The 113,237-nt window shown below is 64.8% G+C and carries 97 protein-coding genes, 1 tRNA gene and 2 pseudogenes (1 of these 100 running past the window's edge); 52 read left to right on the forward strand and 48 right to left on the reverse strand.

What is annotated here, in order from left to right:
- Positions 1-142 precede the first annotated feature (142 nt).
- The 8 genes from gyrB to rpsT all read right to left on the reverse strand — a co-directional run bounded on the left by gyrB (position 143) and on the right by rpsT (position 12,150).
- Positions 143-2,578: a DNA topoisomerase (ATP-hydrolyzing) subunit B gene (gene gyrB / locus OC450_RS30460; protein WP_211383936.1), complete on the reverse strand. Its 2,436-nt coding sequence runs from the start codon at positions 2,576-2,578 to the stop codon at positions 143-145.
- A 353-nt stretch (positions 2,579-2,931) separates the two neighbouring features.
- Entirely contained in the window at positions 2,932-5,115 is a 2,184-nt protein-coding gene (locus OC450_RS30465; RefSeq protein ID WP_262049244.1) for a hypothetical protein, read from the reverse strand.
- Between the two features lie 107 nt (positions 5,116-5,222).
- The gene (locus OC450_RS30470; protein WP_262049245.1) at positions 5,223-5,966 is read right to left on the reverse strand and encodes a hypothetical protein; all 744 of its coding nucleotides are present in this window, start codon (positions 5,964-5,966) and stop codon (positions 5,223-5,225) included.
- A 121-nt stretch (positions 5,967-6,087) separates the two neighbouring features.
- Positions 6,088-7,224, reverse strand: coding sequence for a DNA replication/repair protein RecF (recF, locus tag OC450_RS30475; RefSeq protein ID WP_262049246.1), 1,137 nt, complete (start codon positions 7,222-7,224; stop codon positions 6,088-6,090).
- Positions 7,225-7,311: 87 nt separating this feature from the next.
- A complete protein-coding gene (locus OC450_RS30480; protein WP_211383940.1) occupies positions 7,312-7,677 on the reverse strand; it encodes an endonuclease domain-containing protein in 366 nt (121 codons plus the stop codon).
- A gap of 130 nt (positions 7,678-7,807) precedes the next feature.
- On the reverse strand, positions 7,808-8,926 hold the full coding sequence (gene dnaN, locus OC450_RS30485; protein ID WP_211383941.1) for a DNA polymerase III subunit beta: 1,119 nt from the start codon (positions 8,924-8,926) through the stop codon (positions 7,808-7,810).
- Positions 8,927-9,211: 285 nt separating this feature from the next.
- The gene (dnaA, locus tag OC450_RS30490) at positions 9,212-10,624 is read right to left on the reverse strand and encodes a chromosomal replication initiator protein DnaA (protein ID WP_249129102.1); all 1,413 of its coding nucleotides are present in this window, start codon (positions 10,622-10,624) and stop codon (positions 9,212-9,214) included.
- Positions 10,625-11,883: 1,259 nt separating this feature from the next.
- Entirely contained in the window at positions 11,884-12,150 is a 267-nt protein-coding gene (rpsT, locus tag OC450_RS30495) for a 30S ribosomal protein S20 (protein ID WP_211383943.1), read from the reverse strand.
- Between the two features lie 402 nt (positions 12,151-12,552).
- Here rpsT and OC450_RS30500 point away from each other — a divergent pair, with 402 nt between their 5' ends.
- The 3 genes from OC450_RS30500 to OC450_RS30510 all read left to right on the forward strand — a co-directional run bounded on the left by OC450_RS30500 (position 12,553) and on the right by OC450_RS30510 (position 14,724).
- Positions 12,553-12,870, forward strand: a complete 318-nt coding sequence (locus OC450_RS30500) for a hypothetical protein (RefSeq protein WP_211383944.1) — start codon at positions 12,553-12,555, stop codon at positions 12,868-12,870.
- Positions 12,871-13,058: 188 nt separating this feature from the next.
- On the forward strand, positions 13,059-13,715 hold the full coding sequence (msrA, locus tag OC450_RS30505) for a peptide-methionine (S)-S-oxide reductase MsrA (protein WP_211383945.1): 657 nt from the start codon (positions 13,059-13,061) through the stop codon (positions 13,713-13,715).
- Between the two features lie 262 nt (positions 13,716-13,977).
- A complete protein-coding gene (locus OC450_RS30510; protein WP_211383946.1) occupies positions 13,978-14,724 on the forward strand; it encodes a polysaccharide biosynthesis/export family protein in 747 nt (248 codons plus the stop codon).
- A 1-nt stretch (position 14,725) separates the two neighbouring features.
- On the opposite strand, the gene OC450_RS30515 is transcribed toward OC450_RS30510, so the two are convergent.
- From OC450_RS30515 to OC450_RS30530, 4 genes are all read right to left on the reverse strand, one after another.
- Entirely contained in the window at positions 14,726-15,208 is a 483-nt protein-coding gene (locus OC450_RS30515; protein WP_211383947.1) for a hypothetical protein, read from the reverse strand.
- A 177-nt stretch (positions 15,209-15,385) separates the two neighbouring features.
- Complete coding sequence (locus OC450_RS30520; protein ID WP_211383948.1) at positions 15,386-16,057, reverse strand: dienelactone hydrolase family protein; 672 nt, start codon at positions 16,055-16,057, stop codon at positions 15,386-15,388.
- Positions 16,058-16,234: 177 nt separating this feature from the next.
- Complete coding sequence (locus OC450_RS30525; RefSeq protein WP_256808539.1) at positions 16,235-16,570, reverse strand: hypothetical protein; 336 nt, start codon at positions 16,568-16,570, stop codon at positions 16,235-16,237.
- Complete coding sequence (locus OC450_RS30530; RefSeq protein ID WP_262049247.1) at positions 16,567-17,373, reverse strand: alpha/beta fold hydrolase; 807 nt, start codon at positions 17,371-17,373, stop codon at positions 16,567-16,569. Before OC450_RS30530 ends, OC450_RS30525 begins: the two co-directional genes overlap by 4 nt.
- A gap of 381 nt (positions 17,374-17,754) precedes the next feature.
- Here OC450_RS30530 and OC450_RS30535 point away from each other — a divergent pair, with 381 nt between their 5' ends.
- The 3 genes from OC450_RS30535 to OC450_RS30545 all read left to right on the forward strand — a co-directional run bounded on the left by OC450_RS30535 (position 17,755) and on the right by OC450_RS30545 (position 21,889).
- Positions 17,755-18,246, forward strand: coding sequence for a (2Fe-2S)-binding protein (locus OC450_RS30535; protein WP_027514647.1), 492 nt, complete (start codon positions 17,755-17,757; stop codon positions 18,244-18,246).
- The gene (locus tag OC450_RS30540; RefSeq protein ID WP_211383951.1) at positions 18,243-20,525 is read left to right on the forward strand and encodes a xanthine dehydrogenase family protein molybdopterin-binding subunit; all 2,283 of its coding nucleotides are present in this window, start codon (positions 18,243-18,245) and stop codon (positions 20,523-20,525) included. The genes OC450_RS30535 and OC450_RS30540 overlap by 4 nt, the downstream gene beginning before the upstream one ends.
- 269 nt (positions 20,526-20,794) lie before the next feature.
- Entirely contained in the window at positions 20,795-21,889 is a 1,095-nt protein-coding gene (locus tag OC450_RS30545; protein ID WP_211383952.1) for an HD-GYP domain-containing protein, read from the forward strand.
- 54 nt (positions 21,890-21,943) lie between these two features.
- Here the strand turns inward: OC450_RS30545 and OC450_RS30550 are convergent.
- A pseudogene (locus tag OC450_RS30550) lies at positions 21,944-23,524 on the reverse strand (AMP-binding protein).
- Between the two features lie 224 nt (positions 23,525-23,748).
- Positions 23,749-24,159 carry a VOC family protein gene (locus tag OC450_RS30555; protein ID WP_262049248.1) on the reverse strand — a complete coding sequence of 137 codons (411 nt, stop codon included), beginning with the start codon at positions 24,157-24,159 and terminating at the stop codon, positions 23,749-23,751.
- Between the two features lie 125 nt (positions 24,160-24,284).
- On the opposite strand from OC450_RS30555, the gene OC450_RS30560 reads away from it, so the two are divergent.
- Complete coding sequence (locus OC450_RS30560; RefSeq protein ID WP_211383955.1) at positions 24,285-25,259, forward strand: Bug family tripartite tricarboxylate transporter substrate binding protein; 975 nt, start codon at positions 24,285-24,287, stop codon at positions 25,257-25,259.
- A 130-nt stretch (positions 25,260-25,389) separates the two neighbouring features.
- Here the strand turns inward: OC450_RS30560 and OC450_RS30565 are convergent, their stop codons facing one another.
- Positions 25,390-26,637 (reverse strand): S1C family serine protease, encoded by a 1,248-nt coding sequence (locus OC450_RS30565; protein ID WP_211384215.1) that lies wholly within the window; start codon positions 26,635-26,637, stop codon positions 25,390-25,392.
- Between the two features lie 202 nt (positions 26,638-26,839).
- Here OC450_RS30565 and OC450_RS30570 point away from each other — a divergent pair, with 202 nt between their 5' ends.
- The 5 genes from OC450_RS30570 to OC450_RS30590 all read left to right on the forward strand — a co-directional run bounded on the left by OC450_RS30570 (position 26,840) and on the right by OC450_RS30590 (position 29,864).
- Positions 26,840-27,457 (forward strand): hypothetical protein, encoded by a 618-nt coding sequence (locus tag OC450_RS30570; protein WP_211383956.1) that lies wholly within the window; start codon positions 26,840-26,842, stop codon positions 27,455-27,457.
- Positions 27,444-27,818, forward strand: coding sequence for a winged helix-turn-helix domain-containing protein (locus tag OC450_RS30575; protein ID WP_211383957.1), 375 nt, complete (start codon positions 27,444-27,446; stop codon positions 27,816-27,818). The genes OC450_RS30570 and OC450_RS30575 overlap by 14 nt, the downstream gene beginning before the upstream one ends.
- A 29-nt stretch (positions 27,819-27,847) precedes the next feature.
- Positions 27,848-28,588 carry a di-trans,poly-cis-decaprenylcistransferase gene (locus OC450_RS30580; protein ID WP_211383958.1) on the forward strand — a complete coding sequence of 247 codons (741 nt, stop codon included), beginning with the start codon at positions 27,848-27,850 and terminating at the stop codon, positions 28,586-28,588.
- 165 nt (positions 28,589-28,753) lie between these two features.
- Positions 28,754-29,287: a GNAT family N-acetyltransferase gene (locus OC450_RS30585; RefSeq protein ID WP_211383959.1), complete on the forward strand. Its 534-nt coding sequence runs from the start codon at positions 28,754-28,756 to the stop codon at positions 29,285-29,287.
- Between the two features lie 88 nt (positions 29,288-29,375).
- A complete protein-coding gene (locus OC450_RS30590) occupies positions 29,376-29,864 on the forward strand; it encodes a Crp/Fnr family transcriptional regulator (RefSeq protein WP_211383960.1) in 489 nt (162 codons plus the stop codon).
- On the opposite strand, the gene OC450_RS30595 is transcribed toward OC450_RS30590, so the two are convergent.
- A complete protein-coding gene (locus OC450_RS30595) occupies positions 29,803-30,630 on the reverse strand; it encodes a metallophosphoesterase (RefSeq protein ID WP_211383961.1) in 828 nt (275 codons plus the stop codon). The genes OC450_RS30590 and OC450_RS30595 overlap by 62 nt on opposite strands.
- Positions 30,631-30,798: 168 nt before the next feature.
- Between OC450_RS30595 and OC450_RS30600 the strand changes: the two genes are divergently transcribed.
- The 4 genes from OC450_RS30600 to OC450_RS30615 all read left to right on the forward strand — a co-directional run bounded on the left by OC450_RS30600 (position 30,799) and on the right by OC450_RS30615 (position 32,770).
- Positions 30,799-31,485, forward strand: a complete 687-nt coding sequence (locus OC450_RS30600; RefSeq protein ID WP_211383962.1) for a DNA-3-methyladenine glycosylase I — start codon at positions 30,799-30,801, stop codon at positions 31,483-31,485.
- Positions 31,486-31,513: 28 nt separating this feature from the next.
- Complete coding sequence (locus OC450_RS30605) at positions 31,514-31,807, forward strand: DUF1330 domain-containing protein (RefSeq protein ID WP_211383963.1); 294 nt, start codon at positions 31,514-31,516, stop codon at positions 31,805-31,807.
- Positions 31,808-32,013: 206 nt separating this feature from the next.
- Positions 32,014-32,307, forward strand: coding sequence for a hypothetical protein (locus tag OC450_RS30610; RefSeq protein ID WP_211383964.1), 294 nt, complete (start codon positions 32,014-32,016; stop codon positions 32,305-32,307).
- A gap of 253 nt (positions 32,308-32,560) precedes the next feature.
- Positions 32,561-32,770 carry a hypothetical protein gene (locus OC450_RS30615; RefSeq protein ID WP_211383965.1) on the forward strand — a complete coding sequence of 70 codons (210 nt, stop codon included), beginning with the start codon at positions 32,561-32,563 and terminating at the stop codon, positions 32,768-32,770.
- 92 nt (positions 32,771-32,862) lie between these two features.
- Here the strand turns inward: OC450_RS30615 and OC450_RS30620 are convergent.
- From OC450_RS30620 to OC450_RS30640, 5 genes are all read right to left on the reverse strand, one after another.
- Positions 32,863-32,939, reverse strand: a tRNA-Arg gene (locus tag OC450_RS30620).
- A gap of 59 nt (positions 32,940-32,998) precedes the next feature.
- Complete coding sequence (locus OC450_RS30625; RefSeq protein ID WP_211383966.1) at positions 32,999-34,054, reverse strand: diguanylate cyclase; 1,056 nt, start codon at positions 34,052-34,054, stop codon at positions 32,999-33,001.
- 1 nt (position 34,055) lies between these two features.
- Complete coding sequence (locus OC450_RS30630) at positions 34,056-37,169, reverse strand: EAL domain-containing protein (RefSeq protein WP_262049249.1); 3,114 nt, start codon at positions 37,167-37,169, stop codon at positions 34,056-34,058.
- 191 nt (positions 37,170-37,360) lie between these two features.
- A complete protein-coding gene (locus tag OC450_RS30635) occupies positions 37,361-39,097 on the reverse strand; it encodes a putative bifunctional diguanylate cyclase/phosphodiesterase (protein WP_262049250.1) in 1,737 nt (578 codons plus the stop codon).
- 208 nt (positions 39,098-39,305) lie between these two features.
- Positions 39,306-40,271 carry a sensor histidine kinase gene (locus OC450_RS30640; protein ID WP_211383969.1) on the reverse strand — a complete coding sequence of 322 codons (966 nt, stop codon included), beginning with the start codon at positions 40,269-40,271 and terminating at the stop codon, positions 39,306-39,308.
- 194 nt (positions 40,272-40,465) lie between these two features.
- Between OC450_RS30640 and OC450_RS30645 the strand changes: the two genes are divergently transcribed.
- A complete protein-coding gene (locus OC450_RS30645; RefSeq protein ID WP_256808554.1) occupies positions 40,466-41,308 on the forward strand; it encodes an SDR family NAD(P)-dependent oxidoreductase in 843 nt (280 codons plus the stop codon).
- Between the two features lie 150 nt (positions 41,309-41,458).
- Here OC450_RS30645 and OC450_RS30650 read toward each other — a convergent pair whose 3' ends face one another.
- The 3 genes from OC450_RS30650 to sthA all read right to left on the reverse strand — a co-directional run bounded on the left by OC450_RS30650 (position 41,459) and on the right by sthA (position 45,880).
- Positions 41,459-42,835, reverse strand: a complete 1,377-nt coding sequence (locus tag OC450_RS30650; protein WP_211383971.1) for a cytochrome P450 — start codon at positions 42,833-42,835, stop codon at positions 41,459-41,461.
- Between the two features lie 138 nt (positions 42,836-42,973).
- Entirely contained in the window at positions 42,974-44,209 is a 1,236-nt protein-coding gene (locus OC450_RS30655) for an LLM class flavin-dependent oxidoreductase (protein WP_256808555.1), read from the reverse strand.
- A gap of 279 nt (positions 44,210-44,488) precedes the next feature.
- Positions 44,489-45,880 carry a Si-specific NAD(P)(+) transhydrogenase gene (gene sthA / locus OC450_RS30660; protein ID WP_262049251.1) on the reverse strand — a complete coding sequence of 464 codons (1,392 nt, stop codon included), beginning with the start codon at positions 45,878-45,880 and terminating at the stop codon, positions 44,489-44,491.
- Positions 45,881-46,050: 170 nt separating this feature from the next.
- On the opposite strand from sthA, the gene OC450_RS30665 reads away from it, so the two are divergent.
- Both OC450_RS30665 and OC450_RS30670 read left to right on the forward strand, forming a co-directional pair.
- Positions 46,051-47,463 (forward strand): MFS transporter, encoded by a 1,413-nt coding sequence (locus tag OC450_RS30665; protein ID WP_262049252.1) that lies wholly within the window; start codon positions 46,051-46,053, stop codon positions 47,461-47,463.
- A gap of 149 nt (positions 47,464-47,612) precedes the next feature.
- Positions 47,613-48,782 carry a PHB depolymerase family esterase gene (locus tag OC450_RS30670; protein ID WP_211383975.1) on the forward strand — a complete coding sequence of 390 codons (1,170 nt, stop codon included), beginning with the start codon at positions 47,613-47,615 and terminating at the stop codon, positions 48,780-48,782.
- A 1-nt stretch (position 48,783) separates the two neighbouring features.
- Here OC450_RS30670 and OC450_RS30675 read toward each other — a convergent pair whose 3' ends face one another.
- The gene (locus OC450_RS30675; protein WP_262049253.1) at positions 48,784-49,086 is read right to left on the reverse strand and encodes a hypothetical protein; all 303 of its coding nucleotides are present in this window, start codon (positions 49,084-49,086) and stop codon (positions 48,784-48,786) included.
- Positions 49,087-49,266: 180 nt separating this feature from the next.
- On the opposite strand from OC450_RS30675, the gene OC450_RS30680 reads away from it, so the two are divergent.
- A complete protein-coding gene (locus OC450_RS30680) occupies positions 49,267-49,641 on the forward strand; it encodes a winged helix-turn-helix transcriptional regulator (protein WP_211383977.1) in 375 nt (124 codons plus the stop codon).
- Positions 49,642-49,644: 3 nt separating this feature from the next.
- Here the strand turns inward: OC450_RS30680 and OC450_RS30685 are convergent, their stop codons facing one another.
- A complete protein-coding gene (locus OC450_RS30685) occupies positions 49,645-50,337 on the reverse strand; it encodes an MBL fold metallo-hydrolase (protein WP_211383978.1) in 693 nt (230 codons plus the stop codon).
- A 185-nt stretch (positions 50,338-50,522) separates the two neighbouring features.
- On the opposite strand from OC450_RS30685, the gene OC450_RS30690 reads away from it, so the two are divergent.
- On the forward strand, positions 50,523-52,121 hold the full coding sequence (locus OC450_RS30690; RefSeq protein ID WP_262049254.1) for an alpha-amylase family glycosyl hydrolase: 1,599 nt from the start codon (positions 50,523-50,525) through the stop codon (positions 52,119-52,121).
- A gap of 115 nt (positions 52,122-52,236) precedes the next feature.
- Here the strand turns inward: OC450_RS30690 and OC450_RS30695 are convergent, their stop codons facing one another.
- Complete coding sequence (locus OC450_RS30695) at positions 52,237-53,934, reverse strand: alpha-amylase family protein (protein ID WP_262049255.1); 1,698 nt, start codon at positions 53,932-53,934, stop codon at positions 52,237-52,239.
- Positions 53,935-54,061: 127 nt separating this feature from the next.
- On the opposite strand from OC450_RS30695, the gene OC450_RS30700 reads away from it, so the two are divergent.
- Positions 54,062-54,553 (forward strand): MmcB family DNA repair protein, encoded by a 492-nt coding sequence (locus OC450_RS30700; protein WP_256808559.1) that lies wholly within the window; start codon positions 54,062-54,064, stop codon positions 54,551-54,553.
- A 108-nt stretch (positions 54,554-54,661) separates the two neighbouring features.
- Here OC450_RS30700 and OC450_RS30705 read toward each other — a convergent pair whose 3' ends face one another.
- Together OC450_RS30705 and OC450_RS30710 are read right to left on the reverse strand one after the other, a co-directional pair.
- Positions 54,662-55,216, reverse strand: coding sequence for an ActR/PrrA/RegA family redox response regulator transcription factor (locus OC450_RS30705; RefSeq protein ID WP_008141807.1), 555 nt, complete (start codon positions 55,214-55,216; stop codon positions 54,662-54,664).
- A gap of 103 nt (positions 55,217-55,319) precedes the next feature.
- On the reverse strand, positions 55,320-56,642 hold the full coding sequence (locus tag OC450_RS30710) for an ActS/PrrB/RegB family redox-sensitive histidine kinase (protein ID WP_211383983.1): 1,323 nt from the start codon (positions 56,640-56,642) through the stop codon (positions 55,320-55,322).
- 106 nt (positions 56,643-56,748) lie between these two features.
- Here OC450_RS30710 and OC450_RS30715 point away from each other — a divergent pair, with 106 nt between their 5' ends.
- The 4 genes from OC450_RS30715 to OC450_RS30730 all read left to right on the forward strand — a co-directional run bounded on the left by OC450_RS30715 (position 56,749) and on the right by OC450_RS30730 (position 60,967).
- A complete protein-coding gene (locus OC450_RS30715; RefSeq protein ID WP_256808562.1) occupies positions 56,749-57,552 on the forward strand; it encodes an ABC transporter ATP-binding protein in 804 nt (267 codons plus the stop codon).
- Entirely contained in the window at positions 57,549-58,367 is an 819-nt protein-coding gene (locus tag OC450_RS30720; protein ID WP_262049256.1) for an ABC transporter permease, read from the forward strand. The genes OC450_RS30715 and OC450_RS30720 overlap by 4 nt, the downstream gene beginning before the upstream one ends.
- 121 nt (positions 58,368-58,488) lie before the next feature.
- Positions 58,489-59,817 (forward strand): polyhydroxyalkanoate depolymerase, encoded by a 1,329-nt coding sequence (locus tag OC450_RS30725; protein ID WP_211383986.1) that lies wholly within the window; start codon positions 58,489-58,491, stop codon positions 59,815-59,817.
- Positions 59,818-60,127: 310 nt separating this feature from the next.
- The gene (locus tag OC450_RS30730; RefSeq protein WP_211383987.1) at positions 60,128-60,967 is read left to right on the forward strand and encodes a M48 family metallopeptidase; all 840 of its coding nucleotides are present in this window, start codon (positions 60,128-60,130) and stop codon (positions 60,965-60,967) included.
- Positions 60,968-61,164: 197 nt separating this feature from the next.
- Here OC450_RS30730 and OC450_RS30735 read toward each other — a convergent pair whose 3' ends face one another.
- Positions 61,165-63,363 carry a transglycosylase domain-containing protein gene (locus OC450_RS30735; RefSeq protein WP_262049257.1) on the reverse strand — a complete coding sequence of 733 codons (2,199 nt, stop codon included), beginning with the start codon at positions 63,361-63,363 and terminating at the stop codon, positions 61,165-61,167.
- Between the two features lie 169 nt (positions 63,364-63,532).
- Here OC450_RS30735 and OC450_RS30740 point away from each other — a divergent pair, with 169 nt between their 5' ends.
- Positions 63,533-63,958, forward strand: a complete 426-nt coding sequence (locus tag OC450_RS30740) for a DUF1330 domain-containing protein (RefSeq protein WP_211383989.1) — start codon at positions 63,533-63,535, stop codon at positions 63,956-63,958.
- Positions 63,959-64,169: 211 nt separating this feature from the next.
- Here the strand turns inward: OC450_RS30740 and OC450_RS30745 are convergent, their stop codons facing one another.
- The 3 genes from OC450_RS30745 to OC450_RS30755 form a co-directional block, all read right to left on the reverse strand.
- Positions 64,170-65,396, reverse strand: coding sequence for an ABC transporter substrate-binding protein (locus OC450_RS30745; RefSeq protein ID WP_211383990.1), 1,227 nt, complete (start codon positions 65,394-65,396; stop codon positions 64,170-64,172).
- 196 nt (positions 65,397-65,592) lie between these two features.
- A complete protein-coding gene (locus OC450_RS30750) occupies positions 65,593-66,834 on the reverse strand; it encodes an ABC transporter substrate-binding protein (RefSeq protein WP_211383991.1) in 1,242 nt (413 codons plus the stop codon).
- Between the two features lie 135 nt (positions 66,835-66,969).
- Positions 66,970-67,386 carry a DUF1304 domain-containing protein gene (locus OC450_RS30755; RefSeq protein ID WP_249129073.1) on the reverse strand — a complete coding sequence of 139 codons (417 nt, stop codon included), beginning with the start codon at positions 67,384-67,386 and terminating at the stop codon, positions 66,970-66,972.
- A gap of 39 nt (positions 67,387-67,425) precedes the next feature.
- On the opposite strand from OC450_RS30755, the gene OC450_RS30760 reads away from it, so the two are divergent.
- A complete protein-coding gene (locus tag OC450_RS30760; protein WP_211383993.1) occupies positions 67,426-67,956 on the forward strand; it encodes a methylated-DNA--[protein]-cysteine S-methyltransferase in 531 nt (176 codons plus the stop codon).
- Between the two features lie 12 nt (positions 67,957-67,968).
- On the opposite strand, the gene OC450_RS30765 is transcribed toward OC450_RS30760, so the two are convergent.
- Positions 67,969-70,758, reverse strand: a complete 2,790-nt coding sequence (locus OC450_RS30765; RefSeq protein ID WP_211383994.1) for a [protein-PII] uridylyltransferase — start codon at positions 70,756-70,758, stop codon at positions 67,969-67,971.
- Positions 70,759-71,201: 443 nt separating this feature from the next.
- Between OC450_RS30765 and OC450_RS34460 the strand changes: the two are divergent.
- From OC450_RS34460 to OC450_RS30780, 3 genes and pseudogenes are all read left to right on the forward strand, one after another.
- A pseudogene (locus tag OC450_RS34460) lies at positions 71,202-71,429 on the forward strand (ABC transporter ATP-binding protein); the annotation flags it as partial.
- Positions 71,430-71,499: 70 nt separating this feature from the next.
- Positions 71,500-72,009 (forward strand): OsmC family protein, encoded by a 510-nt coding sequence (locus OC450_RS30775; protein WP_211383995.1) that lies wholly within the window; start codon positions 71,500-71,502, stop codon positions 72,007-72,009.
- Between the two features lie 43 nt (positions 72,010-72,052).
- The gene (locus tag OC450_RS30780) at positions 72,053-72,847 is read left to right on the forward strand and encodes a hypothetical protein (RefSeq protein ID WP_256808570.1); all 795 of its coding nucleotides are present in this window, start codon (positions 72,053-72,055) and stop codon (positions 72,845-72,847) included.
- A 44-nt stretch (positions 72,848-72,891) separates the two neighbouring features.
- Here the strand turns inward: OC450_RS30780 and mutS are convergent, their stop codons facing one another.
- On the reverse strand, positions 72,892-75,630 hold the full coding sequence (gene mutS / locus OC450_RS30785; protein ID WP_256808573.1) for a DNA mismatch repair protein MutS: 2,739 nt from the start codon (positions 75,628-75,630) through the stop codon (positions 72,892-72,894).
- Between the two features lie 216 nt (positions 75,631-75,846).
- Here mutS and pcaF point away from each other — a divergent pair, with 216 nt between their 5' ends.
- The 7 genes from pcaF to OC450_RS30820 all read left to right on the forward strand — a co-directional run bounded on the left by pcaF (position 75,847) and on the right by OC450_RS30820 (position 84,822).
- Positions 75,847-77,055 (forward strand): 3-oxoadipyl-CoA thiolase, encoded by a 1,209-nt coding sequence (pcaF, locus tag OC450_RS30790; protein ID WP_211383998.1) that lies wholly within the window; start codon positions 75,847-75,849, stop codon positions 77,053-77,055.
- 52 nt (positions 77,056-77,107) lie between these two features.
- Positions 77,108-78,001, forward strand: coding sequence for a dioxygenase (locus tag OC450_RS30795; protein ID WP_211383999.1), 894 nt, complete (start codon positions 77,108-77,110; stop codon positions 77,999-78,001).
- 126 nt (positions 78,002-78,127) lie between these two features.
- On the forward strand, positions 78,128-78,829 hold the full coding sequence (pcaH, locus tag OC450_RS30800; protein ID WP_256808576.1) for a protocatechuate 3,4-dioxygenase subunit beta: 702 nt from the start codon (positions 78,128-78,130) through the stop codon (positions 78,827-78,829).
- Positions 78,830-79,432 carry a protocatechuate 3,4-dioxygenase subunit alpha gene (gene pcaG, locus OC450_RS30805; RefSeq protein WP_211384001.1) on the forward strand — a complete coding sequence of 201 codons (603 nt, stop codon included), beginning with the start codon at positions 78,830-78,832 and terminating at the stop codon, positions 79,430-79,432.
- A 222-nt stretch (positions 79,433-79,654) separates the two neighbouring features.
- Positions 79,655-81,649 (forward strand): methyl-accepting chemotaxis protein, encoded by a 1,995-nt coding sequence (locus OC450_RS30810; protein WP_262049258.1) that lies wholly within the window; start codon positions 79,655-79,657, stop codon positions 81,647-81,649.
- Positions 81,650-81,990: 341 nt separating this feature from the next.
- Positions 81,991-83,682 carry a methyl-accepting chemotaxis protein gene (locus OC450_RS30815; RefSeq protein WP_262049259.1) on the forward strand — a complete coding sequence of 564 codons (1,692 nt, stop codon included), beginning with the start codon at positions 81,991-81,993 and terminating at the stop codon, positions 83,680-83,682.
- Positions 83,683-83,757: 75 nt separating this feature from the next.
- Positions 83,758-84,822 (forward strand): phosphotransferase, encoded by a 1,065-nt coding sequence (locus OC450_RS30820; RefSeq protein ID WP_211384004.1) that lies wholly within the window; start codon positions 83,758-83,760, stop codon positions 84,820-84,822.
- Between the two features lie 56 nt (positions 84,823-84,878).
- Here OC450_RS30820 and OC450_RS30825 read toward each other — a convergent pair whose 3' ends face one another.
- From OC450_RS30825 to OC450_RS30835, 3 genes are read right to left on the reverse strand one after another with little or no spacing between them, the layout of a single operon-like run.
- On the reverse strand, positions 84,879-86,435 hold the full coding sequence (locus OC450_RS30825; protein ID WP_211384005.1) for an MDR family MFS transporter: 1,557 nt from the start codon (positions 86,433-86,435) through the stop codon (positions 84,879-84,881).
- A 4-nt stretch (positions 86,436-86,439) separates the two neighbouring features.
- Positions 86,440-87,603, reverse strand: coding sequence for an HlyD family secretion protein (locus tag OC450_RS30830; RefSeq protein WP_211384006.1), 1,164 nt, complete (start codon positions 87,601-87,603; stop codon positions 86,440-86,442).
- On the reverse strand, positions 87,596-88,078 hold the full coding sequence (locus OC450_RS30835) for a MarR family winged helix-turn-helix transcriptional regulator (RefSeq protein ID WP_211384007.1): 483 nt from the start codon (positions 88,076-88,078) through the stop codon (positions 87,596-87,598). Before OC450_RS30835 ends, OC450_RS30830 begins: the two co-directional genes overlap by 8 nt.
- 157 nt (positions 88,079-88,235) lie before the next feature.
- Between OC450_RS30835 and OC450_RS30840 the strand changes: the two genes are divergently transcribed.
- From OC450_RS30840 to OC450_RS30865, 6 genes are all read left to right on the forward strand, one after another.
- On the forward strand, positions 88,236-88,730 hold the full coding sequence (locus tag OC450_RS30840; RefSeq protein WP_262049260.1) for a Fur family transcriptional regulator: 495 nt from the start codon (positions 88,236-88,238) through the stop codon (positions 88,728-88,730).
- Positions 88,731-88,765: 35 nt separating this feature from the next.
- Positions 88,766-89,719, forward strand: coding sequence for a DMT family transporter (locus OC450_RS30845; RefSeq protein ID WP_211384009.1), 954 nt, complete (start codon positions 88,766-88,768; stop codon positions 89,717-89,719).
- Positions 89,720-89,731: 12 nt separating this feature from the next.
- The gene (gene ispG, locus OC450_RS30850) at positions 89,732-91,015 is read left to right on the forward strand and encodes a flavodoxin-dependent (E)-4-hydroxy-3-methylbut-2-enyl-diphosphate synthase (RefSeq protein ID WP_211384010.1); all 1,284 of its coding nucleotides are present in this window, start codon (positions 89,732-89,734) and stop codon (positions 91,013-91,015) included.
- 245 nt (positions 91,016-91,260) lie between these two features.
- On the forward strand, positions 91,261-92,157 hold the full coding sequence (locus OC450_RS30855; protein WP_211384011.1) for a TauD/TfdA dioxygenase family protein: 897 nt from the start codon (positions 91,261-91,263) through the stop codon (positions 92,155-92,157).
- A 72-nt stretch (positions 92,158-92,229) separates the two neighbouring features.
- Complete coding sequence (locus tag OC450_RS30860; protein WP_256808589.1) at positions 92,230-93,567, forward strand: Rieske 2Fe-2S domain-containing protein; 1,338 nt, start codon at positions 92,230-92,232, stop codon at positions 93,565-93,567.
- 3 nt (positions 93,568-93,570) lie between these two features.
- Positions 93,571-94,383: an N-acetylmuramoyl-L-alanine amidase gene (locus OC450_RS30865; RefSeq protein WP_211384013.1), complete on the forward strand. Its 813-nt coding sequence runs from the start codon at positions 93,571-93,573 to the stop codon at positions 94,381-94,383.
- Positions 94,384-94,408: 25 nt separating this feature from the next.
- Here OC450_RS30865 and OC450_RS30870 read toward each other — a convergent pair whose 3' ends face one another.
- The 3 genes from OC450_RS30870 to OC450_RS30880 all read right to left on the reverse strand — a co-directional run bounded on the left by OC450_RS30870 (position 94,409) and on the right by OC450_RS30880 (position 97,395).
- Complete coding sequence (locus OC450_RS30870) at positions 94,409-96,019, reverse strand: Na+/H+ antiporter (RefSeq protein WP_262049261.1); 1,611 nt, start codon at positions 96,017-96,019, stop codon at positions 94,409-94,411.
- A 45-nt stretch (positions 96,020-96,064) separates the two neighbouring features.
- On the reverse strand, positions 96,065-96,922 hold the full coding sequence (bla, locus tag OC450_RS30875) for a class A beta-lactamase (RefSeq protein ID WP_262049262.1): 858 nt from the start codon (positions 96,920-96,922) through the stop codon (positions 96,065-96,067).
- A 98-nt stretch (positions 96,923-97,020) separates the two neighbouring features.
- Positions 97,021-97,395 carry a nuclear transport factor 2 family protein gene (locus tag OC450_RS30880; RefSeq protein WP_007598116.1) on the reverse strand — a complete coding sequence of 125 codons (375 nt, stop codon included), beginning with the start codon at positions 97,393-97,395 and terminating at the stop codon, positions 97,021-97,023.
- 93 nt (positions 97,396-97,488) lie between these two features.
- On the opposite strand from OC450_RS30880, the gene OC450_RS30885 reads away from it, so the two are divergent.
- Positions 97,489-97,917 carry a GFA family protein gene (locus OC450_RS30885; protein WP_256808598.1) on the forward strand — a complete coding sequence of 143 codons (429 nt, stop codon included), beginning with the start codon at positions 97,489-97,491 and terminating at the stop codon, positions 97,915-97,917.
- Between the two features lie 184 nt (positions 97,918-98,101).
- Complete coding sequence (locus OC450_RS30890; RefSeq protein WP_262049263.1) at positions 98,102-99,913, forward strand: caspase domain-containing protein; 1,812 nt, start codon at positions 98,102-98,104, stop codon at positions 99,911-99,913.
- Between the two features lie 53 nt (positions 99,914-99,966).
- Here the strand turns inward: OC450_RS30890 and OC450_RS30895 are convergent, their stop codons facing one another.
- Complete coding sequence (locus OC450_RS30895; protein WP_211384018.1) at positions 99,967-100,656, reverse strand: DUF1345 domain-containing protein; 690 nt, start codon at positions 100,654-100,656, stop codon at positions 99,967-99,969.
- Positions 100,657-100,663: 7 nt separating this feature from the next.
- Positions 100,664-101,587 carry a polyprenyl synthetase family protein gene (locus OC450_RS30900; RefSeq protein WP_262049264.1) on the reverse strand — a complete coding sequence of 308 codons (924 nt, stop codon included), beginning with the start codon at positions 101,585-101,587 and terminating at the stop codon, positions 100,664-100,666.
- Positions 101,588-101,748: 161 nt separating this feature from the next.
- On the opposite strand from OC450_RS30900, the gene mtgA reads away from it, so the two are divergent.
- The 3 genes from mtgA to OC450_RS30915 all read left to right on the forward strand — a co-directional run bounded on the left by mtgA (position 101,749) and on the right by OC450_RS30915 (position 103,551).
- A complete protein-coding gene (mtgA, locus tag OC450_RS30905; RefSeq protein ID WP_211384020.1) occupies positions 101,749-102,423 on the forward strand; it encodes a monofunctional biosynthetic peptidoglycan transglycosylase in 675 nt (224 codons plus the stop codon).
- A 163-nt stretch (positions 102,424-102,586) separates the two neighbouring features.
- On the forward strand, positions 102,587-102,769 hold the full coding sequence (gene rpmF, locus OC450_RS30910; RefSeq protein WP_007598106.1) for a 50S ribosomal protein L32: 183 nt from the start codon (positions 102,587-102,589) through the stop codon (positions 102,767-102,769).
- A 143-nt stretch (positions 102,770-102,912) separates the two neighbouring features.
- Positions 102,913-103,551, forward strand: coding sequence for a hypothetical protein (locus OC450_RS30915; protein WP_211384021.1), 639 nt, complete (start codon positions 102,913-102,915; stop codon positions 103,549-103,551).
- 6 nt (positions 103,552-103,557) lie between these two features.
- Here OC450_RS30915 and OC450_RS30920 read toward each other — a convergent pair whose 3' ends face one another.
- The gene (locus OC450_RS30920) at positions 103,558-103,818 is read right to left on the reverse strand and encodes a hypothetical protein (protein WP_211384022.1); all 261 of its coding nucleotides are present in this window, start codon (positions 103,816-103,818) and stop codon (positions 103,558-103,560) included.
- Positions 103,819-104,038: 220 nt separating this feature from the next.
- Here OC450_RS30920 and OC450_RS30925 point away from each other — a divergent pair, with 220 nt between their 5' ends.
- Positions 104,039-105,859, forward strand: a complete 1,821-nt coding sequence (locus tag OC450_RS30925) for a GGDEF domain-containing phosphodiesterase (protein WP_262049265.1) — start codon at positions 104,039-104,041, stop codon at positions 105,857-105,859.
- Here OC450_RS30925 and OC450_RS30930 read toward each other — a convergent pair.
- The 4 genes from OC450_RS30930 to OC450_RS30945 form a co-directional block, all read right to left on the reverse strand.
- On the reverse strand, positions 105,781-108,648 hold the full coding sequence (locus OC450_RS30930) for a PAS-domain containing protein (protein WP_211384024.1): 2,868 nt from the start codon (positions 108,646-108,648) through the stop codon (positions 105,781-105,783). The two genes, OC450_RS30925 and OC450_RS30930, sit on opposite strands and share 79 nt — an antisense overlap.
- Positions 108,649-108,822: 174 nt before the next feature.
- Positions 108,823-109,698 carry an acyl-CoA acyltransferase gene (locus tag OC450_RS30935; protein WP_211384025.1) on the reverse strand — a complete coding sequence of 292 codons (876 nt, stop codon included), beginning with the start codon at positions 109,696-109,698 and terminating at the stop codon, positions 108,823-108,825.
- Between the two features lie 37 nt (positions 109,699-109,735).
- On the reverse strand, positions 109,736-110,716 hold the full coding sequence (locus OC450_RS30940; protein WP_262049266.1) for an amino acid--[acyl-carrier-protein] ligase: 981 nt from the start codon (positions 110,714-110,716) through the stop codon (positions 109,736-109,738).
- A gap of 83 nt (positions 110,717-110,799) precedes the next feature.
- Positions 110,800-112,017, reverse strand: coding sequence for an acyl-CoA dehydrogenase family protein (locus tag OC450_RS30945; protein ID WP_256808614.1), 1,218 nt, complete (start codon positions 112,015-112,017; stop codon positions 110,800-110,802).
- 360 nt (positions 112,018-112,377) lie between these two features.
- Here OC450_RS30945 and OC450_RS30950 point away from each other — a divergent pair, with 360 nt between their 5' ends.
- Both OC450_RS30950 and OC450_RS30955 read left to right on the forward strand, forming a co-directional pair.
- Positions 112,378-112,650, forward strand: coding sequence for a phosphopantetheine-binding protein (locus OC450_RS30950; RefSeq protein ID WP_256808616.1), 273 nt, complete (start codon positions 112,378-112,380; stop codon positions 112,648-112,650).
- A gap of 111 nt (positions 112,651-112,761) precedes the next feature.
- A protein-coding gene (locus OC450_RS30955; RefSeq protein ID WP_256808617.1) for an S-methyl-5'-thioadenosine phosphorylase crosses the window boundary here: on the forward strand, positions 112,762-113,237 show its 5' portion. It continues 400 nt past the right edge of the window; only the first 476 of its 876 coding nucleotides appear in the window; the start codon lies at positions 112,762-112,764; its stop codon lies beyond the right edge, outside the window.

Here is a 113,237-nt window from a genome sequence, read left to right on the forward strand (position 1 = left end):
GCCCGCCAAAGCGGGCGTCTCGAACCATGCAGGCCGAGGTCTTTCGGAAACCTCCCGCTGTCATATCCGATAGCCCTGCCCGCAAGCGGGAGAGGTTGCGGCGAGCGCTTGGCTAGCAGATCAAACGCAAAGCCAACCGGCCTCAGATATCGATCGTTGCGCTCAGCGAGTGTTCCTGGATGAAGTCGCGGCGCGGTTCGACCACGTCGCCCATCAGCTTGGTGAAGATGTCGTCGGCCTCGTCGACCTCCTTGACCTTCACCTGGAGCAGCGAACGCGCATTGATATCCAGCGTCGTCTCCCAGAGCTGTTCCGGGTTCATCTCGCCCAGCCCTTTGTAGCGCTGCAGCGTGACGCCCTTGCGGCCGGCGTCGGTGACGGCTTCGAACAGGTCGACCGGCCCGTAGACCATGTGCTCGACGTCCTTGCGCCGCAGCTTGCCGGGCCGGGCATAAACGTCCTGGAGCTTCACCGTGTACTCGTCGAGCTTGCGGGCTTCGACCGAGCCCAGGAAGGCATCGTCGATCACAGCGGCTTCCTTGACGCCGCGCACCGTGCGCTCGAACTGGAAACCCTGGCCTTCGACGTACTGGCCGACCCAGCCGCGTTCGACCTCGTCAGCGAGCGTGTCGAGGCGGGCGGCGATGTATTGCGCGGCTGCGGCGGCTTTCTCCGGGTCGCCATAGATCGCCTTGTTCAGCACGCCCGTGATGGCGGCCTGCTCGATCACCTTGCGATTGTAGCGGGTGTGCAGGCTGCGCAGGATGCCGCGGACGGCGCGGGCGTCGTCGATCAGCGAACGCAGATCGCGGCCGGTGCGATCGCCGCCGGTGCCCGGAATGTAGACGCAGTCGTCGAGCCCGGTGTCGATCAGATAATCTTCCAGCGCCCGCTCGTCCTTCAGATACTGCTCCGACTTGCCGCGGTTGACCTTATACAGCGGCGGCTGGGCGATATAGAGATAGCCGCCGTCGATGATGTCGCGCATCTGCCGGTAGAAGAAGGTGAGCAGCAGCGTGCGGATGTGGGCGCCGTCGACGTCGGCGTCCGTCATCACGATGATCTTGTGATAGCGCAGCTTCTCGATCGAGAACTCGTCGCTGATGCCGGTGCCGAGCGCGGTGATCAGCGTGCCGATCTGCTCGCTGCCCAGCATCTTGTCGGGGCGGACGCGCTCCACGTTGAGGATCTTGCCGCGCAGCGGCAGCACCGCCTGGAATTCGCGGTTGCGGCCCTGCTTGGCGCTGCCACCTGCCGAGTCACCCTCGACGATGAAGAGCTCGGATTTCGCCGGGTCCTTTTCCTGGCAGTCGGCGAGCTTGCCGGGCAGCGAGGACACCGAGAGGGGGCTCTTGCGGGTCAGTTCGCGCGCCTTTCGCGCGGCTTCGCGGGCGGCAGCGGCCTGGATCACCTTGCCGACGATCATCTTGGCTTCGCTCGGATGCTCCTCGAACCAGGCCTGGAGCGCTTCGTTGAGCACGTTCTCGACCACGGGCCGCACTTCCGAGGACACCAGCTTGTCCTTGGTCTGCGACGAGAATTTCGGATCGGGCACCTTCACCGAAAGCACGGCGGTGAGGCCTTCGCGGCAATCGTCGCCGGTCAGCGCGATCTTTTCCTTCTTCGCATTGCCCTCGGCATAGCCGTTGACCTGGCGCGTCAGCGCGCCGCGGAAGCCGGCCAGATGCGTGCCGCCGTCGCGCTGCGGGATGTTGTTGGTGAAGCACAGCACGTTCTCGTGGTAGCTGTCGTTCCACCACAGCGCGGCCTCGACGCCGATGCCGTTGGCTTCCGCGCGCACCATGATCGGTGCCGGCACGATCGCCTTCTTGTTGCGGTCGAGATATTTGACGAATTCCTCGACGCCGCCGGAATAGTGCATCTCCTCGCGCTTCTCGACCGCGTGACGCATGTCCGAGAGCGCGATGTTGACGCCGGAATTGAGGAAGGCGAGCTCGCGCAGCCGGTGCTCGAGCGTCGCGAAATCATATTCGATGTTCTTGAAGGTTTCGGTCGAGGCCTGAAACGTCACCTCGGTGCCGCGCCTGCCGGGCGCATCGCCGACGACCACGAGCGGTGCGACCGCATCGCCATGGGCGAACTCGATGTAGTGCTCCTTGTTGTCGCGCCAGATGCGCAGGCCGAGCTTGCTCGACAGCGCGTTGACGACGGAGACGCCGACGCCGTGCAGACCGCCGGAGACCTTGTAGGAATTCTGGTCGAACTTACCGCCGGCATGGAGCTGGGTCATGATGACCTCGGCCGCCGAGATGCCTTCGCCCTTGTGGATGTCGACGGGAATGCCGCGGCCGTCGTCGCGCACGGTGACGGAATTGTCGGCATTGAGGATCACGTCGACGCGCGTGGCGTGGCCCGCAAGCGCCTCGTCGATCGCGTTGTCGACGACCTCGTAGACCATGTGGTGCAGGCCCGAGCCGTCGTCGGTGTCGCCGATATACATGCCCGGGCGCTTGCGGACGGCGTCGAGACCCTTGAGCACGCGGATCGATTCCGCCCCGTAATCGCTTGGATTTGAGGGCTCGTTTTCGGCAGGCGTCTGCCGAGCAGGTTCTGTCATGAGAGGCCTTCGAAATGTCGCCCGAATCAGCCGCGCAAAAGGCGCTGATTTGCAGGCTATTTGTGCCATGAAAGACAGCTTGCGCCTAGCGCAAAGTATCTCCCGGCAACCCTTTGATGAAATAGGGATTTTTAGCCGGTTTTCAAGGCTCGCGAAGGCTGATTCTGGGGCTCGCAAAAAGCGCGATTCGGAGGGGTTTTTGAGGCCTCGCAAAGGCGGGGCTTTTGCGGGCCTGGGAGGTGTGTTCCGAGGTGCCGTTAGAGCATTGGTCCTGGGTAAAGTTGGTCGGCCTGCGGGCTCGCCGCAACCTCTCCCGCAAGCGGGAGAGGGAGCGCACCTGCTACATAGCAGCCTCAATACATCTGCAGCGGCAGCACGTCGCCGTTCGGCCCCACCAGAAGGCCCCAGGCGTCGCCGGCGGCCACGGTCAGGGTTTCGCTGCGGGCAGGGCGTCCAGGCACGCGCAGGGCGTACTGGTACTTGCCAGGCGGCAGATCGAGCATCGGGCCTTTCGGCGATTGCGGGCCGCCGGCGCCGGCTGCGATCTTCACGGTCTGCTTGTTGATCGTCAGCGACGCTTCCTTCGGCCCCATGTTGCCGAGCATCACCCGGGCCTGTCCCGCCTTGGGCATGATGTCGGCCTTGGCTGCGGCCTGCGGATTCCGTTGCACCAGGCTGACCGTGGTCTCGTCCCTGGCGCGGCCAAGCTTCAGCATGGCCGGTCCGTCCGGCGAGGTGAACGCCAACTCCGCCCGGTCGGCCGTAACGGTCGCGCCGTCGGTCTTTTCCTGCCAGCCGCGCTTGGTCAGCTCCGTGCGATAGAAGGCGAGGACATCCGAGAGTTCGGCAGGAATGCTGGCCTCGAGCTCCTTGCGGAACGACTGGTCGCTGCCGGGGAATTTCGTCGAGCTGATCCCGCTCGAACTGCGCTGCGTCGGCACGGGCAGCGCGCCATCGGGATCTGCCTTCAGCGGCTCGGTCGATTTGGCCTGCACCGTCTTGGATTCCGTCGGTTTGGATTGTGCCGATTTGGTCTCGGCCGGCTTCGCCGCAGCCACGACCAGGCCGGAGCCGGTGGCGCTGACATTCACCTTCGGACCCATCTGCATCACGGTCATCGAGATCGACTTGCCGGACTTGGAGAATTCCAACACCGCCATGTTGGGTTGGTTGATGACGGAGGGCTGCTCCTTCCAGCCCGCGTTCTTCAGCGATGCGCGGTAGAAGGCGCCGAGCGCCTTCACGCTCGAATTGGAGGAGAATTCGAGCCGGCCGTCGCCGCCCTCGAACTTCACGCCCTCGGCGGTTTCGGGCAGCGGCACCGGCGTCTTGCTGTCGGCGAGCGCATTGAGCGGCGTGTCGGACAGCGCGGCGGCCTGCACCTTGCGCCTCGCTTCGTCGGCGGCGATGAGTTGCTTGGCCGCACCTAGCGCATCACCAAGAAACTTCTGATCGGCTTCCTTCTTCGCCCTGGCGCGGGCGGCCAGCGCCGACTCCTTCACCTGCACGTTCAGGCTGATCATGGTGAAATCATACTTGCGGCCGAGCCGGAGCACGCCGGTTTCCTCGGCATTGGAGACCTTGATCGCGACCTCGTCGCCGGGCGCGAGCGGCGCGCTGCCGTCTTCCTGCCAGCCGCGCGCGGCGAGCTCGCGATGATAGAAGGCGAGCACGGCCGGCAGCTCGGCCATAGCGGCCGCTGACATCTCACGCTTGTTGGAATCGGCACTGCCGAGGCTCCTCGCCGTCTTGGTCGGGTTCGGCCGCGGCAAGCCGGCAAGATCGTCGTCGGCCTTGAGCTCGCTCGGCAAGGCGAAGGGCGCGACCCGGATATCGACATTGGTGCGGCCATCGTCGCGGCGCGTCAGCGTCAGCATGACCGGCTTCTGCTGGTAGAAGCCGGTGTCCTTGCTGTCCGGGTGCACGTAGAACGCACGCAGGCCGTTGGGAACGGTCTCGTCCAGGCTGGTCGCCCAGCGTGCGGCCGTTTCCGGCGTGAGCTTCTGCCAGCCGATCGCAGCCATCTCGTTGCTGTAGAAATTCGACGTCGCATCGAGCGCGCTGGACGCAATGCAGCCGAGATAGGGCCTTGTGCCATCGAACATGATGTCGCTCGCGCCGTCGGGAAACGGCACGTTCGAATAGATGCGGTCGGTCGAGTAGTGGACCATTGACTGGTCGGGCCGGCCGAGGGCTTGGGTGAGATAGACCGAAAGGCCCTGCCGCCCCTTTTTGAAGTTCAGCGTGGTGCTCTTCTCCTCCAGCGGCCGTACATAAGGCACCCAGCCTTCGCCGCTGAGGAGTTTTTTCACCGCCGGCGATGTCACGGCTTCCGGCGTCGGCATCCGATATTCGACGCGGTAGGGATCGGGGCGCGAGGTGTCTTCCACCGCGCCCTCGAGCTGCGGCAGCGCGTGGACGTCGACGATACCTGCATCGGCGGCGGCCGCGATCGAGCAACTCGCCATCAGGAAGAGGCCGCACGCAAGCAGCCGCCAGCGTACCGGGACTTGCGTCCCGCGCGGGATCGTCGACATTGTCAAGACTCCTGGATTTCGCGCGGTCTTCATCCCTCGCGCAATTGCAGGCTGCGACACCGTCGGCGCGGCCTCAGACGACTAGTCGCGGCAGGAACCCGTGAGGTTCAATACAGCAGGAGCGGCGACCATGCCTCTCCGTCGCGCCCGACCGTGAGCTCCCAGGTATCGCCGGCCGTGAAGCTGAGGATCTGCGTGGTGGCTGGATGGCCCGGCACGTTCACCTCGTAGGAATATTTGCCGGGCCGCAGATCCAGCGACATCGCGCGGGCGCCGGCGGCGTGCTTGATGGTGCGGTCGTTGATCGTGAGCGTGGCGTCCGTATCGCTGATATTGGAGAACACCAGCATCGCATGGCCGGGCTCGGGCATGACGTTCGCATCGGTCGCAACGGATGCGTTCTTCTGCACGAGGTTGACCCTGGTGCTGCTGTCCTTGCGGTCGAGCGCGAGCATGCCGGGTCCGAGCGGCGAGGCGAAGGCGAGCTGGACGTGATCGGCGGAGACCACCGCGCCATCGTGCTGCTCCTGCCAGCCGAGCTTGCCGAGCTCGGTGCGGTAGAAGGCGAGGACGTCGCCGAGTTCGGCGGGCACGGTCGCCTCCAGCCTGGTACGGAGCGGCGTTTCAACGCCCCTGACGACGGTGGTGTGAATTCCCCGGTAGCTGTAACGGGTCGGCGCGGGCAGCTTGGTATCGGGATCCGGCGTCAGCTCGGCCGAGAACAGCGGCGACAGACGCGGCACCCAGGCGCCGGCGCTTGCTGCGATCATGCAGATCGCGAGCAGGACAAGGCCGCACGCAAACGCCTGCCATCGTCCCGAGGCCCGAGCCCCGGTCCTTGCCGTCCGCATCTCACGCTCCAGGGGTATCGCGCGTGATGTCATCGCGCGATGGCAAAATGGGCTGCGACACCGTCGGCGCGGCCTCAGACAGCTAGTCGCCGACGCAACCGCGTGGGTTCAATGCGGCGGCTCACGGGCGTGCGCTGACCTGTCCGCTCTCGACGTCAAACACCTCGCCGCCGGCGCCAATCTCGGCGAAGGCGGCCGGGTCCGCGCCGGTCAGCCAGACCTGCGCGCCGAGCTTGCGCAGCTCGTCGAACAGCGCCGCGCGCCGGTTCGGATCGAGATGGGCGACGATCTCGTCGAGCAGCAGCAGCGGCACGATGCCGGTCATCTCGGCGACCAGCGTCGCATGCGCCAGCACCAGCCCGATCAGCAGCGCCTTCTGCTCGCCGGTCGAGGCGTCGCGTGCCGGCATGCCTTTCGGCGCATAGATCACCTGCAGATCGGTGAGATGCGGACCATCCGTGGTGCGGCCGGCGATGGCGTCGCGCGGGCGGTTGTCGCGCAGGATCTGCCGGTAGCGGTCCTCGACCGACGTTGCGGTCTCGCTCAGCAGCGCATTCTCCATCCAGCCGTCGAGCGCGATCTGCGCCGAGGGAAAGGCCGAGGCCTGCGCGCGCGCATTCAGCATGCCGGTGAGCCGCGCCGCGGTCTGGCCGCGGGTTGCGGCGACGGCGACCGCAAGCTCCGCGGTCTCGCGCTCGATCGCGTCGCACCAATGGTCGTCGTAATTGCGCGTCTCGAGCAGGCGGTTGCGCGAGCGCAGCGAGCGTTCGAGCGCGGAGATGCGGCTGGAATGCTCGCTGTCGATTGCCAGCACCAGGCGGTCGAAGAAGCGCCGCCGCTCGGAGGCCGCGCCCATGAACAGCCCGTCCATCGCCGGCGTCAGCCACACCATGCGGATATGGTCGCCGAAGGCCGTGGCGGAATTGACCGGCTCGCGGTCGATGCGGCAGCGCCGGCTCACGGAGCTGTCGGCGCGCGGCGCATCGATGCCGGTGCCGAGTGTGGCGAGCCCCAGCGCGCCCTCGACCTGGGCCGAGACCGCCCAGGAGCCGTCGCCCTGGTTGTCGGCGACGTCTTCCAGCGTGGCGCGCCGCAAGCCGCGTCCCGGCGACAGGAACGAGATCGCCTCGATGCAATTGGTCTTGCCTGCCCCGTTCGGCCCGACCAGCGCCACCATGTCAGCCGCCGTCGCGAGCCCCGCCGCCCGATAATTGCGAAAATGCGTCAGCGTCAGGCGATGAATGCGGGAAGGGGTCATGTTGGAACAGTGGCACGCTCTGCTCACCCTCTCCCCTTGTGGGAGAGGGTGGCGCCTCACGAAGTGAGGCGACGGGTGAGGGGTATCTTACCGCCCGGCAAGCTTTGCAAGGAGATCCTCCAATACAGAAGCTGGCTGCTGCAGCACGTCATTGTTCCAGTAACGCGCTATCGAGAAACCTTCCGCCGAGAGAGCCGCATCACGCGCTGCATCGGTTCGTGATACTGCGTGCTGACCGCCGTCGATCTCGATCACAAGGCGTTTCTCGAAGCAGACGAAGTCGAGAATGTAGCTTTTGAACGGAACCTGTCGGCGAAGCTTGAAGGCGGACAATCGACGATCCCTGAGCAGGCGCCACATCGCGGCCTCTGCATCCGTCGGCTCGTGCCGCATGTTCTTCGCGAATTGGCGGAGACGCTTGGGGACCGGCCGATGGGATGGTTCCTGCGGCACTAACCCCTCACCCGACTGAGTGTGTATCCGCCAGCGGAGTAGCCCTCTCCCACAAGGGGAGAGGGCGCAGCAACGTGCATCGCGCTAGGCTCTGAAAGAAGGGCCTGTCGGCGAGGGAGGAGCACCTCCCTCACACCCGCATCGGCATCAGCACGTACAACGCGCTCTTGTCGTCGCGGTCCTGCACCAGCGTCGGCGAGCCGGGATCGGCGAGCCTCAGGGTTGCAACGTCGCCTTCGATCTGGGCGGCGATGTCGAGCAGGTAGCGCGAGTTGAAGCCGATATCGAGGGCGTCGGAGGCGTATTCGACCTCGAGCTCTTCTGTCGCGCTGCCGGAATCCGGATTGGTCACCGACAGCACCAGCTTGCCCGGCGACAGCGACAGTTTCACCGCGCGCCCGCGCTCGCTCGAGATCGTCGAGACGCGATCGACCGCGTTCTCGAAATCCTTCTTGTCGACGACGAGCTCCTTGTCGTTGCCCTGCGGGATGACGCGGCCATAATCGGGGAAGGTGCCGTCGATCAGCTTCGAGGTCAGCACCACGTTGCCGATGGTGAAGCGGATCTTGGCCTGCGACAGCTCGATTGTCATCTCGGCGTCGGCGTCCTCGATCAGGCGCTGCACCTCGCCGACGGTCTTGCGCGGCACGATCACGCCGGGCATGCCGTCGGCGCCCTTGGGCTGCACCAGGTCGAGCTGGGCGAGGCGGTGGCCGTCGGTGGCGACGCCGCGCAGGGTTGCGGCCTTCGCGGAGCCTGCGGCATGCAGATAGATGCCGTTGAGATAATAGCGCGTCTCCTCGGTGGAGATCGCGAACTGGGTGCGGTCGATCAGCCGCTTGACGTCCTTGGCGGCGAGCGAGAACGAGTGCGACATGTCGCCGGCGGCCAGATCCGGGAAATCGTTCTCCGGCAGGGTCTGCAGCGTGAAGCGCGAGCGGCCGGCGCGGATCGCCAGCACGGCGCGGTCGCCGTCGGCCTCCAGCACGATCTGCGACCCGTCCGGCAGCTTGCGCACGATGTCGTAGAACATGTGCGCCGGCACGGTGGTGGAGCCCGCGGTCGCGGTTTCCGCGGGCAGCGTTTCCGTCACCTCGAGGTCGAGGTCGGTCGCCTTCAGCGACAATTTCGCATTCTCGGCCCGGACCAGCACGTTGCCGAGGATCGGAATCGTGTTGCGGCGCTCGACCACGCGGTGGACATGGCCCAGCGACTTCAGGAGTTGCGCGCGTTCGACCGTAACCTTCATTGCACTACTCGCCCGATCCCCAAGGAAACCAAATCTGGAAAAGCCGGGCGGCGGGACGCGCGCCACGGCACCGAAGACCCCGGAAAGCCGGATCATCCAGCCGATATGACCAAAGCCGTCAGGGTCGCGCAAGGTGGCGCGGATGGCCCCCGGATTCAAGGGATTGCGAGGTAGTTCCCCACGATTTACAGGCAAAAACGAGGGCCCGCCGCCCAGGCAAGACGAAGACCGCCGCCCCGGCATGGCCGAGGCGGCGGCAGGTTGGAAGGGGCAGGGCCTAGGCGTTTATTCCTGAAGCTGGCGCTTGAGCGATTCGACCTCGTCCGATAGCGCCGTGTCCTTGGACACCAGGGCCTCGATCTTGCGCACCGCGTGCAATACCGTGGTGTGGTCGCGCCCGCCGAAGCGGCGGCCGATTTCCGGCAGCGAGCGCAAGGTCAGCGTCTTGGCGAGGTACATCGCCACCTGGCGCGGACGGACCACGTTGGCGGTCCGGCGCGAGGACAGGAGGTCGGAGCGGCTGACATTATACTGCCGCGCCACCACGCGCTGAATGTCCTCGATCTTGATCCGCTTGGGTTCCTGCGGCCGGATCAGGTCGCGCACTTCGTGCTCCGCCATCTCCAGCGTCACCGGCCGGTTGTTGAGTTTCGAGTGCGCGAGCAGACGGTTGATCGCGCCTTCGAGATCCCTGCCGTTATGGGTTATGGCGCGGGCCAGATAGGTCAGCACCTCCTCGGGCACCTCGAAAGTCGCATGATGGGCGCGGGCGGCGGCGACGCGCGACTTGAGAATGCCGTGCCGCAACTCCTCGCCGAGCGAGCCCATCTCGACCACGAGGCCGCCGGCCAGCCGCGAGCGCACGCGGTCATCGAGGCTTTCGAGATCGGACGGCGGCCGGTCGGCTGCGATCACGACCTGGCGGCCGGCGTCGATCAGCGCGTTCAGCGTGTGACAGAATTCGGCCTGGGTCGACTTGCCCTGCAGGAACTGGAGATCGTCGATCACGAGCACGTCGATGCCGCGCAGCGCTTCCTTGAAGGCGAGCGCCGTCTGCGTCTTCAGCGCGGCGACGAAGCCGTACATGAACTTTTCAGCCGTGAGATACAGCACCTTGCGCTCGTTGCCGGAATTACCGGCCCAGGTCACAGCCTGCAGCAGATGCGTCTTGCCGAGGCCGACACCGGCATGGATGTAGAGCGGGTTGAACATCACGGGGTCGCCTCTGCGACCTTCCGCGACCTGGCGCGCCGCCGCATGCGCCAGCGTGTTGGAGCGGCCGACGACGAAGCTTGCGAAGGTCAGGCGCGGATCGAGCGGCGAGCCGCCGAGCGCATCGTGATTGGCCGAGACCGGCGCGGTCGCGGTCGAGCGCAGCTCCGGCGCAGGCGTGCGGCGTGTTTCGACCGGCGCGGGCGCTTCCTTCTGCTGAACGACCGGACGCACGGCCGAGCGAACGGTGAGATCGATGCGATGCACTTCCGGCATCTCGGCCTGCCAGCACGACAACACGCGCTCGGCATAATGGGCCTGGATCCAGCTCTTCAGGAAGCGGGTCGGCACCGACAGACGCACGCTCTCGTCCTGCACGCCTTCCAGATCCATCCGCGCAAACCAGCTGGTGTAGACGTCCTCGCCGACGTTCGAGCGCAGCCGACTCTTCACGCGCGACCAGCGATCCTGTTCCGGTGTTGTCATCATGTGAGAACTTTTCTTGAGAGATAAGGTTGCGTGGTGAGCGCCATGCAGAGTTCCTGCCATCAGGGTTTCTGCCATGGCGCGACCTCAAGCGATTTCACCTGCAGACATGGCTCGACCGTTCGGCGGAAACGCCGCGTCCGATCAGCAATGTCAGAGATGGAGGGGTCGCGAGGTCAGCGCGTACTCGGCGCTCCGTTGCACGCGGGAGGCTTGATGTCCGACGAATCTAAAACGGCATAGTTGAAAGTCGAGGTGTGTTTCAATACCGCGTTGAGTCCGTAAGACATGATACCTCCCCGTCCTGCCGTGATTGCTCACGACAAGGTCCTGCGTGTCTAAACGGCAACCGCGTCGTACTCCTGCCGCGGATGCCTGCCCGTGTCCTAGTCGTCCGCTCGGCTTCGCCATCATGCCTGTCGAGGCAGCTTTCACGACGTCTCTCATATGCGAGCGAAAAAATCCCGCTTGGAGACATTCAGACAAAGAGCTACCGTTCCCACATTGCTGTGGGTTTTGAACCGACAATCGCTTGTTGAAGCGTCGCCTACGTGCACACCGCCGCCGATTTGCACGCTCGCCCCGTTTTCCGATACCGCGCTGGTCTCAAGATCGTGGGCGCCGCTGACGTCTTAAGGAATACACTATGCGGAAAGACTCGCAACGGAATTGATTCACACTTTAGGCATCAAAAAACTTGACCTCGGTTAACGCCGCGCGCGACTTGTGCACAGGCTCCAGAGCAAGTTTTTGGATTCGTGCACAGAATCGAAGATGCCGCGCCTCATGTGACAATTCTCGGTCACCGCCAAAAAATTTTTACAAAAGCGTCACGCGCGCGACGCGCGGGCGAATTTTCCAAACGCTTGAGGTCACTATGTCGATAAGTGATTAGCGAGACATCGTTTTTTGAGTCTCGTTTCACAGGGTAACTCCAGCGGTAGATTCGATCCGGTGAATCTACGGTGTGCAGAACTCGCAGGCACGCGAATTCAACTTGAGCCCGCCTCGCAGGGACTTTTTGCACCGCGGTGGAAGTTTCCACTGTTGCAAAATCACCCGCAGGTAAAACTACGGACCGCATCATGGTGCGACGATGGAGGTCTTCCAGTCGAAGATCGGTCGTCGCGTGACGGCTTGCTTGTTCATGGCAGGCAACAAAAAAGCCCGGCGCGATGCCGGGCTGTTTGACGCGTGCGATGTGCGATCTGATCGCCCGATCGAACTCGACCGGACGGTCTGTCGGATCGCCTGCCGGATTACTTGGCGAGCTTGGCGATCTGCGCGGTGAGCCGCGAGACTTTGCGGCTGGCATTGTTCTTGTGAATGATGTTGCGCTGGGCGGCGCGCATCAGAGCCGGTTCGGCATTCGCCAGCGCCTGCACGGCAGCGGCGCGATCGCCGGTCGCGATGGCTTCTTCGACGTTTCGCACGGCGCCGCGCATCTGGGTGCGGCGCGACTTGTTGACGGCGGTGCGGCGGGCGATCTTGCGCGTCGCTTTCTTGGCGGAAGTGGTATTGGCCATGGTCTCAATATCCTTTGCGGGTACCGGTCGCGTCTTGGTCGGGTAGCGCCGGCTTGCTTGACCGCGTAATCGACGCTCGGATTTAGGGTGTTCGGTTGCTGGCTGTTCCCGGAACATGAGCGACGGCCTTGCGGCTGTCTCTGAGGCCCAAAGAGCCTGTAAGCTCAAGGAGCCTTCAACTGCTCAAAGAACAGCGGCGGCAGGATTGCGCCCGCCGCCAGTTGGCGCCCTTATAGAGAGGGTCTTTGGCACCGTCAACGCTTTCCCGGACCGGAAAACCGGCCCCATGCGGCCCGAATGGGTGCCGTAACGCCCTGAAGTGGTTGAATTTCTGCCGTCTCCCTTGTATTGGCTGGCGGCGTTCAGGGGGTCGTCCGATCGGACGACCATATAAGGTGAGGCATGATCCGCGGCTTTTTCCGACTGATTGGGCTGTTGCTGCTCGCCGGCGGGTTCATCTTCATGGTCTATGACGGCGCCCGCTGGGTCGCCGACCAGACCCTCAAGTTCACCCGCTTCGGCCAGTTCTGGAACGACATCAATCAGGCCAGCCAGACGGCGTTCCGGACCTGGGTCGAGGCCAAGGCGCCGTGGCTCTGGACCTCGGTGATCCGCCTGGTGCTGGATCAACCGGTGTTCGCCGTCCTCGGCATTTCGGGCATCCTCCTGATGATCCTGTTCCGCCCGCGCAAGCCGCTGATCGGCTATTCCCGGGATTGAACTTTCAATTCCCGGGATTGAGGGCTTTCAATTCCCGCGATTGAGCCTCGCGCTGGCGGCCGCGTAACAAGGCTGCCCCTTGCTGCGTAGATGCCTATATTCCCAACTGATCGCGAGCACGCCGCCTGAGCACTCGACCTCTCGAGCTGGCCCAGGCGACGGACAGCTCGTTTCCAGGAGATCCGTCCATGCTGTTCACGCGCAAGACCACCGCATTGCCGAGCGCCAAGGAAGCGCTGCCGGGCCGTGCGCAAGCCATTCCGACCGCGACCACCCATTTCGTCAACGGTGCCAAGCTCGCGCCGCCTTATCCCGCGGGCCTCGAACAGGCGGTGTTCGGGCTCGGCTGCTTCTGGGGCGCAGAGCGCAAGTTCTGGGAGCTCGGCGAGGGCGTCTACGCCACCGCCGTCGGCTATGCCGGCGGCCACACGCCGAACCCGACCTATGAGGAGACCTGCTCGGGCCGCACCGGCCACACCGAAGTGGTGCTGGTCGTGTTCGATCCGAAGAAGATCTCCTACGAGAAATTGTTGAAGACGTTCTGGGAGAGCCACAACCCGACGCAGGGCATGCGTCAGGGCAACGACGTCGGCACGCAATACCGAAGCGCGATCTACACCTATTCAGGCGCGCAGAAGACAGCGGCCGACCAATCGAAGGCGCTCTATCAGAAGGCGCTCGCCGCAAAGGGTCTCGGGGCCATCACCACCGAGATCGCACCGGCCGGCGAGTTCTATTTCGCCGAGGATTATCATCAGCAATATCTGGCGAAGAATCCCGCCGGCTATTGCGGCCTCGGCGGCACCGGCGTGTCCTGCCCGATCGGCGTGGGTGTGAGCGCGTAAGCGTAAACGTTGAAGCGGTGATGTGCTTACCCTCCCCTGGAGGGAGAGGGTCGGCTCACATTGAGCGCAGCGAAGATGTGAGACGGGGTTGGGTGAAGATCTCTCCACGTCCACACTGCCCGAACGGAGAGATCACCCCACCCCGCTCGCGCTTCGCGCGATCGACCCTCCCCCTCCAGGGGAGGGTTGAAGCCCCGCTCAACGCTTTATTAACCATAACCGGTGCATCAGTGGAGCTGTCTCGTTTCGAGGGATAGGTCCGGTGCCAGTTGCACGCGCGTTTCGATGGTCGATCTCGGCAGCGTCCTTGGTAGCGTTCGCCGCGCTTGCGCTTGGCGGCTGCATGCAGACCGCCGGTCCCGTCGCGGTGATGCAGCCGCGCGCCGATCTCGACTCCATGGCCTATGGCCAGCCCTACGGCACGCCGCAGCCGGTCGTCGTCGCCGATGGCGGCGGCGCCATCGGCGCGCTGCGCACGTCCTTTGCCTCTTCGCCCGCGGCCATGCCGGTCGGCTATGCCGCACCGATGGCGGCGCCGGTCCGCTACGACGCCTCCTACCATCTCGACGCCGGCGACAAGCTGCGCGTCGTGGTGTACGGCCAGGAAGGCCTCACCAACAGCTACGCCATCGACGCCGGCGGCTCCATCACCATGCCGCTGATCGGCGGAGTGCCCGCACGCGGTCGCACTCCGGCAGGACTCGCCGGTGAAATCGCCGCGCGGCTGCGCAACGGCTATATCCGCGAGCCCTCGGTCGCCGTCGAGGTCGAATCCTATCGGCCGTTCTTCATCCTCGGCGAAGTCTCCGCGCCCGGACAATATCCCTACGTGCCGAACATGACGGTCGAAAGCGCGGTCGCGATTGCCGGCGGCTTCTCGCCGCGCGCCAAGCGCGACGTGGTCACCGTCACCCACACCGAAGCCGGCGGCTCGATGCGCGCCGTGGTTCCGCTCGGCACGCCATTGGCACCGGGCGACACCGTGTTCGTCGGCGAGCGCTGGTTCTAGCTCACCGCCTGAAATCCAGTCGCCCGTTCGGGAAACATCCATCGATCCTGACGGCATCGACCACGAGCCCGACCCATGGCCGCATGATGGCCGGGTTGGTCAGGTTGATATATTTCCCGACGAGACGATCCGCGCCCTGGCGGGCCGCATCGATCAGCCCGTGCCGGCGGCCATGGTCCCAGTCGAAGCGAAGATAGATGCGCTCGCCTGCGACCCGCACCTCCGCGCGCCCCACTTTCCACTGCTCCGGCGTATCGCCGGCAATGGTCGGATCGGCGCCGCCATTCCAGCGGCTCGCCCAGACCCCCTCGAGCTGATCGGAGGACGTCGGCATCGATGCCCAATGCGCCGCGTTGCCGTCGGCGGCATCGCCGGCGAGCATGGCGATGGAGGCATAGTCCATGACCTCACGATCGTTCGGCTCGGGCACGTCCATAGTGCCGAACGGATTGCGGATGACGACGTTCGTATTGGCCTGTTGCATGGTGATCTCCCGGCGATAGAGCTGGCTTGATCAGCCAGCTCTATCGCCGCGCGCCATGATGCAGCCACCCGTTTCCTGCTTGAGGTGTCATTGCCGGGCTCGACCCGGCAATCCATCGACCTGACGAAAAAGCTTCGCTTGATGGATGCGCGGGTCAAGCCCGCGCATGACGGGCGGCTATTTCAAATGCTTGGCGAAAAACGCCATGCTGCGCGGCCAGGCGATGTCGGCGCTGGCCTTGTCGTAGCTCGCCCGCTCGTCGCAATGGAAGCCGTGCTGCGCGCCAGGATAGATGAAGACCTCCACGTCGGGCCGCTTCGCCTTGACGGTCTCGACGTCGGTCAGGGGAATGCCGGCATCCTTCTCGCCGAAATGCAGCTGCGTCGGCACTTTCGGCGTCTCGTCGGCAAAGCGCACGACGGCGCCGCCATAGTAACCGATCGCGGCCTTCAGGCCCGACAGCCGCGTCGCCGCGACGAAGGCGATGCTACCGCCCAGGCAGAAGCCGATGATGCCGACCGGCCCGACGCTCCTCACAGCATCGATTGCTGCCTGCGTATCGCGCAGCATCGCGGCCCAGTCCGGATTGGCGACGAACTTGCGCGCTTCCGCGATCTCGTCGGGCGAATAGCCCGACTGGAAGTTCGGGGACGTCCGGTCGAAGATCGACGGCGCGATCGCGGCATAGCCTTCACCGGCGAGGCGGTCGCAGACCGAGCGGATGTGATGATTGACGCCGAAAATCTCCTGAATCACCACCACCGCGCCCTTAGGCGTGCCTGAGGGATCAGCGCGATAGGCGCCGAGCTGAAAATTGTCGGAGGCCGTCAGCTTGATGTCTTGTCCCACGCGGGTTGTCCTTCTTGGTTATTACGAACTCTAGTCTCTCCCCTCATCCTGAGGAACGCGCCCTTCGCGCGCGTCTCGAAGGATGAAAGGCCCGTGACGCTTCAGCGGGGCCTTCATCCTGCGAGACGCCTGCTTCGCAAGCTCCTCGGGATGAGGGGAGGCAGTCGCGCGCGCACCTCACTCCCACATCCAGTTCTCGCCGTAATCTTCCTTCCATCCCGCCAGCCGTCCATGACGGAACTGCAGGAACAGGCGGTGACGGTAGGGGATCAGTCCGCTGCCACCGATGTTGCGAAGGGCGAGATAGATCTCGTTGCCGGGGCGTCCCCGCACGTATTGCAGGGGTTGCCCGAGCGCGCGTGCGGTCTCTCCGGCATCCATGCCGAAGGCGAGCGGCGTGTTGTTCGACAGGGTCGCGACGAAAGGCAGGCGGGGCGGTGGCCCGCCGAATGGCTCGGCCTGCGCGGATAACGATAGCAACACCGCGCCCGCAGCCAACATCGCTCGCTTCATGGCCTCGCGTCCTCGTCCAGCCGTCCTGGGCCTGCAAGTTCTTCAGGCAAGTTCTTCAGGAAAGCCAGCACGGCGTCAACAAAAGCCTGTGGCTGATCGATGTTGACGGCGTGTCCGGCCGCGGGGATCACGACTTTTTGTGCGCCGGGAATTTTTGCCGCCATGTAATCGGACGCGGCGAGGAACGGCGTGTCGTCGGCGCCGACCACGATCAGCGACGGCACGTTGATGTCGGGCAACGATTCGATCACGCGCGCATCGCGCTGGGTCAGCATGCCGCGCGCGGCGAGCGCCAATCCCCTGGCGTTGCGGTGGCTCGCGGTGGCGCGCTCGCGCGTCGCCGATTTGAGCACGTCGAGACCTTCGCGATCGAGCCTGTCGGCGGTGCCGAACGCCCGGGCGTTCCAGGCCTCGCGCGCGTCGTCCTTCTTGAAGCCGGGACCGGTGTCGATGATCAGCAATGCGCAGGCGGCTTGCGGATGTGCGCGATGGAAAGCGAGCGACATGTAGCCGCCGAGCGAGAGCCCGCCGATGATGGCGCGTTCAGTCCCCGTCGCATCGAGGATCGCAGCCATGTCGCCGACGGTGAACGCTTCGCTGTAAGCGCCGGGATCGTCCGGATAATCCGACTGGCCGTGGCCGCGCATGTCCCACAGGATCAGCCTGTGGTCCTTCGCAAGCGCATCGACCTGTCCATGCCACATCGCCGAGGTCGAGGAGTAGCCGTGGGTGAGCAGCAGCGGCGCCCCTTCGCCATGAACCTCGTAGTAGATTCCGACGCCGTCCCGTTCGATCCTTGGCATTGCTTCCGCCCTTTCTCGCTTCTTGTTCATTGCAGCCGCGACCACGCTGCGCCCTCTCCCACGAGGGACATCCAATTCGGCGATTAGCTCAAACTCGCTTCGTCATACCCTAGCCTGCCAAGTTACCTGGAAGAAACCGCCAATGCCGCGATAGCTTGCATGCCTGACGCGCACTCTGTTGCGTTCAGGCGCTGCATCGGCGCCGTTGTCGCGACGCACAACGCGCAAACGCCGGCTTTGCTTCGATCGATTCCAAATTGCATTTGCCTCGGCACGCGAACCCGATCATTCTTGCGTCAAGGCTGGCGCCGGCCCGGTGGGCGTCCGCCATTTCAAGTTGCCGCCGTAAGCGGCTTCATGCACCGGCAGGGGAAGACGCCTATGCCAACTCTCACCATCAACGGGCGGAGTATGTCCGTGGATGCGGCGAACGACACGCCGCTCCTCTGGGCGATCCGCGAGCAATTGCAGATGACCGGCACCAAGTTCGGCTGCGGTGCCGGCCTGTGCGGTGCCTGCACCGTGCACGTCAACGGCGAAGCGGTGCGCTCGTGCCAGACCATGGTCGGCGATGTCGCCGGCAAGAAGATCACCACGATCGAAGGCCTTGCCGCCAAGGGCGATCATCCCTTGCAGAAGGCGTGGATCGCCGAACAGGTTCCGCAGTGCGGCTACTGCCAGTCCGGGCAGATCATGCAGGCGGCCTCGCTGCTCGCGAAGAATCCCAATCCGACCAAGGAAGAGGTCGTGGCGCACATGGACGGCAATCTCTGCCGTTGCATGACCTATTCGCGGATCCAGAAGGCGATCATGCGGGCTGCCACCGAGATGCGCACCGCGTCCGCCTCCGGCAACGAACGGAGGCCCACATGAATAAGCACATCAAGGCCGTCACACCCGAGACGACCGATCTCAGCCGCCGCTCGTTCCTCGTCGGCACCGCCGCGACCGGCCTCGTGCTCGGCTATGCCGGCGTGCCCGGCATCGGTGAGGCGCTCGCTGCGCCGTCGACCTTCGAGCCGAGCGTCTGGTACGCGATCGCGCCCGATGGTCTGGTCACCGTGACTTGCGGCAAGGCCGATATGGGCCAGCACATCGCCTCCACCATGGCGCAGATCGTGGCCGAAGAGCTGGGCGCGAAGTGGAGCGACATGCGGGTCAACCTCGCCTCCAACGATCCAAAATTCAACGACCCCGTGCTGGGGGCGCAGATCACCGGCGGAAGCTGGTCGACCATGATGAACTTCGAAGCCATGAGCCGCGCCGGTGCGGCCGGTCGCATGGCGCTGACGGAAGGGGCGGCAGCTTCCATGGGCGTGCCTGCTTCGGAGCTCGTGGTACGCGATTCCGTGATCTCGCATCCGAAGTCGAAGAAGCAGATGTCGTTCGCCGATGTCGTCAAGAGCGGCAAGGCGACAAAAACCTTCACGCCGGACGAGCTCAAGGCGATCAAGCTGAAGACACCGGATCAGTACACCATGATAGGCGTGTCGGTGCCGCAGCTCGACATTCCCTCCAAGACCAACGGCACGGCCAAGTACGGCATCGACGTGATGCTGCCGGGCATGGCCTATGGCGCGGTGGTGACACCGCCGGTGCGCTTCGGCGCCACGGTCAAATCGGTCGACGACTCGGCTGCGAAGAAGGTGCCGGGCTTCATCAAGGCCGTCACCCTCGACGACAAGACCGGAACGACCTCGGGCTGGGTCGTCGCGGTCGCCGCCACCTATGCCAACGCCAAGAAGGCGGCGCAGGCGCTCAAGATCGCCTATGACGGCGGTCCGAATGCGAAGGTCTCGAGCCAGTCGCTGCTCGACGAGGCGATGCGGCTTCAGAAGCAGGAGGATTCCGGGCAATTCTTCGTCAAGGACGGCGATCCCGCAGCTGCCTTCGGCTCGGCGGCCAAGGTGCTGGAGGCGGAGTACACCACCAGCATCAACATCCACGCGCCGATGGAGCCGATGAACGCCACCGCGGAGTTCAAGGGCGACATCCTGCACATCTATTCCGGCAACCAGTTCGCGACGCGCTCCGGTGCGATCGCGGCGGGGGCCGCCGGAATCGATCCGAAGTTCGTCGTCATGCACCAGATGTGGCTCGGCGGCGGCTTTGGCCGCAGGCTCGATGCCGACATGATGGTGCCGGCGGTGCAGGCGGCGAAGGCCATCGGCAAGCCGGTGAAGGTGATCTATACGCGCGAGAACGACATGACGATGGATTTCTCGCGTCCGCTCACCTACCAGAAAGTGAAGGCCGGCGTGGACGGCGACGGCAAGCTCGTCGCGCTCAGCCACGACGTGGTCTCGGCCTGGCCGACCGAGCGCTGGGGAATCCCCGATTTCCTGACGCCCTCGGTCGACAAGAAGGGCCCGCTTGACAGCTTCACGGTGAACGGCGCCGATTTCTTCTACACGGTGCCGAACCATCATGTGCGCGCGATCAAGAACGAGCTCGCGCACAACGCCACGCCGTCCGGCCAGCTCCGCTCGGTGGCGCCGGGCTGGACCTTCTGGGCGGTCGAAAGCATGATCGACGAGATCGCGGCCGCCACCGGCAAGGATCCGGCGCAGTTCCGCATCGCGCTGCTCGACGGCAAGGGCAAGAACGACGGCGGCGCGCAGCGGCTGCGCAACACGCTGCTCGCCGCGATGGGGCTGTCCGGCTACGGCACGAGGCAACTGCCGAAAGGCGAGGGGATGGGCGTCGCCTGCGTGTCGTCGCAGGAACGCGCAACCGCGAGCTGGACGGCCTGTGTCGCCCACGTCGCGGTGGCGCCGTCGGGCGAGGTGACCGTGAAGAAGCTCACGGTCGCAACCGACGTCGGCACCCAGGTGCATCCCGACAACATCCGCGCCCAGGTCGAGGGCGCGGCGCTGTGGGGCCTGTCGCTGGCGATGTACGAGAAGGCGACGCTCAAGGACGGTGGCATCGAGCAGACCAATTTCGATAGCTACACGCCCTTGCGCATGAGCCAGATGCCCGAGGTCGCGGTCGCCGTGATCGCCAATGGCGAGAAGGCCACCGGCGTCGGCGAGCCCGCGGTGACGGTGGTGGCTCCCGCCATCGGCAACGCCATCTTCAACGCCTCCGGAGCCCGGGTCCGGGCCCTGCCGATCACGGCCGAGGCCGTGAAGGGTGCGATGAAGGCGTAAGGCGGGCCTGCAATTTTGTAACGCGAGATGATCCGCCGGGGGGCACCTCCCGGCGGATTTTTCGTGAAAGGAAACCCCAGTCATTCCAAGGAGAAGGCTACTGTGCATGGGGTTGTTTTCCGTCATTTTCGATGGGCCCCCTTGCGGAACCGGATCCGTAAAATTGCGTGCAATTCCGGAAGGCTCCATTGAGCACGCCTCTTAAGGGCCGGAGAACCTGATCTGGCTTAGGCTGACGCCAAATCCAGTCCCGTGCTTTTGGGGAAGCCATGAACGCGCCAGCCAAATCCGCCGCCAAACGCCGGCTTCTGCTCGCCTCCGACCGGAGCGACGAGAGCACCGAGCTCGCCAGCATCCTGAAGGCGGTCGGCGAGGTCTCGACGGTGACGACGCAGGAGATTCCCGAGCAGCCCTCGCGCGATCTCTCCGGCCTCGTGGTCGACATCAACCTGCGCTCTCCCGAAAGCGTGCAGCGGGTGCGCAACAAGCTGCGCGGCGATGCCTATCGTTCGATGCCGCGGCTGTTCGTGCTCGCCGATGCCCTGCATCACGGCACCATGCAGGCCTGGGCGCTGGGCGCCACCGACACGATCTCGCGGCCGCTTCAGCCCGACGCGATCCTGCAGCGCATCCGCGCCGCCTTCCCCGACACCGCCGTCTACGACGCGACCGATCGCGGCAAGACGCTCAACCGCGGCGTCGAGGCGGCGCATGCGGTGCTGAAGAAGATGTTCGATAAGCTACCGCTCGGCGTGCCCCTGACCTTCGACGACGTCATCGCCGCCGAGACCAAGATCCTGAAGGCGATCAAGCACTCCTCGCTGCGCGAGTGGCTCACCACGGTGGGCTGCCACCACGTCGGCAGCTACCGGCACTGCCTGTTCGTGACCGGCTTTGCGGTCTCCTTCGCGCAGCACCTCGGCATGCGCGAGGATGACCAGCGCCGGCTGACCCGCGCCGCGCTGCTGCACGACGTCGGCAAGGCCTTCGTTCCCTCCGCGCTGCTCGACAAGCCCGGCAAGCTCACCGATGAGGAGATGACCGAAGTCCGCCAGCATCCGCGCCGCGGCTATGACGCGCTCGCCGCCCAGGGCGGCTTTCCGCCGGAGATGCTCGACGTCGTGCTGCATCACCACGAATTCCTCGACGGTTCCGGCTATCCCAACGGCCTGTCGTCGAACCAGATCAGCGATATCGTGCGGGTCACCACCATCGTCGACATCTACGCCGCGCTGGTGGAAAAGCGCGCCTACCGCATGCCATTCACCCATTCGCGTGCGTTCGCGATGATGGAAGGCATGGGCGGCAAGCTGGATCAGCAGCTGTTGCAGGCGTTTCGTCCGGTGGCGCTGGGGTCGTTCTGAGTTTTGTCGTCCCGGCCCTCGTGCGCAATTGCGCACCAGGCCGGGATGACATCCTCACCCCACCATCTTCCTCAGTTCCGCCTTCGCGACCTTCTCCAGCGTCGAGCGCGGCATGTCGTCGACCAGCCTGATCTCGCGCGGCACCTTGAAGTCGGCAAGGCCGGTGCGGCAGGCCGCCATCACGCGATCATGCAGATCGGGGGCTGCGCCCGCGACGCCGCCCTGCGGGATGATGAAGACGACCGGCACCTCGTCCAGCATCGGATGCGTCTTCGCCACCACGGCGGCCTCGCGCACGCCGGGGACGAGTGCGATCACCTGCTCGATCTCAGATGCCGCCACGTTCTCGCCGCCGACTTTGAGCATGTCCTTGCTGCGGTCCCCGAAGCGGATGTAGCCGTTCTCAAGCCGCACCACGCGATCGCCGGTGAGAAAGAAGCCGTGCTCGTCGAAGCTTTCGCGCGTCGCCTTCTCGTTGTGCAGATATTCGGCGAACAGCTACAGGCCAGCGATGCCCTTGATCGAAAGATTGCCGGTGTCGCCGACCTCGGTCGGCCGCCCGTCATCGTCGGTGATGCGGATCTGGTATTCGCTCGCGGCGCGGCCGATCGACATCGGGATGTTGGGCTGATCGACCTCGCCGACGATGCCGTGGGTGATGGTCTCGGTCATGCCCCACCAGCCGATGATCTTGACGCCGAAGGCGGCGAAGGCCGGCGGCTCGTTGATCGCCGAGCCCCACAGCCGGAATTTGTGGTCCGTCGGGATCTCCTGCTCGAGCAGCGCCTTCATGCAGAACGGAATCGTCGAGGTCCAGGTCGAGCCGTGCTCGCGCGCGGCGCGCCAGAACCGGCTGGCGGAGAAGCGGGGCTGGATCACGCAAGTCGCGCCGACCCACAGCGTCGCCAGCATCGAATAGGCCAGCGCATTGGTGTGGAACAGCGGCAGGTAGGCCTGGTGCACGTCGCCGGCGTGCAAATCCTCGTGCGCGGCGTTGACCTTGGCGCCCCACAATGCGTTGGCGTGGGTCCACAGCACTGCCTTGGGGCGCGATGTCGTGCCCGAAGTATATTGCACGCTGCACGGCGCGAAAGGATCGGTCGCGCGCCTGGGACGGTCGGCGCTGTCGGCGAACAGCGATTCGAAACTGTCGCCGCGCGAGATCGCCTGCGCCGGTGCCGTGCCCGCATCGTGCGAGGTCACCGCCATCCAGCGGATGTTGCGGCAGTTCTGCGCGACGATCTCCGCATAGGCCGGCTGCGTGATCGCGGCGACCGCGCCGCAATGATCGGCGAAATAGTCGATCTCGGCCGGTGCCGAGCGGGTATTGGTGGTGACCGCGATGGCGCCAAGTTCGACGCAGGCGAACCAGGCCAGCAACGCCTCGATGCAATTGTCCAGGTGAATGAGCACGTATTCGCCTGGCCTGATGCCGCGCCCGGCAAGCCCCGCCGCGAGCGCGCCGACCCGCTCGTGAAACTCGCCATAGCTCCAGTGCCGCGCGGGCGCGTCGAACGGCGCCCAGATCAGGAACGGATGTGAGCTGCGCACCTCGGCCCGCAGCTTCAGCAGCCAGGGCACGTCGAGCCCGTCGAACGGACCGACGATTCCGGCCGTGGCTTGTTGAATTGGCATGGTTCCTCCCGTGCAGCCTGCATCTTGATGGCGGCTGCCCTTTGATGATTGCGTCTTCCTGCCATCGGATGGCGCGGGGAGCAAATCGGGGCAGTCTCTCCGCCGACATTGCGAGGAGCCCTTGCGACGAAGCAATCCAGTCTGCCGCTGCGGGGGCATTTCTGGATTGCTTTGCTTCGCTCGCAATGAAGGTACTTGGGACGCCAGCGAACGCCCCGAACGCGCTAATCCGCGTACGACGAAATCTCGATCAGGCTCCCATCGGGGTCCCGGCAATAGACCGAGCGCAGCGTGCCGCGGGCGCCCTGCTTGGGAGCCGGGCCCTCCTCGATCGCGACGCCATGTGCCTGCAAATGCGCCACCACCTCGTCGGGCGTGGCGGAGGTGAGAAAGCACAGATCCTCGCTGCCGGCGGTCGGGTGGTCGGCGGTGAACCACTCCACCTTGTCGGCTTCACGCGGCCGGACGTTGATCTTCTGGTTACCGAATTGTAGCGAAGTCCGCGGCGCTTTGCCGCCGCCGGGGTCGAACAGCTTGACTTCCATGCCGAGAATCTTTCCGTACCACGCAGCGGTCGCTGCGACGTCGGCGACGTTGATCACGAGATGATCGAGGGCTTCGACCTTGACCGGCATGGCTTATCCTTTCGTCGTGATATGCCCCGTGCACTTTCCGCCTGCGGCAAGCTTTGTTACAACTGCCTCGACGCCTCTTTCAAGCTATCCGGCTTTCAAGAACAACACGTGGGAGAACCCTTGAGATGATCACTCGCCGTACCGCGCTGAGCCTGCTCGCCGCCAGTCCGCTTGCAGCCAGCCCGCTGTCGAAGGCTCTTGCCGCCGATTATCCGGCCCGGCCGGTGAAATGGGTGGTCGGCTATCCGCCGGGCGGGGCCACCGACATCCTGGCGCGGCTGATCGGCCAGCGGCTGTCGGAGAAGCTCGGCCAGCAATTCGTGATCGAGAACAAGCCGGGCGCCGGCAACAATATCGGCACCGAATCGGTGATCAATGCCGAGCCCGACGGCTACACGCTGCAGCTGGTCAATCCGGCCAACTACATCAACGCCTCGCTCTATACCAATCTGAAATTCAATTTCGTGCGCGACATCGCGCCGGTCGCCTCGTTCCAGCGCGTGCCGAACGTGATGACCGTCAACAAGGACGTGCCGGCCAAGACCGTCGCCGAGTTCATCGAATACGTGAAGGCCAATCCCGGCAAGGTCAACATGGCCTCGTCCGGCAACGGCACTTCGGTGCATCTGTCCGGCGAGATGTTCATGGCGATGACCGGCTGCAAGATGCAGCACGTGCCCTATCGCGGTGCGGCACCTGCGATCACCGACATGCTCGGCGGCCAGGTCCAGGTGATCTTCGACAACATGCCCTCGATCATCCAGCACATCCGCTCCGGCAGCTTGCGCGCCATCGCCGTCACCACCGCGGAGCGCTCGCCACAACTGCCCGACGTGCCGACGATCGGCGAGACCGTGAAGGGCTATGAGGCGAGCGCGCTGTTCGGCATGGGTGCGCCGAAGAACACGCCCAAGGAGATCATCGCCAAGCTCAACAGCGAGGTCAACGCGCTGATGAAGGAGCCGGACATGACCAAGCGCCTGGTCGAGCTCGGCGGTGAGCCGCGGGTGCAGACGCCCGAGGCGTTCGGCGAGGAGATCAAGGCCGAGACCGAGAAGTGGAAAAAGGTGGTCGAGTTCGCCGGCTTGAAAGTCGATTAGCGATGTTGCGATGACCGGGAATGGAGCCCTGCCGCAAGGCAGGGCTTTTTTCTTGCGTGCCTTGCCGCCTTGATCCGGAATGAAACGGTGCGGCGAAACGCGCAGCTGTATGGCGCGCATGAACCCGGCCTTACCGCTTCGCCTCGGCCTGCTCGGTCCCGTTGCACGAGATCAGCACCGTATATGACCGCGCATTGCCGGCGATGTCGGTGGTCTTGAATTCGCCCTTCGGCTCCGCGGTCTGGTAGGGCACCACGGAGTTGTCGAGGAAGTCGCGCAGCGCACCGGTCTTGATTGCGAAGTTGATGTTTTCAGGGATGTTGCCGGTCGCAGCGGCGATCCGTAATCCGTCGAGCTTGCCCGTGACCACGCCCACGATCTGTCCGCTGGTATCGAACAGCGGGCCGCCGCTATTGCCGGGCTGCACGGGCGCGCTGATTTGCAGGAAACGCGAATCGTTGCGCAGGCCGCTGAGCGAGCTGACGATCCCGGTCGTCACGGTGAAATCCGACGTCAGCAGCCCGTGGAAGGGAAAGCCGATCGCGACGATGGAATCGCCGGAGCGGATCGAACGGTCGCGAATCCGGGCGAAGTCCTTGAACGCCGTCGCCGACGGCGCCTGCAGCAGAGCGAGATCGTTGTTGGCATCGCTCGACACCACGCGCAGCACCATCGCCGCTTCGCCGGTGAGATTGCCCTTGATGTCGCCCACGCAGCCGTCAATCACATGATTGTTGGTGACGACGTGCCCGTTGGAGCTGACGACAAAGCCTGTGCCGCTCTTGGTTCGAGCAGACTTGCTGCCGGTTGCCGGTGATGCCTGCTTGTCCGGCGCGGCCTGCGGCTTGGCGGCAATCCTTGTAAAGTCGCCGGCCTTGTCCAGTCCGTCGACTTTAACTCTGGTGACACAATTGGTCACCGCGGCCACCAAAGGCGCCGTTGATGTCAGGCTGAATTGAAAGGGTGTGCCCCTCGCCACGGCTACCATCAGGCTCGCCTTCTGGAGGGCGCGAGCGACGTTGGCGGGCAGAACTGCGGAGACCATGACCTCGGAAAACGCCGTCCCGAAGAGCCTCGCCTCGGTCTGGCCATCGAAGGTTACGTCGATCGTCAGGTTCTCGCCCTTCTTGAAGCGAAATGCTGGATTGGCAAAGCCGAGCAGCCAGGAGTTGTTTGCATCCTGGCCAACAAGCAAAGTGACGCCGTTGGCGTAAGGTGTGCTTGCAGCGCAGTGTGAGAATGCGCCGGTCGAATCATTGGAAAAGGCGCCGCCGTTCCAGTTGCCGACGTGGATGGAGCCGAACGGCCCCGCCGCATGCGCCAAGCTGACGACGGCCAATTGCAACGAAGACGCGACGACGAATGACTTGAGCCACATACCAGCCCCCCGGAAATGCTTTTGCCTCCATCTTATCCGTGGGAGGTGGTGCCGCGCAACCGTGAGTTGTCTTTTCGGGCGCAGTCTCCTTGCCGCGAGTTTCGGGCTTGCATTTACTTTGCCTTGCCGTATGCTTTGCAGTACAAAGTGAAGGGATCAGCGGTCCCGAAAAGCGTGGGCGGAGTGGGGCTTGGCGTTGCCAATGCGCGATCTCGACAAGGCACTGGCCGACATCGTGGCGATCCGCAGCCAGATCGCGGCGGGCACGGCGTTCCGCGGCTACGGCCCGGCGACGATGGCCGCGACCGGCGCGGTCGCGCTTCTCACCGCGATCCTGCAATTCTGGCTGCTCGGCGATCCCACCGGCGAGCCGCTCGGCTTCTTTCTCGGCTGGTTCATTGCCGCCGTGCTCTCCGTCCTTGTGATCGGCATCGAGATGCGCGCGCGCTCCCGCCGGCATCATTCCGGCCTTGCCGATGCCATGATCCACCAGGCGGTCGAGCAGTTCCTGCCCGCAGGCGTTGCCGGCGTGCTGCTTGCGGTGGTGGTGTGGAAGTTCGCAGGCGAGACGCTGTGGCTGCTGCCGGGCCTGTGGCAGATCCTGGTGTCGCTCGGCATCTTCGCTTCCGTCCGCTCGCTGCCGCGCACCGTCGCGCTGGCCGGCGCCTGGTATTTCGTATCAGGCTTTGTGGTGGTGGTGCTGGCGAGCCGAACCCATACGCTGTCACCATGGACCATGGGACTGCCCTTCGTGATCGGGCAGTCGATGATGGCGGGCATTCTGTATTTCGCGTCCGGAGACCATGATGTCGAAGATTGACAGCGCACCCTTCTCTTACGAGGGACTGGATCGCGTGATCCACGAGAAGGCGAGGCTCGGCCTTCTGACCTCGCTGATGGCGCATCCTAAGGGTCTGGCGTTCGCCGACCTCAAGCAGCTCTGCGGCCTCACCGACGGCAATCTCAGCCGGCATCTCGGCGTGCTCCAGGAAGCCGGCCTCGTCGAGGTGACCAAGGGTTATGAGGGCAATCGTCCGCACACGACCTGCCGCCTCACCAAGGCCGGCCGCCGCCGCTTCCTCGACTATCTCGCCGTGCTCGAGCGCCTGGTGCGCGACGCGGCGAAAGCCGCCGGCCGCGAGGCGCCGCCGCTCGGCCGTCTCGGCATCATTTCGACCTGATCCCCCTTTTTTTGACCGGAGACTTTGCGATGCAAAGTGGCGCTATGTCCTGCGACGAAAAGCTTCACGTCGGTATCATCATGGACGGCAACGGACGATGGGCGACACGCCGCAACCTGTCGCGCGTACGCGGCCACGAGGCCGGCGTCGAGACGATCCGCCGCATCGTCGAGGCCGCGCCCAAGCAGGGCATCGGCACGCTGACGCTCTATGCGTTCTCCACCGACAATTGGCGCCGGCCGAAGGCCGAAGTCGCCGCGCTGATGACGCTCTTGCGCTTCTATCTCGCCAACGAGGTGCAGAGTCTGGTGAAGAACGGCGTGCGTCTCACGGTGATCGGCCGCCGCGACCGCCTGCCCGACGGCATCGCCAATGCGATCGCACGCGCGGAAGACGCCACTGTGCAAGGCAGCACGCTGCACTTGCGCATCGCGGTCGACTATTCCGCGCGCGACGCCATCCTCGCCGCGGCGGCGAAGGCGGCGGCGCTGACGAGCCTCACCCGCGAAGCCTTCTCGCAGCTCGTCACCGGCGAGGCGGGGTTGCGCGACGTCGATCTCATCATCCGCACCTCGGGCGAGAAACGGCTGTCGGACTTCCTGCTCTGGGAAGGCGCCTATGCCGAGCTGCACTTCACCGAGCGGATGTGGCCCGAATTCGACGCGGCCGATCTCGCCGCGGCCCTGGCCTCCTTCCATGGCCGCGAACGCCGCTTCGGCGGCCTCCAGGCGATCATGCCGGAAGAGGTGCCTTCACTCTCTCGGGCGTGACGCAGCGCGGGGCGCGAGGCCGCGTGAGCGCGGCCCGTATGTGACGCACGGCCCAGGGCGACGTATTGTTCGTTTTCGGCCGCAAGATTGGCAGCACCGTCCAAGCGGCAATTGCGCGGTCTCGGCTAGGTGTGCATTCGACGCAACCTGCCGAGAGCCTCGCGCATGTCACAGCTATCTCTGGATGCCGCTGTCGAGCCGAATGAGACGAGAGATGCACTCTGCATCAGGGTCGCCAATGCCTCCGATGTTGAAAGCCTCTCGATCTATTTCACGGGCCTTTCCGCGACAACGCGCAACAGGCGCTTCATGGGCGCGCGGGCGGACTTTGCCGTGGTCGCGGCCGAGTGCCTGACAAAGACCAGCGGTCCCGATCATTTTACGCTGCTCGCCGAGCTCACGCAGGAGGGGCAGAGCGCAATCATCGGCGAAGCGCTCTACGCCTACGATGCGACCGCGCGGCACGGCGAGTTTGCCATCTCGATCGCCGACGCCTTCCAGCGCAAGGGCCTTGGCTTCCAGATGATGACCGCAATGGAGCGGCGCGCGAGCGATCTCGGTCACGAGATGATTGCGGCCGAGACTGCGCGGGCCAATACCGAAATGCGGGGTCTTGCGAAGAAAGCGGGCTTCGCCGATACCGGCCTCGGTGACTGGCAGTCGGTCCATCTCGCCAAGCGCCTGTCGCGGGTGCCCTAGCCGCGTTGATTTGCCGCGTGGCACGGATCGTGCTCTAGTATGTGCTCTGGTATCGCCGGGTATCCCCGGCGATGGGAGCTTTCGCAAGATGCGCGCAGTTCTGGATCATTGCACCGGCGGAACGGAGCGGCCGGTCGCGGCCGGCACGCTCGTCGTCACCGAGGGCGGCACCAGCAGCGGTCACCTCTACGTGCTCGTGGAAGGCAGGCTCGAAGTGCTCAAGGGCGACACGGTGGTCGCGACCATCGTCGAGCCCGGCGCGGTGTTCGGCGAAATGTCCGTGCTGCTCGGGCTGCCGCATACCGCAACGGTGCGCGCCGCCAAGGATTCGGTCATCTACGAGTTTGAGGACGCGGCGTCATTCCTCATAGAGAAGCCGGAGGTGGCGCTGCTGCTCGCGCGCACGCTGGCCCAGCGGCTCAACGTCGCCAACACCTATCTTGCCGATCTGAAGCGGCAATATGCCGGTCATGGCACTCACCTCGCGATGGTCAGCGAGGTGCTTCAGAGCATGATCAACCTGCCGCCGCTTGAGGTCTCGCCAGGCTCGGATCGACAATCCGATCCAAGGATGTGAGCCAGTCCGGCGGCTCCTCGACATGGCAAGCCGGTCGCTTCAGCGGCGCGGCGAGATCGATCCACTGCGCTTCGCCCGCCGCCAGCCAGAATGCCTTGTTCGCATCGAGGTCCAGCACGATATGCGTCGGCGGCCGGCCCGGTTGCAGGCCGGTATTGAACACCCAGGTCTGGCCCAGCCGGTCGAACCACGAACCGTCGGGGATGAAGGGCGACTGATGCACGTGGCCCGAGATCACCATCGAGGGCTGGTACTGCATGATCCATTGCACCAGCTCGACATCGCCGAAGAAACGCTTGCCGCCCCAGCTCGTCGGTGAATTCGCCGGCGGCGCATGATGCACCCAGATCCAGCGCTGCGGCCGGCTGACGGCGGCGTCGCGCAACTGGTCGGCGAGGCGCTGCTTGACCATCGGCCCATCCCACCACGGGCACACCGTGAACAGCGTGTCGCCGAGGGTGAGGTCGTCGCCGTCGCAGGCAATGCCCAGCTCGCGCACCTCCGAGATCCAGCGCGAGATCTTCTCGCCCTCCGCATTGCGCTCGTCGAGGTCGTGATTGCCGGAGCAGAGGATGACGCGGGTGGTGTCGGCAAGAAGCGTCAGGTACTTCTTCACCACCACGATCTGCGCGCGGAAATCCACCATCGAGCCGATGTCGAGCGCATCGCCGGCGAAGATCACGAGGTCGAATTGCGGAGCCGCGCTGACCAGCCAGTCGAGCTGCGGCAGTGAATAGTGCAGGTCGGCCACGACCAGGCAGCGCATTGAAAATCCGTTTGCGAGATTGAAAATGTCTGGGAATTGCAAAATGTCGTAAGGCAAGAAGCAGACCAGCACGGCCGCCGCCTCCCGTCAATCGCGGGGCTGGACCGGTTCGTCGAATTCTGATGTCGTGTCTGAAGTCTTGGCGCACCCTCACCCGCTCGTGTCCGCATGACCTCTTTCAAGACCATCCGTGCCCGCGCCGAGAAGCGCAAGGGCGGACCCAAGGCGCTGGACAGGCTGATGCCCGACAAGCCCGACCTGAAGAGGCTGGCGAAGCTTGGCGACGACCGCATCCTCGCCGAGATGACGAGGCGCGTGTTTTGCGCGGGCTTTGCCTGGAGCGTGATCGAGACGAAATGGGACGGCTTTGAGGACGCGTTCCTGCGCTTCCAGCCGGCCGAGCTCACCTTCCAGCCCGAGGATTATTGGGAGGGCCTGCTGCGCGACGCGCGCATCGTGCGCAACGGCGCCAAGATCATGTCGGTGCGCGACAATGCCGCCTTCGTGCAGGCGATCGCGAAAGAGCACGGCAGCTTCGGCAGATTTCTGGCGAAATGGCCGCCGTCCGACGAGATCGGCCTGCTCGATCTCCTCACCAGGCGCGGCAGCCGTCTCGGCGGCAACACCGGCCAGATGCTGCTGCGCTTCGTCGGCTGGGACGGGTTCGTCACCTCGAAGGACGTGGTGGCCTGCCTGCGCGATGCGGGTCTCGACATTGCCGAAGAGGTGAAATCGAAGGGCGATCTAGCCAAGGTCCAGGCGCAGTTCAACGCCTGGGCCGAGGAGACCGGTCTGTCCTACACATATCTGTCACGTATCTGCGCGCTGTCGGTGGGCGAGAACCGAAGCGAGTAGCGGGTCACTGGAAATCAGGAGAACAGGAATGGCCAAAGCCTATTGGATCGCCGCCTACCGTGCGATCAAGAACCCCGACGCCATGGCGGCCTACGCCAAATTGTCGCGTCCGGCGATCGAGGCGGCCGGCGGCCGTGTGCTGGCACGCGGGATGCCGGCCGCGGCCTTCGAGCTCGGTCAGATGGAACGCGTCGTTCTCATCGAGTTCGACAGCGTCGAGAGCGCCAGGGCTGCCTATGCGAGCCCGGCCTATCAGGCCGCTCACGACCTGCTCGGAGACGGTGCCGACCGCGACATCCGGATCGTAGAAGCCGTCGACTAGCGCCGTCCCCGCGCAGATCTTGTGCATCCTGTGGCGATCTCGTGCCGCGCGCGCGGCAGATGCGGCGCGCGATCACGAAATGCATTTCTGTCGGAACATTTGTGCGCAGCACCCGTTCGGGAGCTTGAGCCAGGCGAACATCGGCGCAGGGAACACCCGCTCTGGCTCGGCTCAATGAAACCGACATGACAGAAACGGAGCAGCTCATGAAGCTCACATCCGAACAGGTGAAGCAGACCGTCAACCAGCTCGGCGCTCAGGTGCTGCCCGACGAGCATCCCGCCATGCCGCAGCTCAACAGCATGTTCGGCGAGCACACCTTCTTCGTCGACGAGATGGGACTGAAGGTCCTCGAGCCCGCGGCGTCGCCCGGTGCCGACCGCGAGAGCGGCGAAGTCGTCAGCCTCGCCGACTGGGGCGATTCCGACCTGACGCGCCTGATGGCGCACGAACCCGAGCCGACCGGCGTGATCGTCGTGTTCGGGCACATGAGGCATTGATCGGCTCGGCGGATCGACCTTCGGTGGCGAGTCTGAAAATCCCGCCACCGTCCCTTCGCACAGCGAGCGCTCTGTGCGGCTTTCTGCATTCGCCGAGAGTCCCGTCGGTTCGGCCCAGATGCCGAACGTCGGCTGCGGCTCCGTTGAATTGAGGTTCCCGACCATCCATGTTGGATGCATCAAAGAGCAATCTCAGGCTTGTGAGTGGCAAGCATGGGCACGCGATCTAATATGAATCTGCGGAGGACAGCCAATGCAATACAGCTCCGAGTTCATTCAGACCATGCGTCGGGCGCTAGAGGCCGTGATGGCGAGCGTGCCCTCTGATCAATCGGTCTTCGGCCTGAAAGCGGCCGTAGCCGAATGCATCCTGAAGGCGGCCGCACACGGTCAGACGTCGTACGACGGACTGGTGACGTCGGCTTCCGACCAGATCCAGGCGATCATCTCGATGCTGACCTGAGCGTGTCCTCGGCTGAGCAGACGATGCCTCCAACGCGAGCTATCACAAGGACAACTCGGGTGAGGGTGCCTCCAGCGCGCAACGGAAGAGACTGGCGCACCCGACACGATTCGAACGTGTGACCTTTGCCTTCGGAGGGCAACGCTCTATCCAGCTGAGCTACGGGTGCAACGAGGCTTCATGTAGCCGATTGGCGAGGGGCGGGCAACCGCTTCCCGCTGCACCCCGCTAGGCCGTTTTGCGCCGGAAAGGCGCCGGAACCGCCGCGGGATCCCGCCCGAGGCCGGCGAATTCGGCGAGCACGCGTTCGGCGCAGATGACACGGTTGCGCCCGAGCCGTTTGGCCGCATAGAGCGCCTCGTCGGCCGCGCCCAGCAGTCGGTCGGGGCCGCCGTCGGATTCGCCCGGAATGTGGCTGGCGACGCCGACGCTGAGGGTGACGTGGTCGGCGGCCCCCTCGGCGCCGTGGGCGATCCGCAAGGCCATGACGGCGCTTCGGATCTCGTCGGCGATGGTGCAGGCGGCGTCGCAATCCATGTCCGGCAGGATCAGCGCGAATTCCTCCCCGCCATAGCGGCTGGCGAGGTCGAGCGGGCGCACGGCATGGCGGCTGACGACGGCGGCGACCGCGCGCAGGCATTCGTCGCCGCTCTGGTGGCCGTGCCGGTCGTTGAACAGCTTGAAATGATCGACATCGACGAACAGCAGCGCCATCGGCTTCCGCGTCCGCTGGGCGCGGGCCCATTCGCTCATCAGCATCTGGTCGAACGAGCGGCGGTTCGACAGGCCGGTCAGCCCGTCCTTGGTGGCAAGCTCCTTCAACGTCATCTCGGCGCGCTTCTGGTCGGTGAGGTCGCGCAGCGTCTCCACCACGGCGATCAGGTGGCCGGCCTCGTCGTGGATCGGGCCGGCGTCGATGGCGAGATAGAGCTGGCTGCCGAGCTTGGGCATCACGCACCAGTTCTCGGCGCTGAAGCCGAGTCCGTTATGGCCGCGCGCCGCATATTCCGAATAGAACTCGGGAAGTTGTTCGGGACGGTCGAGCGCGACGAGATCGGCGAGGCAAGGGCGCCTGGTCTCGTAGAAGGCCTGCCAGTGTTTCGTCGTGCCGATCACCTCGGAGGCGGCGACCCCGGTCAGCCGCTCGCAGGCCCGGTTCCAGATCACGACGCGGCGCTTCGGATCGATCACGAAAGTCGGCACCACCAGATGCTGCATCAGCCGCACGGCATAGGAATCCGCAACGTCGACGGTCTGGGCTGAAGTTTTGCTCGGCTTCGCCATCTCAGGCCACCGCCGCCACGGGCAAAGCATCGCCCGGGCCGAACAGTTTTCGCACCTCGTTGGCCGGCTTCGGTTTGCTGAACAGATAGCCCTGCATCTGGGTGCAGCCGAGCGCGCGCAGAATATCGCGCTGGGCCTCGGTCTCGACGCCCTCGGCGACCGTGGTCATGTTGCTGGCGGCGGCGATGTTCACCACCGCCTGCACGATCACGGGCGCGCCGCTCGTCTCCGCGATGTCGGCGACGAAGCAGCGGTCGATCTTGATCTTGTCGAACGGGAAACGCTTCAAATAGCTCAGCGAGGAGTAACCGGTGCCGAAATCGTCGAGCGCGATGCGCACGCCGATCGCGCGGAGCTGGTGCAGGATCGAAAGCGCCGCCTCGTCGTCGCGGATCAGCACGGCTTCGGTGATTTCGAGCTCGAGCCGGGACGGGGCGAGCCCCGAGGCGGCGAGCGCGCCGGCGATCCGCAGCGCCAGCGTGTCGCATTTGAGCTGTACCGGCGAGACGTTGACCGCGACGCGCACATGCCCCGGCCAGGTCGCGGCCTCGTTGCAGGCCATGCGCAGCACCCAGTCGCCGAGCTCGTTGATCAGGCCGGTGTCCTCGGCGATCGGAATGAACTCCGCCGGCGATACCATGCCGCGCTCGGGATGCCGCCAGCGCAGCAGCGCCTCGCAGCCGGCGACTTCGCCCGAGCGCAGGTCGACCAGCGGCTGGTAGTGGATCTCGAAACCGCCGTCGACCAGGGCCTGGCGCAAATCCTGCTCCAGGGAGAGGCGCGCCTTGGCGCACGCATCCATCTCCGGCTCGAAGAAACGGTGGGTGCGGCGTCCTTCGGCCTTGGCGCCGTACATCGCGAGGTCGGCATTCTTGATGAGCTGGTCGAGATCGTTGCCATCCTGCGGCGCCAGCGCGATGCCGATGCTGGCATCGGTGGAGAGCTGATGGCCGAAGCAATGATAGGGCCGGCGGATCGCCTCGTAGATCCGCGTCACGAACGACAGCACATCGGCAGACGATTCGATCCCGGTCTGGATCACCGCGAATTCGTCGCCGCCGAGCCGTGCGATCAGGTCGCCCCTCTTGAGGCAGCCGCGGAGGCGGCCCGCGATCGCCTTCAACAGCTCGTCGCCGACGTGATGGCCGAGCGAATCGTTGATGCCCTTGAACTCGTCGACGTCGATATAGAGCAGCGCGAACTGTCCGCCGCCGGGGACCTTCGCCAGCTCGCGCTCGATCTGCTCGCGGAACAGCGTGCGGTTGGGCAGGTCGGTCAGCGCATCGTAGTGCGCCATATGCGCGATCTTCTCGTCGGCGCGACGGCGCTCGGTGACGTCGTCGACGACGCTGATGAGATACTGCGGCTCGCCGGACCCATCGCGGATGCTGATCCGCGTCGAGGTGATATAGCGCATCCCCTTGGTCAGGCTCGGCCAGGGATGCTCGTCCTTGAACAATCCAGTGTCGGTGGCTTGCAACGCGTCGCTGTCGTCATCGGTGACGCGTCTTGCCGTCTCCTCCGGGTAGACGTCGAAGGGCGTCTTGCCGACCACGGTTTCCCGCGACTGGCCGAATTGCTCTTCGGCGGTCCGGTTGATCAGCAGATATTGCCGCGTCCGGGCGTCCTTCACCGTGATCTGTGAGGGGATATGGTCGACGATCTCGCGCAGGAACGTGTAGTTGCGGTCGCGTTCCTGCTCCAGATTGCGCCGCTCGGTGATCTCCTCGATCGTCGCGACCCATCCGCCCTGCGCAAGCGGGGTGTTGATGACCTGGAAGGCGCGGCCGTTGGGCAATTGATGGGTCCGGGTGGCGACCTTGCCTTCGGCGACGCCGCTCATGACCTCGGCGCAAAATTCCTCGACGTTGCCGCTGAACGCATTGCACTCCTTGCGGTGGTGCATCGCTTCGTGGATGTGGCAGCCGGGTTTGATGACGTCGTGGGAGAGGCCGAACATGTCGGCATAGCGGCGATTGCAGGTGACGATGTACCCATCGGCATCGTACAGGATCAGCCCCTGGGACATATTGTTCAGCGCAGTGTCGAGCCGCTGCCGCTCCGCCTCCAGCCGCCGCTGGGCCTCGCGGTTCTGCCGGTTGATCTGACGGATGATCAGGAACAGGATCAGCGCGATCGCGGCCGCCGAAAGCGTCGCTGTGGTGATCATGAAGCCGGTCTGCTGCCGCCAGTCGGTCAACGCGGCGCTCGTGGTGCTGGTCGCGACGATGACCAGCGGGAAATGCGAAAGCGACGCCCCCGAGCCGAGGCGATCCTCGCCGTCGATCGGACCCTTGACGCGCAGCGTGTGCCGGCCGCCTTCGGCCAGCATCTTGCGCATCAACGGCGCGTCCTTGAAGTTCCTGCCGACCAGCTCCTCGACATGCGGGTAGCGCGCCAGCATCTTGCCTTCGCGGTCGAACAGCGAGATCGCCGTTCCTTCGGCAAGCGCCACGGATGCGAAGTAGTTCTGGTAGCTGTCCGGATCGATCCGTCGGACCATCGCGCCGAAGAAGGTGCCGTCCGCGCCGTTCAGCCGGCGCGCGACGACCGTGGTCCATTTGCCGATGATGAAGCTGCGGACCGACTCCAGCACCACCGGTTCGGCCATCGGGTTCGATTTGAACGTCTGAAAATAGGCGCGCGAGGAGATGTTGATCTTGGGCAGCGGCTGGGCCCGCGACCAGTTGATCAGCTCGCCGTCGGCATCGTAGATCGCGATGTCGCCGAGATAGGACACGGAGCTGATCTTGCTGCGCAGCATCTGGTTCGTCACCGGTCCGGACATGCGCTCACGGAACATCCCGGGCGAGGTGATCTCCGGCAGGTTCATCTGCCCGATCACATCGGCGGCGACGACGTCGGAATCTTCGAATTGCTGATCAAAGTGCCGCGCGATCAGCTGCACGGTGTTTTCCAGCTCGCGCTCGCGGTTGGCGAGGGTTCGTTCGCGAAATTCGCCGACCGCCATGGCGGTCACGGCGAAGATCCCCGCGACCAGCAACACGCCGCACAGGGTCAGCCACAGCACCGGTCCGCGCCGAATGACGGCCTCCCAGCCGTTCCTCGCGGCTAGGAATATTCCGGCTGCAATGCCTTCAATGACCTGGCGCATTCCCCCCTCCCTGGAGGGACAGGAATACACCGCACAAATGGCGCAAACCTTAGCAAAACCAGTTACCTAAGCATTAATCTCGTTGCGCGATCACGGTCTTATCCAGCGCGCCGCTGCATTGCATCATCAACAGCGGTTTAAAATGAATAGCGCCGCTCTTGTCGGCGCCGCAACGGTGAAGGCCCGGGAGGTTACCGCCGATACCCGCTCGCCCGCGAATAGCCCTGGCGGTTGTGCTGGTGCGGCCGGCTTGCGCCGCTCGCGCGCGCCTCGCTCGAGACGGGCGTTGCGAGCTTCAACTCCTCCAGGAAGATCGGCCGGGCGAAGTAATAGCCCTGGGCGTAGCGGATCTTGGTTGCGGCCTGGAGATAGGCGAGTTCCTCGTAGGATTCGATGCCTTCGGCGATCACGGTCATCCCGAGCGCTTCGCTCAGGGATTCGATCGCGCGCAAGATGCCCTGGCTGCGCGGGCGTTGATGGATGTCGGTGATGAAGGAGCGGTCGATCTTGATCTCGTCGGCGGTGATGTCGGCGAGCGCCGAGAGCGACGAATAGCCGGTGCCGAAATCGTCGATCGAGATGCCGACGCCGAGCTTGCGGAACATCGGCAGGATCTCGGCCTGGAAATGATTCTTGGCGACGAAGGCATCTTCCGTCACCTCGATCATGAAGCGTTGCGGAAAGCCGGTGTCGTCCAGCGCCTGCGCAAAGCTGCGCATGAATTCGGGGTTGCCGGCCTGCTTGGCCGCGACGTTGATGCTGATGGTCGCTTCCGCGCCGAAGCTCTCGTTGATCAGGTCGACCGATTTGACGATCTCGGCGAGCACGAGATGGGTCAGCTCGTCGATCAGCCCGAGCTCGCCCGCAAGATTGATGAACGAGCCGGGCGCCTGGATCACGCCCTCGTCGTCGCGCAGCCGCACTAGGGCCTCGATGCCCTTCACGGCCTGGGTGCGGATGTCGACCTTGGTCTGGAAGGCGCAGCAGAAGCGCTTCTCGAGGATCGCGAGCCGCAGCGACTGCTCGATCTTCGTTCGCGCCAGCGCCTCGCGCTCCATGCCGGAATCGAAGAAGGCCGCCGTTCCCTTGCCGTTGTTCTTGATGCGGTACATCGCGATGTCCGCATTCTGGCGCAGCGTCTCGAAGCTGCGTCCGTGATCGGGATACAGGCTGACGCCGACGGAGGTGGAGGCGAAGACTTCCGAATTGTCGATGAAGAACGGCGCCGTCAGCCGCTCCAGCGTCGACTGCATGAATTCGGCGACTTCCTCCTGGCTCTGGATCGGGGAGAGCAGCAGCAGGAATTCGTCGCCGGAGATGCGCGACAGCATATCCGAATCGCGCAAGTCGCGCCCGAGCCGCTTCGACAGCTCGACCAGCAGCGCGTCGCCGACGGCATGGCCGTAATAGTCGTTGATGTGCTTGAAATTGTCGACGTCGAGGAAGGCGAGCGCAAAGCGTTCGCCGCCGCGACTCTGCGCGAGCAGGCTGGCGGCGCGATGTTCGATCACGCGCCGCGAGGGCAGGCCGGTCAGCTCGTCGAAATAGGCCGAGCGGAACAGCTGGTCCTCGAAATTCTTCTGCTCGGTGATGTCGGAGGAGGCCGAGATCAAGAGCTCGCGTCCGTCGAGGCGGACCGGACGATGGGTGGTCAGCAGCACCTGGCGTGCGGTCCCGTCGTGGAGCGCTTCCTCGGAGACGACCGGCCGGCCGGAGTTCAGGGCCTGGCGGCAGGCCTCCCGGCGCGGCGCGAGGTCGGGTGAGGGACGGCTGCCGTCCATGCCGAGCTGGGCGGCGGCGACATCGTTGACCAGGAGAAGTTCGCCTTGCGCGTCCTGCACGGTCAGGCCGGCAGGCAGCATTCTAACGATTTCCTTGAGAAATCCGAGTTCGGCTTCGCTCGCGCCGGAAGATCTGTTGTCGTTCATAGAAGTCATGAATCTTGTTGTTTCAGCGCGCCTTTGCAATGAGCGCGATCTTGCGCGGTTCCCTCTTAGGTTTGGTTAAGGGGTCCGGAGAAATACGGGGGTGTTTTGCGGCGATGCGACGCGCGCAGTCCATCGTCATTAACAGAGCGTCAACGGCGCGTGCGAAACCGCGAGCAGACCGCGCGATCGGTTTTCGCCCGCGCTGTGTCTAGCCGCCCTGGGGGATACGGCATTGCATGATGCAATGAAGCCCTGTCCTGAGATACGACACCTCGGCCTTGCCGTCGAAGGCTGACAGCGCCGACTTCAGCAGCTTGGTGCCGAAACCCGGCTCGGAGACCTTGTCGACGCTCGGGCCCTCGGTTTCATCCCAGGTGACGGTCAGGCGGTCGTCGCTGACGGTCCATGACACCTGCAACAATCCGCGCGGCGCGGAGAACGCGCCGTACTTGCCGGCGTTGGTGGCGAGCTCGTGAAACATCAGTGACAGCGTGACCGCAAGCTTCGGCGGCAGGAACAGCCGGTCGCCGTTGAGGGTGAAACGGACATGCCCGTACGGTCCGAGCTCGGAGATTAGGAGATCGCGGATGTCGCAGCCGGCCTTGTCGATCCGCGAGATCAGATCGTCGGTGGCAGCCAGCGACCGCAGCCGCGGATCGATCCGGGCCCAGACTTGCGGCTGGTCGTGCAGCACCTGATGCAGCACGGCATGGACCGTCGACAGCTTGTTCTTCAGCCGGTGCTGCAGCTCGTCGACCAGTAGCTTGCGATAGTCTTCTTCCTCGATAAGGCGTCTGGAGATCCGGCGTTGCTCGACGAGGAGCGAGCGATAATGCTCGACGCCCCAGATGGTGAGCGCGCAGACCGCCCAATAGAGCGCCAGCAGGGCAAAGCGCGCGCGATCGGCGAAGGCATCGCCGAAATTCACGACGACGCCGAGCATGCCGCCGGCCAGCGCCGTGATGACGCCGATGCGAAAGCCGCCGAACGCGGCCGCAAAGAACACGGCCGGGAAATATGGCGTGAAGTAGACGTCGGGCCGCACATGGGCGAGGGCCCAGCGCGCCAGCGTCGCAACCAGCAGGCAGGCGACCGCAAACGCAAGGCTCAGACCGAGCGATGGCGGGGCCACGCCCTGCCAGCCTTTGCGGAATTCGTCGATCAGCTTCCCCATGCACAGCCCGGTTGCGATATGCGTTCGAAAATCGAGCGGTCGCCATGAATGTTACGCATGTGGCCGGCGCAAGCAAAGCTTGCCATGTCGGAAGCCGGCAGGAATAGTGGCTGCTGCGGCGCCGACTGTCGCGGCGCCGTCATCGATCGGTGTCCGCCATTTGGCGTCAAATGGTTCGAAAACAGGAACATTCCATGGGCAGGCTGGATGGCAAGGTCGCGGTGATCACGGGCGCGACGAGCGGGATCGGATTGCGCACCGCAGAAGTCTTCGTTGCCGAAGGTGCCAAAATTGTGATCGCGGGGCGGCGTATACCGGAGGGCGAGGCGCTGGCGAAGCAACTCGGGGCGACTTGCGTCTTCCGCCAGACCGATGTGACGGTCGAAGCGCAGATGCAGGCGCTGATCGCGCTCGCGGTGGAGAAGTTCGGCCGGATCGACTGCCTGTTCAACAATGCCGGCGGTCCGGCGCAGACCGGCGGCGTCGAAGCCCTCGAGGTCGAGCGCTTCGACGCGGCGATGGCGACGCTGGTGCGCAGCGTCATGCTTGGCATGAAGCACGCTGCGCCCATCATGAAGAGGCAGGGGTCCGGCAGCATCATCAACAATGGCAGCATCGCCGGCCGCCTCGCCGGCTTCTCGTCCTCGATGGTCTATGGTGCGGCCAAGGCGGCGGTGATCCATCTCACTAAATGCGTGGCAATGGAGCTCGGCGAGTCCAATGTCCGCGTCAACTCGATCTCGCCCGGTGCGATCGCGACCGGCATCTTTGGCAAGGCGCTCGGCCTGTCGACGGAGGCTGCCGAGAAGACGCCGGCGGTGATGCGCGATGTCTACAAGACCGCGCAGCCGATCCCGCGTGCGGGCCTGCCGGACGATATCGCCCATGCCGCGGTGTTCCTGGCCAGTGACGAGTCCAGCTTCATCAACGGCCACGACCTCGTCATCGACGGCGCAATGACCGGCGGCCGCAACTGGAGCCAGCAGCAGCAGGGCTACGTGGCCTTGCGCAAGGCGTTCGATCAGGGGGCGGGGTAGGTCTCGTACCCCGGACGCAGCGCCGCAGGATGGGCAAAGGCGCGCTCTTCGCGCGCCGTCATTGCGAGGAGCCCTTGCGACGAAGCAATCCAGAATCCCTCAGCGGAAAGATTCTGGATTGCTTCGCTTCGCTCGCAATGGCGGCTGTGGCTAAACCGCCTTCATCCGCACCCGCAAGCCATCCCGGGGCTTCGGGATCGGCCACATCTGCCAGTCCGGCTTGTAACCGGGCTCCAGTGACACCTCGATGTTCTGCAAGAAGTGCCGCGCGAAGCACTTGGCCTGCATGTAGGCGAAGTGCAGGCCGAGGCACATATGCGCGCCGCCGCCGAACGGCACGAAGGCGAAGCGGTGGCGGTTGCGCTGGGCTTCTTCGCCGAAGCGCAGTGGATCGAAGCGATCCGGCTCCGGCCAGATGTCCTTCATGTGGTGCGTGTAGAGCGGATTGACGCCGATTGCGGTGCCGGCGGGAATGGTGAAGCCCTTGAAGGTGAAATCGCGCATGGCGCGGCGCGGCATCGAGGGCACCGGCGGCTTGATCCGCAGCGCTTCCTTGAACGCCATCTCCGACAGCGGCATTTTTTCGAGGTCGTCGAAGCTGCTCGGCGCATCGGGCGCGAGCCCCAGCGCCAGGACTTCCGCGCGCAGTCGGTCCTGCCAGTCGGGATTTGCGGCGAGCTCGCCGATGAAAGACGTCAGCGACGAGGTCAGCGTGTCGTGCGCGGCCATCATCAAGAAGCTCATGTGGTCGATGATGTCCTGCTCCGAGAGCAGCGCGCCGTCTTCATGGGTGGCGCGGCAGAGCTGCGAGAACAGATCATCGCCGCCCTGATTGCCGCGTCGCAGCGGAATCTGCTCGCGGAAATAGGCGACGATGCGCTTGCGTCCCCTCACGCCGGCCGCCATCTGGGTGCCGGGCAGAGGGCGGCGGATCGGGGCGACTGCGGCGGCGACCATGTCGACGAAGGCGCGGTTGATCTCGTCGACCTCCGGCCCGATGTCGGCGCCGAGGAACGAGGCCGCGGCGAGATCGAGCGTGAGCTGCTTCATGGCCGGATAAAGCTGCATCTCGCCCGGCTGGCCCTTCCACTGCGCGACCCGCGCCGCAATGCCGCGGTCGAGATCGCCGAGATAGGACTTCATCGGTCCGGACTTGAACGCGACCGAGAGCGCCTTGCGATGCAGCCGGTGCTCGTCGAAATCGAGCAGCATCAATCCGCGCGGAAACAACAGGCCCAGCACCTTGTTCCAGCCATGCGTCGACGAGAACAGCTTTTGCTGGTCGAACATCACGAGCTCGTTGGCTTCCGGCCCGAGCAGCACGACATTGGTCTCGCCGAAAAAATGCGTGCGGTAGACCAGGCCATATCTGGCGGCGTTCGCCTCGATATGGCCCTTGGGATCGGCCAGCACCTGGAAAGTCTTGCCGATGATCGGCCAGCCTTCGTCGCCGGGGATGTGCGTCAGCTCGTTGCGCTTGGGCGCGGTGAAGCCGAGCGCGGGCGAAGCGACATTCTGCATCGACATGACGATTGCTCCGGTTGGCTGACCGAACGGACATCGCGCGACCGCGGCATTATGGCGGCCCGCGCCGCGTTGACCGCATCAACCTAGCACAGGCCGGCATCTCCTGCTCGTGATCGTTGCGTGTCAGTTCGACGAGGCTTACCGCTTGGCGGCTTCCTTCTGCAGATCCGGGGCGTTGACGGCGGGAATGGCGACGCGGCCGGGGCCGGTCACCTTCAGTGCCTCGGCGGCCTTCTCGTTCTCCATGATCTTGGCCATCACCGCCTGGCCCGCGCGCTCGAAGATCGCGCGGTTCTCGATCACGAATTTTTGCGACCGGCGCAGGCCGTCGATATAGCCGTTGATCTCCGGAACCACATAGCGCGCCACCATGTCCCAGCTCCGGCGGGTGGCTTCCGGATTGGCCCAGTCGTGCACGAAGCCGATGATTGCGCCGACGCCGCCCGAGACCTGCATCACGTTCTTGATGGTTTTGACGAGATCGTCGGGCGTGCCGATGGTGGAGGCTGCGCCCTCGACGAAAGCGGTCTTGTCCACGGCCTCGTCGGGCGAGGCGAAGGCGGTGAGGCCCGGTCGCTGCAGTGTGCCGACATTATATTCGTTGTGCCAGCGCATCAGCCCGGCCCCGGCCTCCTTGCGCGCCTGCTCGCGGGTCTCGGCGATGTGAAAGGTCAGGAGCACGCGCCAGTCGGCGCGGTTGACGCTGGTGCCGTGCTTTTTTGCCGCGTCCTCGGCAAACTGCCATTGCTGCTGCAGCGACATCAGCCCCTGCGTCGTCATCGAGCCCAGCGAGATGATGCCGATGCCGTATTTGCCGGCGAGCGTCATGCCCGAGGGCGATATCTGCGAGGCCACGACGAACGGCATCTCTTCCTGTAGCGGCAGGATTTGCAGAGCGGCGTCGTTCATGGTGAACCAGTCGCTCTTGGCGGTGACGCGCTCGCCGTTGAAGAGCCGACGGATCACGCCGATCGCCTCGTCCTGGCGATCGCGCTGTGTCATCGGGTCGATGCCGAGCGTATGCGCGTCGGAGGCGAGCGCGCCGGGACCGGAGCCGAAGATGGCGCGGCCGCCGGTCATGTGGTCGAGCTGCACCATGCGCTGCGCGACGTTGTAGGGATGGTGGTAGGGCAGCGACACCACGCCGGTGCCGAGCTTGATCCGCTTGGTGCGCTCGCCGGCCGCGGCCAGAAACATCTCGGGCGAGGCGATCATCTCCCAGCCCGAGGAATGATGCTCGCCGCACCAGAACTCGTCATAGCCGAGGCTATCCAGCTGCTCGACCAGGTCGAGATCGCGCCGGAACTGCAGCATCGGATGCTCCCCGATCGGGTGATGCGGGGCAAGAAAGGCTCCGAACTTCAGGCGCGCCATGGCGTTCTCTCCGGCTGGATTTTTTGTTTGTTGAGACGGTGAGGCTAGTTGCTGAAGACAGCGAAGGCAATCGCACGATGTCCCGCATGGCGGAATGCAGGCATGCAATGATGAGGCGAGGTGCTTCGTCTCCCTCTCCCCGTTCTTACCGGGAGAGGGTTGGGGTGAGGGGCTCTCTCCGCAGATGAGATCGTCGTGAGACCTGTACCCCCTCACCCGGAATTCAAACTGCGTTTGAATTTCGACCTCTCCCCGCAGTCGGGGAGAGGTGAAGGAAGATCACCTTGTCATCCTGTTCCACGCATCGAGCCCGGCAATCTTGTACGCCTCGGCCAGTGTCGGATAGTTGAACGTGTTCTGGATGAAATAGTCGATCGTGCCTTTGAGGTTGAGCACGGCCTGGCCGATATGGATCAGCTCGGTGGCGCCTTCGCCGAGAATGTGCACGCCGAGCAGGCGGCGCGTCTTGGTCGAGAAGATCATCTTCATCATGCCGCTGTTCAGCCCCATGATATGGCCGCGCGAGGTCTCGCGGAAGCGCGCGATGCCGACCTCGTAGGGAATGCCGCGCGTGCGCACCTCTTCCTCGGTGAGGCCTGCGGTCGAGATCTCCGGCACCGAATAGATGCCGTAGGGGAAGAACTCCGGCGGTGCCATCGGCTCCATGCCGAGCGCGTGGCAGGCGGCGACGCGGCCCTGCTCCATCGAGGTCGAGGCCAGGCTCGGAAAGCCGATCACGTCGCCGGCGGCGTAGATGTGCGGCACGCTGGTCTGCAAGGTCACGGGATCGACCGAGATGCGGCCGCGATGGTCGACCACGATGCCGGCGGCTTCCAGGTTGAGCCGGTCGGTGGCACCGACGCGCCCCGCCGCGAACAGCAGCATGTCGGTGGTGACATGCCGCCCGTCGGACAAATGCGTGACGATGCTCCCCTGCGCATTCTTCTCGATCGAGTTGACCTTCGAGCCGAGCCGCAGCGCGACGTTGCGGTCGCGCAATTCGTGCATGAACTCGTCGATCAATTCCTTGTCGATGAAATCGAGGAAGGTCGGCCGCGGCTCGATCAGGGTCACGGGCACGTCGAGCGCGCTGAAGATGGTGGCGTATTCGACACCGATCACGCCGGCGCCTATCACGGCGAGGCTGCGCGGCAGCTTCGGCAGCTCGATGATCTCGTCGCTGTCGAGCACCGTCGTGCCGTCGAAAGGTACATAGTCCGGCCGGAACGGACGCGTGCCGCAGGCGAGCAGGATGAAGGCGGCCGACACCGTCTTGGTCTCGCCGATGGCGCTGGTGATCTCTACCTCGTGCGGCGAGACCAGCCGCGCCTCGCCATTGGCGGTGCGGACGAGATTGCGGCTGAACTGATGCTCGAGGACCTCGACCTCGTGGTCGAGCGTCTTCTGGAGCCGGGTCATCAGATCGCTCGCCGCGATGTCCTGCTTCACGCGGTAGGAGCGGCCGTAGAAGCCGCGCTCGCGCCAGCCGGACAGGTTCAGCACGGTTTCGCGCAGTGTCTTCGAGGGGATGGTGCCGGTGTGAACGGAGACACCGCCGACGCGCCGGCCCTTCTCCACCACCAGCACGGCCTTGCCGAGCTTGGCACATTGCACCGCGGCCCGGCGCCCTGACGGGCCCGAGCCGATCACCACCATGTCGTAGTCGTACATCGGAAGACTTCCGAACCCCGCGAGACCAGCGGAAACCGACATGCAGCAATCGGGCCAAGGGAGCAAGGGCGCGGCAAGAGGACAGCAAGGCCTACCTCGGAGGTAATCGCGCGGACGACGTCGATCTGGGAGCATCGCGCGCAAATAAATCCCGAGAGGTTTGCGCGCCGATGCATCAAATCGTCACAAAGCAGATCGATTCGTCGCGCCGCTGGTGGGTGCTGGCAATCGTCGTCGCCGCCCAGTTCATGTTCGGTGTCGACGCCTTCGTGGTCAACGTCGCCATCCCCACCATCGCGGTCGAGCTGCAAGCGACGCCGGCGCAGATCGAATCCGTCATCGCGATCTATCTGATCGCCTATGCCACGCTGGTGGTCACCGGCGGCCGCCTCGGCGACATCCACGGCACCAGGAACGTCTTTCTGGGCGGCGTGCTCGGATTCACCCTGACCTCGCTCTGGTGCGGCCTCGCGCGGTCAGGCGCGGAGCTGATCGTCGCGCGGCTGGCGCAGGGCGCGACGGCGGCGCTGATGGTGCCGCAGGTGCTGGCGACGCTGCATCTGTTGTTCACGGATGAGCAGCGCGGCCGCGCCTTCGCCATCTATGGCATCGTGCTCGGGCTCGCAGGCGCCGCCGGCTTCCTGCTCGGCGGCCTCCTGATCACGATCGATCTCGCCGGTACCGGCTGGCGCTCGGTGTTTTTCGTCAACGTGCCCTGCGGCCTCGTCATCGCGTCCGCTGCCTGGCGCATCATGCCGTCGGTGCCGCGTCGCGCCGGCACAAAGCTCGATATCAAGGGCAGCGTCGTGCTGTTCGCAGGCCTGTTGTGCCTGATCGGGCCGTTGCTGTTCGGCCACGATGTCGGCTGGGCGCCGTGGCTGTGGGCGGTGATGGGAAGCGGCGGCGCCATCCTCGCAGCATTCCCAAGGCTCGAGCGCGCGGTGGCGCGCGGCGGCGGCATGCCGCTGATCGATCTCACGCTGCTGGCGGATGCGGCCTTTCTGCGCGGGCTTGGCGCGGCCTTCTTCTTCTTCGCCGCCAACCTCTCGTTCTATCTCGTCATGACTCTGTTCATGCAGCGGGGGCTGAAGATCCCGCCGCTCGCAGCCGGCATGGCGTTCATTCCGCTCGCGCTCGCTTTCGTCGTGGCCTCGCGTCACAGCGGCGCGCGAGCGCGCCATCGCGGTACCAAGGTCCTGATCGAAGGCTGCGCGCTTCAGCTCGCGGGTCTCGCTGGGCTGGCGCTTGTCGCGTTCTCTGTCGATGCGCCGTCTGCGCTCCTGCTCGCGCTCACCATGATCATTTTCGGCTACGGCCAGGGGCTCGTCATGGCGCCGCTCTCCGGCGCGGTGCTTTCGACAGTCAAACCCGTCGCCGCAGGCTCAGCCTCCGGCATGTACGGCACGACGGCGCAGATCGGAAATGCGGCCGGAGTGGCCGCAATCGGCGCCGTCTTCTTCACGATCGAAGCCTTGCAATCGCCGCGCGCAGGCTTTCTCGTCTCGCTCGCGTTGTTTGCGGCATTAATCATGATCTGCGCCGCATTTCTGGCGTGGATGCGCCGCGCATCTGCACGAAGTTGAGGCACTGCTGTTAATGCGTGCGGATTCCTGCAGTTTTCCCGCGGATTTCCCTCGATTTTCACCGGATTGACAGCGCACGGTCTTTTTATTTTGCAACGCAGCAACTATCTGGTTTGGCTGACGTTGTACGTCGCCTGCCAGGAGTTGCCGTGTCGCTCGCCAGAAATGTCGATCTCTTGAAACGTCTGCCAAGGCTGGACGGACTGCGCTTTGCCGATTTCGGCCGGAGCGCGGATGCGCCCAGTCCTTTGGTAGAGGTCACCAATTTTGGCGACAATCCCGGGGCCTTGCGCATGTTCGCGTTCGTGCCGGCGCAGCTGCAGAAGCCGCGCGCGCTCGTCGTCGTGCTGCACGGCTGCGGCCAGACCGCAGCAAGTTACGACCTCGGCGCGGGATGGTCGACGCTGGCGGAGCACTACGGCTTCGCGCTGCTGATGCCCGAGCAGCAGCGGGTCAACAACGGCAACACTTGCTTCAACTGGTTCAGTCCGGAAGACACCGCGCGCGACAGCGGCGAGCCGCGTTCGATTCGCGAGATGATCGCGCATATGGTTCAGGCGCATCGCATCGATCCCGGGCGCATCTTCATCACGGGCCTCTCCGCCGGCGGCGGCATGACGTCGGTGATGCTCGCGACCTATCCTGAGGTCTTTTCGGCCGGGGCCGTCATTGCCGGGCTGCCCTACGGCATCGCCTCGAACCTGCGCGAAGCGCTGGACGGCATGTTCCATTCCCCGGCGCGTCCCGCGCGCGAGCTCGGCGATCTCGTGCGCGGCGCCTCGCAGCATAGCGGGCCCTGGCCGAAGATTTCGGTGTGGCACGGCAGCGCCGACCGCACCGTCAATCCCGGCAATGCCAACGAGATCGTCAAGCAATGGCTCGATCTGCACGATCTGCCTGACATGCCGATGGCGGAAACCGATGTCGACGGCTATCCGCGCCAGACCTGGTGGAACAAGGACGGCGAGACGCTGGTCGAGTCCTACGCCATCACCGACATGGCGCACGGCACGCCGCTCGGCCTCGCCGACAACGACCAGCGCTATGGCATCGAAGGCGCCTTCCTGATCGAGGCCGGCATTTCCTCGTCCTACCACATCGCAAAATTCTTCGGCCTGACCGGCTGGATTCCCGACGCGTCCAAGACGAAGGCGGAGCCAAAGCCGACGCCGGTCCGCTCGCCCGCGCCGCACCTCGCCCGCTCGATCCGCGCGGCGGTCGCCGAAGCACCGGCCGAGCCGAAGCGCGAGCAGGCTCGCGGTCTCGATCTCGGCCAGATCATCACGCGCGCGCTTACCGCCGCGGGATTGATGAAGTAATCTACGCCGTCGCGTCGATCATCTCGATCGGCGTCGCCGTCACCTCGCCGCGGGCGACCTTCCGCGTCATCTCCTGATAGGCCTTGAAGAAGTCGCGCGATTGCAGCGTTTTTTGCGCGGCATCGTCGGCGACGCTGACGAGGTGGAAATAGCTATTATCGTCGCGATTCTTCAGGACGCGATAGCCGATCCGCCCCTTGAGCTCCGGATCGGCGTCGATCGCCTTGATGAAGCGGCCGATCTGCTGGTGCCAGGCCTCCGTCGTACCATCCTTGAACTCGTATCTGATCATGAAGTGCTTCATGTGACGCTCCCTGTTCGCATTGTGCGTCATCATCTGCGCGCTGGATGCGATCCTGCAAGTATGGACAAAATTGATAGTGTGGACTTTTTCGGCGTCGCTCCTATCCTCGGCGGCAAGGCTGGAAAGACAAGGCTGCAAGGGCAAGGCTGGCGGACAAGGCTGGCGCAGGGAGGAGACGACATGGCGAAGGCGAGAGCGGCTCCGGCGCGCAGCTGTCCGGTCGCGGCGTTTCAAAAAATGATCAGCGGCAAGTACAAGCTGCGCATCGTCTGGGACCTCAAGGACGGCCCGCGCCGCTACGGCGAGATCAGAAGCGGCCTGCTGCGTGGCATGGAAGGCAGCGCAGAGATCACCCCGCGCGTGCTCAGCCGCGAATTGAAGGCGCTGACCGAGAGCGGCCTGATCGACCGCAAGGATTTTGGCGAAGTGCCGCCGAAGGTCGAGTATCGCCTCACGCGCAAGGGCAAGAGTTTCGTCCCGGTCGTCGCCGCGATCCGGCAATGGGGCGATCGTAACCTCGGCGAATCCGCGGCGCTCGTGGACGCCGCCGAGTAACGCTTACATCTCGCCGGTGATGAACGGATTGGTCATCCGCTCCTGGCCGATGCTCGAGCCGGCGCCGTGGCCGCAGATGAAGCCGACGTCGTCGCCGAGCGGCAACAGCTTGGTCAGAATCGAGTTGATCAGCGTGGCGTGACTGCCGCCCGGCAGATCGGTGCGGCCGACCGAGCCTGCGAACAGGACGTCGCCGACGTGGGCGAAACGCAAGTCCTTGTTGAAGAACACCACGCTGCCGGGAGAGTGGCCGGGGCAGTGAAAAATGTCGAACGTCAGGCCGCCGATCGCCACGCTGTCGCCTTCCGCCAGCCAGCGGTCCGGCGCGAAATTGCGCACACCGGTCATGCCGAAGCGCGCGCCGCTCTCGACCACGTTGTCGAGCAGGAACTTGTCCGCTTCATGCGGGCCCTCGATCGGCACCTTCAGCGCGTCGCGCAATTCGGCTGCACCGCCGACATGGTCGATATGGCCGTGGGTCAGCCAGATCTTCTCCACGGTGACGCCGGTCTGCTTGATCGCCTCCAGAATCTTCGGCACGTCCCCGCCGGGATCGATCACCACGGCCTTCTTGGAAGGCTCGTCCCAGATGATGGTGCAGTTCTGCTCGAACAGCGTCACGGGGACGATGATCGCGCCGGCCTTGGCTTGCGAGGACTCTTGCGAGGATTTTTGGGTGTCATTTTGCTCGGTCATGGCGCCACAATGCCGATTTTTGGCCTATGGCCAAGCAAAAGATTCGTGGCCCGGACCGGGAACAGCCGCCCCGGCCGTCACACGGCCGTCCCAATTCGCCCGCTGGTTTGAACCCGCGGCGCTGCTCACGCGTTCTCTCGCGCAGGCAAGATGATCAAGTCAGATTTTCGGGTGGGTTTTCCGGCATGGCTCAGGGCGATGACAATTGGTGGCGCGACGGCATTTTCTATCAGGTCTATCCGCGCTCGTTTCAGGACTCGAATGGTGACGGCGTCGGCGATCTCGCCGGCATCCTCCAGCGGCTGCCTTATGTGAAGTCTCTCGGCGTCGATGCGATCTGGCTGTCGCCGATCTTTCCCTCGCCGATGGCCGATTTCGGCTACGACATCTCCGACTATACCGGCATCGAGCCGCTGTTCGGCACGATGGCGGATTTCGATGCGCTGCTCGGCGCCGTGCACGACAGCGGCCTGAAGCTGATCCTCGATCTCGTGCCGAACCACACCTCGGACCAGCATCCCTGGTTCGTCGAGAGCCGCTCCTCGCGCGACAACCCCAAGCGCGACTGGTACGTGTGGCGCGACCCGGCGCCGGGCGGCGGTGCGCCCAACAACTGGGTGTCCGAGTTCGGCGGCAGCGCGTGGCAGTTCGACGAGACGACGGGTCAATATTACTACCACGCCTTCCTCGCCCAGCAGCCGGACCTCAACTGGCGCAATCCGGACGTCCGCGCCGCGATCTACGATGTGATGCGGTTCTGGCTGGAAAAGGGCGTCGACGGCTTTCGCGTCGACGTGATCTGGCACCTGATCAAGGACGCCGAATTCCGCGACAATCCGCCAAACCCGCATTACGTCGAGGGCCGGCCGCCGAACGAAAGGATCCTGACGCAATATTCCACCGACCAGGCGGAGGTGCATGATGTGATCGCGCAGATGCGGCGCGTCACCGACGCGTATCGCGCCCGCGTGCTGATCGGCGAGATCTATCTGCCGCTGCACCGGCTGGTGGCCTATTACGGCAACGACCTCACCGGCGCGCAGATGCCGTTCAATTTCGCGCTGCTCTCGACGTTCTGGAGCGCGCGCTCGATCGAGAAGATCATCGAGGATTACGAGAAGGCGCTGCCGAGAGGCGCCTGGCCGAACTGGGTGCTCGGCAATCACGACCGGCCGCGCGTCGCCAGCCGCGTCGGCCCGGAGCAGGCCCGCGTCGCCGCCATGCTGTTGCTGACGTTGCGCGGCACGCCGACGCTCTATTACGGCGACGAGATCGGCATGCACCAGCTCGCACTCGCGCCTGCGGACGTGCGCGATCCCTTCGAGAAGAACGTCCCCGGCATCGGCGTCGGGCGCGACGGCTGCCGCACGCCGATGCAGTGGGATTCCTCCAACTTCGCCGGCTTCTCGGAGGTCAGGCCGTGGCTGCCGCTGCCCGAGGATCATATCCGCGAGAACGTCGTCAATTTCGAAGCCGATGCGCGCTCGCTCCTCGGCCTGTACAAGCGCCTGATCGCGCTGCGAAAGGTCTCTCCGCCGCTGGTTTCGGGCGACTATCATCCGATCGCGGCGCAAGGCGATCTCCTGGTCTATCGCCGCGAGGCCGCGGGCAGGGCGGTCATCGTGGCGCTCAATCTCGGCCCCGAACCGATCGCGGTGACTACCAGCGCGATCCGTTTCGGCAGCGAGATCCTGCTGTCGACGTTTCTGGACCGCGAAGGCGAGAAGCTCGAAGGCGTACTGGATCTGCGCGGCAATGAGGGTGTGATCGTGGCGCCGCCCTAGCGGTCGTCCCGCAAAATCAGAGATGGCGGTGGCCGCCGCCATCTCCCCGTCATTGCTTCGCTGCGCTCGCAATGACGATCGTGGAAGCGGCGGAGCAAAGTCCAGCATCTCGACATTATCCCGGATGCTTGTTGCCCGCGGCATTCTCGTCGATATCACTCCGCTTCAGCAGATAATCCAGCCCGCCGACGCGGTACCAGCGATAGCCGTAAGGCTCCAGCACGAGGCGATGCTGGCCGCGCTTGTCGGCGTGGCTGTGGTCCTCCGCGAGCAGATTGATGAGGTGCGCGCCGGCATCACCCGGCAGCCCCGCCGAGAACGCGATCTCGCGCGGCTTGTCGCCGAGATTGTGCACGAACAGCACGGAGTTGTTGCGCCAGTCGTAGCGCATGATGAACACGGCGGGATCGCGCGTCGCGATGATCGCGAAATCGCCCCAGCCGATCTCCGGTACCTCCTTGCGCATGCGGACGATGCGCTCGGTCCAGTTCAGCATGGAATTGGGATCGCGACGCTGCTTGGCGACATTGACGTGCTGGTAGCCGTAGGGGCCCTTGTCGATGACGGGGCATGCCGGCTTGTCGCTCTTGGTGAAGCCGCCCTGGGGCTCGGTCGACCATTGCATCGGCGTGCGCGCGCAATTGCGTTCGGGCAGCGACAGATCATCGCCCATCGCGATCTCGTCGCCGTAGCGGATCACGGGCGTTCCCGGCAGCGTGCACATCAGGCTGTAGGCGAGCTCGAGCCGCCTGCGGTCCCCGCCGATCATCGGCGCGAAGCGGCGGCGAATGCCGCGGTCGTAGAGCTGCATGTCCTTGTCCGGGCCGAAGCGCTTGAAGACGAGATCGCGCTGCGCCTTGGTCAACCGCCCCAGATCGAGCTCGTCATGATTGCGCAGGAACAGGCCCCATTGCGCCGCGGCCGGCCGCGGCTTGGTCGCCTTCAGCGCCTTCGCCAGCGGTCGCGTGTCGCCGGACGCCAACGCATAGAACAGATGCTGGTTGACGTGGAAGTTGAACATCATGTGTATGCGGTCGCCATCGCGGCCGAAATATTCCATGTCGGTTTCCGGCAGCACGTTGGCCTCGGCGAGGATGATGGCGTCGCCCTTCCGCCATTGCAGGAATTCGCGGAACGCGCGCAGCATGTCGTATTGCTCGACCGGCTTCTTCACCTTGGCGCCCTTGGTCGCGATCACGAACGGCACGGCGTCCATGCGGAAGCCGGAGACGCCGAGCTGGATCCAGAAGCCCATGATCTTGAGGATCTCGGCCTGCACGTGCGGGTTCGAGGTGTTGAGGTCGGGCTGGAAGTCGTAGAAGCGGTGAAAATAATACGCACCCGCTTCCTTGTCGCGCGTCCAGGTCGATTTCTGCACGCCGGGAAACACCATGCCCTTGTTGGCATTGGCCGGCTTCTTGTCCGACCATACATACCAGTCGCGATAGGGCGAGTTCCTGTCGCGCCGCGCCTCCTTGAACCAGTGATGCTGGTCGGAGGTGTGGTTGACGACGAGATCGATGATGATTCGGATGCCGCGCTGCTTGCAGCCGTGGGCGAACTCGACGAAATCGCCGAGCGTGCCGTAGCGGGGATCGACGCTGTAATAGTCGGCGATGTCGTAGCCGTCGTCGCGGCCCGGCGAATTCTGGAACGGCATCAGCCAGATCGTGGTGATGCCGAGCCCGTGCAGATAGTCGAGCCGGCGCAGCAACCCCTTGAAGTCACCGACGCCGTCGCCGTCGGCATCCATGTAGGTGCCGACGGACAGGCAATAGATCACGCCGTTCTTGTACCAGAGATCGTCGATCATGCGCCGCAGCCTCGATGGTCCCCGCCGAGGTGCGGCGGCTGCGTGATAAGTGCGAGGAAGGAGGGGAGGTTCCCGCCCCGGCGAGGGCCGGGACGACACGGTGGATGGAATCGGCTAAACTTGCCCCATGGACAACCCCGCCCGTAACATCGCCCTGGTGCCGCCGCCGGATCGCCGTCAGTCCGAGACGGCGCTGGCGATCGCGCGCGGCACGGCACGGTTGCTGCGCTCGCTCGGCTTCTCCTGCATCAGCGAATTGCCGCTGCCGTCGGGCCGGCGTGCCGATCTCGTGGCGCTCAACGAGCGCGGCGAGATCTGGATCGTCGAGATCAAGTCGTCGGTCGAGGATCTGCGCGCGGACCAGAAATGGCACGAGTACCGCGCCCATTGCGATCGGCTGTTCTTTGCCTTCACGCAGGACCTGCCGTGCGAGATCTTTCCTGAAGGCACCGGCCTGATCATCGCCGACCCCTATGGCGCGCACATGCAGTGCGAGGCGCCCGAGCACAAGATCGCTGCGGCCACGCGCAAGCAGATGACGGTGCGTTTCGCGATGGCGGCAGCGTTGCGGATCAACCGCCTGGTCGATCCGCAAGGGCATGCGGATTTTTGGGAATGAAGTCGTAGTGTGGGCAAAGCGAAAGCGCGCCCACCATTCAAGCCGCTCGAGATGGAAGCAGAGGTGGTGGGCACGGCGCTACGCGCCTTTGCCCACCCTGCGAGACCGTTACCGCGGTGCGCGCTTCGCCAGAATTCGCTGCAGCGTCCGGCGGTGCATGTTGAGCCGGCGTGCCGTTTCCGAGACGTTGCGGTTGCACATCTCGTAGATGCGCTGAATGTGCTCCCAGCGGACGCGGTCGGCGGACATCGGATTGGTCGGCAGCTCGGATTTCTCCGCGCTCGTCGACAGCAGCGCGGCGACGACGTCGTCGGCGTCCGCGGGCTTGGAGAGATAATCGATCGCGCCCATCTTCACCGCCGTGACGGCGGTGGCGATGTTGCCGTAACCGGTCAGCACGATCGCGCGGGCGTCGGGACGCTTCTTCTTCAGCGCCGAGACCACGTCGAGGCCGTTGCCGTCGCCGAGCCGCAGATCCACCACGGCGAATGCGGGCGCGGCCTTGCCGATTTGCGCAAGACCATCGGAAACCGTGTCGCACGACGTCACCGCAAAGCCGCGCGTCTCCATGGCACGCGACAGCCGCTCAAGGAACGGCTTGTCGTCCTCCACGATGAGAAGCGAGCGGTCGGTCTGTTCGTTCAGTTCGGCGATGGCGTTCAAGGTGTTGTCCTTTGTCCTGCACATCTACATATGGCGTCGCAATCGGGCGGTGCCAAGGCCGCCAATAGTCGATCGGCCCGCCCGTGCGACGCAAGGTCGCGGCCTATCCTATTGTTTCCTCGAAGGTCTCGATAGCCTCAAAACGCTCTCGCGGCCAACTGATCTGGACCACGGCGCCGTGTTCCGGAAAGGTCCGGTTGGTAAACGAGACCTTGGCGCCGGTGCGTTCGAGCAAGGTGCGTGCGATGAACACGCCAAGCCCGAGGCCGCGCCGCTCGCCGCCGCCGTCGTCCAGGTTGCGCCGCCGCGACAGATAGGGCTCGCCGATCCGGTTAAGGATATCCGGCGGAATGCCGGGGCCGTCGTCGGAGATCACGAGCTCGATCGTGTCCTTGTTCCACCATGCATTCACCTCGACGGTGGTGCGGGCGAAATCGACCGCGTTCTCGACGATGTTGCCGACGCCGTAGAGGATCGCCGGATTGCGCGAGCCGACCGGCTCGGCCACGATCGCGACCGCGATCCGCACCTTGATGTCGACGCCGAAATCGCGATGCGGCGCCACCACTTCCTCGATCAGCTCCGACAGCTTCATGCGGTCGAACGGCGCGCCGGTGGAGGAAAGCTGGGTGATCTTGCTCAAGATGTCGCGGCAGCGCTGCGTCTGCTCGCGCAAGGTTTTCAGGTCGGCGGCAAAGACCGGGTCCTTCACCGTGTTTTGCAGCTCGCGCGAGATCAGGAAGATGGTCGCGAGCGGCGTGCCGAGCTCGTGCGCGGCCGCCGCGGCCAGGCCGTCGAGCTGGGTCAGATGCTGCTCGCGCGTCAGCACCAGCTCGGTCGCCGCCAGCGCGTCCGCAAGCTTGCGCGCCTCCTCGGTCACCTGGAACGAATAAAGGCTGGTGACGCCGATCGCGAGCACGATCGAGAGCCAGACGCCGACGAGATAGATCGGCGGCAGCACCAGCGGATCGTCGGAATCCCAGGGCAGCGGCAGATGGAAGAAGAACAGGGCGGAAGCGCAGGCCACGGCGAGCACGCCGAGGCCGAAGGTGAAGCGGGCCGGCAGCGCGGTGGCCGAGATCAGCACGGGTGCGAGAAACAGGAACGAGAACGGGTTCTGCAGCCCGCCGGTGAAGAACAGCAGGCCGGCCAGCTCCACGATGTTCAGCGCGAGCAGTCCGGCCGCCTGCATCGGCTCCAGCCGCTGCATCGGATTGGAAACGGTTTGCAGTGCCAGATTGAGCGCGGCCGACAGGGCGATGATGCTGACGCAGGGGACGATCTCGACGTTGAACTCCAGCCCCTGCGCCACGATGAAGATCGCGGCGAGCTGCCCGAGCACCGCCAGCCAGCGCAACCGCAGGATCGTGTCCAGGCGGATATGCCTCTGCGAAGGGCGAAAGTCGGAGGCGGCAATTTCGGTCATGTCGGCCAATGTGGCGGTGCCTTCTCGGTCACAAACGCGGGGCTCGCGGAACCACCCGGATTACAAGCCTTGCGCTATCAGCTGCAATAGCAGAAGAACGCCCAGCATGACCGGGAACGACAAAGCTTCAAGTCCGCCGACTGTCGCGGAGCGCAGCTCCTCTGCGGCCATTGCGGTCGATCACCTCGTCAAGGTCTACAAGCAGACGCGCGCCGTCGACGATATCTCGTTTTCGCTTCCGCGCGGCAGCATCACCGGGCTTTTGGGCGGCAACGGCGCCGGCAAGACCACGACCATCGCGATGATCATGGGCCTGGTGCTGCCGACCTCCGGCCGCGTGCAGGTGCTGGGGCATCGCATGCCCGAGGAGAGCGCGGCCGTGCTGGGGCGGATGAATTTCGAGAGCCCCTATGTCGACATGCCGATGCGGCTCACGGTGCGGCAGAACCTCACCGTGTTCGGCAAGCTCTATGCGGTGAAGAACCTGTCCGACCGCATCGCGACGCTCGCCGCCGATCTCGACCTCACCGATTTCATCGACCGCGCCAACGGCAAGCTCTCCGCAGGGCAAAAGACCCGCGTCGCGCTCGCCAAGGCGCTGATCAACCAGCCCGAGCTGCTGTTGCTGGACGAGCCGACCGCCTCGCTCGATCCCGACACGGCCGATTGGGTCCGCAGCCATCTGGAGCGCTACCGCAAGGCGAACAACGCCACCATCCTGCTGGCCTCGCACAACATGCTCGAGGTCGAGCGGCTCTGCGACCGCGTCATCATCATGAAGCGCGGCCGCATCGAGGACGATGACACGCCCGAAGCCATCATGGCCCGCTACAATCGCACCACGCTGGAGGAGGTGTTCCTCGACGTCGCGCGCGGCCGGGTGAACGGGGTTCAGGAGACGGCGCGATGAACCAGGCCTCCCTCCATCGCGGCATCTCCTTGCAGCGCATCGGTGCGATGATCCTGCGCTATTGGTACCTCCTGCTGTCATCGTGGCCGCGGCTGCTGGAACTGCTGTACTGGCCGGCGCTGCAGGTGATCACCTGGGGCTTCCTCCAGCTCTACATCGCCCAGAACGCCAATTTCTTCGCGCGCGCCGGCGGCACCCTGATCGGCGCCGTCATCCTCTGGGACATCCTGTTCCGCGGCCAGCTCGGCTTCTCGATCTCGTTCCTGGAGGAGATGTGGGCGCGCAACCTCGGCAATCTCATGATGAGCCCGCTCAAGCCCATCGAGTTTCTGCTGTCGCTGATGATCATGAGCCTGATCCGGCTCGCGATCGGCGTCATCCCGATGACGCTGCTCGCGCTGTTCCTGTTTCATTTCAACGTTTATGCGCTCGGCCTGCCGCTGATCGCGTTCTTCTGCAATCTGATCTTCACGAGCTGGTCGGTCGGCATCTTCGTATCCGGCCTGGTGCTGCGAAACGGCCTCGGCGCCGAGAGCATCGTCTGGACTTTGATGTTCGGGATCATGCCGCTCGCTTGCGTCTACTATCCCGTCAGCGTGCTGCCGGTCTGGCTGCAATATGTCGCCTGGACGCTGCCGCCGACCTACGTGTTCGAAGGCATGCGCGCGTTGCTGATCGAAAACGCCTTCAGGACCGATCTGATGTTGAGTGCGTTGGCCATCAACGCGGTGCTGCTGGTTGCATCTTTTGGGGCATTCCTTGCCCTTTTGCGCAGCGCCAGGAAGCAAGGGTCGCTGCTGTCAGGCGGCGAATAACGTCACTTTCTCGTGGATTCAGGCTGGTTTAACTGTCATCACCACGTAAATGTACGGAACCATGCATTGACGCAATATTACGCATTCGGCAGTATGCTGCGATGCGAAGAAGGATATAGCGATGCCTATTGGTGAGTTTGGCGGCGCCCCGCCCCTGGCTGCAGAGGGCAGTCCGATCCTGACGACGCCGATGTACTGGATGTACGAGATGGCGCACGCCTCTCTCAATCCGGCCCGTGCAGTCACCGACGCGACCAAGCTGCTGTTTCAGAATCCGCTGAATCCGTGGGCGCGCACCGAGGTCGGCAAATCGGTTGCCGCGGCCTGCGAATTGTTCGAACGCACCACGCGCCGCTACGGCAAGCCGGAATGGGGTCTCAACGACACCGAGGTCAACGGCATCCGCGTTCCCGTCGAGGTCCGCTCGGTCTGGGAAAAGCCGTTCTGCCGGCTGCTCTATTTCGATCGCAAGTTCACCCGTCCCTTGCGCAGCCCGCAGCCGCGCGTGCTGATCGTCGCGCCGATGTCCGGCCATTATGCGACGCTCTTGCGCGGCACGGTCGAGGCTTTCCTGCCGGCGCATGAGGTCTACATCACCGATTGGGCCGATGCCCGCATGGTGCCGCTCAGCGACGGCCGCTTCGATCTCGACGACTACATCGACTACGTCATCGAGATGCTGCACGTCCTCGGCGGCAACACGCATGTGCTGGCGGTGTGCCAGCCCTCAGTGCCCGTCGTCGCTGCCGTCTCGATCATGGAAGCGCAGCGCGATCCGTTCGTGCCGACGTCGATGACGTTGATGGGCGGGCCGATCGACACCCGCCGCAATCCGACCGGGGTGAACGACCTCGCCCAGGAGCGCGGCATCGACTGGTTCCGCAATCACGTCATCACCAAGGTGCCGTTCCCGCATCCTGGCATGATGCGCGACGTCTATCCGGGATTCCTGCAGCTGAACGGCTTCATCAGCATGAATCTCGACCGCCATATGGACGCCCACAAGCAGCTCTTCGCCCATCTGGTGAAAGGCGACGGCGACCTCGCCGACAAGCATCGCGACTTTTACGACGAGTATCTCGCGGTGATGGACCTCTCCGCCGAGTATTACCTGCAGACGGTCGACACCGTGTTCGTGAAGCACTCGCTGCCGAAGGGCGAGATGACCCATCGTGGAACACGCGTCGATCCCTCGAAGGTCACGCGCGTGGCTCTGATGACGGTCGAAGGCGAGAACGACGACATCTCCGGGCTCGGTCAGACCGAAGCGACGCACACATTGTGCAGCTCGATCCCCGATCACCGCCGCGTTCATTACGTGCAGAAGGGCGTCGGACATTACGGCGTGTTCAACGGCTCGCGTTTCAAGTCGGAAATCGTGCCGCGCATCCATGACTTCATGGTCTCGGCTGCGAATCCGAGCTCGTTGCAGGCTCTCGCCGCCGAATAGAGCGTTTTCGAGCGAAGTGGCGTCCGGTTCGCGTAAAGAAAACGCGTCAAGATAGGAATCCAGAGCCGTTCCGATTCCATCGGAGCGGCTCTGGCCGCGTTTTTCGGCTTTCCCGCTGAAAATCGTCGCCCTGTCGGGGGTTCCGACAGGCCAGGTTCCCGCCAGATTCGCGGTATTTAGGTAGCTTTATAGGAGTGAGTCCTCCCTCACCTCTTGGGGGTGCCGCATGCGTCCGGAGGGGGCGAAAAAAGCTGGTTCCAACCCCAGTCTGTAGGGTCTCCCGGACGCCAGACCCCTGTATATTGGGCAAATGATTTGTTTTTGCGCCGAGCGCTTTCCCTGGCGGCGGTTATGGCAGAATCCGGGCGCACTCCTGCCCCCCGGACTGACAGACATGGCCACTCGCGCGCTCCTCTATCGGCGGCCCCACGAACCCAAGACCCTCCTCATCCCCCATGGATCGCAATATTTCGCGATCAGGCTGCGGCGGCATCGCCGCGCGCGCCGTTATACGCTCAGAATTCATCCGAGCGATCGCGAAGCCATCCTCACCATGCCGCCGCGCGGCACGCTGGCCGAAGCCAAGGATTTCGCGCAGCGTCACGGCGCGTGGATCGCGGCGCGTCTCGGCCGTTTGCCGAAGGCCGCGCCGTTTCAGCCTGGCACGGTGATACCGCTTCGCGGTGTTTCCCACCGCATCGTGCATCGCGCCGGCACCCGCGGCACGGTGTGGACCGAGGTGCGCGATAGCGGGGAACGCATTCTCTGCGTTGCCGGCGGCGTCGAACATGTCGATCGCCGCGTCAGCGACTTCCTCAAGCGCGAGGCGCGCCGCGATCTCCAGCGCTCGGCGGAAGCCTATGCCGCGGAACTCGGCGTCAAGGTGAAGCGGCTTTCGATCCGCGATCAGTCCAGCCGCTGGGGCTCCTGCACCTCGGCCGGCTCGTTGTCGTTCTCCTGGCGCCTGATCCTCGCGCCGCCGTTCGTGCTCGACTATCTCGCCGCCCACGAGGTCGCCCATCTCGTCGAGATGAACCACTCGGCGCGGTTCTGGCGCGTGTGCGGCAAGGTGTGTCCGTCGATGGAGCGCGCCAAGAAGTGGCTCGACACCCACGGCAACGACCTGCACCGCTACGGGGCCGAGGATTAGGCTTCCGCTGCCAGCCTCACGGGCGAAGACAACGGAAAATGCGGCGATGCCAGCGCTTTGCGTCACGGCGCCTGATTGATCCGCCGCATCAAACCCTTCGATGGATTCAGCGCGCATCACGCCGGCAATCACCGGCTACTGTGCATGGGGTTGTTTTCGCGGTTTTGTCTTGAGGCCACCAAGGCCTCAGGCGGAAGCTATCTGTTGCCGCCGAACAGCCGGTCCATCAGCCAGCCATCAAGTCCTGCCGACGCCTCCGGCCGCACATTGGCGCGCGTGGGCGGCGGGCGATAGCCGCCATTGCTTGCCGGAGCTGTTGCGGCCGCTGTTGGCGGCGACACCTGCGAGGCGGCCTGCGCGAGGTTCGACAGGCCCCAGCCACCGGGTGAGCTCGGCAAGTTCGCTACCGGCACACCCTCGTGCGCCGCTTTCATGAAGCGCGACCAGACTTCGACCGGCAGGCCGCCGCCGGTTGCCTTCTTGGTCGGCGAATTGTCGTCATTGCCGAGCCAGACGCCGGTGACGAGGTTGGCGGTGTAGCCGATGAACCAGGCGTCGCGGTAATCCTGGCTGGTGCCGGTCTTGCCGGCGGCCGGCCAGCCGGGGATCTCGGCCTTCTTGGCGGTGCCGCTGATCAAGGTCTCGCGCATCATCGCGTTCATCATGCCGACATAGCGCGGCTCGATCACCTGGTTGCGCTCATCGGGCTGGCGCATGTAGAGCAGCTTGCCGCCGAGCGTCCTGATCCGCGTGACGACATGCGGCGCCACCGCGAGGCCGCCATTGGCGAACGGCGCATAGGCGCCGACCAGTTCGACCACGGAGACCTCGGAGGTGCCGAGCGCGATCGAGGCGTTGGGCTCGAGTTTCGAGGAGATGCCGAGCCGGTGCGCGGTGCGCACCACGTTCTTCGGCCCGACCTCGAGGCCGAGGCGGATGGCGACCGTGTTGAGCGACATCGCCAGCGCCTGCGTCAGCGTCACCGCGCCGAAATATTCATGGGTGTAGTTCTCGGGCTTCCAGCCCTTGACCTCGATCGGGGCGTCCTGGCGAACCGTGTCCGGCGTCAGACCTTGCTCGAGCGCGGTCAGATAGACGAACGGCTTGAACGAGGAGCCCGGCTGGCGCTTGGCCGTCACCGCGCGATTGTACTGGCTCTCGGAATAGTTCCGCCCGCCGACCATGGCGCGCACCGCACCGTCGGGCGTCATCGCCACCAGGGCACCCTGGCTGACATTGAACTTGACGCACTTGGCCGCGAGTTCGTCGATGATGGCGGCTTCCGCCACGCTTTGCAGCTTCGGATCGATCGTGGTCTCGACCTTGATGCTCTCGTCGATCTGGCCGACGAGATCGTCCAGCACCTCGCCGATCCAGTCGGCGACGTAGTTGATCGTGCCGGCGCCGACCGGCTTCACGTTGTAGGAGGGCTGGCCGATCGAGGCCTGCGCCTGTGCTTCGGTGATGAACTTGGCGTCCGCCATCGCCGCGAGCACGATCTGCGCGCGCGCTTCGGCGCCCTCCGGATTGCGGTTCGGCGCGAGCCGCGAGGGCGACTTGACGAGGCCGGCCAGCATCGCGGCCTCGGCAATCGTGACGTTCTTGGCCGGCTTGCCGAAATAGCGCTGTGCGGCGGCCTCGACGCCATAGGCGCCGGAGCCGAAATAGACGCGGTTGAGGTAGAGCTCGAGAATCTCGTTCTTGGAATGCTTGCGCTCCAGCCAGATCGCAAGCTCCGCCTCCTGCAGCTTGCGCGCCATGGTGCGTTCCTGGGTCAGGAACAGATTCTTGGCGAGCTGCTGCGTCAGCGTCGAGCCGCCCTGCGACACGCCGCGATGGAGCACGTTGGTGACCAGCGCGCGCAGGATGCCGACCGGGTCGATGCCGAAATGCGAGTAGAAGCGGCGATCCTCGATGGCGATGAACGCCTTCGGCAGATAGGGCGGCAGGTCCTTCAGCGAGACGTTGGCGCCGGCCATCTCGCCGCGCTGCGCCAGCAGGCTGCCGTCCATGCCGACGATCTGGATCGTCGGCGGCCGTTTGGGGATTTCGAGCGACTGGATTGGCGGCAGATGGGCGCCGACATAGATTACGACGCCGATCACGGCGATCACGCCCCACAGGCTCAGCACCGCGCCCCAATAGACCAGGCGGCCGAGACCGGCGCCGATGCGCGATTTGGATCGCCGCTTGGCGCCGCTGCGGGCCGGGGCCTTCCGCGGCGGCTCGTCGCCGGAATCCTCGCTCTTGCGCTTGGCGGACGATTTGGCTGATTTCTTCGGCTTGTCGTCGCCGCCGGGGATGCGGTCCGCCGCGCTCAGGCGCAGATCGGAGAGCGCCGCGGGCAAGCCGAACAGCGGCTCCTTCCGCCCACCCTTTTTCTTTCCCAACCCCATACGCAAACGCCCGGTCAGCCCGCCCTGCCGCACGCTAGCGGTCGCTGTTTAAGGCCCGGTTACCCGGACGTTAACGCGCGATTAGGAGGTGCGGCATTCGCTGGCCGCAGTTCCGCCTCTTCGAGGCTGGAGCTAGGATCGCCGTCATAAAACAAGAGGGAACACCGGCATGGGCCACATCGATCCGACCAAGGAAATCTTCGCGCAGTTCCGGGACAACGACCGCCCCGGTCCGATCCACATGCTCAATCTGGTGCGCCTGCGCAGCGAGGCGGCCTATCCCGACGGTCGCAAGGCGAGCGGCGCGGAAGCCTATGCGGCCTATGGCCGCGAGAGCGGCCCGGTGTTCGAGCGCCTCGGCGGCCGCATCGTCTGGCAGGGCAAATTCGAGCTGATGCTGATCGGCCCGCAAGAGGAGCGCTGGGACCATTGCTTCATCGCCGAATACCCAAGCGTCAGTGCGTTCGTCGAAATGATCCGCGATCCCGTCTATCGCGAAGCAGTGAAGCACAGGCAGGCGGCCGTGGAGGACTCGCGCCTGATCCGGCACGCGGTGCTGCCGGTGGGGAAGAATTTTGGGGAAATACCGGAGTAGACGTCGCCCAAAGCGACGATCTCTCCCAGTCATCCTGAGATGCGAGCTCTTGCGAGCCTTGAAGGATGCACGGCCAAGCTGCCAGCCGGGCCGTCGCCCTTCGAGGGCCGCTGAAGAAGCGGCCACCTCAGGCTGACGGTGATGGACTGGGCGACGCCAAAAAATCGGCGGCCCGCAGGCCGCCGATCGCAATTCAGAATTCGCACAACCGCTAACCTGCCGGGCCTGCGTCCTCCATGATCGGGCCGAACAGCTCCCAGCGCTCGCCGTTGAACTTCATCATCTGAAGCTGCTTGTTGACGCGGTAGTCGGTCGGCGAGGTGTTGGCCTTGATGCCGGGCAGGGACAGGTCGAGCTCCACGTCCTTCAGGCTGGTGGCGACCTTCATGACGTTTTCGCGGGTTAGGTCGTCGCCGCATTTCTGGAGCACGTAAGCCATCAACTGCGAGGTCGAGTAGCCGTAGCTGTTGAAGCTCGAGTCCTTGTCGCCGTCCGGATAGTACTTGGCCATGAACTCGAAATATTTCTTCATGCCCGGATCGTTCTTCCAGCTTGGATCGAGCGGATCCTTGCCATAGTTGACGCTGATCACTCCCTTGGAGGCTTCAAGTCCTGCGGGCTTCATCACGGCGCCGACCGAAGTGGCGTTGATGTCGAGAATGTGCACGGGATGCCAGTCGAGCTCGGCGATCTTCTTGATCGCCTGCGCGGCCTGTTTCGGCGTCGTGGCGCTGAAGAACAAATCGGCACCCGCCGACTTGATCTTGAGGATCTGCGAATCGACGGTGGGATCGGAGACCTCGTATGAGGCTTCCGCAACGATCATGCTGGAGGCCTTGTCACCAAGCCCGGCCTTGATGCCGTTCAGATAGTCTTTTCCAAGATCGTCATTCTGGTAGAGAACGCCGACTTTGGCGTTCGGATGGTTCTTGATGATATACTGGCCGTAGATGCGGCCTTCGACGAAGTAGTTGGGATTGAAGCCCATCGTCCATGGGAAGTTCTTTGGGTCCGTGAACTTCGAGGCGCCGGTGGCCGCGAAGAGTTGCGGTACCTTCTTGGCGTTGAGATATTTCTGCACGGCAGCGTTCGACGGGGTGCCGAGAAGCTGGAAGGTGAGCAGCACCTCGTCGCTCTCGACGAGCTTGCGCACCTGTTCCACGGCCTTCGGTGGCGAATAGGCGTCGTCGTACTGGATCAGGTTGATCTTGCGGCCGTTGATGCCGCCCTGATCGTTGATCATCTTGAAGTAGGCGGCCTGCGTCTTGCCGATCGTGGCGTAAGCGGAGGCGGGGCCGCTGAACGGGTTGGTCTGACCGATCTTGATTTCGGTGTCGCTCGCGCCCGGATCATATTTCTTCTGGGCATTGGCCGCTGAGACCGACAGCGCCAGGGTCAGCGCCGTTGCCGTGGCCAGATGCAGAATACCGTTCCTCATTCGCAATTTCCTCAATTTGTTATCGCCGATGATCGATCCGAGCACTCCTGCGCACCTGATGTCATCGCTGAGGGCGATTGTGGAGGAGGCGTTGCTGCAACGCAAGGCGGGGACGCGCCCGCAGTTCGTAGGGTGGGGTGCGCCCGCGGCTACGCGAGGGGTAGTCCGCCGGAGCAACCCACCCCGCTAAGGGAGGCTAACCCGAGGGTCCCGCATCCTCGATGATCGGTCCGAACAGCTCCCAGCGTTCGCCGTTGAACTTCATCATCTGCATCTGCTTGTTGACGCGGTAGTCGTTCGGTCCGGTGTTGATCTTGATGCCGGGGAGCGCAAAGCTCGGGGTGAAGTCCTTGATGTTGGCGACCTGCTTCATCACGTTTTCACGCGACAGGTCGTCGCCGCATTGCTTCAGAACCTGCGTGAGCAGCTCGGCGACCGAATAGGCATAGGTATTGACCGTGTTGAGCTTGTCGCCTTCGGGGAAATACTTGTCCATGAAGGCGAAGAAGGCCTTCACGCCCGGATCGTCCTTCCACTGGGGATCGCCTGGCTCCTTGCCGTACTGGGTCGAGATGATGCCCTTGGAGATGTCGAGGCCGGCCGGCTTCAGCGTCGCCGAGATCGGGCTCGCATTGATGTCGAGGATATGCACCGGGTTCCAGCCGAGCTCGGCGACCTTCTTGATGGCCTGCGCCGCGAATTTCGGCGTCGAGGCATCGTAGAAAAGATCAGCCCCCAGCGACTTCAGCTTGACCACCTGCGAGTCTACCGTCGGATCGGTGACCTCGTAGGAGACTTCGCCGACGATCATGCTGGCGGCCTTGTCGCCGAGGCCGCTCTTGAGGCCAGCGAGATAATCGCGGCCCATGTCGTCGTTCTGGTAGAGCACGCCGATCTTGGCGTTCGGATGCTCCTTGAGAATGTACTTGGCGTAGATGCGTCCCTCGGACACGTAGTTGGGATTATAGGCAATGGTCCAGGGATAGTTCTGGGGATCGTTGAAGCGCGCGGCGCCGGTCGAGGCCAGCAGCTGCGGGACCTTCTTGCCGTTGAGATATTTTTGCACGGCGGCGTTGGCCGCGGTGCCGATGATCTGGAAGGTGAAGAGGACCTCGTCGCCTTCGACGAGCTTGCGCACCTGCTCGACGGTCTTCGGCGGCGAATAGGCATCGTCATACTGGATCAGATTGATCTTGCGGCCGTTGATGCCGCCCTGATCGTTGATCATCTTGAAGTAGGCCGCCTGGGTCTTGCCGATATTGGCGTAGACGGAGTAGGCGCCGGAGAACGGCACGGTCTGGCCGATCTTGATCTCGGTGTCGCTCGCGCCGGTGTCGTATTTCTTCTGGGCGAGGGCCTGGCTTACGAAGCCTTGGCTGGCGGTGAACGCGAAGGCGAGCGCCGCCGTCGTAGCTATAAAAGCTGTGCGATTGCTCATGTGGGGTTGTTCCTCCTGACGGAATTTTCCGGTCGATGGTCTTTTCCCGTTGATTGCAACGGTCGCCATCGCTGCCGAAGAGTGTGGAGGAACGTTCGCCGCCGCGCAAGGATCGCGGCACTGCGCCGTAGCGTCTCAGGCGAGAAACAATGCAACCAGGGCGACCGCCGCCGGCAGCGCCTGCACCATCAGGATGCGCGTGCTGACGGTCGCCGCGCCGTAAGCGCCGGCCACGATCACGCAGAGCAGGAAGAATGCCTTGATCTGGAATGCGAAGGCCGGATTGCCGTGGACGAGGCCAAAGATCAGGCCGGCGGCCAGGAAGCCGTTATAGAGCCCCTGGTTGGCGGCCAGCACTTTCGTGATCTCGGCCTTCTCCGGCGTGTTGCGAAAGACCTTCAGGCCCAGCGGCTGGTCCCAGAGAAACATCTCCAGGATCAGGAAGAAGATGTGCAGTGCGGCGACCAGCGCCACCAAAACATTGGCGATCCAGATCAAGTTGAGCTCCCCCAAAAGCGTCAGCTTTCGGGTGGACGTTAGCACGGCCGGCATGGCAAGTGCGATGGCATGTTCCGATGCAATGGTGCCGCAATGGCCGCGCGATCAAGCAAACTGTCTGCAAGCTTCGGCATCGATCGCCTGCCGACGCCGATCGGGATCGCGCTGCTCGTCACCGATACTGACGGCTCCTTGCGCGCGCTCGACTGGGAGGATTACGAGCACCGCATGCGCGAGCTTTTGCGCCTGCACTACGGCACGGTGGATCTGAGTGACCGGTCCGCGCCGGCGGCCATGCGGACTGCGCTGTCGCGCTATTTCGACGGCGATCTCGACCAGCTCTCAGGCATCGCATGGCGCATTGCCGGCACGCCGTTCCAGCAGAAGGTCTGGACCGCGCTGACGAAAATACCTGCCGGCACAACGATGAGCTACGGTGCGCTCGCCGCAGAGATCGACATGCCCAAGGCCATACGTGCCGTTGGCCATGCCAACGGCTCCAACCCGATCAGCGTGGTGCTGCCCTGTCACCGCCTGATCGGCGCGGACGGTTCGCTGGTGAAATACGGCGGCGGCCTCGCACGCAAGCGCTGGCTGCTGCGGCATGAAGGGGTGGAGGTTTAGGTCTCGGCGTGCTCACGCCGCCGGCTGAACCGGCTTCTCGCCCGCCATCACATGGGTCAGCGCGCTCTTGATCGCGGCCTGGCGGGTCGGCGCGTTGATCTGCGCGCCGAGGAGGTCGGTGACGTAGAACACGTCGCGGGCACGCTCGCCGAAGGTGGCGACATGGGCCGAGGCAATGTTGAGGTTCAGCTTGGAGATCGCCGTGGTCAGCTCGTAGAGCAGGCCGGGGCGATCGAGCCCGGAGACCTCGATCACGGTGTAGCGGTCGGACCATTGGTTGTTGATGGTCACTTCCGGCTCGATCACGAACGGCCGCGCCTTGCTGCGCACGGTGCGCCGTGCCACCACCTCGGGCAGGCGCAGCTTGCCTTCCAGCACGTCCTCGATCATCTCGCCGATGCGGGTGGCGCGCCGTCCCTCGTCCTCGTCGCGGTCGTATTCCCGGGAGATCGAGATCGTGTCGAGCGCGCGGCCGTCGGTCGTGGTGTAGATCTGGGCGTCGACGATGTTGGCGCCGGCCGAGGCGCAGGCGCCCGCGATGATCGACAGCAGCCAGGGATGGTCGGCGGCGAAGATGGTCAGCTCGGTGACGCCGCGGACCTCGTCGAAGCCGACATTGATCGCGAGCTTGTGGCCGGCCTGCTCGCTGGAGCGGACGAAGCGGGCGTGGCGGATCTTGCGCGGCAGCTCGACCTTGAGCCAGTAGGCCGGATAATGGCGGCCGATATAGGCATCGAGCTCCTCCGGCGGCCACTCGGCAAAGGCCATGCGGAATTCGGCGTGCGCGGCTGTCAGCCGCTTGCCGCGGTCGACTTCCGAGAAACCGCCAGTCAACACCGGCTCGGTCTCGTAATAGAGTGAGCGCAGCAGCTGCGCCTTCCAGCCGTTCCATACGCCGGGACCGACGCCGCGGATGTCGGCGGTGGTCAGGATCGTCAGCAGCTTCATCTGCTCGACCGACTGCACCACGGCGGCGAAATTCTCGATGGTCTTGCGGTCGGAGAGGTCGCGCGACTGGGCGACCGTGGACATCGTCAGATGCTCCTCGATGAGCCAGGCCACGAGCTCGGTGTCGGCCGGACTGAAGCCGAGCCGGGGGCACAGCCGCCGCGCCACCTTGGCGCCGGCGATCGAGTGATCCTCGGGCCGTCCCTTGGCGACGTCGTGCAGCAGCGTCGCGATGTAGATCACCGACCGGTGCTCGGGCCGGCTCTTGCGCATGAGGTCGCTGGCGAGCGTGAACTCCTCGATGCCGCCGCGCTCGATGTCCTGGAGGAAGCCGATGCAGCGGATCAGATGCTCGTCGACGGTGTAGTGATGATACATGTTGAACTGCATCATCGAGACGATCTTGCCGAAGGCGCGGATGAAATGGCCGAGCACGCCGGTCTCGTTCATCCGCCGCAGCACGATCTCGGCGTTATCGGAGGTCAGGATCTCCATGAACAGCCGGTTCGCTTCCGGGTTTTCGCGCATCTGCGCGTTGATCAGGCCGAGCGAGCGCGTCACGTCACGCATCGCGTCCGGGTGGAAGGCGAGGTTGTTCTTCTGCGCCAGGCGGAAGATGCGGATCAGGTTGACCGGGTCGTGCTTGAACACGTCGGGCGCGGCGACATTGATGCGGTTGTTGTCGACGATGAAGTCGTCGCTGTCCGGGACGCGCCGTTTCACGGGGGTGGGGCGCAGCCGCGCCATCATCCGGCTCAGCACCGGCGCGGGCTTGGCCTGCTGGTCCTCGAGCTTGGCGCAGAGGATGGCGGTGAGGTTGCCGACTTCCTTGGCGACCAGGAAGTAGTGCTTCATGAAGCGCTCGACGTCCTGCATGCCGGGATGCGAGGTGTAGCCGAGCCGGACCGCGATCTCGCGCTGGAGGTCGAAGGAGAGGCGCTCTTCGGCGCGGCCGGAGTAGAAGTGCAGGTTGCAGCGCACCGACCAGAGGAAGTCGGCGCAGCGGCGGAAGGTGCGGTATTCCTGCGCGTCGAACACGCCGCGTTCGACCAGCTCGTCGGTGTCGCGGACGCGATAGACGTATTTGGCGATCCAGAACAGCGTGTGCAGGTCGCGCAAGGCACCCTTGCCGTCCTTGACGTTGGGTTCGACCAGATAGCGCGACTGGCCGCCGCGGCGGTGACGTTCTTCGCGCTCGGCGAGCTTTGCCGTGACGAATTCGGACGCGGTGCCCTGGACCACTTCCTTGTCGAAACGCTCGACCAGTTCGTCATAGAGCGGCTGGTCGCCGGTCAGGAAGCGCGTCTCCAGGATCGCGGTGCGGATGGTCATGTCGCCGCGCGCCTGGCGGATCGATTCGTCGACCGAACGCGTGGCGTGCCCGACCTTCAGCCCCATGTCCCAGAGGCAATAGAGGATGGCTTCGGCGACCTGCTCGCCCCAGGCGGTCTGCTTGTAGGGCAGGATGAACAGCAGGTCGATGTCGGACTCGGGAGCCATCAGGCCGCGGCCATAGCCGCCGGTCGCGACCACCGCCATGCGCTCCGCGCCGCTGGGGATCGGCGAGCGGTAGAGATGGCGGGTCGCGGCCGAATACAGGATGCGGATGATCTCGTCCTGCACGTGGCAGAGCCGCTCTGCGCAGCGGCGGCCGTGGCGGTCCTTCAGCAGGATCGCCTGTGCTGCGGCACGCGCAGCGATCAGCTCGGCCTTGAGCAATTGTGCCATGGCGGTGCGGAACGCGTCCTCGCGTCCCTGGTGCCTTTCGGCAAGCGCATCGACCGCGGCGGTGATCCGCGCGGTGTCGAAGCGATCATCCACCTCGGCCTTCTGCTCAGTCGCGACGCTGTCCATGCTTCACCGGATATAAGAGGCGGCAGGCGCTGTCACCCGCCATTCTCTGGCTATAGTCGTTCCATGCTTGAAAAGGCCGGCATCGGGCAAAGTTGTTCCCAGGCGACCCGGTTTCAAGGGCGGGATTTTCTCGTTGATCTCTAGGTATAACTCCTTGAAAAACAATGAAGTTTCGGAGGGGTTGGGCAGGACAAACATTATACGACGCATTCTGCTGGCGGGAGCGGTGGCTCTTGCTGTGACCCAAGCGGCGAAGGCGGCGGATCCGCTCAAGGAAATCCGCAAGCGTCGCCGATCTGAAGGGCGAGCGCGTCGCGGTGACGCGCGGCGCCGATCCGTACATCTTCCTGGTGCGCGCGCTGCTGGGCGCAGGCCTGAGCGAGAAGGACATCGCGCCGGAGCTGCTTCAGCACGCGGACGGCAAGACCGCGCTGATCCGCTGCGACATCGACGAGGCTGTGGTGCTGGCCGACCGCGTGCTGGTGATGAGGCCCCGCCCGGGCCGGCTGTTCGACCGGATCGAGATCAATCTGGGCCGGCCGCGCGACTGCAATTCGCCGCTGTTCGAGAATTTCAAGCGAAGTGTGCTGACGTCACTCGACCGTTCGCTCGACCGCAGCGTGCCCGACCTTGACGCAACCCAGGGTCCCGGTCAGGCCATGTGGTGGTGACATTTTCTCTCTGGGCCGGTACATCGCAAGCCGGTACTTCGTAGAGACGAATTTTCCGGGAGAGAACAAGATGGACGCCGCCGAACTGCGCCAGATGCAGGCTCCGATCAAGGAACGCTACAAGACCGATCCCAAGACCGCGATGATCACGCTGAAGGCAAAGGGGTCGACTGACAGCGAAGGCATCGCCTGCAAGGTCGAGACCGGCCGCGCCATCGCGATGGCCGGATTGCATCCGGGCACCGGCGGCTCCGGCCTCGAGCTCTGCTCCGGCGACATGCTGCTCGAGGCGCTGGTTGCCTGCGCCGGCGTCACGCTGAAATCGGTTGCGACTGCGATCGAGGTGCCGCTCAAGACCGGCAACGTCTATGCCGAGGGCGATCTCGACTTTCGCGGCACGCTCGGCATCGACAAGGAGACCCCGGTCGGCTTCGCCGAGATCCGCCTGCGCTTCGAGGTTGATACCGACGCTCCGCAGGACAAGCTCGATCTGCTGCTCAAGCTCACCGAACGCTATTGCGTGGTCTACCAGACCATCAAGAACGGCCCGAAGGTCTCGGTGTCGATGCAGCGGATGTGACTTCTTACCCTCCCCCTCCAGGGGAGGGTGTTCACGGCCACCCATGTCCCCCGACCCCCACTTCATCCTCTTCCTTCTACTGCGCATGGCGATCGCGGCCGCGTTCGTCGTGACGGCGTCTGTCATCACCGAGCGTTCGGGCCCGGTGATCGGCGCGCTGGTGGCGACCCTGCCGATCTCGGCCGGCCCGTCCTATGTCTTCCTCGCGCTCGACCATGACGCCGCCTTCATCGCGCAGGGCGCGCTGTCGAGCCTGCCGGTCAATGCGGCGACGATCTTCATGTGCCTCACCTATGTCGTGCTGGCGCAGCGGCACAGTGTCGTGGTGAGTTGCGGAAGCGCGTTCGCGGTCTGGATCGTGCTGGCCTCAATCATCCGCCAGTTCGACTGGTCGCTCATCGCCGGGCTGGTCGTGAACTTCATCGCGTTCGGCATCTGCATTCCGCTGCTGGCGGGCTATCGCCACGTGAAGATGCCGCTGGTGACGCGCCGCTGGTATGACGTGCCGATGCGCGCTGCGCTGGTTGCAACCCTTGTCGCCATCGTGGTCTCGACGTCGAGCTGGGTCGGCCCCAGGATCAGCGGCATCATCGCGCTGTATCCGGTGGTGTTCTCCAGCATCATGGTGATCCTGCATCCGCGCATCGGCGGTCCGCCGACGGCGGCTGTGCTGGCCAATTCGGCCTGGGGTCTGCTCGGATTCGGCATGGCGATCGCCGTGGTGCATGTCGGCGCGGCCAATTTCGGCTCCGCGATCGGCCTCAGCCTCGCGCTCACGACCTGCATCGCGTGGAATCTGACGCTGTGGTGGTACGGGCGCAGGAAGCGGCTGGCGTGAGCTTCGGTGTGTGGGTTAGCCGAAGGCGTAACCGACCGCGTCTGTCACTGCTTCGGCAGTTTCGCCTTCAACGCATACAACGCATCGAGCGCTTCGCGCGGCGACATCTCGTCGGGGTGCAGCGCCTTCACCGCGTCCGTCAGCAGTTCGGCTTCGCTCGGCGGTGCTGCTTCGGCCGCGGCGCGCGAGGGCACCGCGAACAGGGGAAGGTCGTCGGCGAGGGCGCGCGCGGTCTGGCCGCGATCCTGGGCTTCGAGTTTTGCCAGCACCGATTTGGCGCGCGAGATGACCGCAGGCGGCAGGCCGGCGAGTTTGGCCACCTGGATGCCGTAGGAGCGGTCGGCCGAGCCCGGCAGCACCTCGTGCAGGAACACGACATTGCCCTGCCACTCCTTGACGCGCACGGTGGCGTTGAACATCCGCGGCAGTTTTGCCGAGAGCGCCGTCAGCTCGTGATAATGCGTCGCGAACAGCGTGCGGCAGCGATTGCTCTCGTGCAGATGCTCGATCGCGGCCCAGGCGATCGAGAGGCCGTCGAAGGTCGCGGTGCCGCGGCCGATCTCGTCGAGGATCACGAGTGAACGCTCGCCGGCCTGGTTCAGGATCGCGGCGGTCTCGACCATCTCCACCATGAAAGTGGAACGGCCGCGGGCAAGATCGTCGGCGGCGCCGACGCGAGAGAACAGGCGGTCGATGATGCCGATCCGCGCGCGCGTCGCCGGCACGAAGCTGCCGACCTGGGCGAGCAGCGCAATCAGCGCGTTCTGGCGCAGGAAGGTCGATTTACCGGCCATGTTGGGACCGGTCAGCAGCCAAAGCTGGCCGGATTTTTGCGCAGGTCCCGGCGACAGGTCGCAGGCATTGGCGATGAACGGCTCGCCGTTGCGCTTGAGCGCCTGCTCCACCACGGGATGGCGGCCGGCCTCGATGGCGAAGCCGAGGGACTCGTCGACCTCGGGCCGCACGTAATTGTCGTCGATTGCGAGCTTGGCCAGCGAGGTCGCAACGTCGAGCAATGCGAAGGCATGGGCGGCGGCGCGCAGGTCATCGCTGATATCCAGTGCCCTGGCGCAGAGCCGTTCAAAGATCTCGAGCTCGAGCCCGAGCGCACGGTCGCCGGCGTTGGCGATCTTGGCTTCGATCTCCCCGAGTTCGGAGGTGGTGAAGCGAACCTGTCCCGCCAGCGTCTGGCGGTGAATGAAAGTGGCGTTCAAGGGCGCCGACATCAGCTTGTCGCCGTGCTGCGCGGTGACCTCGACGAAATAGCCGAGCACATTGTTGTGCCGGATCTTGAGACCCTTGACGCCCGTGTGGTCGGCGTAGCGCGCCTGCATCGAAGCGACCACCAGGCGCGAGGCGTCGCGCAGGCTTCGCGTTTCGTCCAGCGCGGGCTCGTAGCCCTGACGAACGAAGCCGCCGTCGCGCTTGATCAGTGGCAATTGATCGTCGAGCGCGCAGGCAAGTTCGGATGCCAATTCGCGCGACGGACGTTGCAGGGCTGCCATGACCGCGGCGATCTCCTGCGGCGGCTGGTCGATCTCGCCGAGCCGCGACAGCACCTGGTCGGCGGCGATGATGCCATCGCGCAAGCCGGCAAGGTCGCGCGGTCCGCCGCGGCCGACCGAGAGGCGGGCCAGTGCCCGCGACATGTCGGGCGCGCCGCGCAGGATGCTGCGGATGTCCTCGCGCGCGGCCGAATCCGCAACGAAAGCGCTGACGGCATCGAGCCGCCGCGCGATCGCGGGTGCATCCGTCAGCGGTGCCGCGAGCCGCTGCGCCAGCAAACGCGAGCCGGCCGAGGTCACCGTGCAGTCGATCGCGTCGAGCAGCGAGCCGCGGCGCTCGCCGGCGAGCGTTCGCGTCAATTCGAGATTGGCACGCGTCGCCGGATCGATCGCCATTGTGGCGCTTGAGGCTTCGCGGGCTGGCGGCGACAGCGGCGGATGCTTGCCGACCTGGGTGCGGTCGACATAGGTGACTGCGGCCGCCGCGGCGGTGGCCTCCAACCGTGTCAGCTGCGCCAGCCCGTCCATGGTCGCGACGGCAAAATAGTCGCACAGCCGCTTCTCGGCGGTGGCACCGTCGAAGACGTCGCGGGTCAGCGGCGTCACCGCCGGCAATTCGCGCAAGGTCTGCCCGAGCTCGCTGTCGTTATAGAGCGCGTCGGTGACGATGGCCTCGTTCGGGTTGATGCGCGCCAGCGTCGCGGCGAACTCGCCGCCCGAACATTCCATCACGGTGAATTCGGCGGTCGAGATGTCGATCCAGGCGAGGCCGAAGCGGTCGCCGCCGCCGGAGGACCGGGCGCGCGCAATCGCCAGCAGGTAATTGTTGGCGCGCGCGTCGAGCAGCGTGTCCTCGGTCAGCGTGCCCGGCGTGACCAGCCGTACCACGCCGCGGCGCACCACGCTCTTGTTACCGCGCGCTTTCGCGGCGGCGGGATCCTCGGTCTGCTCGCACACCGCGACCCGGTGGCCGGCGGTGATCAGGCGGTGCAGATAATCCTCGGAGCGCTCGACCGGCACGCCGCACATCGGAATGTCCGCGCCCTGATGCTTGCCGCGCTTGGTCAGCACGATGCCGAGCGTCTTCGAGGCGATCTCGGCGTCCTCGAAGAACAATTCGTAGAAATCGCCCATCCGGTAGAACAGCAGGAGGCCCTGATGCGCCGCCTTGATTTCAAGGTATTGCTCCATCATCGGCGTGACGCGCGCGGCGGCTTCTACCTGCGGCGCGGGCGTGGGTTCAGGTTCTGGCGCGGGAATGGGCTGCTGTAGTGTCATGAGCGGCGGAAACTACCCAATTTCGTCCAGCCAAACTATCGCTTTGGCCGGGGACGGGAGGTTTTCCACGTTGTCCGCACCGCGGCATGCGTGGCCGGCGTGCGCCCCCCACGGAACAAGCGCGTATCAGTCAATTGACCTGTCGCGGGCGCCCTCCTAAAACTCCGCCGTCATTGAAGAATTCTGGCCGAACCGCGGCATTCAGGGAGAACAGCGATGCGTGACGTCTTTATCTGCGATGCCGTGCGGACCCCGATCGGTCGTTTCGGCGGCTCGCTCGCCAAGGTTCGCGCCGACGACCTGGCGGCAGCCCCGATCAAGGCGCTGATGGCAAAACATCCCAATCTCGACTGGGCGCAGGTGGACGAAGTCTTTTTCGGCTGCGCCAACCAGGCCGGCGAGGACAACCGCAACGTCGCGCGCATGGCGCTGCTGCTCGCAGGGCTCCCGGATTCGGTTCCCGGCCAGACGCTCAATCGCCTTTGCGCCTCCGGCCTCGATGCGGTCGGCGCCGCTGGCCGCGCCATCCGCTCCGGCGAGATCGAGCTTGCGATTGCGGGCGGCGTCGAATCCATGACGCGCGCACCGTTCGTGATGGGCAAGGCGCAGGAAGCGTTCTCCCGCTCCGCCGAGATCTTTGACACCACCATCGGCTGGCGCTTCATCAATCCGCTGCTGAAGGCGCAGTATGGTGTCGACGCCATGCCCGAGACCGGCGAGAACGTCGCCGAGGAATTCCAGGTCTCGCGCGCCGACCAGGACGCCTTCGCGATCCGCTCGCAGCAGCGTGCCGGTGCGGCGATCGCCGCCGGCTATTTCGCCGAAGAGATCATTCCGATCACCATTCCCGGCGGCAAGGCGGGCCCGATAACGGTCGACAAGGACGAGCATCCGCGTCCCGAGACCACGCTGGAGGGCCTCGCCAAGCTGAAGCCGATCGTGCGCAATCCCGGCACGGTGACCGCCGGCAATGCCTCTGGCGTCAATGACGGCGCCGCCGCGATGATCCTCGCCTCGGAGGCGGCCGTGAAGAGGCACGGCCTGACGCCGCGCGCGCGTATCCTCGGCCTCGCCTCGGCCGGCGTGCCGCCGCGCATCATGGGCATCGGCCCGGTGCCGGCAACGCGCAAGCTGATGGAACGGCTCGGCAAGAAGATCAGCGATTTCGACCTGATCGAGCTCAACGAGGCCTTCGCCTCGCAGGGCATCGCCTGCATGCGCCAGCTCGGCGTTGCCGACGATGCGGATTTCGTCAACCCGCACGGCGGCGCCATTGCGCTCGGCCATCCCCTCGGCATGAGCGGCGCGCGGCTGGCGCTCACCGCCGTGCACGGCATGGAAAAGCGCGGCGGCAAGCTGGCGCTGGCCACCATGTGCGTCGGTGTCGGCCAGGGTGTTGCCGTCGCGATCGAGAAGTTGAATTGAGCTCTCTCCTCCCTCTCCCCGCTTGCGGGGAGAGGGTTTCAGGGATCGTGCCATGATCATCGCGCGCGAGCAGGACGTCACGGCCGCCGCCTTGGCGGTGATGGAGCGAACCTCCGATCCGCGGATGCGCCAGATCATGGTCTCGCTGGTCAAGCACCTGCATGGCTTCGTCCGCGATGTGCGCCTGACCGAGAAGGAATTCCGCGACGCCACCGCGATCGTGGCCGAGCTCGGCAAGCTGACCACCGACACGCATAATGAAGTCGTGTTGATGGCGGGCTCGCTCGGGGTCTCCCCGCTCGTCTGCCTGCTGAACAACGGCGATCAGGGCAATACGGAGACGGATCAGTCGCTGCTCGGACCCTTCTGGCGGTTGAACTCGCCGCGGGTAGAGAACGGCGGATCGATCGTGCGCTCCGAGACGCCGGGGGCGTCGCTGTTCGTCAACGGCCGCGTCGTGGACAAGGCCGGCCGGCCGATCGCCGGCGCCGAGGTCGATGTCTGGCACGCCTCACCGGTCGGGCTCTATGAGAACCAGGATCCCGAGCAGGCCGACATGAACCTGCGCGGCAAGTTCACGACCGATGAGGATGGGCGCTTCGCTTTCCGTTCGGTGATGATGATCGGTTATCCCATCCCGACCGATGGCGTGGTAGGCCGCCTGCTCAAGGCGCAGACCCGGCACCCCTATCGTCCCGCACACCTGCACGCTTTGGTCTTCAAGCCCGGATTCAAGGTGCTGATCTCGCAGGTCTACGACCCCGCCGATCCGCATATCGACAGCGACGTGCAGTTCGGTGTGACACAAGCGCTGATCGGCCATTTCCTGCGCCATGATTCGCCGCATCCGACCGAGCGCGATGTCGCGACGCCCTGGTATTCGCTCGACCACACCTACCGGCTCGAGGCCGGCGAAGCCGTGCTGCCGCGTCCGCCGATCAAATAGGCCGCTTGTGCCAGGCACCGGGCGCAGGAGGACTGCCAAACTCGCTTCCCCAAATTAGTTATATCCTATAATGATTGACGGAAGCGTTGACCGGCCGATCCGAAATGGCCGGGGAGGAGTTCGCCCATGACATTCATCTATCCCGTCGACAGCAACAAGGCGCATCCGTTGCCGCTGTCGCCCGAGTACAAGAGTTCGATCAAGCGCGCGCCGAACAAGCCCTTGATCCCGATGCGCCACACGCTGTCGGAATTGACCGGCCCCGTCTACGGCCACGAGACCGTGCGCGAGGGCGACAGCGATCTCACCACCCAGCATACGGGCGAGCCGATTGGCGAGCGCATCATCGTGCACGGCCATGTGCGCGACGAGGACGGCCGCGGCGTGCCGAACTCGCTGGTCGAGATCTGGCAGGCCAATTCCTGCGGCCGCTACGTTCACGTCCGCGACCAGCACCCGGCCCCGCTCGATCCGAATTTCACCGGCGCGGGCCGCACCGTCAGCGATGCCTCCGGGTACTATCGTTTCGTCACCATCAAGCCCGGCGCGTATCCCTGGGGCAATCATCACAACGCTTGGCGCCCGGCCCACATCCATCTCTCGGTGTTCGGTCATTCCTTCGTCACGCGGCTCGTGACGCAAATGTATTTCCCGAACGATCCCCTGTTTCCGTTCGATCCGATCTTCAACTCGGTGCCGGACGAGAAGGCGCGGGCGCGGATGGTCTCCGCGTTCGACCTCGAGAACACCCAGCCCGAATGGGCGCTGTGCTACCGCTTTGACATCGTGCTGCGCGGCAAGAACGCCACGCCTATGGAGAACCATTAAGTGCAGGACAATGTGAAGGACAACGGGATCACGCCATCGCAGACGGTCGGCCCGTTCTTCAAATACGGCCTGACGCCGACCGGCGAATACGCCTGGAACGACGCGTTCACCAGCTCCACGCTCACGCCTGACGTTACCGGCGACCGCGTCCGGATCGAGGGCCGCGTGTTCGATGGCGACGGCGTCGTCGTGCCTGACGTCATGCTCGAGATCTGGCAGGCAGACGCGCAGGGCCGCTTTGCCGACCCGCAGGACAAGCGCGCGTTGCCGAATGCGAGCTTCCGCGGTTTTGCGCGCTGCGGCACCGACAAGGATGGCAACTACGCTTTCGAGACCATCAAGCCGGGCGTGGTGCCGGATCCCGACGGCAAGCCGCAGGCGCCGCACATTCTTCTTGCGGTGTTCGGGCGCGGCATGCTGCGGCATCTCTATACCCGGATCTATTTCAGCGACGAGGCCGGCAATGCCGCCGACCCGGTGCTCGCGCTGGTACCCGCCGACCGCCGCGCCACGCTGACGGCGGTGCGCGAAGCCGGCAAGGCGGTCTATCGCCTCGACCTGCGGCTTCAGGGCGACAACGAGACGGTGTTCTTCGACGTGTGAAACGACGGAGTTTGTTGGCCGTCCATGTTGAGATGCCCGGGGCCGCCCGGGCATTCGCGTTTTGGCTCACAAGTTATTGGTATCTCGATATGGGCCTTCACCCGCGAGCCCGCGACCTCCGGTATCGTACGTAGCTCTCGCTGCCAGTTTCCGACAGCTTCATTCAATGTCCGTTGAGGACAACGGGCTACGAATAGGACAACTCATACTGCGGGTCCTTTCATGAAGCTTCGTTTGTCGATCTCCTCAGCGATCATTCTCTTCGGCGTTCTGCTCGTCCTCGGCTTTGTGGCTGTCGTCGCCAGCAGTGCTTACGCGCTTCGCGAGCTCAAGGTTGGTGGGCCGCTCTATTCCGACATCAAGCTCGGCAATGACCTCGTCGCCGATATCCTGCCGCCACCCGCCTATGTGCTCGAGGCCTATTTGGAAGCGACGTTGGCGATGCGCGAGCCGGATCAGCTTGCTGTTCATGGCGAGCGGCTCGTTCAGCTGCGCAAGGACTATGAAGATCGCAAGGCGTTCTGGAGCACTTCCCCGCTGGCTCAGGATCTGAAGACCGTGCTTGTCACGCGATCGGACACCGAAGTGCAGAAGTTCTGGAAACTCGTCATCGACCAGCTTCTGCCGGCACTGAAGAGCAAGGACGAGGCCGCTGCCCAGCGTATCTATGCCCAATTGAAAGACGTCTACAGCGCTCACCGCACCATCATCGATGGCATCGTGGCGGGCGCCAATAAGCAGAACGCAGATATGGAGAAGCTCGCGGCCGATCGCGACTCGTCAATCTCATATGTCGTGCAAGGCGTGTCCGCCGCCGTTCTCGCGCTGATCGCTGGAGGCCTCGCGTTCGTCGTCCTCGGGGTTGTCCGCCCGATTGTCAACATGACCGGCGCGATGCAGAAGTTGGCGACGGGAGACTTGACGGCGGAAGTACCCTACGCCGCCCGTCGCGACGAGGTCGGTTCCATGGCGAGTGCGCTTGCGGTATTCAAGCAGAGCGCGCTGGACAATGCCCGGCTGCGTGACGAACAGGTACGGACAGAAAAGCAGGCGGCCATAGCCAAGCGTGAAGCGCTCTTGGGCATGGCGGAGACAGTCGAGCGGGAAACCGGCGCGTCGGTCGAGATGGCTGCTGCGGCAACGCAAGGCGTGGAGCGGACCGCTTCCAACCTTTCGGGGATCGCCTGCGAGCTGTCGACGGAATCGCAAGCCGTCGCCGCTGCATCCGAGCAGGCGCTGGCCAGTGCGGAAACCGTATCGTCGGCGGCCGAGGAGCTGACCGCGTCAATTCGCGAGATTTCGAGCCAGCTCGCGCGCGCAAGCCAGGTGACGAAATCAGCCGTCGCGGGCCGCGAGCAGGCGCGCACGACCATCCAGGCCCTGTCGGGTTCGGTGAAGAAGATCGCGGAGGTCACCGATCTCATCGGCGGCATCGCCGGCCAGACCAACCTGCTGGCGCTGAACGCCACGATCGAGGCGGCGCGTGCGGGTGATGCCGGACGCGGATTTGCCGTGGTCGCCGCCGAGGTCAAGTCGTTGTCCAACCAGACGGCCAAATCGACCGAGGAGATCGCGCGCCTGATCGCCGAGATCCAGGCATCGACTCAGGCGGCCGTTGCCGCCGTCGAGGATATGGGCAGCCATATCATCGAGATTGATGGCGTTGCGACTTCTGTCGCGGCCGCGATGGAAGAGCAGGACGCCGCGACGCGCGAGATCGCTCGCTCGATCTCGGAGTCGGCGTCCGCGGCCAAGGAGGTCTCCACCAAGATCGTCCATGTCAGCCACAATGCCGATTCGGTCAACGAGCGTGCCAGCGAGATGCGTGAGGCAATCTCCAGCGTGTCGGCGAACCTGGCGTCGCTCAAATCCGTCCTGGTCCGCACGGTCCGCAGCTCGACGGCAGAGGTCGATCGTCGTTCGGCGCGGCGCTATCCGACCGATCTGCAGGTGTCGGTGACCGACGCCAGGCAGGCCGTGCACGCGACGACGCTGGTCGACCTTTCGGAAGGCGGCGCCTGGGTTCGTTGCGCGCCGCAAATCCATGTCGGGGAAACCGGCCTGCTGCAAATCAGGGGCTTGGCGTCGGCGCTGCCATTTACCGTTCGAACTCACGATGGCGAGGCCGCACATGTTGCGTCCAGGCTGGACGCCGCTCAGAGTGCCGATCTCGCTGGCTGGCTCGCCCGCAATTTCGGCGAGGCCGTTGCGGCCTGATCGCGACGCACGAGGTAGACAGCCGGTCCATCGGCTTGACCTGCCTTCGCAGGCGACGGCGAGACGGGACTTCGACGTTCGGGATGAGGCGCTCCGGCGGTGTCAGTCGCCGGCAGGCTTTCTCATCCAGCGCAAGCGAGGCCGGTGTGTGGCGAATCACACCTGAGATCGTTCTCTTTCGCGCTTATGTGTCAGTCTCGCTGACTCAAACCTGATCGCTTGAGGGCCTACTTCCCGTAGTTTTGCGGAGCATTTCTCTTGCTGTCGCTCCCGCGGGCAAGTCCGTATTTACCGTAACGATCTAGGATCACCGAATCTGATGCGGGGCTCCGGATCCTTCCATGAACATTCGCTTGTCATTGTCCTCCGCGATCATCGCGTTCGGAATCGCGCTCGCCATCGGCTTTGCCGCCGTGGTTTCGACCAGCCTGTACGCCTTGAAAGAACTGAAGGTCGGCGGGCCGCTCTATTCCGACATCAAGCTGGGCAACGACCTCATCGCGGACATCCTGCCGCCGCCGGAATACGTCATCGAGGCCTATCTCGAGGCCACCCTCGCCATGCGCGAGCCGGACCAGCTGGCGGCCCATGGCGAGCGCCTGGTCCAGCTCCGCAAGGACTACGACGATCGCAAGGCATTCTGGGTCGGCTCCAGCCTTTCTGCCGACCTGAAGACGGCGCTGGTGTCGAAGTCCGATGCCGAGGTGCAGAAGTTCTGGAAGCTGTTGTCCGACCAGCTACTGCCGGCCCTCAAGGCCAAGGACATGGCTGCCGCCGAGCGCGCCTATGCGCAGCTGAAGGATGCCTACACCGCGCATCGCGCCGTCATCGACAGCATCGTCGAGAGCGCCAACAAGCAGAATGCCGACATCGAGAAGCTGGCCGCGGAGCGCGACAGCTCGATGCTCTATGTCCTCCTCGGCGTCTCGGCCGCCGTGCTCACCTTCATCGCCGCCGGCCTGCTCGGGGTTGCCCTCGGCGTGGTGCGCCCGATCGTCCGCATGACGGGCACGATGCAGAAGCTCGCGACCGGCGATCTGGCCGCCGACATTCCGTTCGCGCACCGCCAGGACGAAGTCGGCTCGATGGCGGCCGCCCTGCTGGTGTTCAAGCAGGCCGCGGTCGAGAATTCCCGCCTGCGCGAGGAGCAATTGCAAAAGGAGCAGGACGCGGCGCTTGCCAAGCGCGGAGCCCTGCACCAGATGGCCGAAATCGTCGAGCGCGAGACCGGCCGATCGGTCGACACCGCGAGCGCGGCGACACAAGGCGTGGAGCACGCCGCTACCGGCCTATCCGAGATCGCGAGGTCGCTCTCCGCGCAGTCGCAGGCGGTCGCCGCGGCCTCCACCCAGGCCCTTGGCAGCTCGCAGACCGTCTCGGCCGCGGCGGAAGAGCTCAGTGCCTCGATCCGCGAGATCGCGACCCAGGTCGCGCGGACCAGCACGGTCACCAAATCGGCGGTCGCCGGTCGGGAGCAGGCGCGTTCGACCATCCAGGCGCTGGCGGGCGCGGTGAAGAAGATCGCCGAGGTCTCCGACCTCATCGGCGGCATCGCGGGGCAGACCAACCTGCTGGCGCTCAACGCCACGATCGAGGCGGCGCGCGCTGGCGAGGCCGGCCGCGGCTTCGCGGTGGTCGCCGCGGAAGTGAAATCCCTGTCCGACCAGACCGCCAAATCCACCGAGGAGATCGGGCGGCTGATTGCCGAGGTCCAGGCCTCGACGCAGGCCGCGGTGGACGCCGTCGAAACCATGGGAGGCCATATCGTCGAGATCGACGGCGTTGCCACCTCGGTTGCCGCGGCGATGGAAGAGCAGGACGCCGCGACGCGCGAGATCACGCGGTCGATCTCCGAATCGGCGTCCGCCGCGAACGAGGTCTCGGCCAAGATCGGCAATGTCAGCCGCGACGCCGCCTCCGTGAACGAGCGGGCCGCGGAGGTCAGGCAGGCGATCGCCGGCATGGCGGCCAATCTCGAAGCGCTGCGGTCGGTCGTGGTCCGGACGGTGCGCGACTCGACAGCGGCGGCTTGAGCCGGCGGCTGCGGCCGCTGGCGCCCGGCAGCGCGGTTGTGCAGAATGGAGCAACGCGACGGGGGTCGGGCGCTCATGACAGATTCACGATTGCCGGAGGCGGCGGACGCCGCACATCTCACCGCGGCACTGCGCAAGGCCGGCGCGCTGGACGCAGGTGCCGTGCGCGAGGTCAAGGTGCTGCATGAGCGCGACACGGTCGTGTCGCATATCACCCGGCTCGGCCTGCGCTATGTCGGGGAATCCGCCGGCTCGCCGCAGTCTCTGATTCTCAAGACGCCGCATGCCGCGTTCGCCAAGCCGCTGGCGAATGCCGGTCGCCACGAGGTGGCCTACTACACACAGCTTGCGCCCAGAATGCCGGCGCAGCTGGTGCCGCGCTGCTTCGACGGGAATTTCGACGAGGAGAGCCTCGCCTGGCATCTCCTGCTGGAGGATCTCACCGACAGCCACGAGATCGCGAGCCAATGGCCGCTGCCGCCATCGCGCGGTCAGGCGCTGGCCATCGTCACCGCGCTCGCGCGCTGGCACGCGGCGTGGTGGGACCATGCCGGTCTCGGCGAGACCGCCGGGACCTGGGCGAGCACGGACGATACAGCCGCAGATTTGGAGACGTTCGCATCCCATTACGACCGGTTCGCCGATCAGCTCGGCGATCGTCTCAGTGAAGAGCGCCGCACGCTCTACCGCCGCTTCATCGATCAGTCCGACCGGCTGTTGCGGCGCTATCATTCGCACCGCCACCTCACCATCACCCATGGCGACGCCCATATCTGGAATTTTCTGCTGCCGCGTGCCGGCGTGACGGACACCGTCCGTATCTTCGATTTCGACCAGTGGCGGATCGGCGTGCCGACCCGCGACCTCGCCTATATGATGGCGCTGCATTGGTATCCGGAACGCCGGCAGGCGCTCGAGCGCCTTCTGCTCAACCATTACCACGACACGCTGATCGCGCACGGCGTCAGCGGCTATACGCGCGGCGCGCTCGATCAGGACTATCGCTGGTCGGTGCTCTGGCACATCACCAAGCCGGTCTGGCAATGGAGCATCAATATCCCCCCGGTGATCTGGTGGAATAATCTGGAGCGCGTGATGCTCGCTGTCGACGATCTCGGCTGCGAAGAGTTTTTGGGGTAGGGGTGCTGAACCTGCGCTTCGCTTGTCCAGGACGACGGCGGAAGTTGTGATCCCCCTTACTCCATCACCGCATGCTCCGGCCCCGCGGCCTGCTTGCGCAGAGTGGCCTTGGTCGAACCGATCAAAAGAGCGAGCGGGATGGTGCAGAGGATGAAGACCATCACCAGCTGGTAGTCGTGTGCGAAGGCGATGATCTGCGCCTGCACGCTGACCATTCTGTCTGCCATGGCGCGGCCGGCGTCGGTGGAGAGGTTGATCATGCCGCTGACGTTGGGCATCTGCAACGCGTGGTTGAACGGGTTTATGTCCTCGGAGAGGATCGCATAGGTCCGCCGCGTGCCCTGGGTCAGCTGGGCGATGACCACGGATATGCCGACCGAACTCGCGACGTTGCGCATCAGGGTCAGCATCGCGGTGCCGTCGGTGCGCAGATTGTTCGACAGCGTCAGGAACGCCACTGTCGAGAGTGGCACGAAGACGAGGCCGAAGCCAAAGCCCTGGATGACGCTCACGGTCACGATCTCCGGTACCTGGGTCAAATCGGTCCAGCCGGTCATCTGGTAGAGCGAGCCGGCGGTCAGCGTCAGGCCGGAGATGATCAGCGTGCGCGCCTCGAAATAACGCATCATGCGGCCGACCAGCATCATGGCGAAGAAGGTGCCGAAACCGCGGCTCGCCAGCAGCAGGCCCGCGGTGATGATGGGATAGCCGATCACGTTCTGCATGTAGGGCGAAGCCAGCGCCATGGTCGAGAACAGCACGAGCCCCATCACGACCATGAACATGCAGCCGGTGACGAAGTTGCGATCCCGGAATAGCGCGAAGCGGATGAACGGCGTCGAGGTCGTGAAGGAGTGCGCGAGGAAGTAGTAGAAGGCGACGGCCGAGATGATGAACTCCGCGAGAATCTCATTGGATTCCAACCAGCCCAGCTGCTCGCCGCGGTCGAGCGCAAGCTGCAGCGAGCCGATCGCCACCGCCAGCGCGGCGAAGCCGAACCAGTCGAATTTGAGGCTGAGATTCCTGTCTGTCTCGTCCATGAAGACGATCAGTCCGAGCACGGTGATGAAGCCGAACGGCAAGTTGACGAAGAACACCCAGTGCCACGAATAGGTCTCGGTCAGCCAGGCGCCGAGTGAGGGGCCCATGATCGGGCCCATCATCACGCCCATGCCCCAGATCGACATCGCCTTGGCGCGCTCCTGCAGCGTGTAATAATCGAGCATCACCGATTGCGACAGCGGCACCAGGGCCGCGCCGAACACGCCCTGCAGCAGCCGGAACAGCACCATCTGGTTGATGTCTTGCGCGAGGCCGCACAGCACCGAGGCCATGGTGAAGCCGGCTGCGCAGATGATGAAGATGCGCTTGCGGCCGAAGCGGTTGGCGATCCAGCCCACCGGCGCCGTCATGATCGCGGCGGCGACGATGTAGGAGGTCAGCACCCAGTTGATCTGGTCCTGCGAGGCCGACAGCGTGCCCTGCATGTAGGGCAGGGCGACATTGGCGATGGTGGTATCCAGCGCCTGCATGATGGTCGCGGTCATGGCGCAGATCGTCACCATGTTCCGGCGCAGGCCGGGGACCATCAAATGGGCATTGGGGCCGGACACCGGATCAGTCCTTGTCCTGGTTCGCCGTTGCCGACAGGCCTAACAGGCCGGCAAGCGAGCGCTGATGGCCGGTGTCGATGGTGGCATAGACGCTCATGCCGGCCTTCAGCTTCCGCACGTATTTGTCGGTTTCGTCGAAATAGATCCGGATCGGCACGCGCTGCACCACCTTGACGAAATTGCCGGTGGCGTTCTGCGGCGGCAGGATCGCGAATTGCGCGCCGGTGCCGGGCGAGAGCGAGCCGATCTTGCCCTTGAAGACGTGGTTCGGGAACGCGTCGACCTCGAGCGTGACGGCCTGCCCTTCGGTAACGTGGGTGAGGTCGCTCTCCTTCGGATTGGCGTCGACCCAGGGATGGGCGACGTCGATGATGGAGAAGACGGGCGTGCCGGCTGTGACGAAGCGGCCGAGCTGGATCTGCTCGACCTGTGTCGCCACGCCGTCCATCGGAGCGCGCAGCACGGTGTGGTCGAGGTTGCGCTGGGCATCGTCCAGCTTGGCTTTCGCCTGTGCGTAGGGCGGGAATTGCTCCAGCGGCAAGGCGGGGTCGCCGAGCAGCTGCGTCTTGGCGTTGGAGAGTTGCTGCTTGATGTATTGCGCCTGTGCGCCGGCGGTGACCAGAGCATTCGAAGCGTTGTCGAGATCAAGCTGCGAGCCGAAATTGTTCTTCACCAGCGCCTGCTTGCGCTCGACGTCGCGCTGCTTCAGATCGATGCCTTGCTGGGCAAGGTTGAGCATGTCGCCATAGATCTTGATGTTGGCAACGAGATTGTCATAGGTCGACTGCGCCTGCATCAGCTGCGCCCTGGCCTCGTCCACCGCGAGGCGGAACGGCACGGGGTCGATCTCGAACAGCTCGTCGCCGCGCTTGACCGACTGGCCTTCCTTCACGACCACCTTCAGGATCTTGCCGGAGATGTCGGGCGTCACCAGCACTTTCTGGGCGCCGACATAGGCGTCGTCGGTGCCGACATAGCGGCCGCCGTTGAGATAGAAGGTGATGCCGCCGATGGCGACGACGATCGGCAGCACGACCAGGAGGAGGACGCGGCGATAGCGGCGCAGACCCGCCATCAGCCGGCGGCGCGGATCGGTGCCGGCCTTCTTGGTCGGCTTGCCGCTGTCGCTCTTCTGCTCAGGCTGGAATTTGAGAACCTGGTCAGCCATAGCGCTGCTCCTTACGCGCTTGTTCCGCTCCGCTGGTCTGGATCGCGTTACGCACGTTTTCCTTGATGGATTCGAGTTGGGTGAGAAGACGGTGAGCGTCCGCCGGATTGATGCCGTCGAGCGCGTTGGCCGTAAGCTCGGACTTGAGGCCGCTCATCTTGCCGAGCAAGGTCCGGCCGGCCTTCTTCAAGTAGAGCCGTTTGACGCGGCGGTCCGAGGCGTCGTTGCGGCGCTCGATCCAGTCGCTGTCGCAGAGCTTGTCGATCAGCCGCGTCAGCGTGATCGGCTGCATTTCCAGAAGCTCGGCGAGTTCCGATTGTTTCATGCCCTCGCTGCGCTCGACCTTGGACAGCACCGCCCATTGCGCGCGGGTGATGCCGAAGCGCGAGGCCTCCTTGTCGGCGTAGACGCGCAACAGGCGGTAGAGCTCACCGAGCGTGAACAGGAAGTTCTGGTCGACCGACCCGCGGGTCATAAGCTTTGTCTCCTATAAGCTCGCATATGATAAGCAAGCTTATGATTATTTCACGGCGGGTTAGCGGGACGCTGTCCCGCCGCGAAAGCATGGCTGGTGGCCAAGACCCCCGGTCGCGCTTTGGGTTCCATCGGCGAAATGCTAGAAGTTAGGCCACATGACCCTCGCAAAGACGGCATTTCCGACGCCCGACCACGATCACGGCCGCTGCACCGCGGACGCGCTGTCGCATGCCGAGGCCGTTTGCGAGCAACGCGCGCAGAAATTCACGCCGATCAGGCGCCAGGTGCTGGGAGCGCTGCTCTCCAGCCATCGTCCGCTCGGCGCCTACGAGGTGATCGACGAACTGGCTAAATCGATGCCGCGGCCGGCGCCGATCACGATCTATCGTGCTCTCGATTTCTTGATGGCCAACGGCCTCGTGCACCGCATCGAAAGCCGAAATGCCTATCTGGCCTGCGCCGCCCACGATCATGACGCGACGTCGGCGGTGACGTTCCTGATCTGCGAGCGCTGCGGCCTCGTCGGCGAGATTCCGTCGGCCTCCTTCGCCAGGGACCTCAACTCCGCCGCGCGCAGCTCAGGCTTCGCCCCCAAATTGTCCGTGGTGGAAATCACAGGCGTCTGCGCCCATTGTCAGAAAGCTGCATAAGCAACAACGGCGCAAAGCCGGTTTTTCGGGAAGACATGTCCTCACCACAAGCCATACCGTCCACCGGGCGCCCTCTCAGTGCCGGCGCCATCGCGCTGATGCTCATGCTGTGCCTGACCTGGGGGTTCAACCAGATCGCGGTGAAGCTGGTGCTGCCGGACATCCCGCCGATGCTTCAGGCGATGATCCGCTCGATGGGCGCGTTGCCGGTGCTGTTCATCATAGGCAGCTTGCGCGGCGTCAAATTCTTCGAGCGCGACGGCACCTGGAAACCGGGCCTCATCGCCGGATTGATGTTCGGCATCGAATTCGTGCTGATCTTCCAGGGGCTGCGCCTCACCCCTGCGTCCCGCGCGGTGGTGTTTCTCTACACCGCTCCGTTTTTCGTCGCGCTTGGCTCCTATCAGGTGCTCGGCGAGCGGCTCGGCGGCACGCAATGGCTGGGGCTCGCCATCAGCTTTGCCGGCGTCGCGCTCGCCATCGGCGTGCCGCAGCCCAATGTCGATTCCCACGTTCTGCTCGGCGACCTCATGATCGTCGGCGGCGCGGCGCTGTGGGCTGCGACCACACTGGTTGCCAAGAGCACGCGGCTGCGCTTCGCCGCGCCCGAGAAGGCGCTGGGCTATCAGGTCGCGACCTCGATCCCGATCCTGGGGCTGGCAGCCTGGCTGTTCGGCGAATCCATAACCCACACGCCGTCCCCGCTGTCGCTCGGCCTGATGGCCTTTCAGGCGATCTGGGTGGTGGGAACCACGTTCACGCTTTGGTTCGCGTTGGTGAAGACCTATTCGGCCAGCAAATTGTCGGCTTTTACCTTCATCACCCCTTTGTTTGGCGTGGTGGGTAGCTATTTCATCATGCACGACACCTTGAGCCTGACTTTCGGGGCGGCGGCCGTCCTTGTAATTGCTGGGCTTTTTCTGGTTAACCGTCCCAGCCGAACGGCTGTGGCGCCGCCTGATGCATTGCTGAACGTCACCAAAACCTGATATTTGGACGCCATGAACAAGCTCGAAAACCCCATCGATTCCGACGTCGCGGGCCCCGCGCCCCGGCACAGGACCACCCAGGTCAAGGTCGGCGACGTCGCCGTCGGCGGCGGTGCGCCGATCGTCGTGCAGTCGATGACCAACACCGACACCGCCGATATCGACGGCACCATCGCCCAGGTCGCAGCGCTCGCGCGCGCCGGATCCGAAATGGTCCGCATCACGGTCGACCGTGAGGAGGCCGCTGCCGCCGTTCCGCACATCCGCGACGGCCTGCTCAAGCGAGGCATCACCACGCCTCTGATCGGCGACTTCCATTATATCGGCCACAAGCTGCTCGCCGCCTATCCGGCCTGCGCCGAGGCGCTCGCCAAATATCGCATCAATCCCGGCAATGTCGGCTTCAAGGACAAGCGCGACACCCAGTTCGCCGACATCATCGAGATCGCGAACAAGAACAGCAAGCCGGTGCGCATCGGCGCCAATTGGGGCTCGCTCGACCAGGAACTGCTGACCAAGCTGATGGACGAGAACGCCGCGTCCGCCAACCCGCGCGACGTGCGCGCGGTGACGCGCGAGGCCATGGTGCAGTCCGCGCTGCTCTCGGCCGCGCGTGCCGAAGAGCTCGGCATGCCTAAGGACCGCATCATTCTGTCCGCAAAGGTCTCGGCGGTGCAGGATCTCATCGCGGTCTATCAGGATCTTGCCAGCCGCTCCGACTATGCGATTCATCTCGGTCTGACCGAAGCCGGCATGGGCACCAAGGGCATCGTGGCGTCCTCGGCCGCGCTCGGCATCCTGCTGCAGCAGGGCATCGGCGACACCATCCGCATCTCGCTGACCCCGGAGCCGGGCGGCGATCGCACCCGCGAGGTGCAGGTCGGCCAGGAGCTCTTGCAGACCATGGGTTTTCGCACCTTCGTGCCGCTGGTCGCGGCCTGCCCCGGTTGCGGCCGCACCACCTCGACCACGTTCCAGGAGCTGGCGCGCTCGATCCAGGATTTCATCCGCGACGAGATGCCGGCCTGGAAGACGAAATATCCCGGCGTGGAAGAACTCAACGTCGCGGTGATGGGTTGCATCGTCAACGGCCCCGGCGAATCCAAGCATGCCAATATCGGCATCTCGCTTCCGGGCACGGGCGAAGCGCCGGCCGCCCCGGTGTTCGTCGACGGCAAGAAGTTCCGCACGCTGCGCGGCCCGACCATCTCCGCCGACTTCAAGGCGCTCGTGATCGATTACATCGACCAGCGCTACGGCCAGGGCGCCAAGGTGCCGGTGACCGCGGCGGAGTGATTTCACTCAGCTGTAGCCCGCGCTCTGCTCGTCGCCCCCGCGAAGGCGGGGGCTCGTAACCACAGGCCGTTGTGGTTATGGTGAACTGTCACTCCGAATCATCGTCAAACCCAATTCTGTGGTTATGGGTCCCGGGCTCGCGCTTTGCGCGCCCCGGGACGACGGCTGTGCTTGCAGCGCAGATTGCGTATCTGTCACCGCGCGCTACGATGGCTCTCAATCAACAATGATTGGGAGCAACACCCATGAGCTCACTCGCCGGCAAGCAGGGCCCGCGCTACCGCCACACGGCGGAAGACGGCACGCCTTACGAAACCATCGCGGTCGAAAAGCTGACCCCTATCATCGGCGCGGAAATATCCGGCGTAGACATCGGCAAGCTCGTCTCGGACGATGCCCGCTCCAACCGGCAGATGGACGAGATCCACCGCGCGCTGGCCGAAAACCTCGTCATCTTCTTGCGCGACCAGCACATCACGCCGCAGCAGCATCTCGCCTTCGGCCGCAAGTTCGGCGAGCTGCATTTCCATCCCGCCGCCCCGCACGAGGACGAAGACCCGGCGCTGATGAAGATCTATGCTGATGCGAACTCGCCGCGTGCCAATGGCGAGGGCTGGCATTCCGACGTGTCCTGCGATCTCGAGCCGCCGATGGGATCGATCCTCTACATCAAGCAATGCCCGCCGCGCGGCGGCGACACGCTGTTCGCCAACATGTATGCGGCCTATGAGGCGCTGTCGGATCGGATGAAGGCCTATCTCGACGGGCTGACTGCGCTGCACGACGGCGAGCCGATCTATCGCGGGCTCTACGCCAATTACGGCGTCGCCGACCGTCCATCCTATCCGAGTGCCGAGCATCCCGTGGTGCGCACGCATCCGGTCACGGCTAAGAAGGCGCTCTACGTCAATCGCGGCTTCACCCGCCACATCAACGGCGTCCCGCGCGACGAGAGCGACGCGATGCTTGCCTACCTCTATCAGCACGCGGAAAACCCGCTATTCCAGTGCCGCTTCCGCTGGACCGAGAACGCCATCGCGTTCTGGGACAACCGCTGCACCCAGCACCGCGCAATGTGGGACTATTGGCCCCATACGCGGTCCGGCACGCGGGTGACGGTGAAGGGCGAGAGGCCGGTGTAGACGCCGCTTCTTGCGTTGACGTCCTCCTGCTCCCGCGCCAATCTTCCCAAAAACAAATCGGGGGGATCAGCCATGCTCCGAGCCGAGGACAACAAGTTCCTGACCGAGTCCGGCCCTGGAACGGGCATGGGCGAATTGTTGCGCCGCTTCTGGATTCCCGTGCTCCTGTCGAAGGAGCTTCCCGAACCCGATGGCGAGCCGAAGAAGATCATCGTCCTCGGCGAGGAGCTGCTCGCCTTCCGCGACTCACGCGGCGTCGTCGGAATCATCGACCAGTACTGCCCGCATCGCGGCGCCAATCTCTGGCTCGGGCGCAATGAAGAATGCGGCATCCGCTGCGTCTATCACGGCTGGAAGTTCGATACCGAAGGTCGCTGCGTCGACATGCCGACCTCCTATCCCGATCTCAACGCCAAGGATCTCATCCGCATCAAGTCCTATCCGGTGCGCGAATGGGGCGAGATGATCTGGGCCTATATGGGCCCCGCGAATGCGATGCCCGAGCTGCCCGATCTCGAAATGGCGCTGCTGCCGTCCTCGCACCGCTACGTCAGCAAGAAATGGCAGGATTGCAACTGGGTGCAGGCGCTGGAAGGCTCGATCGACACCGCGCACTTCACCTTCGCGCATCTCTCCTTCGACAAGGAGGAGAACGAGATTCTGGACATCAAGAAGCATTTCGTGAACCCGATCGCGCGGATGTCGAGCGATCACATGCGCTGGATCGCGGAGGACCCGCGGCCGGTGATCAAGATCGCCCCGCACGACGCCGGCCTCACCATCGCAGGCGGCCGGCTCACCGGCGGCGACAACATCTACTGGCGCATCGCGCAGTTCCTGATGCCGTTCCACGCCTATGCGCCGAGCGCGATGCCGGGCGAGAACATCTTTGGCCAGACCTTCGTTCCGGTCACGGACACCAATTGCTGGATCTACACTTATGCCTGGAATCCGGACCGTCGACTGACGCAAGCCGAGCGCGACGCCTTCGACCGAGGCAATGGCGTGATCGCGGAAGTCGACGACAATTACGTTCCACTGCGCCACAAGGGCAACGACTATCTGATCGACCGCAAGCTGCAGAAGACCAGGAGCTATACCGGCATCAAGGGCGTCTCCGAACAGGACGCCGCCGTGCAGGATAGTCAGGGCCCGATTGCCGACCGCACCCGTGAGCATCTCGGCCCGACCGATCTCGGCATCATGCATTTCCGCAAGACAGTGATGGAGCTGGCGCGTGCGCTCCAGCAGGGCGTGCCGCCGCCGCAGGCTGCGCATCAGGATCGCTACGCCGTGCGCTCCGGCGCCTGCGTCACCAGCAAGGCCAAGGACCTGCCCGCGGTGATGCTGGAACGCTTTGGCGACGTCGCGGGATTCGTCGGCCACCCCAGGATTGCGGCAGCGGAGTAGGACTTGAGGCGATCGCGGAGCATCATCGCAATTCTCGTCTCGCCGCTCGTCGCGTCGATCGTGCTGTCGCCGCTCGGCAGCGGTCAAGCCGTTGCGCTGCGAAAAATGGTAAAACCGAAGCCGACGCAATCCGCGGCCAAATGCGAGATGTCGAAATTCCGGATCGTCGTGGATGTCGGGCACACGCCGGACTCCTACGGCGCGTTGAGCGCGCGCAACGACACGGAGTTCGGCTTCAATTTCCGGCTTGCAAGGTTGATCACGGGCAAGCTCAAGTCCGAAGGCTTTGGCGCAACCCGCCTGCTCGTCACGGACGGCAAGGCGCGGCCGAGCCTGTTCAAGCGCGTCAGTGCCGCGAATGACGGCCGGGCCGATCTCTTCCTGTCGATCCATCACGATTCGGTGCCGGACAAGCTGCTCGAGACGTGGGAGTTCGATGGCGCGAACAGCTATTTCAGCGACCGGTTTTCAGGCCATTCGCTGTTCGTGTCGGAGCGGAATCCGCACTTCGCCACCAGCCTGATGCTGGCCCGGATGATCGGCAGGCAGTTGAAGGAGCAGGGACTGCATTATGCCAGCCAATACACCCTGCCGGTGATGGGCCGCTACCGGCGTCAGCTGCTCGACAAGGATGTCGGCGTCTACCGTTACGACGGGCTCGTCGTGCTGTCGCAAACCCGCAGCGCCGCTGTGCTGCTGGAGGCCGGCTCGATCATCAACCGCGACGAGGAAATGACGATGAACTCGCAGGAGCGACAGGACCAGATTGCGGACGCCGTGGCGGTAGCGGCGCGGGAGTTTTGCGGGAAGCGGTAGTCGGCTTTGCTTGCGATGACAGAAGCTACAGCGGTGTCCCCCGATACTCCCGGTTCGCCAAACTCGCTTCCTCCAGATCCAGATCGCGCTCGATCCGCCGACGCGTCTCGTCGGTGATCTGGCCGTCGCGCAGCAGGTCGTGGATGAATTTGCGCTCGGCGGCGATCAGGTCGCGGGTCAGCGCGGTGCCGGCGGCGGAAACGTCATGGTGGGTGGGATCGAGCGAATCGGGAAGCTGGTTGACGCGGATCTCGTGGCGCGCGCGCAGGAGCCGCATCACCTCGTCCGACATGTCCTTTTCCCCGGTCAGCGCGTCGAGCGACTTCAGCGCCGCGTCGAGGGCCTGGCGCCGGGCCGCGATTTCGGCCTCGTGCTCGGCGACATGCTCGTTGCGGCCGGCGTCCGCGACGCCGAGCCAGCGCACCACCGGTGGCAGCGTCAAGCCGACCCCGATCAGCGTGACGAAAATGACGCCGAAGGCGACGAACAGGATCAGGTCGCGAAACGGAAACGCCTCGCCGCCCGGCAGCGTGAACGGCAGCGCCAGCGCTGCCGCCAGCGACACGGCGCCGCGCACGCCGGTGAACGCGAGCACGAACGGCCATTGCCATGGCGGCGACGGGTCGCGCGCGCGCAGCGACTTGCTGAGCATCCGCGGCAGATAGGTCGCGGGATAGAGCCAGGCGAAGCGTGCGATCACGACGACCGCCAGCACCACGGCGGTCGCGATCATGATGTCGTCGAGCGGAAACGCCTTCGACTTCTCGTAGAGCGCGCGCATCTGGAATCCGGTGAGCAGGAACAGCAAGCCCTCGATGAGATAGATCACGAGGTCCCAGAAGAAGATGCCTTGCAGCCGGGTCGATGCCGAGATCAGCAGCGGGCCGTTCCAGCTCACATAGAGGCCGCAGGCGACCGTGGCGATCACGCCGGAGCCGCCGAGATGCTCGGGCAGCCAGTAGGAGACGTAGGGCGTGATCAGCGACAGTGTCAGCTCGACCTGTGGATCCCCCGACCATTTGCGGAAGCGCAAGGAGAGCCAGCCGACGCCGATGCCGAAGGCGATCTCGCCGGCGATAATGAGCAGAAACTCGCCGCCCGCCAGAGGCAGCGAGAAATTCCCGACCATGATCGCGGCGAGCGCGAAGCGGTAGAGGATCAGCGCGGTGGCGTCGTTGGCGAGCCCTTCGCCTTCGAGGATGACCATGAGCCTGCGCGGCAGGTGCAGTCGCCGCGCGATTGCGAGCGGCGCCACCACGTCCGGCGGCGCGACGATGGCCCCCAGCAGGAATCCGACCGTCCAGGGCAGCCCGATCATATAATGAGTGGCGGCCGCCACCAGTGCTGCGGTGAAGATCACCGCGCCGACCGCGAGCAGCACGATCGGGCGCAGATTGTTCCTGAACTCGCGCCAGCTCATGGCGACGCTGGCCGAGTAGATCAGCGGCGGCAGCACCATCAGCAGCACCAGTTCCGGCGGCAGTTCGACCGGCGGCATGCCCGGCACGAAGGCGAGGCCGACGCCGGAGAGCATCAGGAGAATGGCGGGCGCGATGTTGAAGCGGCGCGCGACAAGTGCCGTGCCCGCCAGCACGGCGAGCAGGATGAGAAAGGTCTGAAATTTAGCGGCGATCATGGCCTGTCTTGGCCCGGAAGCAACCGCAAGGTCAATGCGCGCGGCTCACGCCAGCCGCTCGGCCACCATGCGGCCGATGCGGGCGAACACGGCTTCGATCCGTGCCGCACTCGGCGTGCCGCCCTGGGTATAGGCCACGATCAGGACCGGTGTATCCGGCTTGGGCCAGACCACCGCGATATCGCCCGAGGCGTCCTTGCCGTTGTTGCCGGTCTTGTCGCCGATCTTCCAGCTCGCGGGGAGCCCGCCGCGCAGCCGGTTCGCGCCGGTCTTGCAGCCCACCATCCATTCGGTGAGTTGAGCACGCGAGGCCGGCGACAGCGCCTCGCCCGTCACCAGCCGGCGCAGATTGCCGGCCATCGCCACCGGCGTCGTCGTGTCATGGGGATCGCCCGGCGGGGAACGGTTGAGCTCGGGCTCGTTGTGGTCGAGCCGCGAGGTGGCGTCGCCAAGCGACCGCCAGAACGCGGTGAGTGCGGCCGGACCGCCGATCCGCGCCAGCAGCAAATTGGCACAGGTGTTGTCGCTGAGCTCGATGATCGCCTTGCACATGTCGGCGACCGACATCGCACCGGCCGCGAGATTCTGCTTGGCGACCGGCGCGTAGTCCAGAAGATCGGCCTGGCCGTAAGGGATCATGGCCGCAAGCTGCTCCTCGCCGCGATCGACCCGCGCCAGCACGCAGGCCGCGAGCGAGGCCTTGAAGGTCGAGCACATGACGAACCGCTCGTCGGCGCGCCAGGCGATCGTCGCGCCGGTCGCAAGGTTCTCCGCATAGACCCCGATCCGGCCGCCGCTGTCGCGCTCATAGGCCTCGAGTTCCGGCAGCGTCTCCGCGGCGAGCGCGGGAGAGGCGGCAAACCAGCACAGCGAGGCGAGCAGAGAACGGCGGTCGAGAGGCATGGGGGGCCTTTTGAGAGAGACGGGCAGGTGGAGATGCGGTGTGCACGCCATCCGTGCAACGAGTGCGCCCGATTTCGGGCAACGAAAGATCAGGCCCCTCATTCCCTCAGGTCATACCGATAAGACTTGGACACGATCTGCCAGCCGTCGGCGAGCTTCATCGCCACCAGATAGTCGGTGAAAAACCGCGGCGGCAACTGGCACCGGACCTTGATGAAGGCGGTCTTGTCGTCCGAACGGTCGATGGTGACGATGAAATCCTCGCGCGGCTTGCCTTCGGCCTTGCCGGAGGGACGCTTGCGGACGCGGTCGAGCCAGTCGGGCACGGTCAGCACCTGGAGCTCGCCCTTCTCGACCCAGCGTAAATCGGCGGAGGGATGAAAGATGGCGCCGAGCTTTTCGGCGTCGCCTTCGTAAAGTCCGTCGAAATAGGATTGCACGACGGCTTCGACGCTCGAACGGTTCTGGCTCATGGGTCATCCCTTTGAATGATGGCTCGGGGTGAACTTAGTCGTACATGTCAAAATGCGCTATGGTGTCCGTACCATTTGCGCAAGGACGCTGTGATGACCGGATCAGAGAATGCGAACGCTCCCATCCTGACCGGCGAATGCTATTGCCGCGCGGTGCGCTACGAGGTGGCTGACGCGTTCTCCTATGCGATGAACTGCCACTGCTCGAATTGCCGCCGCACCACCGGCGCCGCCTTCAAGCCGTTCGCCGGGATCGAGCGGAGCAAGCTGCGCATCGTCAGGGGTGAGGACCAGCGCACCATCTATGGTGACGACACCACCCATGACGCCCACTGTGCTCGCTGCGGCTCGCTGCTTTATTCCCGGGTGCGCGAGGGAAAATGGGTCCATGTCGCCATGGGAACCCTGGTCGATGCCCCCTCGATCCGGCCGGGCGCCCACATTTTCGTGGGCTCGAAGGCGCCCTGGCACGAAATTACAGACGATCTACCGCAATATCGGGGGCATATTGGGGATGGCTGAGGGAACCCGGCCCGCGCGTGCGCCCGTCAGCGAACCCCGGCAGGGCTGGCACGACAAACAAAAGGGGCCTTTTGCGGCACCCCGCGGGCGCGGCCTTCGTGACCTCCATCACAAGCACCCGCGCCGGAACTTGCTAAAGCGATCCCAAGGGGGCCCGTACGGCCCTGAACTCGGAAGTCGTGTCATGCGCCATTTGCTCAGACTTGGTCCGCTTCTCCTCGCTCTCACGCTGCTGTTCGGCGCCGGGCCTGCGTTCGCCGGAAAGCGCGTGGCGCTGGTGATCGCCAACTCGGCCTATCAGCACGCGCCGTCGCTCGCCAATCCCGTCAACGACGGCACGGTGATGGCCAGGACGCTGAAGGAGGCCGGCTTCGACATCGTGGATTCCCGGCATGACCTGTCGGCGCTGGAGACGAGGCGTGTGTTGCGCGAATTCGCCGACGCAACCCGCGATGCCGATATCGCCGTGGTCTACTATGCCGGCCACGGCATCGAGGTCGAAGGCTCGAACTATCTGATCCCCGTCGACGCCAAGCTCGAGCGCGACACCGACGTGTTTGACGAGGCGCTGTCGCTCGACCGCGTCCTGGTCGCGGTCGAACCCGCAAAACAGCTTCGCCTCGTGATCCTGGACGCCTGCCGCGACAATCCGTTCGGCAAGACCATGAAGCGCACGATTGCCTCGCGCGGTATCGGCCGCGGCCTCGCCCAGGTCGAGCCGACCAGCTCCAACACGCTGATCGCCTATTCGGCCAAGGCCGGTTTCACGGCGCAGGACGGCGACGGCGCCAACAGCCCCTTTACCGTGGCGCTGTCGAAGCACCTGACGACGCCCGGCCTCGACGTCCGCCGCGCCTTCGGCTTCGTGCGCGACGACGTGCTCAAGTCGACGGGTAACAAGCAGGAACCGTTCGTCTACGGCTCGCTCGGTGGCGACGACGTGCCGCTGGTGCCGGTCAAGGTGACGGCTGCCGCTGCGCCCGCGCCGAATCCTCAGGCCGACATCCGCCGCGATTACGAGCTCGCGCTCCAGGTCGGCAACAGGCCGGCATGGGACGCGTTTCTCGCCCAGCACCCCGACGGCTTCTATGCCAGCCTCGCCAAGCTTCAGCTCGAGAAAATCAGCGCCGAGCAGGTCCATGCGGCGGCGACGGAAAAGGCCAAGCAGGCCGAGGCTGAACGAGATCGTCTTGCCGCGCTTGGCGCGCAGAAGGATGCGCAGGCCAAGGCTGCGGCCGATGCAAAGGCCGCGGAGCAGGTGCAACTCGCCGCGCAGAAAGCCAAGGAACAGGCACAGCAGCAGGCGGCCGCCGCCGAGCAGCAGCGCGTCAATCTCGCCGCAACGGCGCCGAGTGCTGCGCCAGCCAGCACGGCGAGCCCCTCAGGCACCAACGTTGCTTCGCTGACACCGGCCACTGCGCCGGCCGATCTCAACCGTTCCGTGCAGACTGAGCTCGGCCGCGTCGGCTGCTTCTCCGGCGCCGCCGACGGCAACTGGAACACGTCCGCGCAGCGGTCGCTGTCGCAGTTCAACCGCTATGCCGGCACCAAGCTCGACGTGAAGGTGGCAAGCACCGATGCGCTCGACACCGTCAAGTCAAAACCGTTGCGCGTCTGCCCCCTGGTGTGCGAGCACGGCTTCAAGGTCGACGGCGACAAGTGCACCAGGATCGTTTGCGGCGATGGCTTCGCGCTGAACGACGACAACGAATGCGAGAAGAAGCGTGCCGCAAAGCCGACGACTTCCAAGCCCGCGACCTCGCGACGTGACGACAGCGAGGATCGTCAGGCAAAGAAGCGCGTGCAGACGGGCTCCGCCGGAGGGTATGGCTCAGGCATCGCGGGCGCCGCGGCCGGCGCTGGTCGCGCCTCGGGCGGCAGTGGTCAGATTTATTGCAACGATCTTCTCTGCCGTCCGGTCCAGCGCGGCTGCCACCTCGTATATCGCGGTGGCGGCGGCCCTCACGTTGATGCCAATGCCGAGGTCTGCAACTGAGGGCACTGCGTCCCTCGACATTGTCCGGCGAAGCCGTGACAATGTCGCTGGGATCAGGTCGCGATCGCGCTCGCCGCGATGTTTACCGTCAGCGCCAGCAGCGCCGTGTTGTAGATGAAGGATACGATGCCGTGCGCCGTGGCGGTGCGGCGGATGGTCTTGTCGGTGATGCCGACGTCGGAGACCTGTGCGGTCATTCCGATCACGAACGAAAAATAGACGAAGTCCCAATAATCGGCGTGATCTTCCTTGTCGCCGCTCGGAAACTGAAGACCGCCCGGCTCGGCGTGGCGGTAGTAATCATGCGCGTAATGCAGCGCGAAAGTCGTGTGCACGGCGGCCCAGGACAGCGCGATGGTGGTGATCGCGATGGTCAGCTCCGCCGCGCCGCGATGGGTGCCGAGTTCGACCACGATCGCTGCGATGCTGGCGAACGCGCCGATTGCCGTCACCAGCAGGATCACGAAGCGGCCGTCGTCCTGCATCGCGGCGCTACGGCGGATGTGCTCGTGGTCGTTGCACAGCATCATCGCATAGACCAGCACGAGATAAACCGCGATCAGCGCATCCCAGCCGAGCACGAGCCGCGTCGTCAGCCGGGGTGAGCCCGGCGCGAGCAGGCAGACGAGGACGCCGATACCGAGCGAGATGAACGTCCGCGGCCGGGCGTAAATCAGCCGCATCGGCCGCGACATCTGGCGGAAGCGGACGAGGGCGGGATCCTCTTTGTTGCCGCCCGTCATCGCGTGGCTAGTTCTTCCGCTCGGCCACGAAGCGCGCGGCGGCTTGCAGCACGGCGGCGCGGTCGCCGAAGATCGACACGGCGCTGTCGGCTCGCGCGAGCAGGTCGCGCACGCGCTGCCTGGCGCCCTCGATGCCGAGCTGGGTGACGAAGGTGGTCTTGCCGAGCGCGGCGTCCTGGCCCGACGGCTTGCCCAGCGCAGCCGCGTCGCCTTCCACGTCGAGCAGGTCGTCGGCGATCTGGAAGGCCTCGCCAAGTGCGCGGCCGTAATCGTCGAGCGCCTGATATTCCTTTTGCGAGGCCTGGCCGAGGATCGCTCCGGCGATGCAGCCATAGCGCAGCAATGCGCCGGTCTTCATCTGCTGGAGACGGGCGACATCGACCGGCTCGCGGTCGCCGAAACGGCCTTCCCCGGCAAGATCGAGGATCTGGCCGCCGACCATGCCGCCGATGCCGGCGCAGCGCGCCAGCGCGCGCGTCAGCAGCAGCCGCACATTGGCGTCGCGGTGGATCTCGTCGCGGGTGATGATGTCGAAGGCGAGCGTCAACAGGCCGTCGCCCGCGAGGATCGCGGTCGCGTCATCGGTCTTCTTGTGCAGGGTGGGGCGGCCGCGGCGCAGGTCCGAATTGTCCATCGCCGGCAGATCGTCATGGATCAGTGAGTAGCAGTGGATGCATTCGAGCGCGGCACCGGCGAGCAGCGCCGCCTCGCGCGGCACGCCGAACACGGCCGCGCTCTCGACCACAAGGAACGGTCGCAGGCGCTTGCCGCCGTTCAGGCTCGAATAGCGCATTGCGTCCATCAGTCGCTTGGGCCGGGCGATCTCATCGGGCAGGATGTCGTCCGCCAACAGGCGCCCGAGCAGGGCCTCGGTGTCATCAGCGGTCTTGTCCAGACGTTTGGCGAAATCGGACGGGGACGTGCCGGTCATCAAGAAGGGCTCCAGAACCAAAATTCGGCGGGACAATCCTTTATGCGCCCGCTTCAGTCAATCGTTTGGAAGGGCTAAAAGGTGCTGGAAAAGGCCCGAATTATCACAGACTTAATGGCGAGAGCCGTGGCCGCGTTTCATTTTGCGCCGGGAAGGTCGATTTGCGCATCGTCAAAATCCTGCTGGTAGCGCTCGCGGTCGTGGCTCTCGCGCCCTATGTGATCGCGCCGTTCTACCGCACCGGCCATCCGGTTTCGACGCTGATGGCTTGGCGAAGCTTGCGGGGCGCGCCGATGCATCGGGAATGGATCGATCTGGCGGCGATGTCGGCCTCACTGCCGCGATCGGCGGTGGCGGCCGAGGATGCCCATTTCTGCAAGCATCACGGCATCGATTGGGGCGCGCTGCGCGAGGCGATCGACGACGCGAACGAAGACGGTACGCCGTTCCGGGGCGCCTCGACGATCACCCAGCAGGTCGCAAAAAACCTGTTCCTGTGGCAGGGGCGGGACTTCGTCCGCAAGGCGCTGGAATTCCCGTTGGCGCTGTGGATCGACTTCGTCCTGCCCAAGGCGCGGATCCTGGAGATCTACCTCAACATCGCCGAGCTGGGACCGCAGGGCCAGTTCGGGGTGGAGACCGCCAGCGCCTATGCCTTCGGCAAGTCGGCGGCCAACCTGTCCCCCCGGGAAGCCGCCCTTCTGGCCTCGATCCTGCCGAATCCGGTCAAACGCAGCGCCAGGACCCCTGGACCGGGTGTCAGGCGCCTGGCCGGGACCTATGTTGCCAGGGCGCAGGCCAGCTCGCTTTCGACCTGTTGGCGGGAAAATCGCTGATTTCTGGCCCTTTCCGGACGTATTTTCCGGTCCAAGAGCCTAGCTTTAGGGCCAGCCTTCCTCTATAAGCGCGGCCTTGATCGGCATTCCGCTCGCCCCGTTTGGGTGCTGAGCCGTCCTGTGGACGATGCCCTGATGACACCAATCCCTAGAGGATATTGAAATGGCCGTTCCGAGAAGAAAAACCTCGCCGTCGCGCCGTGGCATGCGCCGCTCGGCAGACGCCATCAAGAAGCCGACCTATGTGGAAGACAAGGACTCCGGCGAGCTCCGTCGTCCGCATCATCTCGACCTCAAGACCGGCATGTACAAGGGCCGTCAGGTCCTGAAGAAGAAAGAGTCCTGAGTTAAGGATCTTTCTCCGGGCGGGATCATTTCGCCTGCCTGATTTCGGCCAACCCATGAGATATGACGGTGACGGCGGCGGAGCGAATGCTTCGCCGCCGCATTGTCCTGTCTGGATATCTTGATCGAGAAGGCATTTCGCCGATGGTCGGTTTCCCGCTGCTCCTGATCCCGCTCGCGGTCTACAATATCATCGCCTTCCTGATGCCGAGCGTGTCCTTTACGGACGTGCTGTTCAAGGTGCCCATGATCACGGGCGAGGCCTGGCCGGTCACGCTCGCCGACGTGATGCTCGCGCTCGGAATCGTGCTGCTGCTGCTCGAGGTGGTGAAGGGCGCGCGGCCGGGCGCGAGATTCCTGATGGATCATTTGCTGTCGCTGATCGTGTTTGGCGCGGCTGCGGCCGAATTCGTGATGTGGCCGAAATTCGGCAACTCCACCTATTTCCTGCTGGTGCTGCTCGCGATGGCCGATTTCCTCGGCGGCATCGCCCAGCGCACGCGCCGCCGCGTCGCCTATGCCGGCGAGACGACAGCGCCCGCTTCGCGCAAGGCCAGGCGTCAGGCCGAAGCGCCGGCCGATGAAGCCGTCGCCGAGCCCAAGTTCGAGCCGCTGATTGCGCCGCAGCCGGCACCGGTGGCGCCGCCCGCGCCCACTGCGCAGTCGGTCGCCGAATCCGTGCTGATGGACCACCCGGCGCCGAAGCCCGTCCAGAGCATGCCTTCGCCGGATTTGCAGCCGGGCAACGGCACGCCGCCGTCTCCCGACGCGCCGCCGCGCTGATCGGCCTCAAGCCACCTGTCGCGTCCGCGCGCTGACGCTTCCCAGCGGATGCTTGCTGCCATAGGCCATCTGCGCGTCTTCGGAAGACGCGCAGCGGAGCCGGTTCGTCTGCGGCAGGTGCTCGGCATTGGCGATCAGCTGGGTGACGAAGCTCGAATCGGGGCGCGACAGCGGCGCCTTGTTGGCCAAGCGCAGAAGCGGCAGCAGCGGCACCAGGGCCGTGCCCGTGCCGTTGTCCGCCTGGACCGATCGATCAGTACTGAACATCGCAATCACCGTTGGTCCGGCGAGCCTGTCGCGTTTCGGAACGCTGGCGCCGGTGCGTGTCACGTACTCGCAAGGCCTATGCCGGCCGGGCCGGTTTGGTTCCGCAGGCCTGCAGAACGTGGTTTCCAAATTGTTTATGAACTTTGCCTAGGGTCAAAGGCGAATCTGGCTCTATCCTGTGCCGACCCAGGACTCTCCGCTGTCCCGAAACGAGGCGATTTTGACCCCCGCATTGCCGCAAGCCTCCGACATCCTGGCTGCTCTCGGCCAGGCCGTGTTCGCCTGGGACGTCGCCAGCGATGCCATCGTCTGGGGTGATCAGGCCAGTGCCATCTTCCCCGGCATTCCCGCCGAGCGGCTGGCCACCGGCGCCGAGTTCGCCAAGCTGATCGAGCCCGCGCAATCGCTGCGGACCGCGGCGCTGGCGCAAACCTCCGCCGTACATGGCGCCGACGGCACGCCCTACCGGGTCGAATATGGCGTACGCTTGAGCGCCGCCGATCCCGTGGTCTGGATCGAGGAGACCGGGCGCTGGTTCGCCGGGCCCGACGGCCGCCCGGTGCGTGCGATCGGCTCCGTCCGCATCAACAATGAGCGCCACGCCCGCGACGAGGAATTGACGAAGCTGGCCCGGCTCGATCCGCTGACCGGCGAGCTCAATCGTTCGCATCTGATCGCGGCGCTGGCCGAGGCGATCGAGGAGACGACCCGCTTCCGCTCGACCGCGGCCTTCATGCTGGTCGGCATCGATCATCTCGCCCGCGTCAACGACGCCTTCGGCTTCGACGTTGCCGACGCCGTGATCCTCGACGTCGCCAAGCGCATTCGCGCGCGCCTGCGCGGCGGCGACGTGCTCGGGCGCTTCTCCGGCAACAAGTTCGGCCTGATCCTCAAGAACTGCACCGTCGACGACATGAACGTCGCCGCCGAGCGCTTCCTCGCCGGCATCCGCGACGAGGTTGTGCCGACCAAATCCGGCCCAGTCTCGGTCACCGCCTCGATCGGCGCGGTCAGCGTGCCGCGCTATGCCCGCAACACCGACGAGGCCGTCAATCGCGCCCACGAGACCCTGGACGCCGCGAAGCGGCGCCGCGTCGGCTCGTTCGCGGCCTGGCGCCCGGATGCCGCGCGCGACGCCCAGCGCCGCGTCAACATCCGCGTCACCGACGAGATCGTCACCGCGCTGAACGAGCGCCGGATCAAGCTTGCCTATGAGCCGGTGGTTGCTGCCGCCTCGCGCGAGCGCGCGTTCCATGAATGCCTGGTGCGGATGGACCAGGGCGACGGCCAGGTGCTGCTGGCGCCCGACATCGTGCCGGTCGCCGAACGACTCGGCCTCATCCGCCTCGTCGATCATCGCGTGCTCGAGCTGGTGGTCGCCGAGCTCGCGGCCGCGCCCGACATCTGCCTCAGCCTCAACATCTCGCCGGATACCACGATGGATCCGGACTGGTGGGCGGGCATCGAGTCTCTGATGCTGGCCCATCCCGGCGTTGCCGAACGGCTGATCGTCGAGATCACCGAGACGGTCGCGATCCAGGACATCGACGACGTGCGCGGCTTCGTCACCCGGCTGAAGAATTTCGGCAGCCGCATCGCCATCGACGATTTCGGCGCCGGCTACACCTCGTTCCGGAATTTGCGCAAGCTCGGCGTCGATATCGTCAAGATCGACGGCGCCTTCGTGCAGAACATCACCCATTCGGCCGACGACCGCGCCTTCGTGCAGACCCTGATCGATCTCGCCCGCCGCCTCGACATCAAGACGGTCGCCGAATGGGTGCAGGACGAAGAAGCCGCAAACATGCTTCGCGACTGGGGCTGCGACTACATCCAGGGTCGCCTGATCGGGCTGGCGTCGGCCGAGCGGCCGTGGGGCACGCCGCCGGATAGCGCGCTGCCTGCGGCGGGGGAGGGACCGCGCTTCGCGCGGCTGCGAGCTAACCCACCCAACGCAGATCCTTACGCCACGCGTCGAACCGCGTTCAGCGTCTCGATGGCGCGTCCGACCTCGGACGCCGGACACGGCCTGCCGAAATAATAGCCCTGCACGGCGGTGCAGCCGCATTCACGGACGAAGTCGAGCTGCTCGATCGTTTCGACACCCTCGGCCGTGGTCTCGACGCCGAGCACTGAGCCGAGGCTGGCGATGGTGCGGACGATGGCAATGCTCTCCGGGCTTTCGCCGAGCGTGCCGACGAAGGAGCGATCGATCTTGATGCGGTCGAACGGAAACTTGCGCAGATAGCTCAGCGAGGAATAGCCGACGCCGAAATCGTCGAGGCTGACGCGCACCCCTAACGCGCGAAGCTGGTGCAGGATCTCGATCGTCGCCTCGCTGTCGTCGAGCAGCGCCGTCTCGGTGACCTCGAGCTCGAGCCGCTGCGGCGGCAGGCCGGCTTCCGCAAGTGCGCTCGTGACCATCGCCACCAGCCCGCGCGAGCGGAACTGCACCGGCGACAGGTTCACCGCGACGGTGACATCGGGCCAGGACACGGCGGTCGCGCAGGCGGTGCGCAGCACCCATTCGCCGATCGGGACGATCAGTCCGTTCTCTTCCGCGATCGGAATGAATTCGGCTGGCGAGACGAAACCGCGCGACGGATGCTTCCAGCGCAGCAACGCCTCGAAGCCGGTCAGCTCGGTGGTGTCGAGCCGCACCTGCGGCTGGAATGCCAGGTCGAACTCACGTGCCTCGAGCGCGCCGCGCAGATCGTGCTCCAGCGCGTGCCGGCTGCGCGCCTCTTCCTCCATCTCGGGCTCGAACAGCTGAAAGGCGCCGCGCCCCTTGGCCTTGGCCTGGTACAGCGCGAGGTCGGCGCATTTCATCAGCTCGTCGGCATCGAGCCCGTGATCGGGCGCGATGGCGATGCCGACGGAGACGCCGACATGGATCGATTGGTTCTCCAGCGGCGGCGGGTGACCGATGATCTCCACCAGGCGGCGTGCGAGCTTTTCCGCCGATTGCGGCTGCGGTCCGCGCTGGAGGACGGCGAATTCGTCGCCGCCGAGCCGCGCGACGGTGTCGTGCTCGCCGACATTCTCCTTCAGCCGCGCCGCGACCCAGCGCAACAGCCGGTCGCCGGCCGCGTGGCCGAGGCGGTCGTTGACGGTCTTGAAATTATCGAGGTCGAAGCACAGCACGGCCATCGCGCCGCCGGCGATCGCGACCTGGTTCAGTCCCTCGCCCATCTTCTCGCGAAACAGAGTGCGGTTGGGCAGGTCGGTGAGCGAATCGTGCCGCGCCATGTGCGCCACGCGAGCCTGGGCCTTGTGGCGCTCGGTGACGTCCTCGTAGGTGACGACCCAGCCGCCGTGCTCCATTCGCTTGTGATTGAGCTTGATGATCCGGCCGTCGCTCAAATGGCGGTGCAGCGTGTGCTCGCCCTCGCGCAGCCTCTCGACATAATCGGCATAGAGCCGCGCGGCGGTGGTGTTCGGATGGGTGCCGAGCTCGCAGCTGTGCTCCATGATCTCGCGCATCGAGACACCTGGCTTCACGACGTCCGGCGACAGGCCGTACATCTCGATGTAGCGGCGGTTGCAGACGATCACGTGCAGGCTCGAATCCAGCATGCAGAGGCCCTGGCTCATGTTGTTCAAGGCCGCGTCGAAGCGCCGATACTGCTCGCTCAACTCCTCGATTGCGTGCTCGCGCTCGGTGATGTCCTCATAGGTGGCGACGAAGCCGCCCTCGGCCAGCGCGCAGTATCGCACCGAGATCATGGTGTCGTTCGACATGCGCCGGCGCATCGGCGAGGAATCGCGGTTGGCGATCCTCGCGCTGGCGGCTTCCAGGAGCTGCTGCGGACTATATTCGGAGGAGAACGCACCTTTCGCCATCGAGCGCTCGATCAACTCGGCGAGATGCGTCCCCGGTTTGGTCTCCTCCGGCGACAGCCGATAGATCTTCCGGTAGGTGGTGTTGCAGACACGCAGGCGCATCCCGCTGTCGTAGAAGGCGAGCCCGTGCGCCATGTTCTCCAGCGCCGCATCGAGAATGAAGTTCTGCTGCCGCAGCGTCTCCTCGTATTGCAGCCGCTCCGTGACGTCTTCATGCACCGTCACCCAGCCGCCGTCCGGCAGGAAGCGGGAGACCGCCTGCACCATCCGCCCGTCATAGCGCATCACCAGCAGGGTTTTCGCCTTCCTGGCGCGCACGTCCTCCAGCCTGGCGTCATGGAACTCGTCGGCCGACATCCCCGGCAAATTGCCGCGCGACAGCCAGTGATCGATGGCCGTGCCGTGCGTGGCGCCCGGCTTCACGATTTCGGGGTCGAGATTGTAGAGCTTCAGGAAACGTTCGTTGCAGACGACGACGCGACTGTCGGAATCATACATGATGAGACCGTGCGACATGTTGGCAAGCGCGTGTTGGCTGCGCTCGGTCTGCACGCGCAGCTCCGCCTCGAGCCGTGCGAGGCGGCTGACGTCGTCACAGATCGTCATCCAGCCGCCGCCGGGGAGCGGCTTCAGCTCGAGCGCCATGACGAGGCCGCTCGCGAGCGTCTGTTCAGTCCGGAACGGCTGGCCGGCCGCGATCCGCGCCATGCGCGCTGCATAGAGCGCATCGACTTCCCCTGCGGGGATGTTGCCGAGCGTCGCGCTGTGGGCGAGCACGTCGCGGTAGCTCGTGCCGACCCGGACGGTCTCGGCCGACATGTTGAACAGGCTGAGATAGCGCTGGTTGACCAGCACGATCCGGTTGGCGGCGTCGTAGACGCAGACGCCCTGCTCCATGTGATCGAGCGCAAGCTGGCTCAGCCCGACCAGGGCCTGCGGGCCCTCTTCGCGGCGTGCACCAAGCTCGTTGTCGCGGGTCGACGTCATGGGATCGGCAGGTCTCGGCGGGCAATAGACTTAACGCAGCGTAATTCAGCCGCCGAGGGTAGCGAAGAGGCGGGAAAATTCCCTTAAGCGCAGTAGTTTACGGAGGGTGACCAGCAAGGCGGAGAGTGGGCCGTACAGACTACGCTCATGCGGGCTACAGGAGGGCGCGACCTCCTACGGTCCGTACAGCACGAGTTCCGTATCCGTGAGGTCGGCGAGCTGCGGCCGGTGCGGACCCTTGAAATATTTGCGGCCGCGCCGCTCGGTGTAGATGCCGACGAGGCCGGGAACCGGGCCATTGGAGTCGACGGCGACCGAGATCTTGCCGAGCCGCAGCAGCAGCCGGCCGATGCGCCCTGCGCATTCGACGTACTCGGCAGCGTTGCGGCAATAGATCAGCTTCATCGCGGGCGGCGCAATGAAGCCGCGGCGGATGCGCACCGGTTGCAGGATGAAGGGGAACGTTCCCTTCGGGGTACGGCAGACGAGGCTGAGGCAATTGTAGCGCGCGTGCCGCGTCAGGAGCTCGGTTTCGACTTCGGAAAGTCCATCGATCGTCTTGGCGTGCTGCGAGATGACCTCGATCTTGCTCCAGCGCGGGACGCGTGCCAGCGCGGGTACGGAGAAGAATATGCCACGGCAATAGGCGCGAAAGCCTTGCGTCTCGATGATCGGCCAGGTCCAAGGCGCCGGGCTGATGTTGAGATAGGTGACGTCCTTGTGCCGCTGGGCGATCTTGGTCAGGAGCGGCGCATAGTTGCGGTAAGCCGGATCGACGTACCAGCTCGACAAATTGCACTGGATGGCTACCTCGTCGCCGGCCTTCCGCGTCGTGTAGATCAGCAGCAGCACGCCGACCGGTGTGCCGTCATTGTCGAGCATGTAGCCGAAGCGCGGGTAGCCTTCCGGCACCGGCCGGAAGGCCTGCCGGCGCAGGCCCTGGATCCAATAGTCGCGCGAGCGGCCCACGAAGCCGCGCGTCAAAAGGTCTGCGACCGCCTCGACGTCGGCCTCGGTGATCTCGCGGCATCGGACCTTGGTGTGGATCACGCTCGTCTTTCCCGTGGAAATGACAGGCCTCGTTCCGTTAGCGCCAGCCTTCGCCATGAGCATCGGCCGCGACGTGCGGCTGCATGCCCATGAGCTCGCGCACCTTGGCGGGCCAGGCGGAAAGATCAGTGCCGTGGGTGTGGAACATCGCGACGGCCAGGCGGTCCATGCCGAAGGCGACGCAGCCCGTGTGGGCCGGCTCGCCATCGTCGTCCTGGATGCCCCAGGTCGTGCCGAAATGCTCGCGGTGATAGTTGAAGCTCATGCAGGCGGTCGGCTGCTCCTCCGAGCGCAGCGGGATCAGCAGCTCGAACTTGAGCTGCTGCTGCTTCTGGCTCACCGCCTTCATCTGGCCGACGCGGCCGAAGAAGGGATCGCTGGCATAATCGACGCGGAAGGTGAGACCGAGATCGGCCGCGATCGCCTGCGCGCGCACCATCCAGCGCTCGCGGAAATCGGCGACGTCGTCGGGGCTTCCGATGCAGACATATTCGCGCATCCGGAACGATTGCAGCCGGTCGAGGTGCTTCGACGGCTCACGGCGGAAGCAGTCGGCGGCGACGTCGAAGCGCAGGCCGCTCTTCGGCAACTGGCCGCGGCTCGCCGCGATCGGATAGACCGGATAGCAGGCGGCGGGCGACAGCACGAGGTCGGCGGGCGACAGCGAACTGGTCCAGTCGCCACCGGCGTCGAAGCGGCTCACCGCGGCGTTGATCTCGCGCTCGGTGCCGTGCAGGCCGCAGACGCAGCCGAGCAGGTTCGGAAAGCTCTTGAGATAGCCGGATTTTTCCAGCTGGGCCCGGCTCATCACCGGCGGGAAGCGCATCACCTCGGTGCCGGCCTCGCGATGGCTCGTGATCAGTGCGGCGAGCTTTTCGACAACGCCCTCATAAAGCGCGGTGCGGGCGTAGACGCCGTCCGAACCCATGGGGTGAAACAGCTTGTCGGCGAGATGATCGAGCGGATCGATGGCTTGCGGGGCGGTCTCGGGTGAATCGGGAAGAACAGCAATGTTCATATTCGACTTCCTGCTATTTGAAATTATTGTTGTTGGTCGAGAAGATTTGTCGGTCCGTAAGGCACGTCAGTCCCGAAAGCTTTTCAATCGCGAAGGCTGGTTGGCACGCCGCTCATCAACGTCGAGGTCGCAGCATTGGCCAGAATGCGGTCATTGTTGATCATGATCGGCGACGACAGCACGTCGCGCAGGTGGCGGCCCATGGTGAACTCACCGTCGTTGCGGTAGCCCGAAAGACCGGCCGTGCGCATCGCATGCATCACGGTCTCGACTGCGAGCTCGGAGGCCTGCACCTTCAACAGAGTGATCGAAGACTGGAAGTCGAGTGAACTCAGGGCGCGTTCGTCATGCTCGGCGTTGGCGAAGGCGTCGATATTGGCCGAGATCAGCGCGCGCAGCTTGGCCAGCGACATCTTCGCGGCGGTGAAATGCGCCGCGGCCGGGGGCATCTGGCCGCCGGAGCCGCGCGCCGCCTTGCGGACGAAGGCCTGCGCGCGCGTGACCGCGGCAGCGGCGATGCCGGCCCAGGCGGATGACCAGCACAGATGCGCGAAGGGCGTCATGGTCTGGGCGTGGATCTTGTCGTAGGATTCAGGGAAGACGCGGTCGGCGGGGCAGTCGACCCTCAGCTCGAAACCGGTCGAGCAGGTGCCGCGCATGCCGAGCGTTTCCCATCCCTGCGTCTGCTTCAGCGAATAATCGTCCCTGGCGAGCGCCAGCAGCACCTGGTCCGAGGCGGCGGCTTCGGTGGCGCGGCGGGCGATGGTGACGAGGCCGTCGGCCTCGGCGCCGTAGGAGATGACGGTGGCGTCGCGCACGAGCGAGACGGTGTCGCCGGCGTGATCGACGGCAGCCGCGCTGGCGCGGATGTTGCCACCGTTCTGGCCTTCTGTGGTGGAGGAGGCGAGCAGCCACTGGTCGCGTGCGACGCGCCGCATCATGGTTTCCATCCAGGGAATGCCGTGGCCGTGCCTGACGACACAGGCGACCTTGGTCGTGTGCATCGCATAGACCATCGCGGTCGAGGCGCAGGCGCGTCCCAGCGTATAGCAGATGTCGGTGACGTCGTGGATCGAGGCACCAAGCCCGCCGAACTCGACCGGGACCATGACGCCGAGCAGCTTTTGCTCGCGCGCGATCTCGAAAGCCTTGTGCGGGAATCGGGCGTCGCGATCGACCCCGTCTGCGTCGGCCGCCGCCGCGGCGGAGGTTCGGGCGGCGCGCTCGATGAGGGAAGGACCCTGCTCGAGAAAGCTCGTCTGCGTCTCGTCGACAGTGAGAACTGCTTCACGCACGTTCATGCTCGTCCGCCTCCGGTTTGCCGTTCGAGATCGCCGGCATCATTCGCGATGCCGCTTAAAGCGATCTTCCGACCATCTTTGCTTGTGATTGGAGGCTACGGATTTAATTCAAATTCGTCGATGAAATACAGGGTAAACGATCTGCAATTCCGAATGAACAGTTAAGGTCGGGTTGTTTGCATCACCCAAGTTTCCGCAATCGCGTTAGGAATCTGGAAGAAGCTCGAATTCCAGACAATCTGAGTCATCGTTTACTAAGAAACGCGAAGTAATGGTACCGACCATTGCAGGATCGTCGCGTCGCGCCCATCGTACCCGGCAACCGGTCCGACCTTATGACAGACAAACGGGAATTTGCCGATGCAGGCCTTCGATACTGACGTGCGCAATCGCATCATCAAGCTGGTGAAGGGTATCCTCGAGCAGAACTCGCTCGTCGCCGACGTCACGCCGCAGACCAAGCTCGTCGACGTCGGCCTGACCTCGATGGACATGGTGAACCTGATGCTCGGCGTCGAAGCCGAGTTCGACTTCACCATTCCCCAGTCCGAGATCACGCCGGAGAACTTCCAGTCGGTCGAGACGCTGGAGCGCATGGTCGCGACCCAGCTGCAGCCGGCGACCGCGGCTTAGTCAAACGCTCGTCTCGTCCGGACTGCAAGGCCGCTCCACCCCCGTTCCAAAACCGCCGCAAAACTGGCATAGCTTAACCTTGTCGCACGTAGCTGACAGGGTGGAGCAGGCATGACGCAGGCGGTATTGGGCATCATCGGTGGCTCCGGCATTTACGATCTGCCGGGGCTTGAGAATGCTCGCGAAGAGGTGATCCAGAGTCCCTGGGGCGAGCCGTCGGCGCCGCTGCGGCGCGGCTCCATTGCCGGACTGCCGATCGTATTCCTGCCGCGCCATGACAAGGGTCACCGGCTGTCGCCCTCCGACATCAACTATCGCGCCAATATCGACGTCCTCAAGCGCGCCGGCGTCACCGACCTGATCTCGCTGTCGGCCTGCGGTTCCTTCAAGGAGGAGATGCCACCCGGCACCTTCGTCCTCGTCGACCAGTTCGTGGATCGCACCCACAAGCGCGAGAGCTCGTTCTTCGGCCGGGGCTGCGTCGCCCATGTGTCGATGGCGCATCCGGTGTCGCCGCGCTTGCATATTCACCTCGCCGCGGCCGCCGAAGCCGAGGGCATCGCGTTCGCGCGCGGCGGCACCTATGT

This window comes from Bradyrhizobium sp. Bra78, from assembly GCF_024519855.1.
GTDB lineage: Bacteria > Pseudomonadota > Alphaproteobacteria > Rhizobiales > Xanthobacteraceae > Bradyrhizobium > Bradyrhizobium japonicum_G.

What these genes read in the sequence shown, in the direction of transcription:
- gyrB (WP_211383936.1), bottom strand. Translation starts at nt 2,578, where the DNA reads ATGACAGAACCTGCTCGGCAGACGCCTGCCGAAAACGAGCCCTCAAAT.
- OC450_RS30465 (WP_262049244.1), bottom strand. Translation starts at nt 5,115, where the DNA reads ATGTCGACGATCCCGCGCGGGACGCAAGTCCCGGTACGCTGGCGGCTG.
- OC450_RS30470 (WP_262049245.1), bottom strand. Translation starts at nt 5,966, where the DNA reads ATGCGGACGGCAAGGACCGGGGCTCGGGCCTCGGGACGATGGCAGGCG.
- recF (WP_262049246.1), bottom strand. Translation starts at nt 7,224, where the DNA reads ATGACCCCTTCCCGCATTCATCGCCTGACGCTGACGCATTTTCGCAAT.
- dnaN (WP_211383941.1), bottom strand. Translation starts at nt 8,926, where the DNA reads ATGAAGGTTACGGTCGAACGCGCGCAACTCCTGAAGTCGCTGGGCCAT.
- dnaA (WP_249129102.1), bottom strand. Translation starts at nt 10,624, where the DNA reads ATGACAACACCGGAACAGGATCGCTGGTCGCGCGTGAAGAGTCGGCTG.
- rpsT (WP_211383943.1), bottom strand. Translation starts at nt 12,150, where the DNA reads ATGGCCAATACCACTTCCGCCAAGAAAGCGACGCGCAAGATCGCCCGC.
- OC450_RS30500 (WP_211383944.1), top strand. Translation starts at nt 12,553, where the DNA reads ATGATCCGCGGCTTTTTCCGACTGATTGGGCTGTTGCTGCTCGCCGGC.
- msrA (WP_211383945.1), top strand. Translation starts at nt 13,059, where the DNA reads ATGCTGTTCACGCGCAAGACCACCGCATTGCCGAGCGCCAAGGAAGCG.
- OC450_RS30515 (WP_211383947.1), bottom strand. Translation starts at nt 15,208, where the DNA reads ATGCAACAGGCCAATACGAACGTCGTCATCCGCAATCCGTTCGGCACT.
- OC450_RS30525 (WP_256808539.1), bottom strand. Translation starts at nt 16,570, where the DNA reads ATGAAGCGAGCGATGTTGGCTGCGGGCGCGGTGTTGCTATCGTTATCC.
- OC450_RS30530 (WP_262049247.1), bottom strand. Translation starts at nt 17,373, where the DNA reads ATGCCAAGGATCGAACGGGACGGCGTCGGAATCTACTACGAGGTTCAT.
- OC450_RS30535 (WP_027514647.1), top strand. Translation starts at nt 17,755, where the DNA reads ATGCCAACTCTCACCATCAACGGGCGGAGTATGTCCGTGGATGCGGCG.
- OC450_RS30540 (WP_211383951.1), top strand. Translation starts at nt 18,243, where the DNA reads ATGAATAAGCACATCAAGGCCGTCACACCCGAGACGACCGATCTCAGC.
- OC450_RS30545 (WP_211383952.1), top strand. Translation starts at nt 20,795, where the DNA reads ATGAACGCGCCAGCCAAATCCGCCGCCAAACGCCGGCTTCTGCTCGCC.
- OC450_RS30555 (WP_262049248.1), bottom strand. Translation starts at nt 24,159, where the DNA reads ATGCCGGTCAAGGTCGAAGCCCTCGATCATCTCGTGATCAACGTCGCC.
- OC450_RS30560 (WP_211383955.1), top strand. Translation starts at nt 24,285, where the DNA reads ATGATCACTCGCCGTACCGCGCTGAGCCTGCTCGCCGCCAGTCCGCTT.
- OC450_RS30565 (WP_211384215.1), bottom strand. Translation starts at nt 26,637, where the DNA reads ATGTGGCTCAAGTCATTCGTCGTCGCGTCTTCGTTGCAATTGGCCGTC.
- OC450_RS30570 (WP_211383956.1), top strand. Translation starts at nt 26,840, where the DNA reads ATGCGCGATCTCGACAAGGCACTGGCCGACATCGTGGCGATCCGCAGC.
- OC450_RS30575 (WP_211383957.1), top strand. Translation starts at nt 27,444, where the DNA reads ATGTCGAAGATTGACAGCGCACCCTTCTCTTACGAGGGACTGGATCGC.
- OC450_RS30580 (WP_211383958.1), top strand. Translation starts at nt 27,848, where the DNA reads ATGCAAAGTGGCGCTATGTCCTGCGACGAAAAGCTTCACGTCGGTATC.
- OC450_RS30585 (WP_211383959.1), top strand. Translation starts at nt 28,754, where the DNA reads ATGTCACAGCTATCTCTGGATGCCGCTGTCGAGCCGAATGAGACGAGA.
- OC450_RS30590 (WP_211383960.1), top strand. Translation starts at nt 29,376, where the DNA reads ATGCGCGCAGTTCTGGATCATTGCACCGGCGGAACGGAGCGGCCGGTC.
- OC450_RS30595 (WP_211383961.1), bottom strand. Translation starts at nt 30,630, where the DNA reads ATGCGCTGCCTGGTCGTGGCCGACCTGCACTATTCACTGCCGCAGCTC.
- OC450_RS30600 (WP_211383962.1), top strand. Translation starts at nt 30,799, where the DNA reads ATGACCTCTTTCAAGACCATCCGTGCCCGCGCCGAGAAGCGCAAGGGC.
- OC450_RS30605 (WP_211383963.1), top strand. Translation starts at nt 31,514, where the DNA reads ATGGCCAAAGCCTATTGGATCGCCGCCTACCGTGCGATCAAGAACCCC.
- OC450_RS30610 (WP_211383964.1), top strand. Translation starts at nt 32,014, where the DNA reads ATGAAGCTCACATCCGAACAGGTGAAGCAGACCGTCAACCAGCTCGGC.
- OC450_RS30615 (WP_211383965.1), top strand. Translation starts at nt 32,561, where the DNA reads ATGCAATACAGCTCCGAGTTCATTCAGACCATGCGTCGGGCGCTAGAG.
- OC450_RS30625 (WP_211383966.1), bottom strand. Translation starts at nt 34,054, where the DNA reads ATGGCGAAGCCGAGCAAAACTTCAGCCCAGACCGTCGACGTTGCGGAT.
- OC450_RS30630 (WP_262049249.1), bottom strand. Translation starts at nt 37,169, where the DNA reads ATGCGCCAGGTCATTGAAGGCATTGCAGCCGGAATATTCCTAGCCGCG.
- OC450_RS30635 (WP_262049250.1), bottom strand. Translation starts at nt 39,097, where the DNA reads ATGAACGACAACAGATCTTCCGGCGCGAGCGAAGCCGAACTCGGATTT.
- OC450_RS30640 (WP_211383969.1), bottom strand. Translation starts at nt 40,271, where the DNA reads ATGGGGAAGCTGATCGACGAATTCCGCAAAGGCTGGCAGGGCGTGGCC.
- OC450_RS30645 (WP_256808554.1), top strand. Translation starts at nt 40,466, where the DNA reads ATGGGCAGGCTGGATGGCAAGGTCGCGGTGATCACGGGCGCGACGAGC.
- OC450_RS30650 (WP_211383971.1), bottom strand. Translation starts at nt 42,835, where the DNA reads ATGTCGATGCAGAATGTCGCTTCGCCCGCGCTCGGCTTCACCGCGCCC.
- OC450_RS30655 (WP_256808555.1), bottom strand. Translation starts at nt 44,209, where the DNA reads ATGGCGCGCCTGAAGTTCGGAGCCTTTCTTGCCCCGCATCACCCGATC.
- sthA (WP_262049251.1), bottom strand. Translation starts at nt 45,880, where the DNA reads ATGTACGACTACGACATGGTGGTGATCGGCTCGGGCCCGTCAGGGCGC.
- OC450_RS30665 (WP_262049252.1), top strand. Translation starts at nt 46,051, where the DNA reads ATGCATCAAATCGTCACAAAGCAGATCGATTCGTCGCGCCGCTGGTGG.
- OC450_RS30675 (WP_262049253.1), bottom strand. Translation starts at nt 49,086, where the DNA reads ATGAAGCACTTCATGATCAGATACGAGTTCAAGGATGGTACGACGGAG.
- OC450_RS30680 (WP_211383977.1), top strand. Translation starts at nt 49,267, where the DNA reads ATGGCGAAGGCGAGAGCGGCTCCGGCGCGCAGCTGTCCGGTCGCGGCG.
- OC450_RS30685 (WP_211383978.1), bottom strand. Translation starts at nt 50,337, where the DNA reads ATGACCGAGCAAAATGACACCCAAAAATCCTCGCAAGAGTCCTCGCAA.
- OC450_RS30690 (WP_262049254.1), top strand. Translation starts at nt 50,523, where the DNA reads ATGGCTCAGGGCGATGACAATTGGTGGCGCGACGGCATTTTCTATCAG.
- OC450_RS30695 (WP_262049255.1), bottom strand. Translation starts at nt 53,934, where the DNA reads ATGATCGACGATCTCTGGTACAAGAACGGCGTGATCTATTGCCTGTCC.
- OC450_RS30700 (WP_256808559.1), top strand. Translation starts at nt 54,062, where the DNA reads ATGGACAACCCCGCCCGTAACATCGCCCTGGTGCCGCCGCCGGATCGC.
- OC450_RS30710 (WP_211383983.1), bottom strand. Translation starts at nt 56,642, where the DNA reads ATGACCGAAATTGCCGCCTCCGACTTTCGCCCTTCGCAGAGGCATATC.
- OC450_RS30715 (WP_256808562.1), top strand. Translation starts at nt 56,749, where the DNA reads ATGACCGGGAACGACAAAGCTTCAAGTCCGCCGACTGTCGCGGAGCGC.
- OC450_RS30720 (WP_262049256.1), top strand. Translation starts at nt 57,549, where the DNA reads ATGAACCAGGCCTCCCTCCATCGCGGCATCTCCTTGCAGCGCATCGGT.
- OC450_RS30725 (WP_211383986.1), top strand. Translation starts at nt 58,489, where the DNA reads ATGCCTATTGGTGAGTTTGGCGGCGCCCCGCCCCTGGCTGCAGAGGGC.
- OC450_RS30730 (WP_211383987.1), top strand. Translation starts at nt 60,128, where the DNA reads ATGATTTGTTTTTGCGCCGAGCGCTTTCCCTGGCGGCGGTTATGGCAG.
- OC450_RS30735 (WP_262049257.1), bottom strand. Translation starts at nt 63,363, where the DNA reads ATGGGGTTGGGAAAGAAAAAGGGTGGGCGGAAGGAGCCGCTGTTCGGC.
- OC450_RS30740 (WP_211383989.1), top strand. Translation starts at nt 63,533, where the DNA reads ATGGGCCACATCGATCCGACCAAGGAAATCTTCGCGCAGTTCCGGGAC.
- OC450_RS30745 (WP_211383990.1), bottom strand. Translation starts at nt 65,396, where the DNA reads ATGAGGAACGGTATTCTGCATCTGGCCACGGCAACGGCGCTGACCCTG.
- OC450_RS30750 (WP_211383991.1), bottom strand. Translation starts at nt 66,834, where the DNA reads ATGAGCAATCGCACAGCTTTTATAGCTACGACGGCGGCGCTCGCCTTC.
- OC450_RS30755 (WP_249129073.1), bottom strand. Translation starts at nt 67,386, where the DNA reads ATGCCGGCCGTGCTAACGTCCACCCGAAAGCTGACGCTTTTGGGGGAG.
- OC450_RS30760 (WP_211383993.1), top strand. Translation starts at nt 67,426, where the DNA reads ATGGCCGCGCGATCAAGCAAACTGTCTGCAAGCTTCGGCATCGATCGC.
- OC450_RS30765 (WP_211383994.1), bottom strand. Translation starts at nt 70,758, where the DNA reads ATGGACAGCGTCGCGACTGAGCAGAAGGCCGAGGTGGATGATCGCTTC.
- OC450_RS30775 (WP_211383995.1), top strand. Translation starts at nt 71,500, where the DNA reads ATGGACGCCGCCGAACTGCGCCAGATGCAGGCTCCGATCAAGGAACGC.
- OC450_RS30780 (WP_256808570.1), top strand. Translation starts at nt 72,053, where the DNA reads ATGTCCCCCGACCCCCACTTCATCCTCTTCCTTCTACTGCGCATGGCG.
- mutS (WP_256808573.1), bottom strand. Translation starts at nt 75,630, where the DNA reads ATGACACTACAGCAGCCCATTCCCGCGCCAGAACCTGAACCCACGCCC.
- pcaF (WP_211383998.1), top strand. Translation starts at nt 75,847, where the DNA reads ATGCGTGACGTCTTTATCTGCGATGCCGTGCGGACCCCGATCGGTCGT.
- OC450_RS30795 (WP_211383999.1), top strand. Translation starts at nt 77,108, where the DNA reads ATGATCATCGCGCGCGAGCAGGACGTCACGGCCGCCGCCTTGGCGGTG.
- pcaH (WP_256808576.1), top strand. Translation starts at nt 78,128, where the DNA reads ATGACATTCATCTATCCCGTCGACAGCAACAAGGCGCATCCGTTGCCG.
- OC450_RS30810 (WP_262049258.1), top strand. Translation starts at nt 79,655, where the DNA reads ATGAAGCTTCGTTTGTCGATCTCCTCAGCGATCATTCTCTTCGGCGTT.
- OC450_RS30815 (WP_262049259.1), top strand. Translation starts at nt 81,991, where the DNA reads ATGAACATTCGCTTGTCATTGTCCTCCGCGATCATCGCGTTCGGAATC.
- OC450_RS30820 (WP_211384004.1), top strand. Translation starts at nt 83,758, where the DNA reads ATGACAGATTCACGATTGCCGGAGGCGGCGGACGCCGCACATCTCACC.
- OC450_RS30830 (WP_211384006.1), bottom strand. Translation starts at nt 87,603, where the DNA reads ATGGCTGACCAGGTTCTCAAATTCCAGCCTGAGCAGAAGAGCGACAGC.
- OC450_RS30835 (WP_211384007.1), bottom strand. Translation starts at nt 88,078, where the DNA reads ATGACCCGCGGGTCGGTCGACCAGAACTTCCTGTTCACGCTCGGTGAG.
- OC450_RS30840 (WP_262049260.1), top strand. Translation starts at nt 88,236, where the DNA reads ATGACCCTCGCAAAGACGGCATTTCCGACGCCCGACCACGATCACGGC.
- OC450_RS30845 (WP_211384009.1), top strand. Translation starts at nt 88,766, where the DNA reads ATGTCCTCACCACAAGCCATACCGTCCACCGGGCGCCCTCTCAGTGCC.
- ispG (WP_211384010.1), top strand. Translation starts at nt 89,732, where the DNA reads ATGAACAAGCTCGAAAACCCCATCGATTCCGACGTCGCGGGCCCCGCG.
- OC450_RS30855 (WP_211384011.1), top strand. Translation starts at nt 91,261, where the DNA reads ATGAGCTCACTCGCCGGCAAGCAGGGCCCGCGCTACCGCCACACGGCG.
- OC450_RS30860 (WP_256808589.1), top strand. Translation starts at nt 92,230, where the DNA reads ATGCTCCGAGCCGAGGACAACAAGTTCCTGACCGAGTCCGGCCCTGGA.
- OC450_RS30870 (WP_262049261.1), bottom strand. Translation starts at nt 96,019, where the DNA reads ATGATCGCCGCTAAATTTCAGACCTTTCTCATCCTGCTCGCCGTGCTG.
- bla (WP_262049262.1), bottom strand. Translation starts at nt 96,922, where the DNA reads ATGCCTCTCGACCGCCGTTCTCTGCTCGCCTCGCTGTGCTGGTTTGCC.
- OC450_RS30880 (WP_007598116.1), bottom strand. Translation starts at nt 97,395, where the DNA reads ATGAGCCAGAACCGTTCGAGCGTCGAAGCCGTCGTGCAATCCTATTTC.
- OC450_RS30885 (WP_256808598.1), top strand. Translation starts at nt 97,489, where the DNA reads ATGACCGGATCAGAGAATGCGAACGCTCCCATCCTGACCGGCGAATGC.
- OC450_RS30890 (WP_262049263.1), top strand. Translation starts at nt 98,102, where the DNA reads ATGCGCCATTTGCTCAGACTTGGTCCGCTTCTCCTCGCTCTCACGCTG.
- OC450_RS30895 (WP_211384018.1), bottom strand. Translation starts at nt 100,656, where the DNA reads ATGACGGGCGGCAACAAAGAGGATCCCGCCCTCGTCCGCTTCCGCCAG.
- OC450_RS30900 (WP_262049264.1), bottom strand. Translation starts at nt 101,587, where the DNA reads ATGACCGGCACGTCCCCGTCCGATTTCGCCAAACGTCTGGACAAGACC.
- rpmF (WP_007598106.1), top strand. Translation starts at nt 102,587, where the DNA reads ATGGCCGTTCCGAGAAGAAAAACCTCGCCGTCGCGCCGTGGCATGCGC.
- OC450_RS30915 (WP_211384021.1), top strand. Translation starts at nt 102,913, where the DNA reads ATGGTCGGTTTCCCGCTGCTCCTGATCCCGCTCGCGGTCTACAATATC.
- OC450_RS30920 (WP_211384022.1), bottom strand. Translation starts at nt 103,818, where the DNA reads ATGTTCAGTACTGATCGATCGGTCCAGGCGGACAACGGCACGGGCACG.
- OC450_RS30930 (WP_211384024.1), bottom strand. Translation starts at nt 108,648, where the DNA reads ATGACGTCGACCCGCGACAACGAGCTTGGTGCACGCCGCGAAGAGGGC.
- OC450_RS30940 (WP_262049266.1), bottom strand. Translation starts at nt 110,716, where the DNA reads ATGAACATTGCTGTTCTTCCCGATTCACCCGAGACCGCCCCGCAAGCC.
- OC450_RS30945 (WP_256808614.1), bottom strand. Translation starts at nt 112,017, where the DNA reads ATGAACGTGCGTGAAGCAGTTCTCACTGTCGACGAGACGCAGACGAGC.
- OC450_RS30950 (WP_256808616.1), top strand. Translation starts at nt 112,378, where the DNA reads ATGCAGGCCTTCGATACTGACGTGCGCAATCGCATCATCAAGCTGGTG.